At 60.6% G+C, this 115343-nt stretch carries 100 protein-coding genes and 1 pseudogene (2 of these 101 running past the window's edge); 52 read left to right on the top strand and 49 right to left on the bottom strand.

Going from position 1 to position 115343, the window contains the following annotated elements; all coding sequences use genetic code 11:
• The 4 genes in view from CKW25_RS03605 to CKW25_RS03590 are tightly spaced (at most 21 nt apart) and all read left to right on the top strand, a layout consistent with a single transcriptional unit that may run on beyond the window.
• Positions 1-370, top strand: the end of a protein-coding gene (locus CKW25_RS03605) for a pyridoxal-phosphate dependent enzyme (protein ID WP_095077738.1). The gene continues 2168 nt to the left of window position 1, outside the view; only the last 370 of its 2538 coding nucleotides appear in the window; its start codon lies off the left edge, out of view; the stop codon is at positions 368-370.
• Positions 371-391: 21 nt separating this feature from the next.
• Positions 392-1447: an iron-containing redox enzyme family protein gene (locus tag CKW25_RS03600; protein ID WP_095077737.1), complete on the top strand. Its 1056-nt coding sequence runs from the start codon at positions 392-394 to the stop codon at positions 1445-1447.
• Positions 1448-1460: 13 nt separating this feature from the next.
• Positions 1461-2747: an ATP-grasp domain-containing protein gene (locus CKW25_RS03595; RefSeq protein ID WP_095077736.1), complete on the top strand. Its 1287-nt coding sequence runs from the start codon at positions 1461-1463 to the stop codon at positions 2745-2747.
• Between the two features lie 13 nt (positions 2748-2760).
• Positions 2761-3987 carry an MFS transporter gene (locus CKW25_RS03590; RefSeq protein WP_095077735.1) on the top strand — a complete coding sequence of 409 codons (1227 nt, stop codon included), beginning with the start codon at positions 2761-2763 and terminating at the stop codon, positions 3985-3987.
• A 175-nt stretch (positions 3988-4162) separates the two neighbouring features.
• Here CKW25_RS03590 and CKW25_RS03585 read toward each other — a convergent pair.
• Positions 4163-4402 (bottom strand): annotated as a pseudogene (locus CKW25_RS03585) (YebG family protein); the annotation flags it as partial.
• 318 nt (positions 4403-4720) lie between these two features.
• Between CKW25_RS03585 and CKW25_RS03580 the strand changes: the two are divergent.
• Positions 4721-5221, top strand: coding sequence for a phosphate-starvation-inducible protein PsiE (locus CKW25_RS03580; RefSeq protein WP_095077733.1), 501 nt, complete (start codon positions 4721-4723; stop codon positions 5219-5221).
• On the opposite strand, the gene CKW25_RS03575 is transcribed toward CKW25_RS03580, so the two are convergent.
• The 3 genes from CKW25_RS03575 to CKW25_RS03565 all read right to left on the bottom strand — a co-directional run bounded on the left by CKW25_RS03575 (position 5218) and on the right by CKW25_RS03565 (position 8708).
• The gene (locus CKW25_RS03575) at positions 5218-5535 is read right to left on the bottom strand and encodes a DUF3509 domain-containing protein (protein WP_095077732.1); all 318 of its coding nucleotides are present in this window, start codon (positions 5533-5535) and stop codon (positions 5218-5220) included. The two genes, CKW25_RS03580 and CKW25_RS03575, sit on opposite strands and share 4 nt — an antisense overlap.
• A 408-nt stretch (positions 5536-5943) precedes the next feature.
• Positions 5944-7245 (bottom strand): serine/threonine transporter, encoded by a 1302-nt coding sequence (locus tag CKW25_RS03570; protein WP_095077731.1) that lies wholly within the window; start codon positions 7243-7245, stop codon positions 5944-5946.
• Between the two features lie 86 nt (positions 7246-7331).
• The gene (locus CKW25_RS03565; RefSeq protein ID WP_095077730.1) at positions 7332-8708 is read right to left on the bottom strand and encodes an L-serine ammonia-lyase; all 1377 of its coding nucleotides are present in this window, start codon (positions 8706-8708) and stop codon (positions 7332-7334) included.
• Between the two features lie 135 nt (positions 8709-8843).
• Between CKW25_RS03565 and CKW25_RS03560 the strand changes: the two genes are divergently transcribed.
• The 5 genes from CKW25_RS03560 to CKW25_RS03540 all read left to right on the top strand — a co-directional run bounded on the left by CKW25_RS03560 (position 8844) and on the right by CKW25_RS03540 (position 12866).
• On the top strand, positions 8844-9791 hold the full coding sequence (locus tag CKW25_RS03560) for a LysR substrate-binding domain-containing protein (protein ID WP_095077729.1): 948 nt from the start codon (positions 8844-8846) through the stop codon (positions 9789-9791).
• 212 nt (positions 9792-10003) lie between these two features.
• Positions 10004-10411 (top strand): HPF/RaiA family ribosome-associated protein, encoded by a 408-nt coding sequence (locus tag CKW25_RS03555; RefSeq protein WP_095077728.1) that lies wholly within the window; start codon positions 10004-10006, stop codon positions 10409-10411.
• 251 nt (positions 10412-10662) lie between these two features.
• The gene (locus CKW25_RS03550) at positions 10663-10956 is read left to right on the top strand and encodes a DUF3649 domain-containing protein (protein ID WP_095077727.1); all 294 of its coding nucleotides are present in this window, start codon (positions 10663-10665) and stop codon (positions 10954-10956) included.
• On the top strand, positions 10953-12539 hold the full coding sequence (locus tag CKW25_RS03545) for a PepSY domain-containing protein (RefSeq protein WP_095077725.1): 1587 nt from the start codon (positions 10953-10955) through the stop codon (positions 12537-12539). The genes CKW25_RS03550 and CKW25_RS03545 overlap by 4 nt, the downstream gene beginning before the upstream one ends.
• Complete coding sequence (locus CKW25_RS03540) at positions 12540-12866, top strand: DUF3325 domain-containing protein (RefSeq protein ID WP_095077723.1); 327 nt, start codon at positions 12540-12542, stop codon at positions 12864-12866.
• A gap of 77 nt (positions 12867-12943) precedes the next feature.
• Here the strand turns inward: CKW25_RS03540 and CKW25_RS03535 are convergent, their stop codons facing one another.
• Positions 12944-13819 carry a helix-turn-helix domain-containing protein gene (locus CKW25_RS03535; protein ID WP_095077722.1) on the bottom strand — a complete coding sequence of 292 codons (876 nt, stop codon included), beginning with the start codon at positions 13817-13819 and terminating at the stop codon, positions 12944-12946.
• Positions 13820-13955: 136 nt separating this feature from the next.
• Between CKW25_RS03535 and CKW25_RS03530 the strand changes: the two genes are divergently transcribed.
• Complete coding sequence (locus CKW25_RS03530) at positions 13956-14858, top strand: DMT family transporter (protein WP_095077720.1); 903 nt, start codon at positions 13956-13958, stop codon at positions 14856-14858.
• A 12-nt stretch (positions 14859-14870) separates the two neighbouring features.
• Here CKW25_RS03530 and CKW25_RS03525 read toward each other — a convergent pair whose 3' ends face one another.
• The 3 genes from CKW25_RS03525 to CKW25_RS03515 all read right to left on the bottom strand — a co-directional run bounded on the left by CKW25_RS03525 (position 14871) and on the right by CKW25_RS03515 (position 17873).
• Positions 14871-15380 (bottom strand): DUF2165 family protein, encoded by a 510-nt coding sequence (locus tag CKW25_RS03525; protein ID WP_095077718.1) that lies wholly within the window; start codon positions 15378-15380, stop codon positions 14871-14873.
• 214 nt (positions 15381-15594) lie between these two features.
• Positions 15595-16569 (bottom strand): D-glycerate dehydrogenase, encoded by a 975-nt coding sequence (locus CKW25_RS03520; protein WP_095077716.1) that lies wholly within the window; start codon positions 16567-16569, stop codon positions 15595-15597.
• Positions 16570-16904: 335 nt separating this feature from the next.
• A complete protein-coding gene (locus CKW25_RS03515; protein WP_095077715.1) occupies positions 16905-17873 on the bottom strand; it encodes a LysR family transcriptional regulator in 969 nt (322 codons plus the stop codon).
• A gap of 193 nt (positions 17874-18066) precedes the next feature.
• Between CKW25_RS03515 and CKW25_RS03510 the strand changes: the two genes are divergently transcribed.
• The 4 genes from CKW25_RS03510 to CKW25_RS03495 are packed head-to-tail and all read left to right on the top strand — an operon-like array spanning position 18067 to position 22836.
• Positions 18067-19578, top strand: coding sequence for an efflux transporter outer membrane subunit (locus CKW25_RS03510; protein WP_095077713.1), 1512 nt, complete (start codon positions 18067-18069; stop codon positions 19576-19578).
• A 10-nt stretch (positions 19579-19588) separates the two neighbouring features.
• Positions 19589-21775 carry an FUSC family protein gene (locus CKW25_RS03505; RefSeq protein ID WP_095077711.1) on the top strand — a complete coding sequence of 729 codons (2187 nt, stop codon included), beginning with the start codon at positions 19589-19591 and terminating at the stop codon, positions 21773-21775.
• Positions 21765-21965 carry a DUF1656 domain-containing protein gene (locus tag CKW25_RS03500; protein WP_095077709.1) on the top strand — a complete coding sequence of 67 codons (201 nt, stop codon included), beginning with the start codon at positions 21765-21767 and terminating at the stop codon, positions 21963-21965. Before CKW25_RS03505 ends, CKW25_RS03500 begins: the two co-directional genes overlap by 11 nt.
• 10 nt (positions 21966-21975) lie before the next feature.
• Entirely contained in the window at positions 21976-22836 is an 861-nt protein-coding gene (locus CKW25_RS03495) for an HlyD family secretion protein (RefSeq protein WP_095077707.1), read from the top strand.
• 179 nt (positions 22837-23015) lie between these two features.
• Here the strand turns inward: CKW25_RS03495 and CKW25_RS03490 are convergent, their stop codons facing one another.
• Complete coding sequence (locus CKW25_RS03490) at positions 23016-23414, bottom strand: DUF4440 domain-containing protein (protein ID WP_095077706.1); 399 nt, start codon at positions 23412-23414, stop codon at positions 23016-23018.
• A complete protein-coding gene (locus CKW25_RS03485; protein ID WP_095077704.1) occupies positions 23411-24790 on the bottom strand; it encodes an MFS transporter in 1380 nt (459 codons plus the stop codon). The genes CKW25_RS03490 and CKW25_RS03485 overlap by 4 nt, the downstream gene beginning before the upstream one ends.
• A gap of 109 nt (positions 24791-24899) precedes the next feature.
• Between CKW25_RS03485 and CKW25_RS03480 the strand changes: the two genes are divergently transcribed.
• Positions 24900-25787 (top strand): LysR family transcriptional regulator, encoded by an 888-nt coding sequence (locus CKW25_RS03480; RefSeq protein WP_095077702.1) that lies wholly within the window; start codon positions 24900-24902, stop codon positions 25785-25787.
• A gap of 22 nt (positions 25788-25809) precedes the next feature.
• Here the strand turns inward: CKW25_RS03480 and CKW25_RS03475 are convergent, their stop codons facing one another.
• The 15 genes from CKW25_RS03475 to yaaA form a co-directional block, all read right to left on the bottom strand.
• On the bottom strand, positions 25810-26634 hold the full coding sequence (locus CKW25_RS03475) for an SDR family oxidoreductase (RefSeq protein WP_095077700.1): 825 nt from the start codon (positions 26632-26634) through the stop codon (positions 25810-25812).
• Positions 26635-26671: 37 nt separating this feature from the next.
• A complete protein-coding gene (locus tag CKW25_RS03470; RefSeq protein WP_095077698.1) occupies positions 26672-27136 on the bottom strand; it encodes a multidrug transporter in 465 nt (154 codons plus the stop codon).
• Between the two features lie 164 nt (positions 27137-27300).
• Entirely contained in the window at positions 27301-28752 is a 1452-nt protein-coding gene (locus CKW25_RS03465) for a mannose-1-phosphate guanylyltransferase/mannose-6-phosphate isomerase (RefSeq protein ID WP_095077697.1), read from the bottom strand.
• A gap of 200 nt (positions 28753-28952) precedes the next feature.
• Entirely contained in the window at positions 28953-29609 is a 657-nt protein-coding gene (locus CKW25_RS03460; RefSeq protein ID WP_095077695.1) for an alginate O-acetyltransferase AlgF, read from the bottom strand.
• A 14-nt stretch (positions 29610-29623) separates the two neighbouring features.
• A complete protein-coding gene (locus tag CKW25_RS03455; protein ID WP_095077693.1) occupies positions 29624-30799 on the bottom strand; it encodes an alginate O-acetyltransferase in 1176 nt (391 codons plus the stop codon).
• An 11-nt stretch (positions 30800-30810) separates the two neighbouring features.
• The gene (locus CKW25_RS03450; protein WP_095077692.1) at positions 30811-32376 is read right to left on the bottom strand and encodes an MBOAT family protein; all 1566 of its coding nucleotides are present in this window, start codon (positions 32374-32376) and stop codon (positions 30811-30813) included.
• A gap of 213 nt (positions 32377-32589) precedes the next feature.
• A complete protein-coding gene (locus tag CKW25_RS03445; protein WP_095077691.1) occupies positions 32590-33711 on the bottom strand; it encodes a mannuronate-specific alginate lyase in 1122 nt (373 codons plus the stop codon).
• Positions 33712-33719: 8 nt separating this feature from the next.
• On the bottom strand, positions 33720-35168 hold the full coding sequence (locus CKW25_RS03440) for an alginate O-acetyltransferase (RefSeq protein WP_095077920.1): 1449 nt from the start codon (positions 35166-35168) through the stop codon (positions 33720-33722).
• An 11-nt stretch (positions 35169-35179) separates the two neighbouring features.
• Positions 35180-36799 carry a mannuronan 5-epimerase AlgG gene (gene algG / locus CKW25_RS03435; RefSeq protein WP_095077689.1) on the bottom strand — a complete coding sequence of 540 codons (1620 nt, stop codon included), beginning with the start codon at positions 36797-36799 and terminating at the stop codon, positions 35180-35182.
• On the bottom strand, positions 36799-38286 hold the full coding sequence (locus CKW25_RS03430; protein ID WP_095077687.1) for an alginate export family protein: 1488 nt from the start codon (positions 38284-38286) through the stop codon (positions 36799-36801). The genes algG and CKW25_RS03430 overlap by 1 nt, the downstream gene beginning before the upstream one ends.
• Positions 38283-39689 carry an alginate biosynthesis TPR repeat lipoprotein AlgK gene (gene algK / locus CKW25_RS03425; protein WP_095077685.1) on the bottom strand — a complete coding sequence of 469 codons (1407 nt, stop codon included), beginning with the start codon at positions 39687-39689 and terminating at the stop codon, positions 38283-38285. The genes CKW25_RS03430 and algK overlap by 4 nt, the downstream gene beginning before the upstream one ends.
• A gap of 9 nt (positions 39690-39698) precedes the next feature.
• Positions 39699-40868, bottom strand: coding sequence for an alginate biosynthesis protein Alg44 (locus CKW25_RS03420; RefSeq protein WP_095077683.1), 1170 nt, complete (start codon positions 40866-40868; stop codon positions 39699-39701).
• A gap of 35 nt (positions 40869-40903) precedes the next feature.
• The gene (alg8, locus tag CKW25_RS03415; RefSeq protein ID WP_371854610.1) at positions 40904-42385 is read right to left on the bottom strand and encodes a mannuronan synthase; all 1482 of its coding nucleotides are present in this window, start codon (positions 42383-42385) and stop codon (positions 40904-40906) included.
• 102 nt (positions 42386-42487) lie between these two features.
• Positions 42488-43804 (bottom strand): nucleotide sugar dehydrogenase, encoded by a 1317-nt coding sequence (locus CKW25_RS03410; RefSeq protein ID WP_095077679.1) that lies wholly within the window; start codon positions 43802-43804, stop codon positions 42488-42490.
• 813 nt (positions 43805-44617) lie between these two features.
• The gene (gene yaaA, locus CKW25_RS03405) at positions 44618-45397 is read right to left on the bottom strand and encodes a peroxide stress protein YaaA (protein WP_095077677.1); all 780 of its coding nucleotides are present in this window, start codon (positions 45395-45397) and stop codon (positions 44618-44620) included.
• A 1003-nt stretch (positions 45398-46400) separates the two neighbouring features.
• On the opposite strand from yaaA, the gene CKW25_RS03400 reads away from it, so the two are divergent.
• The 6 genes from CKW25_RS03400 (at position 46401) to CKW25_RS03375 (ending at position 51653) form a co-directional block, all read left to right on the top strand.
• Complete coding sequence (locus tag CKW25_RS03400) at positions 46401-47525, top strand: polysaccharide deacetylase family protein (RefSeq protein WP_095077675.1); 1125 nt, start codon at positions 46401-46403, stop codon at positions 47523-47525.
• Between the two features lie 338 nt (positions 47526-47863).
• On the top strand, positions 47864-49258 hold the full coding sequence (locus CKW25_RS03395; RefSeq protein WP_095077673.1) for a PhoH family protein: 1395 nt from the start codon (positions 47864-47866) through the stop codon (positions 49256-49258).
• Between the two features lie 231 nt (positions 49259-49489).
• Positions 49490-49963, top strand: a complete 474-nt coding sequence (moaC, locus tag CKW25_RS03390) for a cyclic pyranopterin monophosphate synthase MoaC (RefSeq protein ID WP_095077671.1) — start codon at positions 49490-49492, stop codon at positions 49961-49963.
• Complete coding sequence (locus CKW25_RS03385; RefSeq protein WP_095077670.1) at positions 49960-50202, top strand: MoaD/ThiS family protein; 243 nt, start codon at positions 49960-49962, stop codon at positions 50200-50202. The genes moaC and CKW25_RS03385 overlap by 4 nt, the downstream gene beginning before the upstream one ends.
• 3 nt (positions 50203-50205) lie before the next feature.
• On the top strand, positions 50206-50655 hold the full coding sequence (gene moaE / locus CKW25_RS03380) for a molybdopterin synthase catalytic subunit MoaE (protein ID WP_095077669.1): 450 nt from the start codon (positions 50206-50208) through the stop codon (positions 50653-50655).
• Positions 50656-50876: 221 nt separating this feature from the next.
• Entirely contained in the window at positions 50877-51653 is a 777-nt protein-coding gene (locus CKW25_RS03375; RefSeq protein ID WP_095077668.1) for an ABC transporter substrate-binding protein, read from the top strand.
• Positions 51654-51695: 42 nt separating this feature from the next.
• On the opposite strand, the gene CKW25_RS03370 is transcribed toward CKW25_RS03375, so the two are convergent.
• The 5 genes from CKW25_RS03370 to CKW25_RS03350 form a co-directional block, all read right to left on the bottom strand.
• The gene (locus tag CKW25_RS03370; RefSeq protein WP_095077667.1) at positions 51696-52322 is read right to left on the bottom strand and encodes a transcriptional regulator; all 627 of its coding nucleotides are present in this window, start codon (positions 52320-52322) and stop codon (positions 51696-51698) included.
• A gap of 88 nt (positions 52323-52410) precedes the next feature.
• Positions 52411-53538, bottom strand: coding sequence for an FAD-binding oxidoreductase (locus CKW25_RS03365; RefSeq protein ID WP_095077666.1), 1128 nt, complete (start codon positions 53536-53538; stop codon positions 52411-52413).
• 18 nt (positions 53539-53556) lie between these two features.
• Positions 53557-54516: an ornithine cyclodeaminase family protein gene (locus CKW25_RS03360; RefSeq protein ID WP_095077665.1), complete on the bottom strand. Its 960-nt coding sequence runs from the start codon at positions 54514-54516 to the stop codon at positions 53557-53559.
• Between the two features lie 129 nt (positions 54517-54645).
• Positions 54646-56121 (bottom strand): ATP-dependent RNA helicase RhlB, encoded by a 1476-nt coding sequence (rhlB, locus tag CKW25_RS03355; protein ID WP_095077664.1) that lies wholly within the window; start codon positions 56119-56121, stop codon positions 54646-54648.
• 96 nt (positions 56122-56217) lie between these two features.
• The gene (locus CKW25_RS03350; protein ID WP_095077663.1) at positions 56218-56874 is read right to left on the bottom strand and encodes an alpha/beta hydrolase; all 657 of its coding nucleotides are present in this window, start codon (positions 56872-56874) and stop codon (positions 56218-56220) included.
• A gap of 468 nt (positions 56875-57342) precedes the next feature.
• Here CKW25_RS03350 and CKW25_RS03345 point away from each other — a divergent pair, with 468 nt between their 5' ends.
• The 9 genes from CKW25_RS03345 to CKW25_RS03305 all read left to right on the top strand — a co-directional run bounded on the left by CKW25_RS03345 (position 57343) and on the right by CKW25_RS03305 (position 65582).
• The gene (locus tag CKW25_RS03345) at positions 57343-58374 is read left to right on the top strand and encodes an amino acid ABC transporter substrate-binding protein (RefSeq protein ID WP_095077662.1); all 1032 of its coding nucleotides are present in this window, start codon (positions 57343-57345) and stop codon (positions 58372-58374) included.
• 65 nt (positions 58375-58439) lie between these two features.
• Positions 58440-59621, top strand: a complete 1182-nt coding sequence (locus CKW25_RS03340) for an amino acid ABC transporter permease (RefSeq protein ID WP_095077661.1) — start codon at positions 58440-58442, stop codon at positions 59619-59621.
• Between the two features lie 10 nt (positions 59622-59631).
• On the top strand, positions 59632-60729 hold the full coding sequence (locus CKW25_RS03335; RefSeq protein WP_095077660.1) for an amino acid ABC transporter permease: 1098 nt from the start codon (positions 59632-59634) through the stop codon (positions 60727-60729).
• A gap of 11 nt (positions 60730-60740) precedes the next feature.
• Positions 60741-61505, top strand: a complete 765-nt coding sequence (locus CKW25_RS03330; RefSeq protein WP_095077659.1) for an amino acid ABC transporter ATP-binding protein — start codon at positions 60741-60743, stop codon at positions 61503-61505.
• 155 nt (positions 61506-61660) lie between these two features.
• Entirely contained in the window at positions 61661-62320 is a 660-nt protein-coding gene (locus CKW25_RS03325; protein ID WP_095077657.1) for a FadR/GntR family transcriptional regulator, read from the top strand.
• The gene (locus CKW25_RS03320) at positions 62310-63626 is read left to right on the top strand and encodes a CynX/NimT family MFS transporter (protein ID WP_095077655.1); all 1317 of its coding nucleotides are present in this window, start codon (positions 62310-62312) and stop codon (positions 63624-63626) included. Before CKW25_RS03325 ends, CKW25_RS03320 begins: the two co-directional genes overlap by 11 nt.
• A gap of 99 nt (positions 63627-63725) precedes the next feature.
• The gene (locus tag CKW25_RS03315; RefSeq protein ID WP_095077653.1) at positions 63726-64196 is read left to right on the top strand and encodes a nuclear transport factor 2 family protein; all 471 of its coding nucleotides are present in this window, start codon (positions 63726-63728) and stop codon (positions 64194-64196) included.
• Positions 64197-64238: 42 nt separating this feature from the next.
• Complete coding sequence (locus CKW25_RS03310) at positions 64239-64559, top strand: GIY-YIG nuclease family protein (RefSeq protein WP_095077652.1); 321 nt, start codon at positions 64239-64241, stop codon at positions 64557-64559.
• Positions 64560-64646: 87 nt separating this feature from the next.
• A complete protein-coding gene (locus tag CKW25_RS03305) occupies positions 64647-65582 on the top strand; it encodes a glutathione S-transferase family protein (RefSeq protein ID WP_095077650.1) in 936 nt (311 codons plus the stop codon).
• A gap of 218 nt (positions 65583-65800) precedes the next feature.
• On the opposite strand, the gene CKW25_RS03300 is transcribed toward CKW25_RS03305, so the two are convergent.
• Positions 65801-66151, bottom strand: a complete 351-nt coding sequence (locus CKW25_RS03300; RefSeq protein WP_095077648.1) for a glutaredoxin family protein — start codon at positions 66149-66151, stop codon at positions 65801-65803.
• The gene (gene yejK / locus CKW25_RS03295) at positions 66151-67155 is read right to left on the bottom strand and encodes a nucleoid-associated protein YejK (protein WP_095077646.1); all 1005 of its coding nucleotides are present in this window, start codon (positions 67153-67155) and stop codon (positions 66151-66153) included. Before yejK ends, CKW25_RS03300 begins: the two co-directional genes overlap by 1 nt.
• A gap of 396 nt (positions 67156-67551) precedes the next feature.
• Between yejK and CKW25_RS03290 the strand changes: the two genes are divergently transcribed.
• Complete coding sequence (locus CKW25_RS03290; RefSeq protein ID WP_007905514.1) at positions 67552-67833, top strand: HU family DNA-binding protein; 282 nt, start codon at positions 67552-67554, stop codon at positions 67831-67833.
• Between the two features lie 102 nt (positions 67834-67935).
• Here CKW25_RS03290 and rlmF read toward each other — a convergent pair whose 3' ends face one another.
• From rlmF to CKW25_RS03265, 5 genes are all read right to left on the bottom strand, one after another.
• Entirely contained in the window at positions 67936-68958 is a 1023-nt protein-coding gene (rlmF, locus tag CKW25_RS03285) for a 23S rRNA (adenine(1618)-N(6))-methyltransferase RlmF (RefSeq protein ID WP_095077644.1), read from the bottom strand.
• 466 nt (positions 68959-69424) lie between these two features.
• A complete protein-coding gene (locus CKW25_RS03280; protein WP_095077642.1) occupies positions 69425-72271 on the bottom strand; it encodes a valine--tRNA ligase in 2847 nt (948 codons plus the stop codon).
• Positions 72272-72536: 265 nt separating this feature from the next.
• Positions 72537-72956, bottom strand: a complete 420-nt coding sequence (locus CKW25_RS03275) for a DNA polymerase III subunit chi (RefSeq protein ID WP_095077640.1) — start codon at positions 72954-72956, stop codon at positions 72537-72539.
• Positions 72957-72963: 7 nt separating this feature from the next.
• Positions 72964-73392, bottom strand: coding sequence for a DNA polymerase III subunit chi (locus CKW25_RS03270; RefSeq protein ID WP_095077638.1), 429 nt, complete (start codon positions 73390-73392; stop codon positions 72964-72966).
• A 60-nt stretch (positions 73393-73452) separates the two neighbouring features.
• Positions 73453-74943, bottom strand: a complete 1491-nt coding sequence (locus CKW25_RS03265; protein WP_095077636.1) for a leucyl aminopeptidase — start codon at positions 74941-74943, stop codon at positions 73453-73455.
• 301 nt (positions 74944-75244) lie between these two features.
• Here CKW25_RS03265 and lptF point away from each other — a divergent pair, with 301 nt between their 5' ends.
• The 8 genes from lptF (at position 75245) to pdxJ (ending at position 83745) form a co-directional block, all read left to right on the top strand.
• Complete coding sequence (lptF, locus tag CKW25_RS03260; protein ID WP_095077634.1) at positions 75245-76363, top strand: LPS export ABC transporter permease LptF; 1119 nt, start codon at positions 75245-75247, stop codon at positions 76361-76363.
• Positions 76356-77417, top strand: a complete 1062-nt coding sequence (gene lptG / locus CKW25_RS03255; protein ID WP_095077632.1) for an LPS export ABC transporter permease LptG — start codon at positions 76356-76358, stop codon at positions 77415-77417. Before lptF ends, lptG begins: the two co-directional genes overlap by 8 nt.
• A 172-nt stretch (positions 77418-77589) precedes the next feature.
• Entirely contained in the window at positions 77590-79389 is a 1800-nt protein-coding gene (gene lepA / locus CKW25_RS03250) for a translation elongation factor 4 (RefSeq protein WP_095077631.1), read from the top strand.
• Between the two features lie 5 nt (positions 79390-79394).
• Entirely contained in the window at positions 79395-80249 is an 855-nt protein-coding gene (gene lepB, locus CKW25_RS03245; protein WP_095077629.1) for a signal peptidase I, read from the top strand.
• A 177-nt stretch (positions 80250-80426) separates the two neighbouring features.
• Positions 80427-81116 carry a ribonuclease III gene (rnc, locus tag CKW25_RS03240; protein WP_095077627.1) on the top strand — a complete coding sequence of 230 codons (690 nt, stop codon included), beginning with the start codon at positions 80427-80429 and terminating at the stop codon, positions 81114-81116.
• Complete coding sequence (era, locus tag CKW25_RS03235) at positions 81109-82011, top strand: GTPase Era (protein WP_095077626.1); 903 nt, start codon at positions 81109-81111, stop codon at positions 82009-82011. Before rnc ends, era begins: the two co-directional genes overlap by 8 nt.
• 200 nt (positions 82012-82211) lie before the next feature.
• Positions 82212-82901, top strand: a complete 690-nt coding sequence (gene recO / locus CKW25_RS03230; protein ID WP_095077624.1) for a DNA repair protein RecO — start codon at positions 82212-82214, stop codon at positions 82899-82901.
• Positions 82902-82998: 97 nt separating this feature from the next.
• Positions 82999-83745, top strand: coding sequence for a pyridoxine 5'-phosphate synthase (gene pdxJ, locus CKW25_RS03225; RefSeq protein WP_095077622.1), 747 nt, complete (start codon positions 82999-83001; stop codon positions 83743-83745).
• 40 nt (positions 83746-83785) lie between these two features.
• Here the strand turns inward: pdxJ and mltF are convergent, their stop codons facing one another.
• Positions 83786-85246: a membrane-bound lytic murein transglycosylase MltF gene (mltF, locus tag CKW25_RS03220; RefSeq protein WP_095077621.1), complete on the bottom strand. Its 1461-nt coding sequence runs from the start codon at positions 85244-85246 to the stop codon at positions 83786-83788.
• Between the two features lie 286 nt (positions 85247-85532).
• On the opposite strand from mltF, the gene purL reads away from it, so the two are divergent.
• Positions 85533-89429, top strand: a complete 3897-nt coding sequence (gene purL, locus CKW25_RS03215) for a phosphoribosylformylglycinamidine synthase (protein WP_095077619.1) — start codon at positions 85533-85535, stop codon at positions 89427-89429.
• Positions 89430-89433: 4 nt separating this feature from the next.
• Positions 89434-89745, top strand: coding sequence for an NGG1p interacting factor NIF3 (locus tag CKW25_RS03210; RefSeq protein ID WP_095077617.1), 312 nt, complete (start codon positions 89434-89436; stop codon positions 89743-89745).
• A 109-nt stretch (positions 89746-89854) separates the two neighbouring features.
• On the opposite strand, the gene CKW25_RS03205 is transcribed toward CKW25_RS03210, so the two are convergent.
• The 8 genes from CKW25_RS03205 to CKW25_RS03170 form a co-directional block, all read right to left on the bottom strand.
• Positions 89855-95605 (bottom strand): membrane-targeted effector domain-containing toxin, encoded by a 5751-nt coding sequence (locus tag CKW25_RS03205; RefSeq protein WP_095077615.1) that lies wholly within the window; start codon positions 95603-95605, stop codon positions 89855-89857.
• Between the two features lie 80 nt (positions 95606-95685).
• Entirely contained in the window at positions 95686-97401 is a 1716-nt protein-coding gene (nagE, locus tag CKW25_RS03200; protein WP_095077613.1) for an N-acetylglucosamine-specific PTS transporter subunit IIBC, read from the bottom strand.
• Positions 97402-97428: 27 nt separating this feature from the next.
• Complete coding sequence (gene ptsP, locus CKW25_RS03195; RefSeq protein WP_095077612.1) at positions 97429-99942, bottom strand: phosphoenolpyruvate--protein phosphotransferase; 2514 nt, start codon at positions 99940-99942, stop codon at positions 97429-97431.
• 24 nt (positions 99943-99966) lie between these two features.
• Positions 99967-100977 (bottom strand): SIS domain-containing protein, encoded by a 1011-nt coding sequence (locus CKW25_RS03190; RefSeq protein ID WP_371854644.1) that lies wholly within the window; start codon positions 100975-100977, stop codon positions 99967-99969.
• Positions 100970-102076, bottom strand: coding sequence for an N-acetylglucosamine-6-phosphate deacetylase (gene nagA / locus CKW25_RS03185; RefSeq protein ID WP_095077610.1), 1107 nt, complete (start codon positions 102074-102076; stop codon positions 100970-100972). The genes CKW25_RS03190 and nagA overlap by 8 nt, the downstream gene beginning before the upstream one ends.
• 32 nt (positions 102077-102108) lie before the next feature.
• Positions 102109-102840 (bottom strand): GntR family transcriptional regulator, encoded by a 732-nt coding sequence (locus CKW25_RS03180; protein ID WP_095077609.1) that lies wholly within the window; start codon positions 102838-102840, stop codon positions 102109-102111.
• Between the two features lie 413 nt (positions 102841-103253).
• On the bottom strand, positions 103254-103757 hold the full coding sequence (locus tag CKW25_RS03175; RefSeq protein WP_095077608.1) for a murein L,D-transpeptidase family protein: 504 nt from the start codon (positions 103755-103757) through the stop codon (positions 103254-103256).
• Between the two features lie 40 nt (positions 103758-103797).
• Entirely contained in the window at positions 103798-104349 is a 552-nt protein-coding gene (locus CKW25_RS03170; RefSeq protein ID WP_095077607.1) for an NUDIX hydrolase, read from the bottom strand.
• Positions 104350-104497: 148 nt separating this feature from the next.
• Between CKW25_RS03170 and CKW25_RS03165 the strand changes: the two genes are divergently transcribed.
• From CKW25_RS03165 to purT, 5 genes are all read left to right on the top strand, one after another.
• Positions 104498-105097, top strand: coding sequence for a CoA pyrophosphatase (locus tag CKW25_RS03165; RefSeq protein ID WP_095077606.1), 600 nt, complete (start codon positions 104498-104500; stop codon positions 105095-105097).
• 70 nt (positions 105098-105167) lie between these two features.
• Positions 105168-105692 carry a gamma carbonic anhydrase family protein gene (locus CKW25_RS03160; RefSeq protein WP_095077605.1) on the top strand — a complete coding sequence of 175 codons (525 nt, stop codon included), beginning with the start codon at positions 105168-105170 and terminating at the stop codon, positions 105690-105692.
• Entirely contained in the window at positions 105689-105904 is a 216-nt protein-coding gene (locus tag CKW25_RS03155; protein WP_095077604.1) for a DUF1289 domain-containing protein, read from the top strand. The genes CKW25_RS03160 and CKW25_RS03155 overlap by 4 nt, the downstream gene beginning before the upstream one ends.
• Positions 105905-106013: 109 nt before the next feature.
• Positions 106014-106481 carry a preQ0 transporter gene (locus CKW25_RS03150; protein WP_095077603.1) on the top strand — a complete coding sequence of 156 codons (468 nt, stop codon included), beginning with the start codon at positions 106014-106016 and terminating at the stop codon, positions 106479-106481.
• A gap of 118 nt (positions 106482-106599) precedes the next feature.
• Positions 106600-107781: a formate-dependent phosphoribosylglycinamide formyltransferase gene (gene purT, locus CKW25_RS03145; RefSeq protein ID WP_095077602.1), complete on the top strand. Its 1182-nt coding sequence runs from the start codon at positions 106600-106602 to the stop codon at positions 107779-107781.
• 114 nt (positions 107782-107895) lie between these two features.
• Here purT and CKW25_RS03140 read toward each other — a convergent pair whose 3' ends face one another.
• The 3 genes from CKW25_RS03140 to CKW25_RS03130 all read right to left on the bottom strand — a co-directional run bounded on the left by CKW25_RS03140 (position 107896) and on the right by CKW25_RS03130 (position 111670).
• Entirely contained in the window at positions 107896-109212 is a 1317-nt protein-coding gene (locus tag CKW25_RS03140; protein WP_095077601.1) for an MFS transporter, read from the bottom strand.
• Positions 109213-109603: 391 nt separating this feature from the next.
• Positions 109604-110845, bottom strand: coding sequence for a transporter associated domain-containing protein (locus tag CKW25_RS03135; RefSeq protein WP_095077600.1), 1242 nt, complete (start codon positions 110843-110845; stop codon positions 109604-109606).
• A gap of 12 nt (positions 110846-110857) precedes the next feature.
• Positions 110858-111670 (bottom strand): inner membrane protein YpjD, encoded by an 813-nt coding sequence (locus CKW25_RS03130; RefSeq protein WP_095077598.1) that lies wholly within the window; start codon positions 111668-111670, stop codon positions 110858-110860.
• A 208-nt stretch (positions 111671-111878) separates the two neighbouring features.
• Between CKW25_RS03130 and ffh the strand changes: the two genes are divergently transcribed.
• The 5 genes from ffh to rplS all read left to right on the top strand — a co-directional run.
• Positions 111879-113255 carry a signal recognition particle protein gene (gene ffh, locus CKW25_RS03125; protein ID WP_095077596.1) on the top strand — a complete coding sequence of 459 codons (1377 nt, stop codon included), beginning with the start codon at positions 111879-111881 and terminating at the stop codon, positions 113253-113255.
• Positions 113256-113504: 249 nt separating this feature from the next.
• On the top strand, positions 113505-113756 hold the full coding sequence (rpsP, locus tag CKW25_RS03120) for a 30S ribosomal protein S16 (RefSeq protein ID WP_003185073.1): 252 nt from the start codon (positions 113505-113507) through the stop codon (positions 113754-113756).
• 5 nt (positions 113757-113761) lie between these two features.
• A complete protein-coding gene (gene rimM, locus CKW25_RS03115) occupies positions 113762-114301 on the top strand; it encodes a ribosome maturation factor RimM (protein WP_095077594.1) in 540 nt (179 codons plus the stop codon).
• Between the two features lie 2 nt (positions 114302-114303).
• A complete protein-coding gene (gene trmD / locus CKW25_RS03110) occupies positions 114304-115056 on the top strand; it encodes a tRNA (guanosine(37)-N1)-methyltransferase TrmD (RefSeq protein WP_095077919.1) in 753 nt (250 codons plus the stop codon).
• 45 nt (positions 115057-115101) lie between these two features.
• Positions 115102-115343 carry the 5' portion of a 50S ribosomal protein L19 gene (gene rplS, locus CKW25_RS03105; RefSeq protein WP_003175895.1) on the top strand. 109 nt of this gene lie beyond the right edge of the window, so the window shows 242 of its 351 coding nt (coding positions 1-242); the start codon lies at positions 115102-115104; its stop codon lies beyond the right edge, outside the window.

The raw sequence follows: 115343 nt of genomic DNA, 5'->3' as shown, positions 1-115343 counted from the left end.
CGACTATCTTATGGCTCGAATTGATCTGGCATACCCATGGCGCTGGCGTGAACTGGGTTGGCAACATGGAGGAGGTGTAGTTGCCATTTCGATGAAGGCCCCCGGTCTCAATAATCGAGCTTGTCTTGATGGTTTTATTGGTCTGTTACTGCAACGTTGTCGAGAAAACCATATCCCTATAACCAAGGGCGTCAGTTTTGGATTTGCCATTACTCGGGTGTCAGCCGCAGCTGCGATGGCAGACAATATGCCTCCGTTCCTGCGTTTTTCCATCGGTGAGGAAAGTACTCAACACATGCAGAAACTGGTGAGTACGGTAGCTCTCACCTTGAGCGATTACTTGAGCTACTTTGATGGCGAAGCGATTTGAGCCTTATCTGGAGACAGGGATATGTCAGTTTTTGAAAGCGTTGAGTTAACGGCTAACCGGGTTGCTGGTTTTTCTGGCGGTTATAACAACAAACTGCTGGATGATTTACAGCAGCGCTTGGCAACGTATGTGGCCGGTGATGCTTCGGCTATTGAAAGTGATGAAAAAGTCTTGTTGGATTTGCTGGAAAGTGAGTTGACTTCAGCATTCGTCGAAAAGCACGAGGAAAGTTTAGCCTCGGTCCATTTTTTGGCTAACGAGTTGCTTCGTCGTCGTTATCTTTTACTCGATGATGGGCTCGAGATGTCGCCGCTGATGTTTAAAATACAGCAGCGTATCATGCAGGCACAGTTACAGAGTGATCTGGCGTCGCTGTGTGATGAAAAGCTACCCGCGACGGAGGGAGAATTCAAAGAGTGGTTTCAAGTAAAATGCGCACAATACAAACACTCTCCTCACCCACTGTTTGAATATATTGAACATGATGCGTCATTGGCCGAGTACCGAAGCTTTATCCAGACTGAAGCCGGGGTGCATGTCTCCTTCGACGATGTTATCGCACTTGCACAAGTCGGCGTTCGAGGCAGCCCGAAACTTGAGTTTTTCGATAACTTCCAGGATGAGTTGGGAAGCAGCGATCCTGGCAAGTTTCATTTGACTATGTTTGGTCGTTTGGTGTCTGCCTTGGAAATCAACACAGTCCGTCAGAGCACTATTGCTTGGCAAGCCGTGGCGTGCGGTAACTATATGTTGTACCTGGCACATTTCAGAAGCCTGTACCATTACTGTGCCGGCTACCTTGGCTTTCTGGAAGCGTTGACGCCAAAACGGTTCTCCAGCATTGCCAAGGGTGGCGCGCGACTGGGTTTGTCTGAGCATGTATTGGCTTATCATTATGATCATTCGGAGCTTGACGTCAAACACGCGGAAGGTTGGCTTGATAACATCATGCTTTCTGAAATAAGGGATAAAGGCGCCGACGTCGCCCGGTTGTTTGCCTTGGGTGTACTATTGCGTGAGCTCGTATCAAAACGTTATTGGGATGCCATTCTCAATACGTTTTTAGCTACCAAGTAGTTGGGAGATTGCAATGACAGGAAGTGTGATATTTGTCGAAGCAAGTCAAACCGGCGCGGGTGAAGTCGCGTGCCGTTATGCTCGGCAGCAAGGTTATGACGTTATTTTGCTGTGCCGCGAACCGGACGCCTACCCGCAGGCCATCTCTCAACATTGTCAGGCCATTGTGAAGGTGGATACGTCCGACCTTGCCTTAATGGTCGAAGCGGTTGGTGCGTTGACGGAACAATCGAAAATAAGAGCAATTATTACGACTAGCGATTTTTTCGTTGTACAAACTGCAGAACTGGCCATGCGCTATGGGGTGCCGACCAATGAGCCCTCGGTTGTGCGGCGATTCAGAAACAAATTCCAGATGCGCGAAGCCATCAACCGTATCGCGCCGTCACTTAATCCCGCCTATCGCCTGGTGAGTCGCTTGGAAGAGGCTCAGGAATTTGCTCAAGAAGTTGGTTTCCCTTTTATTGCAAAACCGGTCAATGGCAATGACAGTTTATATGTGAAAAAAATCAATGGGCAAGCGGACCTCAACAGCTATCTGCAGGCTCGTCAAGGCTGGGGGCGAGATGCCTCAGGGCAGGATTTCGAAAACGGTACGTTGCTGGAAGCCTTGGTCGGTGGAGAGGAGTTTTGTCTTGATCTCCTGAAACCACTCAATAAAAAGTTCATTGTGATGGGTGCTTTCAGGAAAATAATTACCAAGGGTGATGGAACAAACTTTATAAAAATAGGCGCCAGTTTCCCATCCTCTGACGATGAAACGATGTTGTTGTTTCGGCATATAGCTCCGGTTTTGAAACAGCTGGGCTTTGCTGTCGGCGCTGTTAACGTCGACTGCAAAATTGTTGGTGGGGAGGTCAAGATTCTGGAAGTTAATCCACGTTTGGTAGGCGATCAGATGGGTAGCCACATGATTGAGCTCGCCACGGGTGAAAACCCGGCTCATGCGATCGTTGAACTGGCTCAAGGAAAATCCATCGAATGGAATCCTTCTGTCAACGGAGGCGTTGCGATCCATCGTGTGACGATGCCTGAGGCTGGCTTTTTTCTAGGGCTTGAAAATGAACATGAAATGAGAAGCCGCCCAAGGGTGGAGAGTGTTCAGGTTCTTGGCGAAATCAATAAGTGGTACGAGCCGGCAGCGTCTAATCAAGGGGTCATCGGTTCGATCATCGTCTCTCATGAGTCGGCAGAGCAAGCCATGATGTTGGCCGTGTCACTGGCCAGAACGGCAAAAGTACGATTGTCCAAAAGCAGGCATGAAGACACCGTACATGTTGCTACTCCATCCTCTAATTAACTGATTGAAAAAGATGATTCGAACTTTGCCACGATCGGTACAACTCCAACTGTTGGCGACGCTGCTGAATAGCGCTGGGGGTATCGTCAAATTGTTTATGCCGTTGTACTTCCTCGAGGTATATGGGTATGACTTTTCTACTATCGCTTGGCTCATGGCTGCTTATGGCGGCGGATGTATCCTCGGGGCTTATGTCGGTGGCGCGTTATCGGAGCGTCTGGACTCACAATGGACGACCGGGATCTCTTTGCTGTTGAGCGGTGTTTTTGCCGTTACGCTGGTATTGACCCCACCCTTTGCACTGTTACTGATCGTGGTGCCCTTGGTAGGCATTTTTGACGGTGCGTTTCGTCCAGCCAACTTGCGCCTGGTGATGGAGGGGAGTCCGCAAGAGCTACAAGCGCGTGTGCAGGGTTTGCATCGAGTGGTATTCAATCTGGGAGTCGCCCTCGCAGGCCTGCTGGCCGGAACACTGGTCGGCTTTGGATACGGCTACGTGTTTCTGTTTCAAGGATTGCTGAATTTATTTGGCAGCTTTTTATTGCTCGGCTATGCCCTGAAACATGCCGTAGGACTCTGGCAGCTTGCGAGCATTGCGGCGACGCAGAAAGACACAGGGGATTTTGCAGTGGGTTCGCCTTGGAGAGACGGTTTTTTCCTTGTCTTCATTCTTGGTCAATTGCTGGCCTTGGGCATATTCGATCAGATGTATGGCACATTCGGGATTTTCTTGCGTGAGCACGTTGATGCCGGTCCTCATTGGATCGCCTATCTGTTTTCCATGAATGCGCTGCTGGTAGTGGTATTGCAGTTGCCCGTGAGCCGATGGATCGAGCGACATGGAATCGTCATCGCCTCACGCCTGGGTATTTTGCTACTCGGTGGGGCTTTCCTCATTCTGAATATGGGCAGCCATATCATCTGGGCGGTATTGACCATGTTGGTGATTACCGCCGCCGAGTTGCTGTTGACGCCTGTCTGGACACTGTCGGTAATGAACCGCTCTCAAGGGCGTCAACGCGGCAAATACCTGGGTATATTCAGCGCCGCATGGTTAGGTCACTCGCTTTATGGTCCCGGTGTGGGGGCATGGTTATACGGAGCCTATGGTGGCTTTACCTTATGGTGGATATGCTGGGGTACGGGCGTGTTGGTATTCATGCTGCATTACTCGACAGTCTCCAAGCTATGGACAGAACCGGGAACCAGTCCAAAAGAGCAGACATCTCTCGCCAATTAACGGCCTGAGAGGCGAGCGTTGTCGTTGGCATGAAAAAGGCCCTGAGCCATTTGACTCAGGGCCTATTCAATTCGGGTGTTGCTTACTTGGCGGGCTTGGCGGCTTTCGCGGGCTTGACCGGCTCCGCTGCTTCAGTCGCTTCGGCTACTTCAGCTACTTCAGCGGGCACGTTCAGCAATTCGGACAGGGCATCCGGCTGGCTCTTGAACGCCTTGGCAAACACATCGCGGTTTTTCGCCATGTAGATCCCGGCTTCTTCGACCTGCTGTTCGGTCAGGGACGGAACGGCTTTTTGCAACACTTCAGCCAGCAATTCGGCCAGTTCGAGCATTTTGTCATGACGGTCAGCTTCGGCTTTATCCATGAACAAGCGCTCCAGATCTCGGCTGCTGCGGTATACCACTTCGACGGCCATTTACCACCTCACATGCCTTCACATTAGTTGTCTTTTACGACTACTGTATTTATATACAGCGAAAGGATAAGCGAATCCCTGCGCTTTGGGTAGTGGCTTTTTAATGTAGACGTGTTTGCGGGTTTGTCTCCCAAGAACAATGCTGTCCCTTGCGGGAGTGGGTTTGCCCGCGAAGGTGTGGGTAAATGCAATGCGGAAGTGTCCAGTCGCAATCCATTTTCATCTCACTCCATAGCCGCTGGCCTTTTTTCTGCATGCAGAACAACCGTCACGTCGAACCCGCATCATCCGGTCGAGCCGACCTAAGGAAGAACCACCGTGAAAATCAATTGGGCGGAGCGACTTCGCCAGAACGTGCATGAACTGGCCGAGTCCCTGGGCAATCTGTTCGTTGAAACCTTCCATTACCTGGCGCTGTTCGCCATCGGCGCGGTGACGGCCTGGGCGGCGGTCATGGAGTTTCTCGGCATGATCGAAGAGGGACACATCAAGATCGATGACATCTTGCTGCTGTTCATCTACCTGGAACTGGGGGCGATGGTCGGGATTTACTTCAAGACCAACCACATGCCGGTGCGTTTTCTGATCTACGTGGCGATCACCGCACTGACCCGCCTGCTGATCTCCAACGTCTCGCACCACAACCCGCCGGACCTGGGCATCATCTACCTGTGTGGCGGGATTCTGTTGCTGGCGTTTGCGATTCTGGTGGTGCGTTATGCCTCTTCGCAGTTCCCTTCGGTGAAGATCGAACACCCGCAGCGCAAGATCGGTGCGGGTTCCAGTGAGCATCTGGAAGTCGAGAAGGGCGAGCTTTAATGCCGGGCTGACTCTGGCAGCGGGGCCTTGCGTATCGATGTCGGCAGCCTGTGGTTGTCGCCGTCGGTCATGGTTTCGAGAATCGCCACGGCGCTATGGCCCTGTTCGATGGCAATGCCGAACTGAATGCTTTGCACCAGGCGCTTGAGGCGCTTGGGGTCATTGCGTTGTTCGGCGCTGATCATCCGTTTGGCGACGATTCGGCCGGTGTTGGACAGGGTCAGCATGATGCCGCCGTCCAGCCCTTGAATGCTCAGGTTGACCTGATAGTCCGGGGCAAAGGTGTCGGTTATCAGTTGGAAAGGGTTATCCATGATGCGTCACCGCTTGATTGGATCGTGCAGTCATTGACCGGTCGAGATCAGGATTGGTTCGCTTTTCCAGACCATCGGCAAGCCGTTCGCGAAAGCTCGAACGACTTCCATGTCGCTCGACCCTTGGCAAAGCAAAGGGCATGCCGGGCGTTCCCGGGCACCGCAGAACCGGCAATAAAAAGGCGAGCCCACAGGCTAATGCCGATCAGTTAAGCCAAAGACCAGCCGAACATAGTACCCGTGGCGAGGGAGCTTGCTCCCGCTGGGCTGCGTAGCAGCCCAAAAACAGGGCCGCTTTGCGCCCCAGCGGGAGCAAGCTCCCTCGCCACGGGTTTCGTGTTCGGCTTTATTTCTCTTAACTGACTGGCATTAAGCCCACAGGCTCGCCTTTTTGGTTTCTGGTCCGTTTCAGGGCATGACGGAAAAGATGATCGCAGACAGTGCGATCAGGCCGATCAGCACCACGAACACATTCGAGAGTTGACCCGAATACTGGCGCAGGGGTGGTACGCGCCGAATGGCATACATCGGCATCAGGAACAGCAGGCAAGCGATCACCGGCCCGCCGAGGGTTTCGATCATGCCCAGGATGCTCGGGTTGAAGGTGGCGACGGCCCAGCAACTGAGGATCATGAACAACGCGGTGGCGCGGTTCAGCCAACTGGCCGACATCGCCCGGCCACGGCTGCGCAGGCTTTTCACGATCAGGCCCTGGAAGCCTTCGCTGGCGCCGATGTAGTGGCCCAGGAAGGACTTGGTGATTGCCACCAGCGCGATCAACGGCGCGGCATAGGCAATGACCGGGGTCTGGAAGTGGTTGGCCAGGTACGACAGGATCGAGATGTTCTGTGCCTTGGCGGCCGCCAGGTCTGCCGGTGACAGGGCCAGTACGCAGCTGAAGCAGAAGAACATCACCGTCACCACCATCATGCCGTGGGCGACCGCGAGAATACCGCTGCTCTTTTGTTCGGCCTGGGCACCGTAGCGCTGTTTCTGATCGACGGCGAAGGCCGAGATGATGGGCGAGTGGTTGAACGAGAACACCATCACCGGGATCGCCAGCCACAGGGTCTTGAGAAACACCGACATGGGCATGCCGTCGCCGGCCGAAGCAAAGAATGCACCGTTCCAGTTCGGGATCAGGCTCACCGCCAGCAACAGCAGTGCGGCGACGAACGGATAGACCAGCACGCTCATGGCTTTGACGATCACGCCCTGGCCGCAACGAACGATGGCCATCAGCCCCAGAATCAACGCCAGCGACAGCAGCGCGCGCGGTGGCGGGGTCATGTGCAGTTGGTGTTCCATGAAGCTGCCCAGGGTGTTGGTCAGCGCCACGCTGTACACCAGCAGGATCGGGAAGATTGCAAAGAAGTAGAGCAGGGTGATCAGCTTGCCGGCGCCGATGCCGAAGTGTTCTTCCACCACGTCAGTGATGTCGCCGGAACGCCCCGACAGCACGAAGCGGGTCAGGCCACGGTGGGCGAAGAAGGTCATCGGGAAAGCCAGCAGCGCCAATACCAGCAACGGCCAGAAGCCGCCGACGCCGGCGTTGATCGGCAGGAACAGCGTGCCCGCGCCGATGGCCGTACCGTACAGGCCAAGCATCCAGGTGGTGTCGTGCTTGCTCCAGCCTTTGCGGGTTGTTGCGGTGTCGCGGGTGACGTCTACAGCAGGATTTTCAGCAGCAGGTGTACGTACATCGGTCATCGTTTTTGCCTCGTTATTATTCTTGCTCGGGCTCACGTGGGGCAGGTCACCTGAAGCGACCTGCCAGGGTGGTCAGGGAATGCTCGTCAGCATTCCACCCAGCTGACAGCCAGGCCGCCCCGTGAAGTCTCTTTGTATTTGTCGTGCATGTCGGCACCGGTATCGCGCATGGTGCGGATGACCCGGTCCAGGGAAATGAAGTGTTTGCCGTCGCCGCGCAGGGCCATCTGGGTGGCGTTGATCGCCTTCACTGCGGCAATCGCGTTGCGCTCGATGCACGGCACCTGGACCAGCCCGCCGACCGGGTCGCAGGTCAGGCCGAGGTTGTGTTCGAGGCCGATTTCGGCGGCGTTTTCCAGCTGCTCGGGGGTGGCGCCCAGCACTTCGGCCAGGCCGGCAGCCGCCATGGCGCAGGCGGAACCGACTTCGCCCTGGCAGCCGACTTCGGCACCGGAGATCGAAGCGTTTTTCTTGCACAGGATGCCCACGGAAGCGGCTGCAAGGAGAAACGCCACCACATCATCGTCCGAGGCGTCGGGGTTGAACTTCATGTAGTAGTGCAACACCGCCGGGATGATCCCGGCCGCACCGTTGGTAGGCGCGGTGACCATGCGTCCGCCAGCGGCGTTTTCTTCGTTGACCGCCAAGGCGAACAGGTTCACCCATTCCATCGCCGAGAGGGTCGAACTGATGACGTTCGGCTTGCCGATTTCCAGCAGGCTGCGGTGCAGTTTTGCCGCGCGACGTGGCACGTCCAGGCCACCGGGCAGTACACCTTCGTGGCTCAGGCCTTGCTCGACGCACTCGCGCATCACCGACCAGATATGCAGCAGGCCCTGGCGGATTTGCGCGTCGCTGCGCCAGGCCCGTTCGTTGGCCATCATCAACTCGGCTACCCGCAGGCCGTGCTGGTTGCACAGCGCTAACAGTTCAGCGGCGCTGGAGAAATCGTACGGCAATACCACGTCGTTGGCCGCCGACACGCCGGAGTCGACTTCGGCTGCTTCGACGATAAAGCCGCCGCCCACCGAATAGTAGGTTTGCTCGAACAAGGGGCCGGACTCGCCAAAGGCGGTCAACGCCATGGCGTTGGGATGGTAGGGCAGGCTTTCATCGAGCAGCAGCAAATCGCGCTGCCAATCGAAGGCGATGCTCAGGCGCCCGGCCAGCAGCAGTTCACCGCGGTCACGCACCTGGGCAATGCGCGCAGGGATGCTGGTGGGGTCGATGCTGTCGGGCCATTCGCCCATCAGGCCCATGACGCAAGCGCGGTCGGTGGCGTGGCCGACACCGGTGGCGGAAAGCGAGCCGTACAGACGCACTTCCACGCGCCCGACCTGCCCCAGCAGACCTTGGTCAAACAACGATTGGGCGAAGGTGGCGGCGGCGCGCATCGGGCCGACGGTGTGAGAGCTGGACGGACCGATACCGACTTTGAAGAGATCGAAAACACTGATAGCCATGCTAAAGCCTTACAAGCAATGGAGTAGGAATCGCTGCCATTTTTTGTAGGACAAGCGCAATGTCGGCGATACTGCCTACCTCGGTCAGCACTGACCAACGAAACTTCCTAAGACAGGCTTTAGTAGGACTAAACGATGAGTCGTCAATTTCATGCCCAGACCTACGTCTGGCTGCATGTGTTTTCCTGTGCGGCGCGACACTTGTCGTTCACCCGTTGCGCCGAAGAGTTGCACATCACCCCCGGGGCCGTGAGCCAGCAGATTCGCCAACTGGAAGAGCGCCTGGGGTTTCGCCTGTTTCATCGCCGCGCGCGGGGCGTCGAGTTGAGCGCCGAGGGCCAGCGCCTGGCGATCACTGTCAACGAGGCCTATGGCAGCATCGACGCGGAATTGCGTCGGCTGGACGCCGGCATGATCAGCGGCATTCTGCGCTTGCGCTCCATCCCTTCGTTTCTGGGCAAATGGCTGACCCCGCGCCTGCCACGCTTGCAGCAGCGTTATCCGGATATCCAGTTGCGCCTGGTGGCCGAGGACAGCAGCGTGGCGCTGCACGAAGGCGACTTCGACCTGGCGATCGACCTGAACGACGGTAGCTACCCGGGGTTGTTATCCACAACTTTGCTCGATGAACAGATTTTCCCGGTCTGCGCGCCGAGTTTGTTGCGTGGCCGGCCACCGCTGCACGGGCCGGCGGATCTGGTGCACTTTGCGTTGTTGCACGACATCACCGCCTGGCGCGGCAGCTATGAGTATGCGGAGTGGGAGTTCTACCTGAATGCGATCGGCTTCGACGGTGCCGACGTACGGCGTGGCCATACGTTCAATCGCAACCACCTGACCATCGAGGCCGCGATTGCCGGCATGGGCGTGGCCATTGCCCGGCGAACCTTGCTCAACGACGAACTGGAGCGTGGCACGCTGATCGTGCCCTTTGGCGTCGCCGTGCCCAACTACAAGCGTTATGTGCTGCTGTATTCACCAGGGGCGCTGAGCCATCCGGGGGTGCGCGCGGTGCATGACTGGCTGGTGGAGGAGGCGGAGATCTTTCGCGGGATGCACCCGTTGGGCGAGGGGCCGCCATGAGGTTTTTTGGCTGCGTTGCAGGGCTACCGAACTCCCGACCTTAACAGCGCTTTTGCCGGTTGTCCGACTTTTTTTGCGTATGAATATTTATCTTTTTTTAGGGGTTGAATTGTTTCTCCGTCTGCCCAACTCTGTAAGTAAGAGGTCACGGTCATTCAGGTTTCAACGCTACACCGGACCTCTCGCGAGTTAGCTGAAATAAGGGATGAACTATGCAAATCCAAGTCAACAGCGATAACCATATTCAAAGCAGCATCCGACTGGAGGAGTGGGTACGTACTACCATTGAGAGCGCGCTCGAACGATATGAAGAGGACCTGACACGGGTCGAGGTTCACCTGCGGGACGAGAACGGCGATAAACCCGGTCCACACGATATGCGCTGCCAGCTTGAAGCGCGGCCAAAAGGCCATCAACCGGTATCCGTGACTCATAAAGCCGAAAATCTGGAACTGGCCATCGAAGGGGCGGCCACCAAGCTTGAACATGCGCTGGAGCATCTGTTCGGCAAATTGCGCGGTAAACGCGCCACCGTGACACCCATCCAGTCTGGTGCTCACGCCGATGCACTGCTTGAAGAAGAATTTCTCGAGAACGAACAGGCAGCGCTCAATGGCTGATGCCTGAAACACGTCTACCACCCCAATGTAAACGGGCCTGCAATTGCAGGCCCGTTTTGTTTTTGGGGTCTGTTGATACCGTGCTGGTGTTCCATGAACCCACGGCGTAACCCCCGCCCGACGTGCCTTGGCACTGTTCCTTGATCAGTCTGTTTTTGCATATGAGAATATTTATCATTACTATTGATCCTCGTTGACCCTGTGCAGGCATGGACCGCGCGCAGGTTTCCCCAAGGCTTCAAGGACGAAACATGAAAAGCCTCCCCATTTCCTATCGTATGGCCGTCACTTCCCGGGTGCTGGCCGCACTGCTGGGTGGATACATCCTGGCAGCGTTGGCCAGTATCTGCATGGGTCTCTGGCTCCCGATGCCCCGCGCTGAAGCCGTCCTCAGTGGCATGATGACCTCGTTCCTGGTCTACCTGGTGGCGGTGCTTTGGTGCTTTGCCTGCCGTAGCGCCTGGCAGGCATGGTCCGGTGTGATGGTGCCCAGCCTGGTGTTGGCGGCCCTGATTGGCCTGGGTTACTGGCTGGGCCAGTCATGAAGGAGGGCTTTCGTCAGGCCATGGCCTGGTTGCACACCTGGACCGGGTTGGTCTTTGGCTGGCTGCTGTTTGCGATTTTTCTGACGGGTACCTTGTCGTACTTCAAGGACGAGATCAGTCACTGGATGCAGCCGGAAGTTCCGTTGCGCTCGGTCAGCACCGAGGCCAGCCTGACGTTGGCGCAGGATTACCTGCAACAACACGCGGCGGGTGCCGGACGCTGGGTGATCAGCCTGCCCAGTGCCCGCGACCCTGGCCTTTCAGTGTTCTGGCAGGCGCCGGGCAACGAAGGCCGACGCGGCAATCGCGAGCAACGCCAACTCGATCCGCTGACCGGTGAACTGATCCAGGCCAGGGACACCCGCGGCGGGGACTTCTTCTACCGCTTCCACTTTCAACTGCAGATGCCGCACCCGTGGGGCCGTTGGTTGTCGACGACGGCGGCCATGCTGATGCTGGTGGCGCTGATCACCGGGATCATCACTCACAAGAAGATCTTCAAGGACTTCTTCACCTTCCGCCCGCGCAAGGGCCAGCGCTCCTGGCTCGATGGGCACAACGCGGTGGGGGTGCTGGTGTTGCCGTTTCACTTGATGATCACGTACAGCAGCCTGGTGATCTTCATGTCGATGGTGATGCCGGCAAGCATCCTGGTTGCCTACAACGGCGATAGCGGCGCGTACTTCAATGAACTGTTCCCGGAGTCCGACACTCCGTCGGCAGTTGGCAAGCCCGGTCAATTGCAGCCCTTGGCATTGTTCGTGGAGCGCGCCGGCAAGTACTGGTCCGGTGGGCAGGCCGCGGCAGTGACGGTGAGCAACCCCGGCGACCTCAAGGCCTCGGTGAGTGTCATGCGCAGCAGTGACGACCGGGTGGTGTATGACTTTGGCAGCAGCCTGTCGTTCGATGGCGTCAACGGCCAGTTGCTCACGGTGCAGGCGCAGCCGGCGATGCCGATGGCGTTCGTGGGCAGTTTCTATGGCCTGCACCTGGGGCGCTTCGCCGGGCCGGTCTTGCGCTGGCTGTACTTCATTTGCGGCTTGGCCGGTACCGCGATGATTGGCACCGGGCTGGTGATCTGGCTGGGCAAGCGTCAGTTGAAACACGCCAAGAGTGGTGTGATGCCGTTTGAGCTGCGCCTGGTGCAAGTGCTGAACATTGCCAGCATGGCTGGCCTGCTGATCGGCGTGGCAGCGTTCTTCTGGGCTAACCGTCTATTGCCGGTGAGCTTTGCCGAGCGTTCGACCTGGGAAGTGAACAGCTTCTTCATCGCCTGGGGATTAAGCGTGTTGCATGCAGCGTTGCGCCAGGGCCGTGCGGCCTGGATCGAGCAATTGGCGTTGGCGGCGTTACTGTTCGCCGGCCTGCCGTTGCTCAACGCACTGACCACTACCCGGCACCTGGGCGTGTCCATTGCCCAGGGTGACTGGGCAATGGCCGGCTTCGACCTGACCTGCCTGGGCAGCGGATTGTTTCTGAGCTGGGCCGCCTGGAGGATGTGGCGCTCAGGTCAGGCCAATGGCGTTGTCCCGACCCACACCGCGCGCGCACGTCGGACCACGCTTGAACAGGAGATGAACTGAATGCTGCTGCCCTTGCTCTTGTGCTACGGCGGGTTCACCGCGTTGTGCCTGTCGATGGATCGCCATCACCGAGACCTGCTCGGACGTCCACCGTCGCCTCGTTTACGTCAGCTGTTGCAACTGGCGGGATGGTCGTTGCTGGCATTGTCATTGTGGGCGGCGGTGACCGCCGCTGGCTGGAGCCTGGGATTGGTGGAGTGGTGCGCGGTCCTGATGCTCAGCGGGTTATGGCTGGTGTTGCTGCTGCCCTATCGCCCGCGCCTGGTCATGCTCATGGCGGGACTGGGGTTGCTGGCCAGCCCGGTTGCCGTGTTCGCCCGGTTTTAGTTGAACCTGCCCTTGATGATCACCGCACCCTCTGAATCGCAGGGCGGGAGACGAGGCTACCGAGCTCCGGGAGCGGATCAGCGCAAGAACGCCTGGCGGTACTCGCCAGGTGTTCCATGCATGGCCTGGCGAAAGCGGTGGGTGAAATGGCTGGCGCTGGCAAATCCACAGGCCAGTGCAATCTCGCCCAGCGGCTGCCGGGTACTGCGCAGCAGCTGCCGGGCATGGGCCAGGCGGCGGGCCAACAGGTATTGATGAGGCGGCAGGCCGAAGCTCTCGCGGAACATTCGCGCGAAGTGGTATTCCGACAGTGCGCACATCCCCGCTAACTGACCCAGGCTGATGGGCTCGGCCAGTTGGCTGTCGATGTACTCGACCAGTTGCCGGCGTTGGTGCGCGGCCAATCCCCCCTTGAGGCGCACACCCTGGCGCAGGCCAACCTGATTGAGCAGGGTATGGCTGAGCAGTTCGTGTGCGAGGCTGCTGGTCAGCAGGCGTTCGCCAGGCTCATTCCAGTTCAACGCAATCAACTGGCGAAAGCGCCCGGCCTGCTGTGCATCGTCCAGGAAAGTGCTTTCCTGCAGTTGCAGCGCGCGAGGTTCGCGGTCGAGCAAGGTGATGCAGCCGAGGGCGAATTGTTCAGGACTGAAGTACAGGTGTGCCAGGCGGATTTCACCATTGATCACCCAGGCCGATTGATGCTCGGCGGGCAATACGCAGAGTTTGCCCGGGCCGCCCTTGGTACCGGGCTGTTCACGGCGAAAGGTTCCGGTACCGCCGGCAATGTAGCAGGAGAGGGTGTGATGCCCCGGCGCTTCATAGTCCTGGGCGTCATGATGATTGCTCCACAGGGCTGCAGCCATGCCGTCACCGAGCTCGGCGCTGTGCTCCAGACGAGCATTGGGCGAGCGGTTGAGGGCTTGAAAGACTTGCAGGGTTTCCAGTGCGGGCATGATCGGTTCTCCAACGCCTGCATCCTACTCCGAAGGCCTTGCCGTGCCAGCCCGTCCGCCGACAAAAGCGCAAGTTTATGCAAGCGCGCTGGGGGTTCGGGCGACAGACTGAAGGCCATCTTCAGGAGTGACCGTCATGAACCTTTCGTTATACCTGCTGACCGTGCTGATCTGGGGTACCACCTGGATTGCCTTGAAACTGCAATTGGGAGAGGTGGCCATTGCCGTGTCCATTGTCTACCGCTTCGGCCTGGCGGCTCTGGTGTTGTTCGTGATGCTCTTGCTGAGCCGCAAGCTGCAGGTGATGAATCGGCGTGGGCACCTGATCTGCGTGGCGCAGGGTTTGTGCCTGTTCTGCATTAACTTCATGTGTTTCCTCAGCGCCAGCCAGTGGATTCCCAGTGGTCTGGTCGCCGTTGTGTTTTCCACGGCAACGCTGTGGAATGCATTGAATTCACGGCTGTTCTTCGGCCAGAAAATTGCCCGCAATGTGTTGATGGGCGGAGCGTTGGGCCTGTGCGGGCTGGGCTTGCTGTTCTGGCCCGAAGTGGTCGGTCACACGGCCAGCCCGCAAACCCTGCTGGGGCTTGGCCTGGCATTGCTGGGTACCCTGTGTTTTTCGGCCGGCAACCTGTTGTCGAGCCTGCAACAGAAAGCCGGTCTCAGGCCCCTGACGACCAACGCCTGGGGGATGGCCTACGGCGCGGCGATGCTGTCGATGTATTGCCTGGTCAAAGGCATCCCTTTCGATATGGAATGGAATGCCCGTTACATCGGCTCGTTGTTGTACCTGGTCATTCCAGGGTCGGTCATCGGCTTCACGGCGTACCTGACCCTGGTCGGGCGCATGGGGCCGGAACGTGCGGCGTATTGCACGGTGCTGTTTCCCGTGGTGGCGCTGAATGTGTCGGCCGTCGTCGAGGGCTATCAGTGGACGCTCCCTGCATTGGCAGGGCTGGTACTGGTGATGCTGGGGAACGTGCTGGTGTTCCGTAGACCCGGGACAAAGGTCAAGCCAGTGACTACCCGATTGGCATGAGGCTGGAGGGAGTCAGTTATCGTTGTCCAAGGTCAGGTATATCAGTGCGGGAAACATGTATTCAATATTACTGCGTGCCCAGTCGAAGGCCTCTGACTGGGCGGAATATTCAAGATCAAACCACTCGTTTAGAATAATGACGTATATAAAGTAGTAAACAAAGATGGCGGTGACCAGACCAAAAACGGCAAACTTCTTCGCCCCTTTGAACTCTTTTCGAGAGGCATTCATTTTTCGACAGAGCTTATAAACCCCGAGCAGGCAAAAAGCAGTGTAGATGGTTTCCAGGGTGATGATCATCCAGTAGAAACGATGGTGGAACAGGCCTGAAGTGACGGCCCGGTAGCGTCGGGACTCGTTTCCTTCGGTCGTGCTCATGCTCAGGATCTGCCCGATGTACTCGTAATAGGCCGTGTAGTCGGTGAAGTTGTTAACCAGCGTCGTCAGGCCGAATGTTCCGACCATTAAGACAATCAGTATTTTGCTCCGCCTGATCGTGCAGGCGGTGGTGATGTTACTCATGCGCGTGACTCCGAATTCAAGTAGTGACTTGTGCGGTTGTATAAGTTTCCGGAGTCTATAGCGCGTATGCGTAAGTTTGTTGCTAACTCATTTGCAAGTTATGTCCCCTGTTGCGGTTCGACAAGCAGTGAACCGCAGGAAAGCGGTGGGCGAACGGCAGGTTGTTGCAAGTCACCCATCCTGACTTCTTGACAGTGGAGCGTATCGCCAGGTTTCAGCGCTTCCACACCTGTGGATTGACCAGGTCCTGCGGTCGCTCACCCAACAGCGCACTGCGCAAGTTGGTCAAGGCGCGATTGGCCATGGCGTCGCGGGTTTCATGGGTGGCCGAGCCGATATGGGGCAAGGTCACGGCATTCTTGAGCTGGAACAACGGCGACTCGGCCAGTGGCTCCTTCTCGTAGACATCCAGGCCCGCGCCGCGGATCCGATTGTTTTGCAAGGCCTCGATCAGCGCCGGTTCATCGACGACCGGGCCACGGGAGATGTTCACCACAATGGCGCTGGGCTTCATCAGCGCCAGTTCACGGTGGCTGATCAGGTGCCTGGTTTTTTCACTCAGTGGCACCACCAGGCAAACGAAGTCGGCTTCGGCCAGCAGTTGGTCAAGGCTGCGAAACTGCGCGCCCAGTTCTTGTTCAAGCGCGCTTTTACGGCTGTTGCCGCTGTACAGGATCGGCATGTTGAAGCCCAGGCGACCGCGCCTGGCAATGGCTGCACCGATGTTGCCCATGCCGACAATGCCCAGGGTCTTGCCGTGCACGTCGCATCCAAATAGCGGGGCACCGACGCTGGCTTGCCATTGTCCGGCCTTGGTCCAGGCATCCAGTTCCGCGACACGCCGGGCGCTGCTCATCAGCAGGGCGAACGCCAGGTCGGCGGTGCTTTCGGTCAGCACGTCCGGGGTGTTGGTGAGCATGATCCCGCGTTCGTTGAAGTAGGCCAGGTCATAGTTGTCGTAGCCAACCGACACACTGGACACTACTTCCAGTTGGCCGGCGTTTTCCAGTTGGGCACGGCCGAGCTTGCGCCCGACGCCGATCAAGCCGTGGGCGTGGGGCAAGGCTTCATTGAACTGTGCGCTGATATCGCCCTGCTTGGGGTTGGGCACGATCACGTTAAAGTCGTGTTGCAGGAACTCGACCATATTGGGCGAGATACGGCTGAAGGCTAGAACGGTCTTTTTCATCGCAGGAAGGCTCGTCAGGCGGAGGAGAATGCCAAGCAAGCTAACATCTTGCACGGGGGGAGTGCGAGGGCATCAACCTGATGCTCATCCGGCTGAACACCGAATGTGTGGCAAGGGGGCTTGCCCTAATGCCAGTCAGTCAAGTGAACGCCGACCCGCGTAGGAGCGAGCACGCTCGCGATGGACGTTAACGATAACGCACGTTTTCTGATTGAACGCGTTGCTCTTGAGTTCATCGTGAGCACTCGAGCGTCGACCGGCGGCTCCTACAAATGCGACCTCATCTCCTTCACTGTTCGGCATTGGCGAATGCCCCTCGCCACACTGGATCGCATTCAGTTCGCTACGCGAACCCCACCCAGGCTGCCACTCAATTCATAGGCGGCCAGCTCCGACTGGTGGGCCGCCAGGATCTCCGGCAGCGAGCCGCGCAGGTACTCGACCCAGGTCTTGATCTTCGCATCCAGGTACTGGCGTGAAGGGTAGATGGCGTAGAGGTTCAGTTCTTGCGAGCGGTAATTGGGCATGACCCGCACCAGGCTGCCGTTGCGCAGGCCTTCGATGGCGGCGTAGACCGGCAGGACGCCGACGCCCATGCCGCTGATGATTGCGGTTTTCATGGCATCGGCCGAGTTCACCAGGAAGGGCGAGCTGTTGATGGTGACCATCTCCTGGCCTTCAGGGCCGTCGAACAACCACTTCTCCAGCGGAATCACCGGACTGACCAGGCGCAGGCAGGCATGGTTCAGCAGGTCGCTGGGCTTCTGTGCACAGCCGTTGGCTTTCACATAGGCCGGCGAGGCACAGACGATGCTGTAGGTGATCCCCAGGCGTTGCGAGACGAAGCCGGAGTCCGGCAGTTCACTGGCCAGCACGATGGAGACGTCGTAGCCCTCGTCCAGCAAGTCCGGGACGCGGTTGGCCAAGGTCAGGTTGAACGTGACATCGGGATGGGTCTTGCGATAGCGGGCGATCGCATCGATCACGAAGTGCTGACCGATCCCGGTCATGGTGTGCACTTTCAGTTGCCCGGCCGGGCGGGCATGGGCGTCGCTGGCCTCGGCTTCGGCTTCCTCGACGTAGGCCAGGATCTGCTCGCAGCGCAGCAGGTAGCGTTTGCCAGCTTCGGTCAGGGCAATGCGGCGGGTGGTGCGATTGAGCAAGCGGGTTTGCAGGTGGGCTTCCAGATTGGAGACCGCGCGCGAGACGTTGGCTGTCGTGGTATCAAGCTGCACGGCGGCGGCGGTAAAGCTGCCGGCTTCGGCGACGCAGCTGAAGGCGCGCATGTTTTGCAAAGTGTCCATGGGGAACTCTCGGGGGCGATGGCAAATTGTTACACAAAGTTGCAGCTTTTTTACAGGCGACTTAAGGATGCCACCCAGGGATTATCTCGTTAACGGTAACAAAGATTCACAGGATTCCCGGCTTATCGCCGCACAGGGCCCCCCCTAGAATTGCGCCGATTGGAAATCCCCCCCTCCTCAGGAATTTGCAGCAGTGCCGCGTCGCATCAGCAGAGAGTTGAAGACTCTCAGTGTTTGGGCTTTATCGTTAGCAATCAGCGGCTGCATCGGAACCGGAGGTATTGCCCCACAGGGCAAGGCACTCGATGCCAATACATTGGCCGCCGACGAGGCCATTCAGAGTGCGGCCAAGGACGCCCACTGGCCCACCGCACAGTGGTGGCAAGCCTATGGCGATCCTCAGTTGAACGCCTGGGTCGAGCTTGCCGTACAGGGTAGCCCAAGCATCGCCATGGCGGTGGCGCGTGTGCGCCAGGCCCGGGCCATGGCCGGGGTGGTCGAGTCCGCCGAGTCGTTGCAGATCAATGGCGACGCAACCCTCAAGCGCCACAACTGGCCTACCGATCAGTTCTATGGCCCGGGTGAGCTGGCCAATAGCACCACCTGGGACAACAATGCCGCGCTGGGTTTCAGTTATGCGCTGGACCTGTGGGGGCGGGAAAGCAATGCCAGCGAGCGTGCCGTGGACATGGCCCACATGACTGCCGCGCAGGCGCGCATGGCGCAACTCGAACTGCAGAACAACGTGGTACGCGCCTACATCCAGTTATCGCTGCATTACGCCCAGCGTGACATCGTCGCGGCAACGCTCGCCCAGCAACAGCAGATTCTCGATCTCGCGCAAAAGCGCCTGGCCGGTGGCATCGGCACCCATTTCGAAGTCAGCCAGGCGCAAACCCCGCTGTCGGAAACCCATCGGCAACTGGATGCCCTGGACGAAGAAATCGCCCTGGCCCGCAACCAGCTCGCCGCGCTCGCGGGCAAGGGGCCGGGGGAGGGCGCGCGCCTGCAACGGCCAAGCCTTTCGCTGGCGACGGCATTGAAGCTGCCATCGGCCCTGCCGGCGCAATTGCTTGGCCAGCGTCCTGACGTGGTTGCCAGCCGCTGGCAGGTGGCGGCCCAGGCGCGCGGCATCGATGTGGCGCACGCCGGCTTCTACCCCAATGTCGATCTGGTCGGCAGCCTTGGCTACATGGCTACCGGCGGCGGGGCGCTGGAGTTCCTGACCGGCAAGAAGTTCAACTACAACGTTGGGCCTGCCATCTCCTTGCCGATCTTCGATGGTGGCCGATTGCGCTCGCAACTGGGCGAAGCCTCGGCGGGCTACGACATGGCCGTGGCCCACTACAACCAGACCCTGGTCAATGCGCTCAAAAGCATCTCCGACCAATTGATTCGCCGTGAGTCCATGGACAAGCAGCAGGAGTTCGCAACCGAGTCGGTGGTGGCTGCGCAGAAAACCTACGACATCGCCATGGTCGCTTTTCAGCGCGGCCTTACCGATTACCTCAACGTGCTCAATGCCCAGACGCTGTTGTTCAAACAGCAACAGGTGCAGCAACAGGTCCAGGCGGCACGCTTGAGTGCCCACGCCGAACTGGTCACCGCCCTGGGAGGCGGGCTGGGTGCCGGCCACGATGTGCCGGCCGATGGCGAAGTCCAGGCACCGAGCACTCCGGCCATTCTCTCTGCCTTCGATCACTGAACGGGACATCATGACTTCCTTGCCTGCACCGCTACGCTGGCTGCATTCCCTTGAGTGGCGCCGTGGTTTTTATGAATGGGCGCGCAGTGACGGCGTGACCTGGGTCTACATCTTCAAGGTACTGATCGCCGCCTTCCTGACTCTCTGGCTGGCCATGCGCCTAGAGTTGCCGCAACCGCGTACGGCGATGATCACCGTGTTCATCGTGATGCAGCCGCAGAGCGGCCAGGTGTTCGCCAAGAGTTTTTACCGTTTCCTCGGCACGCTGGCCGGTTCCGCGGTGATGGTCGCGTTGATTGCCTTGTTCGCGCAAAACACCGAGCTGTTTCTCGGCGCATTGGCGATCTGGGTGGGGATCTGCTCGGCCGGTGCCGCGCGTTATCGCAACTTTCGCGCCTACGGCTTTGTGCTGGCCGGCTACACGGCGGCGATGGTCGGCTTGCCGGCATTGGCGCACCCGGACGGGGCGTTCATGGCCGCCGTCTGGCGGGTGCTGGAAATCTCCCTGGGGATTCTCTGCGCCACCCTGGTCAGCGCTGCGATCCTCCCGCAAACCGCCAGCGCCGCCATGCGCAACGCCTTGTACCAACGCTTCGGCGTGTTTGCGTTGTTCGTCACCGATGGCCTGCGGGGACGTAGCCAGAGCGAGACCTTCGAGAGCCGCAATGTCGGCTTCATCGCCGAAGCCGTGGGCCTGGAAGGCCTGCGCAGCGTGACCGTGTTCGAAGACCCGCACATGCGCCGGCGCAACGGTCGGCTCAGTCGTCTGAACAGCGAATTCATGGGCATCACCACCCGCTTCAATGCGTTGCACCGGTTGCTCGAGCGCCTGCGCAGCAGCGCCGCCGATCATGTGGTGGCAGCCATCAAGCCGGGGTTGCAGGACCTGGCCGAGTTGCTCGACGGCTTCTCCGGCCGGGCACTGACCCATGCCGATGCCGCGCGCCTGGCGAGCCAACTGGCGGCCTACAAGGAAGGCCTGCCGGCGCGAGTGCGTAGCCTGCGAGCCAGCTTTCAGGAAGGTGTGCCCAGCGACGCCGATCTTTTGGATTTCCACACTGCGTATGAATTGCTCTATCGCTTCGTCGACGAGCTGCACAGTTATGCACAGACCCACGCCTCGTTGGCCGATCACAGCCACGAACGCGAGCAATGGGACGAACCTTTCACTCCGAAAACCAACTGGCTGGCCTCGGCCGCGTCAGGGCTTCGTGCCTCGTTCATTCTGATTGTGCTGGGCAGTTACTGGGTCGCCACCGCCTGGCCGAGCGGCGCCACCATGACCTTGATCGCGGCCGCCACGGTCGGTCTCTCCGCCGCCACACCCAACCCCAAGCGCATGGCCTTTCAGATGGCGTGCGGGACGTTGCTCGGTGCGCTGATCGGTTTCGTCGAGATGTTTTTCATCTTCCCCTGGATCGACGGTTTTCCATTGCTATGCGTGATGCTGGCACCGGTGATCGTACTCGGTTCGTTCCTCTCTTCGCGGCCGCAATACGCCGGTGTGGGCCTGGGCTTGCTGATCTTTTTCAGCACGGGCTCCGTGCCTGACAACCCGACGGTCTACAACCCCTACACCTTCATCAACGACTACATCGCCATGGTCATGGGCATGCTGGTGTGTGCGGCGGCCGGGGCGATCATCCTGCCACCCAACAGTCGCTGGTTGTGGCGACGGCTGGAGCAGGATCTGCGCGCTCAGGTGGTGTATGCCATCAGCGGCAAGCTCAAGGGGCTGGCGTCGGGGTTTGAAAGCAGTACCCGGGACCTGGTGCACCAGGCCTATGGCCTGGCCGTCGGGCAACCTCAGGTCCAGCGTCACTTGTTGCGCTGGATGTTCGTGGTGCTGGAGGTCGGTCACGCGATCATCGAGTTGCGCAAGGAACAGGCGATCCTGCCGGTGCACCCGGCGTATGCCGAGTCCCAGCCCTGGCGCCAGGCAATCCGCGTCATGGGGCGGGCGTTGGTGCGGCTGTTTCTGCAACCGGGCCACAGCAATCTGGAGCGTGCACTGATTGCCGTCGACCACGCCATCAGCCGGGTGCAGGCCACCGACGAACCGTTCGCCCCGCACTTCGATACCTCGGCCCTGCGCCGGGTGAAGAGTTACCTGCATTTCATCCGCACTTCGTTGCTCGACCCGCAATCGCCGCTGGCGGCCCTGGCCGCCCCGCAAGGACCTGACCATGCCTCGTGAAATCGCCTTCCACGGCGTGTACATGCCGACCATGACCCTGATGTTTTTCATCGCCGCCGCATTGGCTTGGGCGCTGGATCGGTTTTTGTCCGGGTTCGATCTGTACCGTTTCTTCTGGCACCCGGCCCTGTTGCGCCTGAGCCTGTTCATTTGCCTGTTCGGCGCCCTGGCGCTGACTGTCTACCAGTGAGACCGTTTCGATGAAAAAACTCTTCAGTCTGCTCGCGACCTTGTTGGTACTGGCCCTTGCGATGTGGATCGGCCGGACCCTCTGGGTGCATTACATGAACACCCCCTGGACCCGCGATGGGCGGGTTCGCGCGGACATCATCAACGTGGCCGCCGACGTCAGCGGTGAAGTGGTCGATGTGCCGGTGCGCGACAACCAACAGGTCAAGAAGGGCGATGTGCTGATGCAGATCGACCCCGAGCACTACCTGATCGCGGTCAAGCAGGCGCAGTCGCTGGTGGCGTCACGCAAGGCCACCTGGGAGATGCGCAAGGTCAATGCACACCGCCGCGCCGATCTCGACAACCTGGTGATCTCCCGGGAAAACCGTGACGACGCCAGCAACATTGCCGACTCGGCCCTGGCCGATTACCAACACGCCCAGGCGCAACTCGAAGCGGCGCAACTGAACCTCAAGCGCACCCAGGTGCTGGCGGCCGTGGACGGTTATGTCACCAACCTCAACGTCCATCGCGGTGACTACGCGCGTATCGGTGAAGCGAAAATGGCCGTGGTCGACATGAATTCGTTCTGGGTCTACGGCTTCTTCGAAGAAACCAAACTGCCCCGGGTGCGGGTGGGCGATCAGGCCGACATGCAGTTGATGAGCGGCGAAGTGCTCAAGGGGCATGTGGAGAGTATTTCCCGTGGCATCTATGACCGTGACAATCCAGAGAGTCGCGAACTGATCGCCGACGTCAACCCGACCTTCAACTGGGTCCGCCTGGCCCAACGGGTGCCGGTGCGGATTCACATCGATCATGTGCCGGAAGGTGTGCTGCTGGCAGCGGGGATTACGTGTACGGTGGTGGTGAAACAGCCGCCACAATAGCCTTGGCGACAGCGGCGTACTGTGGCGAGGGAGCTTGCTCCCGCTGGGGGGCGTAGCACCCCCAAAATAGTTGCATCACACTATCGTCAGGCAGTGCGGAGATTGAGATTTACGACGGCGTTGTCCGAACGCGGATCGGCCGACGGGAGCAGGCTCCCTCGCCACAAAAGCAATCTTGCTCAAGCCTGGCAATACGTCTCATGCAAATGCCGCCACAGCATGTCACCTGACGGCCGCTTCTCAATCACCGCCGTCGCCCGGCGATCGGTCAGCACGCCGTTGGCATCCTCTTGCAATTCGCGGTAGCTGACGGTGGCGCCCCGCGCATGCTGGTCGACCCCGCGCAACTCGCTCAGCCTGATGCGCAAGCCCGGGCGAGCGCCGCCGAGTGTATCGAACAGCTGGTTCAAGGCCGGGGCATCCAGGGCATTGCCATTGGGCACGATCATCGAGAACTGCGGTGAAAAGCGTGTCAACAGGCGTGTCAGCACCTCTCTATTGCCTGTGCCGCTGAACCATTGCTCGATATCGACGTGGGTCTGGATCACTTCATTGAAGTATTCGCGGTAGTCCTTCATGGGTTTTTCTCCTTGGCAGATTGAGGGGTAAGGTGAGCCAGCAAGGCTGTTGTGTCCAGGTGCAGGACCGCGGGCAAGGGCAGTAGCGTCAGGATTGCGGCGAGCAGAAAGCACAGGGCGAACGCAGCGGGTGAGAAGGGGCCAAGCACGCTGAGCACGGAACTCAGGAACGCTGCGCCGAGACAGAAGCTCAGCTGTCGATTGATGTTCCACAGGGCGCTGGCATGGCCCATGTGCGAGGCGCGAGTGTCGAGAAAGGCCAGGGTTTGTGCCGTGCTGCTGCACAGGCTGCCGCCCAGACCCATCAGGGCATAGGCAAGGATCGGCAACACCCCCCCGGGGCCTTCGATCAGGGCTAGCAAGGCGATGCCCAACCCTTGCAGCACCATGCCGCCGACCAGCAAAGGTTTAGGTCCCAGACGCTGGAACACACGCTTGCCCAGAGTGATGGCAAGTCCCGATGCCACGGCCCAAGGCAGCATGAGCGCCCCGGTCATTGCGGGGCTGAATCCACGGTCGTGCAAATACAGCACAGCGATCAGACTGGTGCCGATGAACACGCCTGGGACAAACAGGTAGACCACCATCGCTACACGCAACCACTGGCCTTTGAGCAGTTGCAGGTCGAGGAGTGGCGCTGGTTTGCTCCAGCCATCACGCACATACAGCCATCCCAGCACGGTACTGAGTCCCAACACCCCCAGGCCCGCAATGCGCTGTTCGCGTTCGCTCAACAGGCTCAAGGCAACCAGCAACAGGCTGATGGTCGCAGCGCCCAACACTAGACCTCGACCGTCCAGCGTAGTGCGTTGCGGCAATGGCTCGTCGGTTCTCAGCCAAAAGATCGCGAGCGCCAACGTCAGCAACGCCAGCGGCAGATTGGCGTAGTAGATCCAGCGCCAGGACAGTGTCTGCACCACCAGCCCGCCTGCCGCAGGCGACAGTGCCGGCACCAACAGGGCGACCAGCATCACCATGGCGGTCAGGTGACTACGTTCGGCGGCCGGAAAGTGTCGATAGGCCAGGGCTTGCCCCACCGGGATCAGTAGCCCGCCGCCGAGTCCTTGCAGCAGTCGCCAACCGATCAGCGCCTCGATCGAAGCCGCCTGCGCCGCCAGCCACGAAGCGCTGCCGAACACCATCAGTGAACCGAGGATCAAGCGTCGCTCGCCGACCCTGGCCGCCAGCCACACGCTCAGTGGAATGATCAAGGTCAAACCGAGCATGTAGGCGTTGCTGATCCACGCCAGTTGCGTGACCGAGGCGTGCAGCTCCAGGGCGATGTTCGGCAGGGCGATGTTGCTGGCGAACATGTTCAGCAGGTCGAGGGCAAAGCCCAGCAGGTACACCAGGGTGATTTTCGAGCGATAGGCCATGGCAGCCTCCGGGCAGACAGAGGCGCAGGGTAGAGCGTTCATCGGGTTGGAAAAACGTCGTCCCGGCTGTTAGTTTGTCAAAAATATTTTGACAAAGGATCATTGCACTATGGTCAGCCTGGACCGTTTCGACACCTTCAAGGCCGTGGTCGAAGCCGGATCGTTGACGGCCGCGGCAGACTTGTTGGGCCAGACCCGCGCGGTGGTCAGTTTCAACCTCAAGCGCCTGGAGTCTGAGCTGGGCGTCACCTTACTGACGCGCAACACCCGCCAATTGGCGTTGACCGATGCCGGCGAGCGGTTTTATCAGCGCTGCCTGCGCACCCTTGATGAAGCGCAACTGGCCATTGAAGAGGCCCGCTCGGAGCACACTCAGCTCAAGGGCACCTTGCGCCTGACCACCACGGTCGAATACGCCTTGGCCAAGGTGGTGCCGGCGCTGCAGGCATTTGCTGCCTTGCACCCTGACCTGAATGTCCACTTGTCCACGTCATCGACACACGCCGACCTGATCTCCGAGCGCTTTGACCTGGCCATTCGCCTGGGGCGCATGCTCGACTCCAACCTGCGGGCGGTGCAGCTCTCGACCTTCGAGATTTTCGCCGTGGCAGCGCCCGCGCTGATTGCCCGGCATGCCGAAGTCGTGACGCTGGCGGATCTGGAGCGGCTCCCCATGTTGGGGCATGCGCGGGTGACGGAGCTGAGCGTGACGGATGCCTCGGGTAGTGAGCGGCTGTACCTGCCGGGGCCCGATAACACCACGATAGTGACCGACAGCGCCGCCACCTTGCGCGCGTTCGCCCTGTCCGGGCAAGGCGTGGCCATCCTGCCGCAATGGTTGATTCAGGACGACCTTGATGGCGGCCGCCTGGCGCGGTTGCTGCCTGATCATCACTTCGCCCGGCAAGGGGTCTACGCGTTGTATCCGGATACCCGGCATTTGCCACTCAAGGTGCGGGCGTTCATTGATTTCATGAAGGACCGGCAAGCGGATTGAACAACCTGGCGCTTTCGCGGCCTCAGAGCTGTTCGCGCAAGCCAAAGCGCTTCATCAACCCCGACTCCAGCAAGCCCTTGGGCAGCAACCCCGCCAGCAGCGGCAGTGCCCGGCTGCCATTGCCCAGACGCAGCAAGCGTGGCGGTGTGTTCTGCTGCGCGGCCTTGAGCAGGCCGGCAGCGAACTCGGCAGCCGGTGTCGGGTGGTCCAGGGACGCCCTGGCCCGGGCACGGATGCCTTCGCGCAGCGGCCACCACGGCGATTGCTCGCTGATCAGTTGTTCGGCTTCATGCCCGGCATTCCTGGCGAAGCTGGACGCGATGGCGCCAGGCTGAACCTCCATCACCCGAATGCCGAACGGCGCCAACTCCATGCGCAGCGCATCGCTCAAGGCATGCACCGCGGCCTTGGAGGCGCAGTAGGCGCCCGCGAACGGTGTCACCAGCACGCCGGACACACTGCCGATGTTCACCACCAGGCCCTTGGCGCGGCGTAGTACCGGAAACATCGCACGAGTGACGCCAACCACGGCGAATACGTTGGTCTCGAACTGGCGTTGCAGGGCCGGCACCCCACCATCGAGCAAGGGTCCCATGGCGCCATAACCGGCATTGTTGATCAGCACATCCAGGCCGCCATGTTGCTGGTTGATGCGCTCGCTCAACTGTTCGAGGGCCGCACCGTCATTGACGTCCAGTTGCACGGCGGTGAAGCCGGCCGCTGCCAGTGTCACCACGTCCTCGGTCTTGCGCGCACTGGCCCAGACCTCGAAACCGGCCGCTTTGAAGGCATCGGCCAAGGCGCGGCCAATGCCGCTGGAACAACCGGTGATTAACGCAACAGGCATGGCGCGGTCCTTGTGCAAAATGAGGGGAGGTGCAGCATCAGTCGGAGAAACTACCCTGCAAGCGCTCGGCGCGAAACTCGAGGGTTTGCGGGCGATAGCCAGGACGCAGCGGCGGCATCGGCAGGCAATCTTCCCAATGGGCGCCAGCCTGCAGTTCACCGGGGCCGCGGTAGCGTGGAGCGGTGTATTGGTTGTCTGCCAGATTGACCGTATCGCCCGGCGCATAAGCGGCGATTCGCCAGCGCAGTTCGGTCAGCGGCACATCGTTGCCGTTGTTCATTTTCAGCAGCAGTGGGCGATCCGCCGGGCAACGTTCCGGTGCGTAGGTGATACGCAACTCCAGGCGTGCCAGTTGCTGGGCCTCGCGGTTGTCCAGCCAGACCACCCAGGCGGCCACCATGCCCAGCCCAAGCGCCGCCGCCAACGACACCGGCATGGCCTTGGCCGGGTAGCGCAGCAACAGGACCAGCCAGGTAATGACCAGCAGAACGCCGATGAACATGACGCTTAACCTCAGGAGGGAATAGCACCATCGTACCTAAGCGTAGATGGGATTGGCCATGGGTGAGCATCAGCGTGGGAACGATCAGGAAAAAGCCCCCACCCAACCGGCTGCGGATAGGGGACGCAGTCGGCTGGACGGGGGCTTCTTGTTTCAGCGCTTGATCACTGGGCGATGGTCTTCATCGACACCCCCCGCTCAATCGGCGTCGAGCGACCATAGATGTCTTCGAACCGTTCGATATCGTCCTCACCCAGGTAGCTGCCCGATTGCACTTCGATGATCTCGAGTGGAATCTTGCCCGGGTTGCGCAGGCGGTGAACCGAGGCGATCGGGATGTAGGTCGACTGGTTTTCGGTGAGCAGGAACACGTTGTCGTCGCAGGTCACTTCCGCGGTGCCACTGACCACGATCCAGTGTTCGGCGCGGTGGTGGTGCATCTGCAATGACAGGCAGGCACCCGGCTTGACCGAGATGCGCTTGACCTGGAAGCGACCACCCATGTCCACCGAATCGTAGGAACCCCACGGACGGTAGACTTCGCAATGGTTCAGGGTTTCGCTGCGGCCCTGTTCGTTGAGGGTGTTGACCATCTGCTTGACGCCTTGGACCTTGTCCTTGTGGGCGATCATCATGGCGTCCTTGGTTTCGACCACCACGATGTTCTCGAGGCCAATCACCGACACCAGTTTGCCGTTGCCATGGATCATGCAGTTGCGGCTGTCCTGGATCACCACATCGCCCTTGCAGACGTTGCCGTTGGCGTCTTTCTCATGCACGTCCCACAACGATGACCAGCAACCCACATCGCTCCAGCCGGCGGTCAGTGGCACCACGCAGGCACGCTGGGTCTTTTCCATCACCGCGTAGTCGATGGAATTGTCCGGGCAGCAGGCGAAGGTGGCTTCGTCGAAGGTGACGGAGTCGGCATCCTGATGGCTGCGCTCAAGGGTCAGCAGGCAGGTGTCGTAGATATCCGGGTCGTGTTTTTTCAGCTCTTCGAGGAAGCGACTGGCGCGGAACAGGAACATGCCGCTGTTCCAGAAATAGCCGCCGGCCTGGACGAACTCGGTGGCGCGCTTGACGTCGGGTTTTTCAACGAAGTGCGAGACCCGGCTGACGCCTTCGGGCAGCAACGCATCGTTGGTGGACTTGATATAGCCGTAGCCGGTTTCCGGTTTGGTCGCCGGTACACCGAACAGCACCATCTCGCCGCGCTCGGCGGCGACGGTGGCCAGGGCCAGGGCACGCTGCAGGGCTTTCTGGTCTTCCAGCACGTGGTCGGCCGGCAGCACCAGCATCAGTTCGTCACGACCTTCATTGACCAGCATCATCGCTGTCAGCGCTACCGCCGGTGCGGTGTTGCGCCCGAAGGGTTCCATGAGGATGCGCTGGACCTGCAGATTGCGGTTGCCCAGTTGCTCGTTGACGATGAAACGGTGGTCCTTGTTGCAGACCACGATCGGGGTGTCCATGCCGTCGAACACCAGGCGTTCCAGGGTCTGCTGGAACAGGGTGTGTTCACCGGTCAGGGCCAGGAACTGCTTGGGGAATTGTTTGCGCGAAAGCGGCCAAAGACGTGAGCCGCTACCACCGGACAAGATCACTGGAATCATGGTGTTACTCCTTCAAAATCGTTTGGTTAGAGCTACTGCGTTCTTTTGTTTCGTACCAGGCTGCCCCCCCCCTGTAGGAGCGAGCGCGCTCGCGATGGAGGTCAACGATGACGCGGGGCACCAGAGGAAACGCGGTGCCCTTGAGTTCATCGCGAGCGCGCTCGCTCCTACAGGGGGGCATGGGCAGCCTGGGCAATGTGTCAGCGGGTCGACACCGGGCGCTTCACCCATACCGGCGACAGGCTGCTGCCGCTTCCGGTGACGTACAGCACCGCTGCTTCACCGCGCTCCAGCGCAACGGGTTTCACGTCGCCGACTTTCTGCTCGCCGTCATACAGCGCCAGGCTGACTTTCACCGGGTTGATTTCGCGTTCGCCACGGCCCTTGGCGGCAACGCTCTTGACCACCTCGGTCTTGCCGTCGGCGGTCTTCAGGGTCAGGGCCTTGTCACTGAGGTTCTGCATCCGCACCAGGGATTTCTGCTTGTTCTTGAACGGTGGTTCTTCGATCAATTGGGGTTGGCCGCTGGCGTTGTTGACCAGGGTGTAATAGTGATCGGCCGCCAGTTTCACCGGCAGGGTCTGGCTGCCGACCTTGGCGCTGTAGTCGCCACCGGGCATGAAGCTGAAGTCGCTGCTGGCCAGTGGTGCGACGTCGCTCAGGCTGGTGCTGCCGACCGTGGCGCTGACTTCGGCGTTGCTGGCGTTGTAGATACGCACGAAGCTCGAGCCTTTCGGCGCGGTCGGGCCGTAGAGCGCGGCGTCACCGGCGGCGAAGGCCTGCATCGACAGGACACTCATGCCCGCGACGAGAGCAAGGGTCTTGGCGAGACGACTAGGAGTTGTAGTGAAAGTCATGGCAATTACCTCTTTCAGTTTTGCGCCCGGTCGGGCGTCTCGGATTTGCTGTTGATGGCTACGTTTTGTTGGCGGGCACCGGCTTGTTTGAGCGCTGCGACCCACTGCGGGTCGGCGTCGCCGATTTCGTTGTTCACCGGCAGATATCGTTCAGGGAACTCCCAGATCAGCACTTGCGGAGGGCTGTTCTTGAAGGCGTCGCTTTTCAGGTAGCTGAGCATCGGCAGAATCGGGCCGTGACCGTCTTCGGCGTAATTGACCACATCGCTGTGCAGCGCCTGCTTGAGCGCCCCGACAAAGTTCCAGTCGGAGTTGGCGCTGTAGCTGGTACCGATCAGTGCGACCGGTACTTCGCTGTCGGCAAACAGCGCGTCATCACCGACGGATGGATCTTCAACCGCCAGGGTGCGGCGCTTTTGCAAGGCCTCGGTGGCCGGCATCAGGTTTTCGAACAACGGATCCAGCGGCAGGAACAGGCGCAGGTCGCCCTTGTGGCTGACGTTCTCCGTGGTTTCGGTGACGAAGCGCTGTGGTGGGCCACTGAGCAGCGTCTTGTCGGCAATGGTCCTGGCCAATTGCTCGGCGGCGATTTGTGCGCCCTCCGGGGTCCAGTGGGTGTCGGTACGCAGGAATACTTGCTGACCGTCCTGTTTGGCTTGCTTGAACGGCCCCAGCAGGTCGGGAGCGAGGATCCGGTCGGCGGCCAGGCGGTTGTGGAAGTCCTTGTAGAGATCGGCGTGGATGCTGGCCGGTTTAACCTCGGCCAGATGCTCCGGGTACAACCGCACCTTGGCTGGAACCACTGCCATCACCAGCTGCACGCCGCTGGCCTTGAGGGTCTGGCGCACGCCTTCGACCAGTGCGTAGTTGCCTTGCAGGTTCAGCTCTTCGTTGACGATCGGGTGGAACTCTTCATCGCTGTACAGCCACTGGTCGCGACCGAGCACCACGCCCGGACGACCTTCGTTGAACAGCTTGAAGTCCAGGGCCGCCCACAGGTTGGTGCCCAGGCGCTTGATCGGGAACTGGTCGTCGTAATGGGTTTCCACGGCCTTGGCCCAGCGACCGTTGAGCACGGTGGCGTCGGGGTTGGTGTTGAAGCCGAAGAAGCTGCGCATCGACCACAGGCCCAGGACCATCAGGGTCACCAGGAACAGGGCGATGTAGAACAGACGTAATGAGCGGGTCATGGTCAGATCCCTCAGAACTGGAAGTAAAGGAACGGCGAGAAGCTTTGCGCCGAGAGTTTGAGAATCGAAGCGATGAACAGCAGCAGCACCAGTGCGCGCATCACGAAACGCGACCCGTCAGCCGTCCAGTAGGCGGGTTGCACCTGGGCTTCGACACCAGCGGTGTAGCCAGGCGCGTGGATGCTTGCCGGGTTATCCCCAGGCACGGCTTTGATCAGGCCCGGTTGGGCGGCGGCCGGGCCATCGGCATCGACGTTCACCGCAGGCTTGGTCTTGACCGGTGGCTGGTTGCTGTAGAAGTCGCGCAGGCCGAAGAACGCGAGCGTCACGTAAGCCACGATCAGGGTCGCGACTTGCAGGCCGGTGAGGCTGGCCTGATTGAGCTCCGAGAGCGACCAGTCGCCGAAGCTGAACATGGCGCCGTACATGCGACCGGCGACGTGCAGGTTTTCGGCGCGGAAGATCACCCAACCCATCACTACCAGCAGGAAAGTCAGGGCCCAGCGCACCGGATTGAAACTGCGTGGCGAGGTGTTGAGGCCGATGGCTTTTTCAATCGCCAGCCACATGCCGTGCCACGCGCCCCAGACGATGTAAGTGATGTTGGCGCCGTGCCACAGGCCACCGAGCAACATGGTCAGGAACAGGTTGCGGTAAGTGGTCAACGTGCCTTTGCGGTTACCGCCCAGGGTGATGTACAGGTAGTCCCGCAGCCAGGTGGACAGGCTGATGTGCCAGCGCCGCCAGAACTCGGTGATCGACTGGCTGATGTAGGGCTGCTTGAAGTTTTCCATGAAGCGGAAACCCATCATCAGCCCCAGGCCGATGGCCATGTCGCTGTAGCCGGAGAAGTCGAAGTACAGCTGTGCGGTGTAGGCCAGCGCACCGAGCCAGGCATCCCCCGTGGTCGGGTTTTGCAGGGCGAAGCAATGGTCGGCGACCACCGCCAGGGTGTCGGCGATGAACACCTTCTTGATGAAGCCCTGCATGAACCGTGTGCAGCCCTCGGAGAATTTGTCGAGGGTGTGGGTGCGATGGTTGAACTGGTCGGCCAGGTCGCGAAAGCGCAACACGGGACCGGCGATCAGGTGCGGGAAGATCGCCACGAACGCCGCGAAGTCGATCAGGTTGCGGGTCGCCGGCGTGTCGCCACGGTAGACGTCGATGATGTAGCTGATGGACTCGAAGATGTAGAACGAGATCCCGATCGGCAGCAGCACGTGGGTCAGGATGAACGGCTCAAGTCCCACCGAGGTCATCATGGCGTTGATGCTGTCGACGCCGAAGTTGGCGTACTTGAAGTAGCCCAGGATGCACAGGTCGACCGCCACGCCCAGCAGCAGCCAGCGCTGTGCCGGCTTGGTCCTGACGCCGGCGGCGCCGACTTTCAGGCCGATCCAGTAGTTCCATAGCGTGACGGCGGCGAACAACGCCAGGAAGTCCACGCGCCACCAGGCATAGAACACATAGCTGGCGATCAATAGCAGCAGGTTGCGATAGCGTTGCCCGCTCAAGTAGTACAGGCCGAGAAAGATCGGCAAGAACAAAAACAGGAACACGTTGGATGAAAACACCATCCCGGTCTCTCCTTGTAAAACCCACGGTCAAGGGCCAACGGCCCCCCCAAACCCCCCATCGAAAAACCGGGGGCATAACACTCGACTCAAGTCTTGCACTGACCCTGTGTGGGAACGGACTTGCTCGCGAAAGCGGTGTGTCAGTCGACATCTTTGGTGAATGTCCGAGCGCATTCGCGGGCAAGCCCGCTCCCACAGGGTTTCGTGTTTGTCTTAAGACCCTTTGCCTTTTTCGTTGACCGGGTCGTAGACCCTGGTCAGGTCGCCACCCAGGCGGAAGGTCTTGAACGGTTGCATCTGCCGCTTGCGTTTCAGCACATCCGGCGTGCAGGTGTAGAGCGAGCAGTACGGTTCGAGCCAGGCGAACTTCGAGTCGACTTTCAGGTCGGTCATGTCCTGCTCCTTGCCGTTCTTTTTCTCGAAGGCTTCAGGGTCTTTCGCCCCGGTCAGCACCCGCTCACCCAGGCGCTTGAGCGCAGCGTTGTTCTCCTGGCGCAGGTCGACACCGTTGACCTGGGCGAAGCTGGCGATCATCGCCAGCGGCGGCAGGGCGTAGTTGTGGTAGGCCAATGCCCGTTGCTGGCGCTTGAGTTCGTTGGGCAAGAAGCCCTGGGCGTCGACCTGGTTGGCGCCGACCTTGAATTCCTTGACCGCCCAGTCGAACAGGTCGCGGCGGTTGGTGGCGACCGAGGTCGCCATCACTGACCAGGCCGCCCAATACGAGTGGTTGTTGGTGTTATCCAGCGGCAGGTTGTCCCAGTCGCTGACCACCTGGTCGGCCATCTGGCTGAACCAGGCTTCGATCAATTGCGCCTCTTGCGGGTGAGCCGCCAGTGGACGGGAGTCGGAGAACTTCAGGCGGATGTAGGCCGAGGCCATGCTGCCCAGCGCCCATTTGCGCATCGACTTGCCGGTGTGGTTGAAGTCTTTGGACATCAACGCATCGGCCTTGGCCCAGGCCGTCAACCAGCTAAGGGTGCAGTCGAGCTGTTCCGGGCGACCATCACGCATGAACTGCATCACCTGCTTGCTGGTGCCGCGTTCGATTGCGGTGATGTCGGCGGTGGCGTCGCGAAAGGCTTTTTCCGATTCCCGGTTCAGGGTCGAACGGGCCTTGTCCGAGCCTTCGTACTTGCTGCGAAATTGCAGGGCACCGGTGTACGGGGTCGGTATTGCCTCACAACCCTGGCCGCTATCACCGGTCTTGAATTTATCCACAGGTGCAAAATAGCCCTGAGGAGGGCGCAGCGCCTCGGCCGCCTGGGTGACCCCGGCGAACATCGCCAGGCTCAGGAGCGTTGGTGCCAACAGGTGTTTCAGCGTCGCAGTGTGCATGGCAGACCTCATTGCCCGAGCTGGGCGGTACGTTGCCCAGCGCTCGGGAATACGTTGCGTTTGCAGATTTTTGCGTCGATTTTTTGCCCCGCGGCGCCCGCTTCCGGGCCCTGGACTTCAAGGGCCAGCAGGTTCTGCGAGGCCCAGTCTTCATCGGTGCGCAATTCAAAGGCGAAGCGACCGTCGGTGTCGGCGGTTTCCGGTTTGTCGATCTTGATGTCCTCGTGGCGACCGTTCATGTACCAGAGGGTGGCTTGCAGGGTTTTCACCGACGGGTCGGCGAAACGAATATCGACCTGGTGGCTGCTGTTGCGCAGGTCCATGTTCTGGCGGTTGACCATCAACTCGTTCTTGCCGGGCTTGAGCGTGGTGCTGCTGCTCATCAGCGCGTCCTTGCCTTCGCACCCGTTATCGAGCAACGCCATCATCTGGCGGTAGATGGTTTCCTGGTCCAGGCGATACAACGGCGAGAACTCCCAGATGAGGATTTTCGGTGGGGTCTTCTGGAACTCGTCGCTGCCCAGGTACTGCAGCATCGAGCCTTCCAGGCCGCCACCGGGGAAGGCGACGTTGAGAATGTCGGCGCCGATGGCCTCTTCCAGGAACCCGGAGAAGTTGTAGTTCTTGCCGCTGTGGCTGGTGCCGACCAGGGTGATCTGCGGGTTGCCGGCATCGCTGAACAGGTCGCCGTCTGCCGCCTCGCCCTTGGGCTCGGTGGTGAACTGGTCCATGTACTGGATGGCATAACTGGTGCCGCACAGTTGCCCGGCCATGTTGTGCAGGGTACCGGTCTTGCCCATGCGTCCGGTCTTTTTGGTTTCGAACTCACGCTTGGGAATGTCGGCGAACCCTGGCAGTTGCTTGACCTTCTCGGCGACGATTTTTGCGGTGCGCTGGGCGCCGTACGGGGTCCAGTGTTGGTCGCCTCGGAAGTAGAAATCGTGGGCAGGCAGGGTCTCCGGCAGCGATTCGTCGGTCAGTGGCGAGAGGTCCGGCACCACGTAGCCCATCTCGGCAAAACGCCCGAGCATGGTCTGGTAGTTTTTCAGCGCCTTGTCGTAATCGAACGCGGCCTTTTCCTGGGGGTTGAGTTTGTTGCGGTTCACCAGGCCACGGGTCGGCTGGTAGACCACCACCAGTTCAATGCCTTTGCTCTTGAACGCATCGTGCAGTTGCTTGAGGCGGCGGTAGCCTTCGGCCGTGGTAGTGAATTCGGTGCGCAGGTCTTCCCGGGTACGGAACAACCAGTCGCCTTGCGCCTGCACCAGGGTGGTGAAGTTTTGCTGATAACGAGTGGTGTAGTTTTTCGCGTCGTGGGCCTCGGGGCACAGGTTGCAGCACGGTTCGGCGGTAAAGGCCGGTGCCTTGCCATCGTCCGCGCTGGCCGCAAGGCTGGCAGTGAACATGGCCGCGGTCAGGCCGGTGAGGCTGAACAGTTTGATCAGATGTGGCTTCATGAATGTCATCCTCAGTCGCGCATGTCGGTCTGGCGTTCGACGGGGTCGATCAGCACGGCTTTTTGCTGGCGCACCAACAGGTCGAGGATTTCGTCCTGGCGTTCGCCCAGGATCCCCGAGAAGCTGATGCCACTGGATTTGGTCGGGGCAAGCATCGACACCCGGTACAGCTCGACGCTCAACGGCGAGTCGATGGACATCGGTCCGCTGCCGTTGGCCGCCAGTTCACCGCCGACCACGATCAGCGACACCTGGGCATCGAACGGGTCGAGCTTGATGTCACGGTCGGTGTCGCTCAGGTCCTTGATGTGGCCGTAGACGCCGGTCAGGCCGTTGGCCATGGCAACGTTTTCGTAGAGACGAATGTTCACGCTGTTACGAATACGAATGCCGTGGCGCTGGTTGCTGATCACCTTGTTGCCCCACAGCAGGTTGTCGGCACTCTCGTAGAGGGTGATGCCGTCGGTGTGGTTGCGGTAGATCTCGTTGTAGGCGATCAGGTTGTTGACGCTGTTACGGTCGATCACCAGCCCTGACAACTTGTTGTCGTAGCTGCGGTTGTTGAAGATGAAGCTGTCATTCACTTCACGGGAAATGATGATGCCGTGCTTCTTCTTCGTGCCATGGACGGTGTTGTCCGCGATGATCAGGCCATGGGAACGGTCGTGGGGGTCGATACCGTAGACGATGTTGTCGCGGTAGGTGTTGCCCTTGACCACGAAGTCCCGGGTCTCATAGCAGTAGAAGCCGTACCACATGTCCGAGAACTCGGAACCGATGATCCATCCGGTCGGTTCCGGGCGCTTGAGCACCTTGGCCATGTTGGGCGTGTACTGGGAAATACTCACCCCGTAGGACTTACTGTTGGCGTAGCCGAAGCTGGCCATCTTGCTGTTGACGATGTACGTCTGGGTGCCACCCCAGGCCAGCAGGAACGGGCGGAACTCCTTGGGCGAGCGGAAGCTTGCAGGGCCGTTTTCCTTCTCGCGCCAGCCGGTGATTTGCGTGTCGCGCACGAACAGCTGGCCGTCGTTGACCAGGAACGAACCGGCCTCTTCGGACAGGCGCAACTCCTGGGTCTGCTGGTCGATGTCGAGGATGCCCTTGGCCCCGACCACGATCGGCAACCTGGCCAGGAACACGCCCGGTGCCGTTTCGCTGAAGTACTGTTTGGGCAGTGTCTTGGCCAGGTCCTTGAGGTTCACGTAGCCGTCGTCGATAAAGATCGCCTGGGGGATGCCGTGTTGACGCACCACCCATTCGGCCATCTTGTTATCGCCGCCGATGAAGTCCTTCAGCGCGTCTTCCTGCATCATCCGCCGCACGCTGACCTTGCCGGCCTTGCTGCGCACGATCTTCGCCTCGACCGCTTGCGCGGTATAGCCGGACAGGTCGGGCAAGGTCGGCGCCGCCAGTTCCAGTGGCGCGGTCGGTGCGCTGCTGACGGTGTAGGTCTTGGCCTGCTGCAGTTCCTTGGCCACGGTCACCGGCTTGCCTTTCTGGGCAGGCGCGGCAGGTTCGACGCTGGCAAGCGCTGCGTTACTGGCCAGCAGCAACGCAGCAGCCAACAGGCCGAGCGAACGGTTGGTCGCTGGGATGTTCATCCGGGGCACTCCCTTGGCGGCTTGCATCAGAAGTGCCAGATCACGTCGACGAATGCGCGGTGCATGTACGAATCGACCTGGTTGCCATAGGCGTCGCCCGGTTTGAACACGCCGCCGCGAACACGCACCAGCGCCGCCGGTTCATCGATCGACTGGCTCAGGTTCGCTGGCAGCAAGCCGTGCTTGAAGTACTTGGTGACCACCAGGTCGACTTCCTGGCCGAGGTCTTTATTGCCGTCTTCCAGTGGCAGCGAGGTGCTGGACAGCAGGGCGCCGGTGACGTCGTCATAGTTGTTTTCCACGGCATTGATGCCGTTGCTGCCGACCGGCTTGTTGCCGTCGACACGCCAGAACTTGTGGTAGACCAGGCTGGCGTCGTAGTCGTCCTGGAGCATCCAGGAGCCGAACAGGGTGGCGCTCTGCATGTTGTTCATCTCGCCACGGAACGCTTCGCCAAAACGGTGAACCCGCGAGCGCGTACCGGTGTAGTTGGAGCGGTTGCTTTGCAGGCCGTTCTGTTCGTAATCGCTGCTGGCGCGGGCGTAGGCCGCACCGACTTGCCATTGCGGATCAAGGCGCAGACGCACCCCCAGGTCCGTGGCCCAGCCGTCGACGTCGCCGCTGCGCTTGGCATCGACCGGCTGGCTGCCATCGGCATTGAGCGGGTTGACGGTGTCACGATCGCCGGTCATGCCGGTGATGCTCGCCCAGTAGTTGATCGTGTTGGTGTTGCGCCAGTTGTAGGCGTCGCTGTTGGCTTCCAGGCCGACCCAGCTCAGGTCGCCGTTCTGTTTCTTGTCGCTGGCATCAGGCACTTCGCCGGGTGTCGGGTAGTCGAGCTTGCCGTCGTCGTGGGTATGATGGGCACGCAGGCCGACCCATTGCCCCGGTGTCCATTGGGTCGCGATATCGCCGTACAGGTGCAGGCGATCCTTGTCCTCGGGTGCCAGCTCGGTCAGGTCGGTACGGTATTCGCTGAAGCGTTCGGCAACGCCGACATTGGCTTTCAACAGGGTGGTGTCGAAGGTCCAGTTCAGCGCTTCGATGTTGGTGTCGCGCCATTGGCCGTCGTCGTTGCGCAGACGCTGGCGACCGAACTTGAGGACCTCGCCGGGGTAGGGGGTCAGGCCGCCGTAGCCGACCCAGAACTCACGCATCGCCAGGTAGTTCTTTTTGCTCTCGCGGCCATCGTCGTTACTGCCCTGGGTGCCCTCAGTGTCGGACTGCTGCAGGGTGTCGGTCTCGATGATGTCGGTGGAGGTCACGGCCTGGCCCATGGCGAAGGCACTCCAGTTGCCGCTTTCGCCGTAGACCCACGGACGCACGTCCAGGCCCACGCCGTTGACGTCGCCGCCAGGCAGCGTGCCCAGGTCGCGGTCGTCCTCGGATTGGCCGGTGATCTTCACGTCCAGGCCGAAGTTCTTGGTGTCGGTCATCGCGGCCAGTGTCGGGCACGACCACAACAGGGCAAAGCTCAGGCCGATACCGGCTTTCACAAAGGGGTTCAACTTCATAGGGATTCCTCGCCGTCTTCTGCTTGCAGGGCCTGCGCGGCCATTGGGTTGTGGCTCAAGGCACCACGCATGGCCTGTTCTTGTCGCAACAGGCGTTGGGCCTCGGCCAGTTGCGCAGGGGGCAGTTGGGCTTCGAGTGTGTTGGCCAGTTCATTGGCTTGCGGGGTGTTCTGGGCCTTGGCCAGTTGGCTGAAGACATAGGCATTGAGCGGGTCGGGCCGGGTGCCCTTGCCTTGGGAGAACAACTGGGCAATGGCGAAGTCGGCGCTGTTCTGGCCGTTACGCGCAGCCGTCAGCAAGTGGTCCAGGGCTTTTTGTGGATAGACCTGGCCCAGATAGCCTCGGCGGTAGATCTGCCCCAGGTAGTAGTCGGCGGCGACTTCCTTGCCCACGGCTTTCTGGAAATGCGCTTCGGCGACCTTGGCGTCGGCCGGTACCCATTTGCCTTCGAAGTAGAGCTTGCCCAGCAGCAATTCGGCCCGCGGTTGATCAGCGGCGCGGCCGTTGTCCAGGTAGTGCATCAGCGTGTCGACGTCACCCAGTTCGGGGAAGTCGTAGAGCAACTGTGCGAGGCTGACCCAGGATGCCGGGTAGCCTGGAGCGATCTGTTCCAGCATGGCTTGCGCGGTTTTTTCGTCCGGCTTGCCGAGGCTGGCATCGCTCAGGACCCGGGCGACGCTGTCCATGCGTTGAGCGGACACGGCGCCACGGGCAAACGCGGCGTGCAGTTGCGTGAGCAGTTCTGCCTGTTGCTCGGGCTGGGCACGTTTCTGATAGACCGTGGCCAACTCGACGTAGCAGATGTCGGTGGTCGTGAGTGCGGCTTTGCAGATGCGCTCGACGTCGTCCAGGTGTTGGTCGTACGTGCCCTGTGTGCGATACAGCAGCACCTGGGCCAGACTGGCTTCCGGGTAACCGGCGGTGCGCCACTGACTGATCTGTTGCTGAGCGTTGACCTCGGGGAAGCTGTGGGGATATTGCAGGTACAGCATGGCCAGCGGGATCAGGGTGTTGCCTTCGCCATTGGCGAAGGCCTTTTTCAACAGGCCTTCGGCCTCATGGCGCTCGGCGTCGGTCGACCCCGGCTTGGCCACCAGCAGGCGCCCCAGGCGAGCCTGGGCCCGTGGCGAGATGTCGGCGGCCGCGCGGTAGGTGGCTTCGGCCGCCGTGATCTGGGCCGGGTCACGGCTTTCCACTTGCAGGTCGGCCAGGCCAACCTGGGCTTCGCTGTACCCCAGGTCCGCCAGTTGTTTGTAGTTCTGCTGCGCCAGCGCCGTGTCACCGCGTTTCAGGGCTTCATTGGCCAGGCGCTGGTCGGGCAGGCCGGCACAGCCAGCCAGGGCGATAGCCATGGCCAGGGTCAACGGCACCGGCAAGGTTCTGATAGGGCTAGTCACAGGCATGTCCTCTGCTTAAAGACCGGCGGCCATGGCTTTGTCGATCAGCCAGTTCACCGATGGGCCACGGTCGCTGCTGACTTCCACCGGGCGGCCGGCGAAGGTGCTGTTCAGTGGCTCATCCGGCTTGATCTGCACGCGAATGTCGGACGACAGGTCGGCGCCGTTGAGGCTGGTGCTGCTGATGATCTTGCCGGTGCGCAGGCTGTCGTCGCCGGCCACCTGGAAGTTCACGGAGGTGCCGGGGCGCACGTCGGCGAACTGGCGATAGGAGAAGCGGGCCTCGACATTGGCCTCGCTGTTACGCGGCACCAACTGGAAGATCACGTCACCCTTGCTGGCGTACTGACCGTCGGCAACCATCTGCCGGGCCACGGTGCAGTCGCAGGGCGAGGTGAGGGTGCCGGTCATTTGCTTGCCGAACAGTTCTTCAACCTTGGCCGGCTGCAGCTGGTCCTGATCCAGATGGCCCTTGAGTACGTCGAGCATGCTGGTGCTGAACGTCGCCAGTGGGGCGCCCTTGGCGGCGACGCCATCGGTCTGGATCAGGCTCTGCACCGTGCCGTCGCGGGGCATGGTCACGTTCATGCCCGGCACATTCACCAGTCCGGCCTGGGCATGACTGACGAAGTACATGCCATACACCGACTTGAGAATGAACCCGAAGGCTGCCAGGCCCACGACGAAGATCCCGGCGCTGAAGGTCACCGCGCGAAAGCGACCGAGTGCGCTCATGCCACTGCCGCCGTCCTTGAGCTTGCGCGCCTTGGTGAAGTTGTCCCGTTGCAGGGTCGCCAGCACATCACCCATGGTCACGATGTCACCGGACAGGTGCGAGGTGATCAGGTGACGCAGGGTGGAGATGTCCTGTGGTTCAAGGTTCTGGAACTGGCAGCCGGTGCGACCGCTCTGGCGATCGTACGAGCGGACCTGCAATTCGACGTCCATCGCCAGGCCGAGGTTGTCGATCAGGAACTGCAGCCGGGCCTTTTTCACTTCACCGACCTTGAACGGTATCTGCCCGGCGTTGAAGCTCAGGCCACCGGCGGACAGGTCGATCAGGCGTGTCTCCACAGGCGTACGGTCCGGGCCGAAGAAGCGCAGCCTGGCCGGGATTTTGACCCGGGCGTGCTGGCGCTGGGCTTCGGATTCATGCACTACGTTGACGTTCACGGCGGTATTCATAGGGGCGATTTCCTAGTTAATTCAGGCAAGGCGGTTCAGACCATCATCAGCAGCACGGCGACGAAAATACTGCCGGCGGAGAAGGTCATGGTCCGAGACGACCAGGTGTTGAACCAACGTTGAAAGCTGGCCAGATCACGGGTCAGGGAAGTGGGCTGGCGAGTCCAGGACTGTTGGTCGAGGCGGAAGAACACGTAGATCTTCACCAGCGCGCCGACGATCTGGTTGTAATAGAGAATGGCTGGGTAGGCCGGACCGATCCGGTGCCCCGAGCAGGACAGCAGCAGGGTCAGGATCAGGCGGGTGATACCGATCCACAGCAGGTACACCAGGATGAAGGCGGTGCCGTACTTGAAGCTGGCAATCAGCGCTACGGTCAGGCCCAGCAACGAGGTCCACATCGATACGCGCTGGTCGAACAGCACCACCGAGGTGAACAGGCCCAGGCGCTTCATCCCCAGCCCCAGGGCGCGGGAGTTCTGCCGCAGGTTGTTGCCGTACCAGCGGAACATCAGCTTGCGACTGGCCTTGATGAAGCTCTTTTCCGGAGGGTGTTCAACGGTGTTGATCGCGGCATCGGGCACGTAGAAAGTGTCGTAGCCCAGGCGCATCAGGCTGAACCAGCTCGACTTGTCGTCGCCGGTGAGGAACTTGAAACGACCCAGGCGCCAGTGTTGCAGCGAGTCGCTTTCCACGTCGGCGATGAATTCCGGGTTGGTGACTACGGTGGCACGGAACACCGACATGCGCCCGGTCATGGTCAACACGCGCTTGGACAGGGCCATCGAGCACATGTTGATGTGACGCTGGGCGAAACGCAGCTTGTGCCATTCGCTCATGATGTAGCCGCCGCGCACTTCGCAGAACTCGTTGGTGGTCAGGCCGCCGACGTTGCCGAACAGCTGGAACCACGGCACGGTCTTGCGCACCGTGCCTTCGCCGAGCACGGTGTCGCCATCGATCACGGCGACCACGGCGCGGTCATCCGGCAGGTGGCGGGAGATGGCGCGGAAACCGTAGGCCAGGCCGTCGCGCTTGCCGGTGCCGGGAATACGCACGAAGTCGAGCTTGACCCGGGCAGGCGGATTCATCCGGTTCCACAGGCTCTTGACCAGCAGTTCATCGGACATTTCGACGATGGAGCAGACCACGGTGGTCGGCAACTCGCAGTCGATCGCTTCGCGGATCACCGAGCTGTAGACCTGCGCGGTGGTCAGCGCGTCGATACGAAAACTGGTGACCATCAGGTACACGTGTGACGGGTCAGCCGTCTTGCCGAGCTTGCGCACTTTGCGCCGCAGGTGCGGGTAGACCACGTACAGGAACAGCATGCCGCGCAGAAAGTGCGTGGCACCCATCGAGTAGCGCCAGATACCCACGGCGCCAATCAGGAAAATGAAGTCCTTCGATTCGGAGTCGAACGTGGACACGGGCAACGCGAGGGCGAGCCCCATCAGCAAACATAAAAACAACAGCCAACCGGCGGCCTGAAGTAGGCCGTGTTTTAGCCTGTGCATAATCAACATCCGTCGGAGTGGAGGGGCCCCAAGCGGCAAGCCACAAGGCTCGAGTGAGGAGCTTTGAACTTGCCGCTTGCCGCTTGAAGCTTGAAGCTGCTCTTACCAACAGATGCCTTCAGTCCGGCCAATCGTGCTGGTGGCCTTGGACATGAAACCGACCAGGTCGATGACCTGTTTGCCGTCCGGCGCGGTCTCGGCCAGGGCGCGGAACTTCTCGTCGCGGTTGCCCAGGATGATCACGTCGCTGTTGTCGATCACCGAGTCGAAGTCGGCGTTGAGCAGGGACGAGACGTGGGGGATCTTCGACTCGATGTAGTCCTTGTTCGCACCGTGCACACGGGCGTACTCGACGTTGCTGTCGTAGATGCTCAGGTCATACCCCTTGCCGATCAGCATTTCCGCCAGGTCCACCAGAGGGCTTTCGCGCAGGTCGTCGGTGCCGGCCTTGAAGCTCAGGCCGAGCAGGGCGACTTTGCGTTTGTCGTGGCTCTTGACGATGTCGAAGGCGTTCTGCACCTGGGACTCGTTACTGCGCATCAGCGAGTTGAGCAGCGGTGCTTCTACGTCCAGGGTGCCGGCGCGGTAGGTCAGGGCGCGCACATCCTTGGGCAGGCAGGAGCCGCCGAAGGCAAAGCCTGGGCGCATGTAGTACTGGGACAGATTGAGGGTCTTGTCCTGGCAGACCACGTCCATCACTTCACGACCATCGACACCGACGGCCTTGGCGATGTTGCCGATCTCGTTGGCGAAGGTCACCTTGACGGCGTGCCAGACGTTGCAGGTGTACTTGATCATCTCGGCCACGGCGATGTCCTTGCGGATGATCGGTGCATCGAGTTCTTCGTACAGCGATTGCAGGACGTCACCCGAGGCCTTGTCGAATTCGCCGATGACGGTCATTGGCGGCTGGTCGTAGTCGTTGATCGCGGTGCTTTCGCGCAGGAACTCGGGGTTGACCGCCACGCCGAAGTCGACGCCGGCCTTTTTGCCGGAGCAGTCTTCGAGGATCGGGATCACTACATTGGCCACGGTGCCCGGCAACACGGTGCTGCGCACGACAATGGTGTGGCGGGTGGTCTTGTCGCGCAGGACAAAACCGATCTCGCGGCACACGGCCTCGATGTAGTTCAGTTCCAGATCGCCGTTCTTCTTGCTCGGTGTACCGACGCAGATCATCGACAGGTCGGTGTCACGAATCGCCTCGGCGAAGTTGGTCGTGCCCCGCAAGCGACCGGTCTGGATACCTTGTTCCAGAAGTTCACCCAGTCCCGGCTCAACGATCGGTGAGCGACCGGCGTTGATCATGTCGATCTTGTCCTTGGCGACATCAACGCCAACCACGTCGTGGCCTCGTGCAGACAGGCAACCGGCACATACTGCGCCGACGTAACCCAAACCAAATATGCTGATGCGCATCGCATTTACCTCTGTATATATCACGCCATTAAATGGCCGAAGTTAATAGTGTTCAGCGGTCAAAGTGCACTCGGAAGTTAGGCGAGCAGGCGCCACAATGCCGTGTGCTGGCATACTCAATGTCGAGTGTCTAAATAAGTGCACTCAAGTTGTGCGTAACTTGGCCGGATTATGTTGGCTTGCCCTGATATGCAGCCCGGCGTCCTCGGGACGTCGTGGTGCAGCAGAATGGTGGCGCTTGAATGTCGGCACAATGCCAGCAACCTCAAGCACTTTGGTGCCCGGGTGAGCACGCTGTCAGGGGCAAAGCCTTGGCCATTATGGGAGTAGTGAGGTTAGGTTCTCTCCTGCGGTTCACTGTTATCCCGATTCAGTGGCCCTGATGCGCAAGTTGTGTGTGGCAACTTGGTTATAGGGTTGGCACTGTTCGTAAGTTATCTCGTACAAGCGCTGCGAGAATCGTTACCGGTGGTATGAGCGGCGTATTTTCAGATAGTTCATGGCCGTTCATCCTGAAATCTGAAATTTCTTGAAATATTGCCAAAGATGGCACTGCCCTCATATTGATAGCACTTACCATTTCGCCCTTTATTGGCGGGGAGTTAATTGGCTGGGATAGTTTTATGCCACTACCGGTAAAAAAACACGTGCCACTAGTGAAAAAAATCACCGTTGTCGAGTGAAATTAAAGTTAGCGAACAGGTGCGCTGTGTTTTTGGCGTCATGAAAATGACGATTGGCGAGTGGTGGGGCGGGATCGGACAGGCTGCGGGCGCACGCACATCTCTCAATGTCGTGCGCCGGGAGGAGGGGTTACTCGGGGGTGTGATCGCGCAGGAAAACCAGATGGTCGGGTTTCGATTGTTCGGCGCTGTAACGGTACCCCTGTGCGTCGAATTGCTTGAGTGCTGCGGGGTCGTCGATGCGTTCCTGGATCACGAAGCGGCTCATCATACCGCGGGCTTTTTTCGCGTAGAAGCTGATGATCTTGTACTGGCCGTTCTTCAGGTCCTTGAATTCGGTGTTGATGATCCGGGCGTTCAGGGCGCTGCGTTTGACCGCCGAGAAATACTCGTTGGAGGCCAGGTTCAGCAGTACCTCGTCACCTTGTTCGGCCAGTGCTTCATTCAGCCACTCACTGATGAGCGTGCCCCAGAAGGCATACAGATCCTTGCCACGGGCGTTGGCCAGCTTGGTGCCCATCTCCAGCCGATACGGCTGCATCAGGTCCAGTGGGCGCAGCAGGCCGTAGAGGCCCGAGAGCATGCGCAGGTGCTGCTGGGCATAGTCGAAGTCGGCTTCGCTGAAGGTCTGGGCATTCATCCCGGTGTACACGTCGCCCTTGAACGCCAGCAATGCCTGCTTGGCGTTTTCCGGGGTGAAGGCCGGGGTCCAGCTGCCGAAACGGGCGGCATTGAGGCCACCGATCTTGTCGGAAACGTGCATCAGTTCGCTAATGTGCGCCGGTGTCAGCTCGCGCAGCTGCAGGATCAGTTCCTGTGAGTGGTCCAGGTATTGCGGCTGAGTGAAGCGCTGGGTGGCCGGCGGTGTTTCGTAATCGAGAGTTTTGGCGGGGGAAATCACCATCAGCATGAAGTCGTCTCCTTTAATCGTGCGGCGATTCTAGGGGGTTGTCCTGCTTGACTCCAGCTATCGAGCTCATAGGTGATCGGCGGTGGAAACAGTCTGGGGCGGGAGCCCAATGCTGTTCAGTTACGAAAGGCTTGAAGCGGGTGAGAGACCCGTGGCGAGCGAGCTTGCTCGCGCTGGTGCGCGAAGCGCACCCAACAAAGCGACTGCGGTCTTTCAGAACGAACTCGACGACAGTTTTTGGGGCTGCTCTGCAGCCCAACGCGAGCAAGCTCGCTCGCCACGGGGGATGTATTGAGCAACCCTATCCTTAACTGAACAGCATTAGGGACAGGAGCCGGTGTTTGTTGCGAGGGAGCTTGCTCCCGCCGACCGATCCGCGTTCGGGCGATGCGGTCGCCAAACAGGCGGTGGTGGAAACAGTCTGGGGCAGGAGCCCAATGCTGTTCAGTTAAGAAACGCTTGAAGCGAGTGAGAGGCTCGTGGCGAGCGAGCAAGTTCGCGCTGGGGCGTGAAGCGCCCCTAACAAAGCGACTGCGGTCTTTCAGAGCGAGCTCGACGATAGTTTTGGGGCTGCTCTGCAGCCCAGCGCGAGCAAGCTCGCTCGCCACGGGGGATGTATTGAGCAACCCTATCCTTAACTGAACAGCATTAGGGGCAGGAGCCGGTCTTTGTTGCGAGGGAGCTTGCTCCCGCCGACCGATCCGCGTTCGGGCGATGCGGTCGCCAAACAGGCGGTGGTGGAAACAGTCTGGGGCAGGAGCCCAATGCTGTTCAGTTAAGAAACGCTTGAAGCGAGTGAGAGGCCCGTGGCGAGCGAGCTTGCTCGCGCTGGGGCGTGAAACGCCCCCAACAAAGCGACTGCGGTCTTTCAGAACGAACTCTGCGATCGTTTTCGGGGCTGCTTCGCACCCCCGCGCGAGCAAGCTCCCTCGCCACAGTAGCAGCAGGGATGGCGGCCAGATCGGCTATAGTGCCGCGCGGGTTTTGTGACGGAGACATCCCTTTGCGTATCGCTTTACTGTTTATTGCCTGGCTGGTCGCTGCGGGCGCGTTTGCCGCGCCCAACGAGCCGGCCGTGCTGGATCGCAGTACCTGGCCAGAACAACTGACCAGTCCGACCCTGTTCGATGTTGCCTCGCGGGCGGAGATCCTCACATTCGCCCGGGCGCTACTGGCCAGTGAATCGCTGGACGAAGCCGCTTTAAAGCAGCGCCTGGGGCTGCGCATGATCAACCTCGACGCCATCAACACCCTGCGCGAGCGGATGTGGCAGCGCCTGCTCGTCAATTACAACTTCGCGCAGCAGAGCTGCGATCAGGATGCTTCTTTCTGCTTCCTGGTGGAGGACAGGGATACCCTGCGTGAGCAGGCCGCCAAGTTCGAGCTGGGCCCGGACTCCTATTACACCCGTTGGGCCGAACCGAGCCGGCAGTTTCATGAGCACTACCTGGACGAGCAGTTGCGCAAGGCCGCGCTGTTTCCACAGGTCGGCAGCGAAGTGGCGTTGTTTGGCGACCACGAGCGCAATGGCGATGGTCTCAACGACCGGCTCTTTGCATTGAGTTTCGACAGCGGCGCCAACCTCGCACCGGATAACACGCCATGGCTGGCCGAGTACCTGCGCAAGGCGAAGCTGAGCGGTACTTTCTTTGTGCTGGGCAGTGATATCCAGAACCGTCTGGCGCAACACTCGGTGGGCGAGTTGCAAACGCTCTATTCAACGCAGTGCATCGGCGTGCAGGGCTGGGAGTTCCGTTCCCACAGTCACTGGCAGGACTGGCAGTACTCGGTGACGCGCAGCGTCGAGCTGGTGAAGAACAAGCTGCCAGAGAACTTCGTACCGCTGTTCCGTCCGCCCACCGGCCAGCGCCGCGCCGATGCGGCCGGTTTCTTCAGGGGCCAGGGGCTGCAGGTGGCGCTTTGGGACATTGATCCTGCGGACAGCAATCGTCAGCTGGCCGGTGAGCAAAGCGCACAGCGGGTGCTGACGCTGATGCTGTTGTGGCGCCATGGGGTGATCAATTTCAACGCTAAACAGGATGGGGTCAAAACGGCGATGCCCTGGCTGTTGACGCACACGGCGCAAAGCGGGATCGGCTGGGAGGATTGTCAGGATACGTTCCGCTGAAAAAAAACGCAGGCCCTGGAAATACTGGGCTTGGGGTGATTTCAGGAGGGATTTCGAGGCAGGCGGACTTCCGACTTTAACGGTGTGCGGACGATGCGCCAAGCGCTTTTTATCGCTCTGAAAAATAAACTTCAAAAAAGCGTCAAAGTACTTTTTTCTGTCACGGGTTTTGGAGTATTACGAAGACAGACCGCCGAAACCTGCAACACAGGTGGCGTCTTCCAAGACCCGCTTGTGTGCAATTCACCTGGAGCCCCCACGGGTGAATTCGGTGGCCACTTCGAGGCGCAGCACTGTCATGGTATTGCGTCGACTGGCTCCCACAAAGGTGACCGAGTATGGATGATCACGGACGTAGCTCTTCTTCCAACCAGCCAATCCTTTATGTACTCGATACCAACGTATTGATTCACGATCCAAACGCGCTCCTGAACTTCGAAGAACACCACGTTGCCATCCCAATGACCGTCCTTGAGGAGCTGGACAAGCTCAAGAGCGGGCATCACAGCGTTGCGGCCGAATGTCGACAGGCCATTCGCCTGATCGACAAGACCCTGGGCGAGGCCTCTCCCGAAGACGTCGAGCAGGGTGTACCGATCCAGCGCGGAAAAAGCGGCCCCAAGGGTTTGCTGTCAATTCTGATGAGCAAGCGCACCGAGCCGAACATCATTCTGCCCGAGCACCTGAACGACAACATTATCATCAACCAGTTGATCGACCTGCACGCACGCGATCCGAAGTTGCCTGTGGTGTTGGTCACCAAAGACATCAACATGCGGCTCAAGGCGCGGGCCTGCGGGATTGCGGCCGAGGACTACAGCACCGACCAGTTGGTCGACGACGTATCGTTGCTGCCTAACGGCTACCACAACATGACCGGCTCGTTCTGGGACCGTGTGAGCAAGGTCGAAACCCGTCAGGACCATGGCCGCACCTGGCACCAGGTGCAGTTGATCGACAACCTGCCGGCGGTGCACATCAACGAGTTCATCATCGATGAGCAGGGGTTTGTCGGCTGGATCAAAGAAATCGAAGAAGACAAGCTGCTGATTCTGGACCTGCACCAGGAACCGCTGTTGCACCAGGAAGCCTGGGGCCTGAAGCCGCGTGATATCTACCAGAGCCTGGCGCTGTATGCCTTGCTCGACCCGGATATCCACCTGGTCAACCTGTCCGGCGCAGCCGGTTCCGGTAAAACCATCCTGGCGCTGGCCGCAGCCATCGAGCAGACCATGGTCAGCAAGCGTTACCGGCGCATCATCGCCACCCGCAGCGTGCAGGGGCTGGACCAGGAAATCGGTTTCCTGCCGGGTACCGAAGCGGAAAAAATGGAACCCTGGCTGGGCGCCATTACCGACAACCTCGAAGCCTTGCACATGGATGATGAAAGCACCCATGGCAGCGTCGACTACATCCTCAGCAAAGTGCCGTTGCAGTTCAAATCCCTCAACTACATCCGTGGTCGCAGCTTCCAGCAAAGCCTGATCCTGATCGATGAATGCCAGAACCTCACGCCGCACCAGATGAAAACCATCATCACCCGTGCCGGCGCCGGTTCCAAAGTGGTGTGCCTGGGCAACCTGGCGCAGATCGACACCCCTTACCTGTCCGCGACCAGCTCCGGGCTGACCTACCTGACTGAACGCTTCAAGGATTTCCCCAACGGTGTACACATCACCCTGCAAGGGGTGCCACGTTCGATTCTGGCCGAATACGCCGAATCGCATCTGTAACCGTCAATCAGAACCGGGCGGCCGCAAAGCCGCCCGGTTTTTTATACTCGACACCCATACCCCTGTAGGAGCGAGTTTGCTCGCGAGAAACCTGAGAGCACCGAGGTAAATCCGGTTTTACGCGTCATCGTTGACCTCCATCGCGAGCAAGCTCGCTCCTGCGGTGTAATCATGCGTGCGAAAAATTGACCCGCGGGTTTACAATCGACGCTCCTGATCAGGAGTAATCCCGTGCTGACTCATCTCGATTCCCAAGGTCGCGCCAACATGGTCGACGTCACCGAAAAAGCCGTGACGTCCCGTGAAGCCACGGCCGAAGCGCTTGTGCGTATGCTCCCTGAAACCCTGCAAATGATCGTCAGCGGCGGTCACCCCAAGGGCGATGTGTTCGCCGTGGCGCGCATTGCCGGGATTCAGGCCGCGAAGAAAACCAGCGATCTGATCCCCCTGTGTCATCCGCTGATGCTGACGGGCGTCAAGGTCGAGCTCAGTGCCGAAGGGGTCGATGCCGTGCGGATTACCGCGCGCTGCAAGCTGGCGGGGCAGACCGGGGTGGAAATGGAAGCGCTGACCGCTGCCAGTGTCGCGGCCCTGACTATCTATGACATGTGCAAGGCCGTGGACCGTGGCATGGTCATCGAAACCGTGCGCCTGCTGGAAAAGCTCGGAGGCAAGAGCGGGCATTACCAGGTGGCCGGGCAATGAAACTGACGGTGAAGTTTTTTGCCCGTTACCGCGAAGCGCTGGGCGTGGACTCGGTGAAGGTCGAAGGCGATTTCGCCACGGTCGACGATGTACGCGTGCTGTTGGCACAACGTGACGGTGCCCAGGTGCTGAGCGAACAGAACCTGATGTGTGCCCGCAATGAAGACCTGTGCCAGCTCGACGAGCCGGTGAGCGACGGTGATGAAGTGGCGTTTTTCCCTACCGTGACGGGAGGTTGAGCCATGGCGATTCGCGTGCAGCCTACGGCGTTCGACCCCGGCGCTGAAGTCAATGCGATGCATGCCGCCAATGTCGGCGTCGGCGCGGTGGTCAGTTTTGTCGGCTACGTGCGCGACTTCAATGACGGTCTCGATGTGGCCGGGATGTTCCTGGAACACTATCCGGGCATGACCGAAAAGGCGCTCGGTAAAATTGCCCTGGAAGCTGGGCAGCGCTGGCCGCTGCTCAAGCTTGAAGTGCTGCATCGCATTGGTGCGCTGGAACCGGGCGAACCGATCGTCTTCGTCGGCGCGGCCAGCGCCCACCGCGAGGCGGCATTCGAGGCCTGCGCCTTTGTCATGGACTACCTGAAAACCCGCGCGCCGTTCTGGAAGAAAGAAAACACCAGCGACGGACCACGTTGGGTGCAGGGGCGTGACAGTGATCATGCGGCGGCGGATCGCTGGAAGTAGTGCTCAGCGCTGATCGTACCCACGCCCCCGCGTGGGTACGATCACCACGATCTCCAATCCCCTCGACTCACTCACTCGACCAATGGGCGAAATACCCCTGTTCGCCTGATTGACGTAAAATACATAAAAGTCCAGTATGGAATTATAAGTACAAAAAAGGCGTTCCCTGTTTCTCATTCTTCACTCTTGCCAAACCAACAACAACTCGCGAGAAAACGAATATGAAGAAATTCCCCCTCATCAGTGGTCTGGCCCTCAGTCTGCTGGCCTCTACCAGCCTTTTCGCCACCGAGAAAACCCTGCGCCTGGGGATTGAAGCAGCGTATCCGCCGTTTGCCTCCAAGACCTCGGATGGAAAAATCACCGGTTTTGACTATGACATCGGCAATGCGCTGTGCGCGCAGATGAAGGTCAAGTGCGAGTGGGTCGAGGGTGAGTTCGATGGTTTGATTCCTTCCCTCAAAGTGAAGAAAATCGACGCCGCGCTGTCGTCCATGACCATTAACGAAGACCGCAAGAAGTCCGTGGACTTCACCCACAAGTACTACTTCACCTCCTCGCGGCTGGTGATGAAGGACGGGGCCGTGGTGGATGACCAGTATGCCAGCCTCAAAGGCAAGACCATTGGTGTGCAACGGGCGACCACGACCGACCGCTATGCCTCCGAAGTCTTCGAGCCCATGGGCGTCAAGGTGGCGCGTTACAGCAACAATGAAGAGATCTACATGGACCTGGCGGCCGGGCGTCTGGATGCCATTTTCGCCGACACCATTCCACTGAGCGACTTCCTGTCGATGCCGCGCGGCAAGGGTTACGCCTTTGTTGGCCCGGAGCTCAAGGATCCGAAGTACGTGGGCGAGGGGGCGGGGATTGCGGTGCGCAAGGGCAACACCGAGTTGGTCACCCAGCTCAACAGCGCCATTGACGCGATTCGGGCCGATGGCCAATACCAGAAGATTTCCGAGCATTACTTCAAGTCGGACATCTACGGCGAATGATGACCTGTGGCGAGGGAGCAAGCTCCCTCGCCACAATAGATGTCAGCCCTTCAATTCCTTCAAATGCTTGTACACCGTCGCCCGGCCCATGTTCAGGACATTGGCCACATAGTTTGAGGCGCTCTTGCCCTTGAAAGCGCCTTCGGCGTGCAGCGCCAGCACCAGCTCGCGTTTATGCTCGCGGGTCAGCACGTTCAGGCCCAGTTGCCGCTCCCGCAGCCAGCTATGGAGGAAGGTGTTGATCCGTTCCTGCCAGTCATCGCGAAACAGCGCATCGGGTTGCGGAATCAACTTGCTCGGCGACAGAAACAGGTCCAGCGCCGCCTTGGCGTTTTCAAGCAGTGAAATATTCAGGTTGATGCACAACACCGCCATCGGCTGGCCTTCGCTGTCGCGTAGCACGCTGCTCAGGCTGCGGATCTTCTGACCATCCCAATTGAGCTTTTCATAGGGGCCAATGTTGCGCTCGCTGACGTCACCGCTGAGCATGTCTTCCAGCGCGGCATCGCCGCCGACTTCGCGTTTGGACAGGTTGTTGGCGATGTAGTCGATTTTCTGCGTGCGCAGGTCGTGCAGCACCACCTCGGCGTGGGGGAAAAACAGCGTGGCAATGGCGTCGGCGACCGCCCGGAAGTTATCCAGGGCAGGATCTTGAAGAGGTGGGGTCATCGGTGTTGCTCCAGGCAATCAGCGCCCCTTGAGCCAGGGGCGCTGGAAGTTTGCCGCAATCGGGATCGGACGTCACCCCACGGTGGGGTCAGCCGAGGCGGGAAGGGGACAGCATCTCGGTGCTCAGGCCAAAGCGGCGCAGGTGTTCCGGCAAGGCTTCACCGCGAGCCAGCGCGGCACTGGCCTGGCCCATGGCCGGCGAGGTCTGGATGCCATAGCCCCCTTGGGCTGCTACCCAGAACAGTCCGGGCACCCGGGGGTCGAAGCCGCTGATCAGGTTGCCATCGCCGACAAAACTGCGCAGGCCAGCCCAGGTGCGGGTAGGGCGGCGAATGGTCAGGGTGGTGGCCTCTTCGATCTGGTAGATGCCCATGGCGATGTCCAGCTCTTCCGGTTGCACGTCGTGGGGTTCGACCGGGTCGGCATTGGCGGGCGAACCGAGGAACATCCCGGCGTCCGGCTTCATGTAGAAGGACTCGTCGAGGCTGACCAGCATCGGCCAATTGTGGATGTCCACACCTTCGGGACCGGCGAAGATAAACGCGGCGCGACGCTTGGGGACCAGTCCCAGGGGGGGGGCGCCGGCCATTTCACCGAGCCGGTCGGCCCAGGCGCCGGCGGCATTGATGATGATTGGTGCGCTGAAGGTCTGGTGGGCGGTGTTTACCTGCCAGAGATTGTCGGCATCCCGGGACAGCTCCAGCACTTCACTGTCGGTGTGTACTTCGCCCTGATTGCGGCGGATGCCGCGCAGGTAGCCTTGGTGCAAGGCGTCGGTGTCGATATCGGTCGCGGTCGGATCGTAGATCGCACCAAAGACTTTTTCTCGACGCAGGATCGGCAGGCGCGCACAGGCTTCGTCGGCACTGAGCAATTGCATCTGCGGCACCGTGGCCTTGGCGCTCAGGTACTGGTTGTTCAGCTCGTCCGGATCGCCGCTGAAGTCGACGGTCATCTCGCCGCGCGGGGTCAGCAGCGGGTGTTCGCAGAAGCCGGTTGGCGGTGCGTCGAAGAAGTCCCGGCTGGCCTGGGTCAGCGCCCGCACTTGCGGCGTGCCATAGGCCGCGGTGTACAACGCCGCAGAACGCCCGGTGGAGTGGTAGGCCGGATGGGATTCACGTTCCAGCACGATCACCCGAGCGTGTTGTGACAGCCAGAAACCGGTGGAAGCACCGGCGATACCACCGCCGATGATGATGAAGTCTGCCTGGGTCATGGAGTTCTCCCTACAGGTTTAGGCTGAATGTCTTTGTAGATGGTAAATGGCATTGGCCAGCGCGATGTCTTCCAGGCCCAGCCCGATGGAGCGGAAGAACACAGGGCGATCATAGGTCGGACGTGGCGTCTGTTCGCTCAGCAGTTCAGCCAGATCGCCGATGATCGAGGACTTGTCCCAACCATGCTGTTCGCTGGCGATCAGCATTTCGCCGGCCGAACCTGGCGTGGTCAGGCGATAGTCGCAATAGACCTGCATGTCACCCAGGGAGTTTGGCGGCACTTCGTGAGCCCGCGCGGCGTTGGTGCTGATGGAGGTGATCAGCGCCGGCTTGCTGAGGTTCCGTGGATCGATCACGGGACCTGCGGATGAGGTGCAGAGCATGATCACGTCGGCGTCCAGGATCGCCGCTTCAAGGCTGCGTTCTATTTGCAGACGTGGGTCGATGGCCATCCATTGAGCCTGTTTTTCGGCATTGCAACTCGCCAGGCTGGGCGAATGGAGACTGATGCTTTGCCACTCGCGCAGGTGCTTCACGTAGTGCAGGTGCGCTTGTGCTACCGGGCCGCTGCCAATGATTGCCAGGCGTGCCGCGTTTGGCCGGGCCAGGGTGTCAATGGCCACGGCCGTGGTGGCGGCGGTGCGAGCCGTGGTCAACTCGCCGGCATCACACAGCATCAAGGGCTGGCCGGTCTGCATCGACATCAACAACGTCCAGGCAGTGACCAGTGGACCGCCGTCCTTGCGCACGATGTAGGGCGAAGTTTTCACCCCGTATACACCGTCTTCGGCCAACACCCCGAGGTAGTTGATGAAGTCACCCGCGCCTTGCGGGAACTCCACCAACTGCTGAGCCGGTTGCACGGCCTGGCCGGTGGCGAGGTCACGGAACAGCTTGCGCAGGATCCGCGGCACGTCGACGCGATCAAGCAGTTCGCGGGCCTGGGGTTTGGCGATCACAAAAGGGAGGCTGGACATGCGGAGGCTCCATGGCGTTGCAAGTAAACTAATTTGTCCATTGTGGACTTATTGTTCTGATTGGCAATATCCAGGCGTAAAAAAAGCGCAGTCCGTTGCCGGCTGCGCTTCTTTGGTTGCCACGCGACCTTACGGGCGCTTGCGCTCTACGGGGCGTAGCAGATGGGTCGGCGGGGTTTCGCAACTGATCTTGCGGCCCAGCAGCGTCTCGATGGACGGTAGCTGGTAGGAGTCGTCTTCACCGGCAAAGCTGATGGACACGCCGTCGGCGCCTGCACGACCGGTACGGCCGATGCGGTGCACATAATCGTCCGGCACTTCGGGCAGGGTGAAGTTGATCACGTGGCTGATGCCGTCGATGTGAATCCCGCGACCGGCGACATCGGTGGCCACCAGCACGCGGATCTTGCCTTCGCGGAAGCCTTCCAGGGTCTTGATGCGTTTGTGCTGCGGTACGTCGCCCGACAGTTGGGCGGCGTTGACGCCATCGCGCACCAGGCGTTCTTCGATGCGTCGCACTTCATCCTTGCGGTTGGCGAAGACCATGACCCGCTCCCAACCGTTGTCGTTGACCAGGTTGTAGAGCAGCTTGTACTTGTCGGCACCGGCCACGGCATAGATATGCTGCTCGACATTCTCGCTGGCCACATTCTCGGCTTCGATTTCGACGATGGCCGGGTCGGTGGTCCATTGCTTGGCCAGGTTCATCACGTCTTCGGTGAAGGTCGCGGAGAACAGCAGGGTCTGGCGTTCGCTTTTCGGTGGGGTCTGGCGAATGATCTGGCGTACTTGCGGGATGAAGCCCATGTCGAGCATCCGGTCGGCTTCGTCCAGCACCATCACTTCCACCATGTCCAGGTGCACGTCGCCGCGCTGGTTGAAGTCCAGCAGGCGACCTGGCGTGGCCACGAGGATGTCGCAGTGGCGGGCCTCGAGGTGCTTGAGCTGCTTGTCGAAGTCCATGCCGCCGACGAAGGTCATCACGTTGAGGCCGGTGTACTTGGTCAGGTTTTCCGCGTCCTTGGCGATCTGCACCACCAGTTCACGGGTGGGGGCGATGATCAGCGCCCGCGGCTCGCCCATGTAGCGCTCTTTCGGCGGCGGGGTTTGCAGCAGTTGGGTGATGATCGAGACCAGGAACGCGGCGGTTTTGCCGGTACCGGTCTGGGCGCGACCGATGGCGTCTTGGCCGGCCAGGGTGAAGCCCAGTACATGCGCCTGGATCGGCGTGCAGTACGGGAAACCCAGGTCCTGGATGGCGTGCATCAGTTCCGGGGCCAGTTTGAAATCGTGGAAGCGGGTTTTGCCTTCCTGGGGCTCGACGACGAAATCCTCGAGTTTCCAGGCGACGACCGGCGGCTTGGCGGCACGTTCGCGATGTGGCTTGGCAGGTTTTACCGGCTCGTCGTGCGGTTTTTGCGCGACCGCTTCGCTGGCAGGCGGGTTCACCTGCTCGTGTTGGGGAGCCGCAACGGCAGCGGCACGGCCAGGCTGATGACCGTCGGTACGGCTGCTGGTAGTCGGGGAAGGTGCGCTGGAGCTGGGCGCGAGCTGCTCAGCCTCGCTTTTACCGAACATTTTCTTGAGTGCTTTGAGCACGGTCATCTCATCAATTGGTTAAGGAATGTACGCCGGCCAGTGTAATGCAAGAATCGGGCGCGGCGTAGTGTGTTGGTCATACTGCTACACGAAGTTTGTGTGCTAGCGCAAACGTTCGCTGAGCCAGACGCCAATATCGCGAATTTCTTCAGGTAACACTTCGTGACCCATTGGGTATTCCTGCCATGCCACGGTGACACCATGGGCCTTCAGGTGCTCGTAGGCGGTGCGGCCCATGGCGTTCTGCACGACATCGTCGTACTGGCCATGCAGGCATAGCACCGGAATCCGCTGTTGGCTGGCGGAAAGTTCCAGCTCGTCACTGAAGGTTGGTGCATAGGTGGAGAGGGCAAGTACGCCACCGAGTGGGCCCTGCCATTTGAGGAACGTGCTGTGCAAGACCACTGCGCCACCCTGGGAAAAACCGGCGAGGAAAATCCGCGAGGCGTCTATTCCGCTGGCGCGCTGCTCTTCGATCAAATCGATGACCCGCTGTGCCGACGCATCCAGTTGCTCGCGGTTGATCGCCCGGGCCGGGCTCATGGCCAGAATGTCGTACCAGCTCGGCATCTCGTAGCCGCCGTTGATGGTCACGGCGCGGGTCGGCGCCTGGGGCAAAACAAAGCGCGTGGTCTGCAGGGTTTCCTGCAGGGCTTCGGCCACTGGCAGGAAGTCATAGCGGTCGGCGCCCAGGCCGTGAAGCCAGATGACACAGGCGTCTTCGGGCTTGGCGGGGTGAAGAATCAAGGGCTCGGTCATGGTTGCTCCATTGTTGTGCGCTCGCTCCCTTTGAGTGCGAGCTCAAAGTGCACGGCATGTCGATCAGTTAAGAAGATGTCGCAAGGTTGCAAGTTTTGCTCTTGACCTGTCACTGAACCGCTTAAGCGGCCGGTGTGGTACGGCGCTTGCTATGCAAAAACCTGTGCAAGCAATCCTGCGCCTGGCGGTAACACTATCAGTGTACGACTGGCTGTGGGAGAGCAATAAATCCGGTGATGGACGTTCGCCATAGGCCGCTACGGGCTTGGCAGACTAGAAAGGGCTACAGCCCGTTCGGCCGATTGGTGAGAAGTGAGTTTTCCATTATGTGGATTTTCTCCTACTAGACTCATAGCTAAGGTCTGACGCCGCTTGACCCTATAAAAAGCCAACACGGGTCAACAGCGCCTCAAAAGGGTGCGGCAGGACTCAAGCTCCGACACAACAAGAGCAAAACTGGAGGTTTGAATGAAGATGTTGAAATCCACCCTGGCAGTCGTGACTGCGGCCGCGGTACTCGGCGTCAGTGGGTTTGCCCAGGCGGGTGCAACCCTGGATGGGGTCCAGAAAAAAGGTTTCGTACAGTGCGGTGTGAGTGACGGTCTGCCGGGCTTCTCGGTTCCGGACTCCACCGGCAAGATCGTCGGTATCGATGCCGACTACTGCCGTGCCGTGGCCGCTGCCGTCTTCGGCGATGCGACCAAGGTCAAGTTCAGTCAGTTGAACGCCAAGGAGCGCTTCACCGCGCTGCAGTCGGGCGAAATTGACATCCTGTCGCGCAACACCACCATGACCAGCTCCCGTGACTCGGGCATGGGCCTCAAGTTTCCTGGCTTCATCACTTACTACGACGGCATTGGCTTCCTGGTAAACAACAAGCTGGGGGTCAAGAGCGCCAAAGAGCTGGATGGCGCGACCATCTGCATCCAGGCCGGCACCACCACCGAGCTGAACGTTTCCGACTACTTCCGCGGCAACGGTCTGAAATACACCCCGATCACTTTCGACACCTCCGATGAAAGCGCCAAGTCGCTGGAGTCCGGCCGTTGCGACGTACTGACCTCCGACAAGTCCCAGCTGTTCGCCCAGCGCAGCAAGCTGGCAAAGCCTGCGGACTACGTGGTTCTGCCGGAAACCATTTCCAAGGAGCCGCTGGGCCCGGTCGTGCGTAACGGCGACGACGAGTGGCTGGCCATCGTGCGCTGGACTGGCTACGCCATGCTCAACGCTGAAGAAGCAGGCATCACGTCGAAGAACGTCGAAGCCGAAGCCAAGGCCACCAAGAACCCGGACGTTGCCCGTCTGCTGGGTACCGACGGTGAATACGGCAAAGACCTGAAAGTGAAAAAAGACTGGGTCGTGCAGATCGTCAAGCAAGTCGGCAACTATGGCGAAGTGTTCGAGAAGAACCTCGGCAAGGGCACTCCGCTGGAAATCGACCGCGGGCTGAACGCTCTGTGGAACAACGGCGGCATTCAATACGCACCACCAGTGCGCTGATGGATCTATCACCCGGTGGGCCAACCGCCGGGTGATGTTCTGTTCCATTATTTGCGGGGCACTTCATGCAAAATTCAATCGGCGCACCAAAGCAGAGGCTCAGCCTCAGCGATCCACGAGTGCGTGCCTGGGTATTTCAGATCATCACGATTGTCGCGGTGGTCTCGCTGGGCTGGTTTCTGTTCGATAACACTCAAACCAACCTGGAACACCGGGGTATTACCTCCGGTTTCAGCTTTCTGGAGCGCAGTGCCGGATTCGGCATCGCTCAACACCTGATCGACTACACCGAATCGGACAGCTATGCCCGGGTGTTTGTCATCGGCCTGCTCAACACCCTGTTGGTGACCTTCATCGGTGTGATTCTGGCGACGATCCTCGGATTCATCGTCGGTGTGGCACGGTTGTCGTCAAACTGGATCATCGCCAAGCTGGCCACGGTTTACGTGGAAGTCTTCCGTAACATTCCACCACTGCTGCAAATCCTGTTCTGGTACTTCGCGGTGTTCCTGACCATGCCAGGGCCACGCAACAGCCACAACTTCGGTGACACCTTCTTTGTCAGCAGTCGCGGTCTGAACATGCCGGCAGCGCTGGCAGCGGACGGCTTCTGGGCATTTATGGCGAGCATTGTCGTGGCCATTGTCGCCATCGTGCTGATGGCCCGCTGGGCCAACAAGCGTTTCGAAGCCACCGGCGTCCCGTTCCACAAATTCTGGGTGGGGCTGGCGATGTTCCTGGTGATCCCTGCACTGTGCATGCTGATCTTCGGCGCACCGCTGCATTGGGAAATGCCTGAGCTCAAGGGTTTCAACTTCGTCGGTGGCTGGGTACTGATCCCTGAACTGCTGGCGCTGACATTGGCGCTGACGGTGTACACCGCGGCGTTCATCGCCGAGATCGTGCGTTCCGGGATCAAGTCGGTCAGCCACGGGCAGACCGAGGCGGCCCGCTCGCTGGGGCTGCGCAACGGTCCGACCCTGCGCAAGGTGATCATCCCGCAAGCCCTGCGAGTGATCATTCCACCCCTGACCAGCCAATACCTGAACCTGGCGAAGAACTCCTCGCTGGCCGCCGGTATCGGTTATCCGGAAATGGTCTCGTTGTTTGCCGGCACGGTGCTGAACCAGACCGGGCAGGCGATCGAAGTCATTGCCATCACCATGAGCGTGTACCTGGCGATCAGTATCAGCATTTCCCTGCTGATGAACTGGTACAACAAGCGCATTGCGCTGATCGAGCGGTGAGGAAACGCGCATGAGCATTCATATTTTCAAACCTGACATGCCAGCCCCTAACCGCAGTATCGGTGTGGTGGCGTGGATGCGGGAGCACATGTTCTCCAGTTGGCTCAACACCCTGCTGACCCTGCTGGCGTTCTACCTGATTTACCTGGTGGTCCCGCCGATCCTGCAGTGGGCGATCCTTGACGCCAACTGGGTCGGCACCAGCCAGGCCGACTGCACAAAGGAGGGCGCCTGCTGGGTGTTCATCCAGCAGCGCTTTGGCCAGTTCATGTACGGCTACTACCCGACGGATCTGCGCTGGCGCGTTGACCTGACCGTGTGGCTGGCGGTACTCGGCGTGGCGCCACTGTTCATCTCGCGTTTCCACCACAAGGCGGTGTACGGCCTGGGCTTCCTGGTGCTGTACCCGATCTTTGCCTACTTCCTGCTGAATGGCGGCATCTTCGGCATCACCACCGTGGCGACTAGCCAATGGGGCGGCCTGATGCTGACCCTGGTGATCGCCACGGTCGGGATTGCCGGCGCCTTGCCGCTGGGGATCGTGTTGGCGTTGGGGCGGCGCTCGAACATGCCGGCGATTCGTGTGGTCTGCGTGACCTTCATCGAGTTCTGGCGCGGCGTGCCATTGATCACGGTGCTGTTCATGTCGTCGGTGATGCTGCCGTTGTTCCTGCCCGAAGGCATGAACTTCGACAAGCTGCTGCGGGCCTTGATCGGGGTCATCCTGTTCCAGTCGGCCTACGTTGCCGAGGTGGTACGGGGCGGCCTGCAAGCGATCCCCAAGGGTCAGTACGAAGCGGCTGCGGCGATGGGCCTGGGTTACTGGCGCAGCATGGGCCTGGTGATTCTGCCGCAAGCCCTGAAGCTGGTGATTCCCGGCATCGTCAATACCTTCATTGCGCTGTTCAAGGACACGAGCCTGGTGATCATCATCGGCCTGTTCGACTTGCTCAACAGCGTCAAGCAAGCCGCCGCCGACCCGAAATGGCTGGGCATGGCCACTGAAGGCTACGTGTTCGCGGCCCTGGTGTTCTGGATTTTCTGTTTTGGTATGTCCCGCTATTCCATGCATTTGGAACGCAAGCTGGACACAGGCCACAAGCGTTAGGAGCGTAGTTTATGAGTGAAGCGATCAAACAGCCTGTGAGCCCTGAAGGCATTATTCAGATGCAGGGCGTCAACAAGTGGTACGGCCAGTTCCACGTGTTGAAAGACATCAACCTCAACGTCAAGCAGGGCGAGCGTATCGTGCTGTGCGGACCGTCGGGTTCCGGCAAGTCCACCACCATCCGTTGCCTCAATCGCCTGGAAGAACACCAGCAGGGCCGCATCGTGGTGGATGGCGTGGAACTGACCAACGACCTCAAGCAGATCGAAGCGATTCGCCGTGAAGTCGGCATGGTGTTCCAGCACTTCAACCTGTTCCCGCACCTGACCATTTTGCAGAACTGCACCCTGGCGCCGATGTGGGTGCGCAAGATGCCCAAGCGCAAGGCCGAGGAAATTGCCATGCATTACCTGGAGCGCGTACGCATTCCAGAGCAGGCGCTCAAGTACCCGGGGCAACTGTCCGGCGGTCAGCAACAGCGTGTGGCGATTGCCCGTGCCTTGTGCATGAAGCCGAAAATCATGCTGTTCGACGAACCGACTTCGGCACTCGACCCCGAGATGGTGAAAGAGGTACTGGACACCATGATCGGCCTGGCCGAAGACGGCATGACCATGCTCTGCGTGACCCACGAGATGGGCTTCGCCCGTACCGTGGCCAACCGCGTGATCTTCATGGACAAGGGCGAAATCGTCGAACAGGCAGCGCCGAACGACTTCTTCGACAATCCGCAGAACGAGCGCACCAAGCTGTTCCTGAGCCAGATCCTGCATTGATCCAGGCTTGGTAATGAAATAAACCCGGACAGTGTTCCGGGTTTATTTTTGCCCTCGATTTTTGACCATCCACCCGGTAACCCGTTGCTCTGTCGGATTAACCTGACTAACATGCCGGAAAATTCATCCTATGATTGGATGAAAGGGCGAATTTCATGACAGACACCTTCCCTCTGGTTAAGCGTTCCCTGGTCGATCAGGCCCTTGAACAGCTGCGCCTGCGTATCAATACCGGCACCTGGACCGTCGGCCAGCGCCTGCCCACGGAGCCGGAGCTGGCGAGTGAGTTGGGCATCAGCCGTAACACGGTGCGCGAAGCCATGCGCGTGTTGGCGTTTTCCGGGCTGATCGAAATCCGCCAGGGCGACGGCAGTTACCTGCGGGCAGTGGTCGATCCGCTCGATACGATGAAAGCCTTGTCCCGTTGCTCCCACGAGCAGGCGCGGGAGACCCGGCACATCCTGGAAGTCGAGGCCATAGGCCTGGCGGCGCTGCGCCGTACCGATGAAGACCTGATTGCGTTGCGTGAAGCGCTGGCCGTCAGCGGCAGTCACTACCATGGCGATCTGGACAGCTACGTCGCGTGCGACATGGTGTTCCATCGCCGTTTGGTGGACGCCGCGCACAACCCGACCCTGAGTGAGCTGTACCGCTATTTCTCCAGCATCGTCGGCGCACAACTGCGCGAGACCCTGAACATCACCCCCAGGCGTCAAGCCGTGTTCGATCTGCACATCGATCTGCTCGATGCCGTCGAGCAGCGCGACCCGCAGCGGGCCAAAGCCATTTGCCGGCAGTTGATCAATGAACCGTGAGACCGAGAGCCCTATGTCCAGCCAGCAGGCGCCCCCCAACAGCACGACCCAGGCCAAACGTGCGACGGAGCTCGAAGAGCTGCTGATCGATGCCGAGGCCGATGACGAACAGGTCCAGCAAAGCCATCCGGTATTGCGTCGCCCGTGGCTGTTGTTGCTGGGGCTGGTGCTGGTGGCACTGAATCTGCGCCCGGCGCTGTCGAGCATGGCGCCGTTGCTTGGCGATGTGTCGAAGAACCTTGGATTGTCGGCGGCCCAGGCCGGTTTGCTCACCACCTTGCCGGTGCTGTGCCTGGGCCTGTTTGCCCCGCTGGCGCCGGTGCTGGCGCGGCGTTTTGGCGCCGAGCGCGTGGTCCTGGGGATTCTGTTGACCCTGGCGGGGGGGATAGTCCTGCGCAGTTCCTTCGGTGAGATCGGCCTGTTTGCCGGCAGCATTCTGGCGGGCGCCAGCATTGGCGTGATCGGCGTGTTGCTGCCGGGCATCGTCAAGCGCGACTTCGCCAAGCACGCTGGCACCATGACCGGGGTGTACACCATGGCCCTGTGCCTGGGCGCCGCCATGGCCGCCGGTGCAACGGTGCCCTTGAGCGAGCATTTCGGCGACCGCTGGGCGCTGGGTCTTGGCTTCTGGATGATCCCGGCGCTGGTCGCGGTGATCTTCTGGCTGCCGCAAGTCGGCAGCCGACAGGGCGCGCACAACGTGGCGTATCGGGTGCGCGGCTTGCTGCGCGATCCACTGGCCTGGCAAGTGACCCTGTACATGGGCCTGCAATCGTCGCTGGCCTACATCGTGTTCGGCTGGTTGCCGTCGATCCTGATTGGCCGTGGCCTGACGCCCACCCAGGCCGGGCTGGTGCTGTCCGGCTCGGTGATCGTGCAGTTGGCCAGTTCATTGGCCGCTCCCTGGCTGGCCACGCGTGGCAAGGATCAGCGCCTGGCGATTGTGGTGGTGATGTTGATGACCCTCGGCGGGCTGTTTGGTTGTCTGTATGCACCGATCGAAGGCTTGTGGGGCTGGGCGATTCTGTTGGGTCTGGGGCAGGGCGCCACGTTCGCCCTGGCCCTGACCTTGATTGTGCTGCGTTCGCGTGATGCCCATGTGGCGGCCAACCTGTCGAGCATGGCCCAGGGTTTCGGTTACACCCTGGCCTCCATGGGGCCGTTTGCGGTCGGTATCGTGCATGACTGGACGGGTGGCTGGACCGCGGTGGGCTGGATTTTCGGGGTCATAGGTCTCGGTGCGATCATCGCCGGGCTAGGTGCCGGTCGCTCGCTGTACGTGCAGGTTGAAAGCGAAAGGCTATGAGATCGACGCACTGCCGGTATTTGCCTGGCGAATACCGGTAGTTTTCCCGACGTTTGCAGACTATCGTCCAGGTACCTGTCGATTGTCCGGAGCCTGCCCATGAGTGACGCCAACCGCGCCTTGATCACTGAGTTCTATCAAGCCTTCCAGCGGCTGGATGCCGAAGCCATGAGCGCCTGCTACACCGAGGACGTGGTGTTCAGTGATCCGGCCTTTGGCGAGTTGCGCGGGCGCGATGCCGGCGACATGTGGCGGATGCTCACCACCCGGGCCAGGGATTTCTCCCTGACCTTCGACAGCGTGCGTGCCGACGAACTCACGGGCACTGCTCACTGGGTGGCCACGTACCTGTTCAGCCAGACCGGCAACACGGTGGTCAACGATATCCAGGCGCGTTTTGTGTTCCGTGACGGCAAGATCTGCGAGCACCACGATCATTTCGACGTGTGGCGCTGGTCACGTCAGGCGCTGGGCTTCAAAGGGCTGTTGCTGGGCTGGACGCCGCTGGTGGGCAACGCCGTTCGGGCCCAGGCTTTGAAGGGTTTGAAGGCGTTCCAGGCCGGTCGCTGATAAGATCGCAGCCTGTCTTCCTTAGCAAGCCTTGAGCGTCACGTGAGCACCCTGAGCGATACCTCCTCCCATTCTGATGAGCCAGCGATTGCGCTCGGCAAACCCTGGTTCGTCTACCTTGTTCGCGCGGCCAACGGTTCGTTGTACTGCGGCATCAGCGACGATCCGGTCAAGCGTTTCGCCAAGCACCAGAGCGGCAAAGGTGCGCGGTTTTTTCTCTCAAGCCCGGCGGTGGAGTTGGTCTATACCGAAGTCTGCCGCAACAAAAGCGAAGCGCTGCGTCAGGAGCGCCTGATCAAGAAACTCAGGAAAAGCGCCAAGGAATGCCTGGTGGCGAGCGCAGCTGCCGGCTTATCAATCTGACTGATAAGTGTCCATCACGCGGATGGGTAGGCTGCTATCCGATTGCGCGTTAAGCTGCCGATTCCTCACACAAGCGGCGGAACCAGCATGTCCGAGTTGATTCTTCATCATTACCCGGCGTCCCCATTCGCGGAAAAGGCGCGCCTGTTGCTGGGCTTCAAGGGCCTGTCCTGGCGCTCGGTCAATATTTCGCCGGTGATGCCCAAGCCTGACCTCACCGCGCTGACTGGCGGTTATCGCCGGACCCCGGTGTTGCAGGTAGGCGCGGATGTCTATTGCGATACGGCGCTGATTGCGCGGCGTCTCGAGCAGGAAAAGGCCTTGCCGGGGTTCTTCCCGGAAGGCCGGGAAATGATCACCGCCAGCTTCGCTGCCTGGGCTGACTCGGTGGTGTTCCAGCATGCGGTGAGCCTGGTGTTCCAGCCGGAATCGATCGCGGTGCGCTTCGGCAAGTTGCCACCGCACGCGGTCAAGGCGTTTGTCGCCGACCGTGCCGGGTTGTTCAGCGGCGGCAGTGCCACTCGCTTGTCGGCCGAGCAGGCCAACCATCAGTGGCCGACGATCATGGCGCGTCTTGAGCAGCAGTTGCAGCGCGAGGAGGGGGATTACCTGTTTGGCGAGCCTTCGATTGCCGACTTCGCCATGGCTCACCCGCTGTGGTTCCTCAAGGGCACGCCGGTGACCTCGCCGCTGGTCGATGCCTATCCAGCGGTATCGGCATGGCTGGGTCGGGTGCAGGGCTTCGGACATGGCGCGTTCAGCGAGATGACGGCCGAAGAGGCGCTGCAGGTGGCACGGGATTCACAACCGGCGGCCTTGCCGGATGAACTGTTCGTTGAGCCAAACGGCTTCAAGGCGGGTCAGCAGGTGGTGATTGCCGCCACTGACTATGGCGTTGACCCGGTCTCGGGGGAGCTGCTGTTTGCTGGTAGCGAAGAATTGATTGTGCGTCGCGAAGATGAGCGGGCAGGCTTGGTGCATGTGCACTTTCCGCGCTTTGGTTTCCGCATCGAAGCCTGCTGACAGTCGTTGAGTCGGGCGTGGGCCTTTATAGCGAGGGAGCTTGCTCCCGCCGGCCGGTCCGCGCTCGGGCGAAGCTGTCGTAGAAGCGGTATTCGCGTTTTGCCTGACAGAACCGGTTTGCCTGTTTACGAGCGCTGCGCACTCGAGCGGGAGCAAGGTCCCTCGCCACAGGGGTAGCTATGTCCCCGGTCCAGACAGAGTTGCGCAAGCCTGATGGTTTATTTCAGTGCTGCAAGGATCGCCTCGGGGTCATACCTGCGAATCAAGGTGCCGTTCACGTCCAGCACCGGAATCCCCCGGCCGCCCAATGCTTCATAGGCCTTGCGCGCATCAGCGTCCTTTTCGATATCGAATTCCTGGTAGGGAATACCTTTCTGGTCGAGAAAGCGCCGGATCAGCTTGCAGTAGCCACACCACTCGGTGGCATAGAGCGTGACCCTGGCATTGGCCTGGATCTGCGCGGACACCCCTTGCGAGGGGTTGAATACCCGCTCGATCTTGCCCCAGTTCTGGTAGGTCACTACCACCAGCAAGATCAGCAGGAACTTCTTCAGGACGCCTGCGAGCATCAGTTACGACGCTTGAGCTGGTCGGTCAGGGAGGTCGGCAGGCCTTTGATGATCAGGGTGCCGGCCTCTTCGTCGTATTCGATCTTCGAACCCAGCAGGTGCGCTTCGAAACTGATGGACAGGCCTTCGGCGCGGCCGGTGAAGCGGCGGAACTGGTTCAGGGTACGCTTGTCTGCCGGAATCTCGGGCGACAGGCCGTAGTCCTTGTTGCGGATGTGATCGTAGAAGGCTTTCGGACGTTCTTCGTCGATCAGTCCGGACAGCTCCTCCAGGCCCATCGGCTCGCCGAGCTTGGCCTGGCTGCTGGCGTAGTCGACCAGGGTCTTGGTCTTCTCGCGGGCGTCGTCTTCGGGCAGGTCTTCGCTTTCGACGAAGTCACTGAAGGCCTTGAGCAGGGTACGGGTCTCGCCCGGGCCGTCGACGCCTTCCTGGCAGCCGATGAAGTCGCGGAAATACTCCGACACCTTTTTCCCGTTCTTGCCCTTGATGAACGAGATGTACTGCCTGGACTGCTTGTTGTTCTGCCACTCGGAGACATTGATCCGCGCCGCCAGGTGCAACTGGCCCAGGTCCAGGTGCCGGGACGGGGTCACGTCGAGCTGGTCGGTCACGGCCACGCCTTCGCTGTGGTGCAGCAGGGCGATGGCCAGGTAGTCGGTCATGCCTTGCTGGTAGTGGGCGAACAGCACGTGGCCGCCGGTCGACAGGTTGGACTCCTCCATCAGCTTCTGCAGGTGTTCCACTGCAATGCGGCTGAACGCGGTGAAGTCCTTGCCGCCCTCAAGGTATTCCTTCAGCCAGCCGCTGAACGGGTGTGCACCGGATTCGGCGTGGAAAAATCCCCAGGCCTTGCCCTGTTTGGCGTTGTAGCTCTCGTTGAGGTCGGCGAGCATGTTCTCGATGGCGGTGGACTCTGCCAGTTCCGAGTCGCGGGCGTGGAGAACTGCGGGGGTGCCGTCGGGTTTTTTGTCGATCAGGTGGACGATGCAATGACGGATCGGCATGGGCTTCTCGGCTCAATGAATGGAGGAGGGCGTGCTCCCCCGAAAAAGTGCCCAGTGTACCGCACCTGCCGGTTTTGGCGGTGCTTGAACGGCCGTTGAGGCCAGTCGGGCCGGGCTTATGCGGTTTTTTCCCGATTTAGAGCAATAAAGCTGACCAAATGGGTAGGTAGAGGCGGATATTTCCCCGTCTCTGTGCTAGTTTTGCCCCGTCTTACGCGAAGTCACTGCGTTAAGCGTGCATTCAGCATTTGTCAGGTCGAACCAAACCCTGATTTCGGCATCTATAACCCCGACCCGTCGGTGTTGTAGCCGAGGGTGCCAGATCCAGAAGATCGGGCTCGATGGCTGACACTGCACTCTGCAATCCATATGAATTTGATAGGGAAGGAACACTACATGGCTCTTACTAAAGACCAACTGATCGCCGATATCGCTGAAGCTATCGACGCGCCAAAAACCACCGCGCGTAACGCACTGGACCAACTGGGCCAAATCGTTGCTGATCAACTGGAAAACGGCGGCGAAATCACCCTGCCAGGTATCGGTAAGCTGAAAGTGACCGAGCGTCCTGCCCGTACCGGCCGCAACCCTTCGACTGGCGCTGCCATCGAAATCGCTGCCAAGAAAGTTATCAAGCTGGTCGTGGCTAAAGGCCTGACCGACGCTGTTAACAAGTAAGACACATAAAAGAAAGCCGTGCCGCGGAGCGATCAGGGCACGGCTTTTTTGTGTCTGCCAGTTAGCGATTGACCCAGGGTCAACCGCTGTTTCAGCCGCGACTCAGCTTTTGCGAACCCAGCGCTCGCGCCAGACCTGCTGCTCGGATTTGGTCTGGAAGGTCCAGGCGACAAAGCGGCTCTGCTTTTGCCCCTGGGACATTTCCACTACCTGGCTCTCCAGCACACCGGCCTTTTTCAGTGCGGTCTGGATGGCTGGCAGGTTCGACGCTTTCGAGACCAGGGTACTGAACCACAGCACCTTGTGTTGAAAGTGCGCGCTTTCGGCGATCAGTTGCGTCACGAACCGCGCTTCACCGCCTTCACACCACAACTCGGCAGACTGCCCGCCAAAGTTCAGCACCGGCAGTTTACGTTTCGGATCGGCACGACCCAGGGCGCGCCATTTACGCTCGCTGCCCTTGGTCGCCTCGTCCATCGAGGCATGGAACGGCGGGTTGCACATGGTCAGGTCAAAACGTTCGCCCGGTTCCAGCAATCCCAGCAGGATGTGCTTGGGATTGCTTTGCTGGCGCAGCTGGATGGCTTTGTTGAGGCCGTTGGATTGCACAATGGCTTTGGCGGCAGCCACGGCGGTCGGATCGATTTCCGAGCCGAGGAAGTGCCAGCGGTAGTCACTGTAGCCGATCAACGGATAGACGCAGTTGGCACCCATGCCGATGTCGAGCACCTTGACCGGAGCGCCGCGCGGGATCTCACCGTCGTTGACGCTGGCCAGCAGGTCGGCAAGAAAGTGCACGTAATCGGCACGCCCCGGAACTGGTGGGCAGAGGTAGTCGGCCGGGATGTCCCAATGGGCGATGCCATAGAACGACTTGAGCAATGCCCGGTTGAACACCCGCACCGCATCCGGGCTGGCGAAGTCGATGCTCTCTTTGCCATAGGGGTTGATGATCACGAACTGCGCCAGTTCTGGCGTGGTCTTGATCAGCGCCGGGAAGTCGTAACGGCCCTGGTGGCGGTTGCGCGGGTGCAGGCTGGCCTTTTCGCGGGGCGCCACGGCTTTGGCCGGGGTCGCGGACTCAGGCTTCTTGCGCGCAGGTTTGGGGGAGCGGGGGGCGTTCATTGATGTGATCGATTCGGGTATGGCTAAAAGAGGCGGGCATTGTCCCACATTCAGCCGTTGTGAACCCAATTGCAAAAAGCACGATGCTCGACGGTGGTCGCGGGCTTGGTCCGGGCGGCGTTCCGACGGAGGCGCAGTGTCAGGCAGTATCAATGTCGAATGTGCAATCGTTTCGCGGGCAAGCCCGCTCCCACAGGGGACTTGTAGTGCTGGGGAGAGTGTACCGGGCATGAAAAAGGGAGGCCACATGGGCCTAATGCCGATCAGTTAAGCCAAAGACCAGTCGAACATAGTACCCGTGGCGAGGGAGCTTGCTCCCGCTGGGGCGCAAAGCGGCCCTGTTTTGGGGCTGCTACGCAGCCCAGCGGGAGCAAGCTCCCTCGCCACAGGTTTCGTGTTCGGCTTTATTTCTCTTAACTGACCGGCATTAGCCACATGGGCCTCCCTTTATCATTGCGTGTTGCCGTTACAGACTGGCAATCCGCGCATGCTGCTCGGCCAGCTTGCCCAGAGCCTGTTCGGCTTCGGCCAGTTTGGCGCGTTCCTTCTCGATGACTTCGGCCGGGGCCTTGTCCACGAAGCCGGCATTGGACAGCTTGCCGCCAACGCGTTGCACTTCGCCTTGCAGGCGCTGGATTTCCTTGTCCAGGCGCGCAAGTTCCGCACTCTTGTCGATCAGGCCGGCCATTGGCACCAGCACTTCCATCTCGCCGACCAAAGCGGTGGCGGACAGCGGTGCTTCTTCGCCGGCCGCCAGGACGGTGATCGACTCGAGGCGGGCCAGCTTCTTGAGCAAGGCTTCGTTCTCGGTGAGGCGACGCTGGTCTTCGGCGGAGACGTTCTTCAGGAACAGTGGCAGTGGCTTGCCCGGGCCAATGTTCATCTCGCCACGGATGTTGCGCGTGCCGAGCATCAGGCCCTTGAGCCATTCGATGTCGTCTTCGGCGGCTTGATCGATGCGTGCTTCAACGGCCACCGGCCAAGGTTGCAGCATGATGGTCTTGCCTTCGATACCGGCCAGCGGCGCCAGGCGCTGCCAGATTTCTTCGGTGATGAACGGCATGAACGGGTGAGCCAGGCGCAGGGCCACTTCCAGTACGCGAACCAGGGTGCGGCGGGTGCCACGCTGACGTTCGACCGGTGCGTTTTCGTCCCACAGCACAGGCTTGGACAGCTCCAGGTACCAGTCGCAATACTGGTTCCAGATGAACTCGTACAAGGCTTGTGCGGCCAGGTCGAAACGGAACTGGTCGAGTTGACGGGTCACTTCGGCTTCGGTGCGCTGCAGCTGGGAAATGATCCAGCGATCGGCCAGCGACAGCTCGTAGGCTTCGCCGTTCTGACCGCAGTCCTCGCCCTTGTCCAGCACGTAGCGAGCGGCGTTCCAGATCTTGTTGCAGAAGTTGCGATAGCCTTCGACGCGGCCCATGTCGAACTTGATGTCGCGACCGGTGGACGCCAGCGAGCAAAACGTGAAGCGCAGGGCGTCGGTGCCGTAGCTGGCGATGCCGTCGGCGAACTCGTCGCGGGTCTGCTTCTCGATCTTCTTCGCCAGTTTCGGCTGCATCATGCCGGAGGTGCGTTTCTGCACCAGGGCTTCCAGTTCGATACCGTCGATGATGTCCAGCGGGTCAAGGACGTTGCCCTTGGACTTGGACATTTTCTGGCCCAGGCCATCCCGCACCAGGCCATGCACATACACGGTCTTGAACGGAACCTGCGGTGTGCCGTCTTCGTTTTTCACCAGGTGCATGGTGAGCATGATCATCCGGGCAACCCAGAAGAAAATGATGTCGAAGCCGGTCACCAGCACGTCGGTGGAGTGGAACTTCTTCAGGAACTCAGTCTGCTGCGGCCAGCCGAGGGTGGAGAAGGTCCACAGGCCCGAGCTGAACCAGGTGTCGAGTACGTCGTTGTCCTGCTGCAGTGCAACGTCGGCGCCCAGGTTGTGCTTGGCACGCACTTCGGCTTCGTCGCGGCCGACATAGACCTTGCCCGACTCGTCGTACCAGGCCGGGATCCGGTGGCCCCACCACAGCTGACGGCTGATGCACCAGTCCTGGATGTCGCGCATCCACGAGAAGTACATGTTCTCGTACTGTTTTGGCACGAACTGGATGCGGCCGTCTTCAACGGCTGCAATGGCCGGCTCTGCCAGCGGCTTGGTGGACACGTACCACTGGTCGGTCAGCCACGGCTCAATGATGGTGCCGGAACGGTCGCCCTTCGGTACTTTCAGGGCGTGATCGTCGACGCTGACCAGCAGGCCCGCGCCTTCGAACGCGGCGACGATTTGCTTGCGCGCTTCGAAGCGGTCGAGGCCGGCGTATTCCGCCGGGATCTTGCCGTCGATGGTGTCGTTCAGGGTGCCGTCGAGGTTGAACACCTGGCAGGCTGGCAGCACGGCGGCGTTCTTGTCGAAGATGTTCAGCAGCGGCAGGTTGTGGCGCTTGCCGACTTCGTAGTCGTTGAAATCGTGGGCCGGGGTGATTTTCACGCAGCCGGTGCCGAATTCAGGGTCGCAGTAATCGTCGGCGATGATCGGGATGCGCCGGCCAACCAGTGGCAGGTCGACAAACTTGCCGATCAGGGCTTTGTAGCGCTCATCGTTCGGGTTAACGGCCACGGCGGAGTCGCCGAGCATGGTTTCCGGACGGGTGGTCGCGACGATCAGGAAGTCATTGCCTTCAGCCGTCCTGGCGCCGTCGGCCAGCGGGTACTTGAGGTTCCACAGGGAGCCTTTCTCGTCGTGGTTTTCCACTTCGAGGTCGGAAATCGCCGTGTGCAGCTTGGTGTCCCAGTTGACCAGGCGCTTGCCGCGGTAGATCAGGCCGTCTTCGTGCAGGCGTACGAACGCTTCTTTAACCGCTTCCGACAGGCCGTCGTCCATGGTGAAGCGCTCGCGGCTCCAGTCCACGGACGAGCCGAGGCGGCGGATCTGACGGCTGATGTTGCCGCCGGACTCGTCTTTCCATTCCCAGACTTTCTCGAGGAACTTCTCGCGGCCCAGGTCGTGGCGGTTCTGGCCCTTGGCTTCGAGCTGGCGTTCCACCAGCATTTGCGTGGCGATACCGGCGTGGTCGGTGCCCGGTTGCCACAGGGTGTTGCGACCCTGCATGCGGCGGAAACGGATCAGGGCGTCCATGATCGCGTTGTTGAAGCCATGGCCCATGTGCAGGCTGCCAGTGACGTTCGGCGGCGGGATCATGATGGTGTAGGAATCGCCCGCGCCTTGCGGGGCGAAGTAGTTCTCGGACTCCCAGGTGTTGTACCAGGAAGTTTCAATGGCGTGCGGCTGGTAGGTCTTATCCATGCGCGGCGGGACCCTATTGGCATTTATTCAGGAAAAGCCGGCAAGTATAGCGGGGCATGGGGCGAAGGGCGAGCGGGTGCGGACGGTGCGCGGAACTAATAAGGAATGAGCCTGTGGCGAGGGAGCTTGCTCCGCCGGGGTGCGAAGCGGCCCTGAAATCTGCAACTGCGTTGTATCAGGCTAATCGCATGCTCAGGTTTGCGACTGCTGCGCAGTCGAGCGGGAGCAAGCTCCCTCGCCACAGAAGCCCACTCACATACTTGAGCTATTCGTACTGGCTCAACAGCCGTTCCATTCGCGCATCGAGGCGACGTTTGATTTCTGTCTCGATGTGCGGGGCAAAGTCATCAATGACGTCTTGCATGATCAATTGCGCGGCGGCGCGCAGTTCGCTGTCCAGGTGCAGCATGACGTCGGCCGCTTGCCGGGCTGTCGTCGCTGGAGCGGGTTCGGCCACCGGCGCAGGCGCAGGGGCAGGTTGAGGGGCTGGTTGCTCGACGGCGGCAGCAGGCGGTTTGCCGCTGATCTGATCGAACAGCAAGGGAATCTGGCCTTCATCACCTTCCGGCGTGACGGTTTCGGTCAGCAGGGGCGGTTGCAGGTTGTCATCGCCGAGCAGTTGGCGGATCGACTCGAGGTCATCCAGCAGGTGCGCAGACTTTTGCAGCGGATTTGGCGTGTCCATCGTGTACTCAGAGTCGCTGTAGACGGTGATCTTGCAGAGGATAGCCCTGTTCGCGGTAGAAGCGGAAACTCTCCCGCGCGGCCTGACGGATAGTCGGGTCTTCTACCACCACTTCCGCCACACGGGCAAAGCGCTGGGCAAAGGAGGGGACCTTGAGGTCAAGATTGACCAGCAGGTCCTGGTGCTGCCCTGGATCGTCTCCGACACCCAGCACAATCAAGCCGTCCGGTTCGCTTTCGGCATGGCCGTGGGGTACGAAGCTTTCACCTTTGAAGGCCCACAGTCGCGCATCGAGATCGTCGCGCTGAGCGGCATCGCTGCAATGCAGGTAGATGCGGTGGCCCATGCGCCAGGCCTTGTCGGTGAGTTTGCAGGCAAAATCCAGTCGTGCGGACGGATCGGCACTGGGCAGGATATAGAAGTCGACTTTGGTCATTGCGGTTCCTGAGCCTTGAGCGGCGTCACCCATGAGCGACGCCGTGCAAGGTCATCGGTTTCAGGCTTTGGCGCGGTCCAGCAGGTACTGGGTCAGCAGCGGAACCGGACGGCCAGTGGCGCCCTTGTCCTTGCCGCCGCTGGTCCATGCGGTGCCCGCGATGTCCAGGTGCGCCCAGTTCAGGTTCTTGGTGAAGCGCGAGAGGAAGCACGCGGCCGTGATGGTGCCGGCTTTCGGGCCGCCAATGTTGGCGATGTCGGCGAACGGGCTGTCCAGCTGTTCCTGGTACTCGTCGAACAGCGGCAGTTGCCAGGCACGGTCGTCGGCGGCCTGGCCGGCGCTCAGCAACTGGCCGATCAGTTCGTCATTGTTGCCCAGCAGGCCCGAGGTGTGGGAGCCCAGGGCTACGACGCACGCGCCCGTCAGGGTGGCGATGTCGATCACGGCCTGTGGCTTGAAGCGCTCGGCGTAGGTCAGGGCGTCGCACAACACCAGGCGGCCTTCGGCGTCGGTGTTGAGGATTTCCACGGTCTGGCCGCTCATGGTCGTGACGATATCGCCTGGACGCGAGGCGTTGCCGCTCGGCATGTTCTCGGCGCAGGCCAGGATGCACACCAGGTTGATCGGCAGTTTCAACTCGAGCACGGCGCGCAGGGTGCCGAACACGCTGGCCGCGCCGCCCATGTCGTATTTCATTTCGTCCATGCCGGCGCCAGGCTTGAGGCTGATGCCGCCGGTGTCGAAGGTGATGCCCTTGCCGACCAGCGCGTACGGCTTCTCGGATTTCTTGCCGCCGTTGTACTGCATGACGATCAGGCGCGGTGGCTGGGCGCTGCCCTGGCCGACGGCGTAGAACGAGCCCATGCCCAGTTCCTTGATTTTCTTCTCGTCAAGGATCTCGACTTTGAGGCCTTTGAACGTCTTGCCCAGGTCCTTGGCCTGTTCGGCGAGGAAGCTCGGATGGCAGATGTTCGGTGGCAGGTTGCCCAGGTCCCGGGTGAAGGACATGCCATGGGCAATCGCGGTGGCGTGGGTCACGGCGCGTTCCACTTCGGCCTGGGCGGCCTTGATGGTCAGCAGGGTGATTTTTTTCAGAGGGCGTGGGTCGCTCTTCTGGCTCTTGAACTGCTCGAAGCTGTACTCGCCGTCTACCAGGGTTTCGGCCAGCAAACGGGTCTTGCCGTAGCTGTCACGACCCTTGACGACCACTTCGTCCAGTGCCAGTGCGGCTTCGCTGCCGCCCAGGCCCTTGAGGGTGTTCAGTACGCCGGCGATGATTTTGCGGAACGGGCGGTCACCCAGCTCGGCATCCTTGCCCACGCCCACCAGCAGCACGCGTTCGGCCTTCAGGTTCGGCAGGCTGTGCAGCAACAGGCTCTGGCCTGCTTTGCCGGCCAGGTCGCCGCGCTTGAGAATGGCGCTGATCGCGCCGCCAGTGAGGTCATCGATCTGCTTGGCAACGTTGCCGAGTTTGCGGTCTTCGCCGACGGCGACCACCAGAGTGGCGGTTTTCAACGTTTCTGGGCTAACGCTTTTTACAACCAGTTCCATGTCCGGGTCCCTGAATAAATGGTCAAATGGCAGCGCGTCGCACGGTGTGCGCACACGTTTGCCTTTCTATTTGGAAAGACGCTGGTACAGCCTGCGACAAAGGCCGCAGTTTGAACCTCGCGCCCGAGCCAGACAACCCTCGCCAAGCTGATCTTTAATGCAATGCATGCCTGCTTGAGCGTGCGAAGTGACAGGCGCGGCCAATCACAGGATAATGCGGCATCTTTTCGAGTGGCTCAGCCTTGCTGGCCGCTGTTTGCTTGTTTGGCCGCCTTAGCCTGACAACCCTGGAGTGTCTGGTTTGATCGTCTTCCGTTATCTGTCCCGCGAAGTCCTGGTGACCCTGAGCGCTGTCAGCGCCGTGCTGTTGGTCATCATCATGAGCGGACGCTTCATCAAATACCTCGCCCAGGCTGCCGCGGGGCTTCTGGATCCGGGTTCGCTGTTCCTGATCATGGGCTTCCGCCTGCCGGGCTTCCTGCAACTGATCCTGCCGCTGGGGTTGTTCCTGGGGATTCTGCTGGCCTACGGTCGTCTCTATCTGGAAAGCGAGATGACCGTGCTCTCGGCCACTGGCATGAGCCAGCAGCGCCTGTTTGCCTATACGTTGTTTCCGGCCACGCTGGTTGCCTTGCTGGTGGCGTGGCTGAGCCTGAGCCTGGCCCCGCAAGGTGCCAACCAGTTTCAACTGCTGCTGAACTCCCAGGACGCGCTGACCGAATTCGATACGTTGGAGCCAGGCCGTTTCCAGGCCCTGCGCGACGGCACCCGAGTGACCTACACCGAGAAACTGTCGGATGACCGCGTCAACCTGTCGGGCGTGTTCATGTCGCAAAAGAACCTCTCATCCGACAAAAAGGACCGTGGCATCTCGGTCCTGGTGGCTGAAAGCGGTCGTCAGGAAATCATGCCGGACGGCAACCGCTACCTGATCCTGGAAAACGGCTATCGCTACGACGGCAGTCCGGGACAGGCCGATTACCGGGTCATCAAATACGACACCCATGGCATGCTGCTGCCAAAGCCTGACGTCAGTGACGAAGTGACCGATCGTGATGCAATCAGCACCCGCACGCTGATGGGCAACGATGACGTGCGCTCCCGTGCCGAATTGCAATGGCGCCTGTCGTTGCCGTTGCTGGTCTTCATCGTGACCCTGATGGCGGTGCCATTGTCGCGGGTCAATCCGCGCCAGGGCCGTTTCCTCAAGCTGCTGCCGGCGATTCTTCTCTACATGGCCTACCTGACGATCCTGATTGCCGCGCGCGGCGCCCTGGAAAAAGGCAAGCTGCCGCCCGCGTTGGGCCTGTGGTGGGTTCACGGGATCTTCCTGGCCATTGGCCTGGGCTTGCTGTACTGGGAACCGTTGCGCTTGAAGATGGCGAGTCGCCGCAGCACGTTGGAGGTGGCTCGTGGTTAAGCTCGATCGCTACATTGGTAGCAGTGTGTTCCTGGCGATCCTGGCGGTACTGGGGATCATCCTCGGCCTGGCGACGCTGTTCGCGTTCATTGATGAAATGGGTGATGCCAGCGACACCTACACCGTGATGGATGTCCTGAGCTATGTGTTGCTGACGGCGCCGCGTCGCCTGTACGACATGTTGCCGATGGCGGCGCTGATCGGTTGCCTGATCGGGCTTGGCGGCCTGGCCAGCAACAGCGAGCTGACCATCATGCGTGCAGCGGGCGTGTCGATCGGGCGGATCGTCTGGGCCGTGATGAAGCCGATGCTGGTGCTGATGGTGGCCGGCCTGCTGATTGGTGAGTACGTGGCGCCGGCGACGGAAACCATCGCTCAGGCCAATCGCTCGCTGGCTCAGGGCAGTGGTGATTCGCAAAGTGCCAAGCACGGCTTGTGGCACCGTCAGGGCGACGAGTTCATACATGTCAACGCCGTGCAGCCTAACGGCCTGTTGTATGGGGTGACCCGCTATCGTTTCGACAACGAGCGGCATCTGCTGTCGTCGAGCTTCGCCAGGCGTGCCGAGTTCGACACGGATCACTGGACGCTGAGCGACGTTACCACCACGCTGTTCCACGACAAGCGCAGTGAAGTGGTTAATACGCCGTCGGAGCGCTGGAATGTCACCTTGAACCCGCAATTGCTCAGTACTGTAGTGATGGCGCCGGACTCTCTGTCGATCACCGGTTTGTGGGGTTACATCCACTACCTGGCGGAACAGGGGCTGAACAACGGTCGTTACTGGCTGGCATTTTGGGTCAAGGTGTTGCAGCCGTTGGTCACCGCGGCACTGGTGTTGATGGCGATTTCCTTCATCTTCGGCCCGTTGCGTTCGGTGACCCTGGGTCAGCGGGTGTTCACTGGGGTACTGGTGGGCTTTACCTTCCGTATCGTCCAGGATTTGCTGGGGCCCTCGAGCCTGGTGTTCGGTTTTCCACCGCTTTTAGCGGTGCTGCTGCCGGCCGGAGTCTGCGCGCTGGCAGGCTACTGGCTGCTGCGCCGAGCGGGTTGAGCGCAGTATTTTCAGTCTTTGCTGAGCCTATTGGACGCCCCGTTCGCAAGAGCGGGGCGTTTTTGCATTCGACGCCATTGACCTGCAAGCGTGACGCTTGCGTCGTGTATCAGGTACAATTCCCGGCTATTTTTCGGCGGGCTATGCCTGCAGCCTTTTTGAGTGTTGATCCGTGAGTGATTTGAGTCATATCCGCAATTTCTCCATCATCGCCCACATTGACCATGGCAAGTCGACGCTGGCCGATCGCTTCATCCAGATGTGCGGCGGCTTGGCCGAGCGCGAAATGGAAGCCCAGGTACTGGACTCCATGGACCTTGAGCGTGAACGCGGGATCACCATCAAGGCGCATAGCGTTACCCTGTATTACACCGCTAGAGACGGCATCAAGTATCAGCTGAACTTCATTGACACCCCGGGCCACGTCGACTTCACCTATGAGGTCAGTCGTTCGCTGGCGGCCTGTGAAGGTGCGCTGCTGGTGGTCGATGCCGGTCAAGGCGTCGAGGCTCAATCGGTTGCCAACTGCTACACGGCGATCGAGCAGGGCCTGGAAGTGATGCCGGTGCTGAACAAGATCGATCTGCCACAGGCCGATCCGGACCGCGTCAAAGAAGAAATCGAAAAAATCATCGGCATCGATGCCACTGACGCAGTGACCTGCAGTGCCAAGACCGGCCAGGGCGTCGATGAAGTGCTCGAGCGCCTGGTACACACTATTCCAGCGCCGACCGGGAATATCGAAGACCCGCTGCAAGCGTTGATCATCGACTCCTGGTTCGACAACTACCTGGGCGTTGTCTCCCTGGTTCGCGTGCGCCACGGCCGCGTGAAGAAGGGCGACAAGATCCTGGTGAAATCCACCGGCAAGATCCATCTGGTGGACAGCGTCGGTGTCTTCAACCCGAAACACACCGCCACCGTTGACCTGAAGGCCGGTGAAGTAGGCTTCATCATTGCCGGTATCAAGGACATTCACGGTGCGCCAGTGGGCGACACCCTGACCTTGAGTTCGACGCCGGACGTCGATGTGCTGCCAGGTTTCAAGCGCATTCAGCCGCAGGTGTACGCCGGTCTGTTCCCGGTCAGCTCCGACGACTTCGAAGATTTCCGCGAAGCGCTGCAAAAGCTCACCCTGAACGACTCGTCGCTGCAATACACCCCGGAAAGCTCCGACGCGCTGGGCTTCGGCTTCCGTTGCGGGTTCCTCGGCATGCTGCACATGGAGATCATCCAGGAGCGCCTGGAGCGCGAGTACGACCTGGACCTGATCACCACCGCGCCGACGGTAATCTTCGAGCTGCTGCTCAAGAGCGGCGAAACGATCTACGTCGACAACCCGTCCAAGCTGCCGGATCTGTCGGCCATCGAAGACATGCGCGAACCGATCGTTCGGGCCAACATTCTTGTGCCGCAAGAGCACCTGGGCAACGTCATCACCCTGTGCATCGAGAAGCGTGGCGTGCAGCACGACATGCTGTTCCTCGGCTCCCAGGTCCAGGTGACCTACGATTTGCCGATGAACGAAGTGGTCCTGGACTTCTTCGACCGTCTGAAATCCACCAGTCGCGGCTATGCTTCGCTGGATTACCACTTCGACCGTTATCAATCAGCTAATCTGGTCAAGCTGGATGTGCTGATCAATGGTGACAAGGTCGACGCCCTGGCGCTGATCGTGCACAAGGATAATGCGCACTACAAAGGTCGCCAGTTGACCGAAAAGATGAAAGAACTGATTCCGCGCCAGATGTTCGACGTCGCAATCCAGGCCGCCATTGGCGGGCAGATTATTGCGCGGACCTCCGTCAAGGCACTCAGAAAGAACGTATTGGCCAAATGCTACGGCGGCGACGTCAGCCGTAAGCGCAAGCTGTTGGAAAAGCAAAAGGCCGGTAAAAAACGCATGAAGCAGGTCGGTAACGTGGAAATTCCACAAGAAGCCTTCCTTGCTGTGCTCAGGTTGGATAGTTAGGTCCTATGTCACTAAATTTCCCGCTGTTGCTGGTCATCGCTGTCTTCGTCTGCGGTCTGTTGGCGTTGCTCGACCTGGTGTTTCTGGCACCGCGTCGGCGCTCTGCCATTGCCTCTTATCAGGGCAGTGTCAGCCAACCCGACATGGTGGTGGTCGAGAAGCTGAACAAAGAACCTTTGCTGGTTGAATACGGCAAATCGTTCTTCCCGGTGCTGTTCATCGTGCTGGTGCTGCGTTCGTTTCTGGTCGAGCCGTTCCAGATTCCGTCCGGTTCGATGAAACCGACCCTGGATGTGGGTGACTTCATTCTGGTGAACAAGTTTTCTTACGGGATCCGCTTGCCGGTACTCGACAAGAAAGTCATCGAAGTCGGCGAGCCACAGCGTGGGGATGTGATGGTGTTTCGCTATCCAAGCGACCCTAACGTCAACTACATCAAGCGTGTAGTGGGCCTTCCGGGCGACCAGATTCGCTACACCGCCGACAAGCGCCTGTTCGTCAATGGCCAGTCGATCGCCGAGCAGCTGGTCGGTTCCGAACCGGGTACGCTGGGCAGTGCCGAGCTCTACAAGGAAAAACTGGGCGTCGCCGAGCACATGATCCGCAAGGAAATGAGCCGCTACCGCGCAACGCCTGATCGTTCCTGGACCGTGCCCGCCGGGCACTACTTCATGATGGGCGACAACCGCGACAACTCCAACGACAGTCGCTACTGGGATGACCCAAGCATTCCCAAGAACCTGCTCGGCATGGTTCCCGACCAGAACATCGTCGGCAAGGCTTTCGCGGTCTGGATGAGCTGGCCGGAACCCAAACTCGGTCATCTGCCGAATTTTTCGCGGGTTGGCCTGATCAAGTAATCACACACGGCGCTGTTGAACACAGCGCCGAATGCATTTCTGGCACCGACAGAACGTCGCCGCCAGCGTGCTGACAACGATACTCAGGATGTAATTTTTGAACACAGCGTTAATTGTCCCAGACCTTCGCAGCTACGCTTTGAAGGAAGTCGACCACGAACTCAGCGTGGGTAAACCGTGAGCGTCTCTTTAAGTCGTCTCGAGCGTCAGCTCGGTTATACCTTCAAGGATCAGGAACTGATGATCCTGGCCCTCACTCACCGCAGCTTTGCCGGGCGTAACAACGAACGCCTGGAATTTCTCGGCGACGCCATCCTCAACTTCGTCGCCGGTGAAGCGCTGTTCGACCGCTTCCCGTTGGCCCGTGAAGGCCAGTTGTCGCGTTTGCGCGCGCGCCTGGTGAAGGGTGAGACGCTGGCGGTGCTGGCGCGCGGTTTCGACCTGGGCGAGTACCTGCGCCTGGGGTCCGGCGAGTTGAAGAGCGGTGGTTTCCGCCGCGAATCGATCCTCGCCGATGCCCTTGAGGCGCTGATCGGTGCGATCTACCTGGACGCCGGCATGGATATGGCGCGCGAACGCGTGCTGGCCTGGCTGACGTCCGAGTTCGAGAGCCTGACACTGGTCGACACCAACAAAGATCCAAAGACCCGCCTGCAAGAGTTCTTGCAGTCGCGTGCCTGTGAGCTGCCGCGTTACGAAGTGGTGGATATCCAGGGTGAGCCGCATTGCCGGACGTTCTTCGTCGAATGTGAAATCACCTTACTGAATGAAAAAAGCCGAGGTCAGGGTGTGAGTCGTCGTATTGCCGAACAGGTAGCGGCCGCCGCAGCACTGATAGCCCTGGGCGTGGAGAATGGCCATGACTGATTCAACTGCAACTCGCTGTGGCTATGTCGCCATCGTCGGCCGCCCGAACGTGGGCAAGTCCACGCTGCTGAACCACATTCTGGGCCAGAAGCTGGCCATCACCTCGCGCAAGCCGCAAACCACTCGCCACAACATGCTCGGGATCAAGACCGAAGGCGCCGTCCAGGCGATCTACGTCGATACCCCCGGCATGCACAAAGGCGGCGAGAAAGCCCTGAACCGCTACATGAACAAGACCGCTTCGGCGGCGTTGAAAGACGTCGATGTGGTGATCTTCGTGGTTGATCGCACCAAGTGGACCGAAGAAGACCAGATGGTTCTCGAGCGTGTCCAGTACGTGACCGGTCCCTTGATCGTGGCACTGAACAAGACCGACCGCATCGAAGACAAGGCCGAGTTGATGCCGCACCTGAGCTGGTTGCAGGAGCAACTGCCGAATGCGCAGATCATCCCGATTTCGGCCCAGCACGGGCATAACCTCGATGCGCTGGAGCGGGTCATTTCCGGGCACTTGCCGGAAAACGACCACTTCTTCCCGGAAGACCAGATCACCGACCGCAGCAGCCGTTTCCTTGCCGCCGAACTGGTGCGCGAGAAAATCATGCGCCAGATGGGTGCCGAGCTGCCGTACCAGATCACCGTGGAAATCGAAGAGTTCAAGCAGCAGGGCAAAACCCTGCATATCCATGCCTTGATCCTCGTTGAGCGTGACGGCCAGAAGAAAATCATCATTGGCGACAAGGGCGAGCGCATCAAGCGCATCGGCACCGAAGCGCGCAAGGACATGGAGCTGCTGTTTGACTCCAAGATCATGCTCAACCTGTGGGTCAAGGTGAAAGGTGGCTGGTCCGACGATGAGCGTGCCCTGCGTTCGCTGGGTTATGGCGACCTGTAATCAGGCATGGCGCAAGGCTTTGGATCTTGCGCCGACCTTTGTGGCGAGGGAGCTTGCTCCCGCTGGGTCGCATAGCGACCCCAAAACCATTCGCCACAATGTGCCTGATTCTCTGCGGCTGCTGATGTAGGGGCTGCTTCGCAGCCCAGCGGGAGCAAGCTCCCTCGCCACAGTTGATCTCTCCAGAGATTCGAGCACTGATGTCAACCCACCCACCCCCCAGCCAACCCGCCTACGTCCTGCACTCTCGCGCCTATCGCGAAAGCAGCGCGTTGGTGGACTTCCTCACGCCGCAAGGCCGGCTGCGGGCGGTGTTGCGCAGTGCACGGGGCAAGGCGGGGACCCTGGCGCGACCGTTCGTGCCGCTGGAGGTCGAGTTCCGGGGGCGGGGCGAGTTGAAGAACGTTGGCCGCATGGAAAGCGCAGGCGTTTCCACCTGGCTCAATGGCGAGGCGCTGTTCAGTGGCCTGTACCTCAACGAACTGTTGATTCGCCTGCTGCCCTCCGAAGATCCTCATCCCGCGGTATTCGATCACTACGCGGCGACCGTGCTGGCCCTCGCCGAAGGGCGTCCGCTGGAGCCCTTGCTGCGGTCCTTCGAATGGCGGCTGCTGGATGACCTGGGGTACGGCTTTGCGCTGACCCGGGATATCCACCAGGCTCCCATCGAAGCCGATGGCATGTACCGTCTGCAGGTCGACGCCGGGCTTGAGCGGGTCTATTTGCTGCAGCCCGGTTTGTTCAACGGCGCCGAGTTGCTGGCCATGGCCGAGGCTGACTGGAGTGCGCCAGGCGCATTGCCTGCCGCCAAGCGTCTGATGCGCCAGGCACTGGCGGTCCACCTGGGTGGTCGGCCGCTGGTCAGTCGCGAGCTGTTTCGCAAGCCGTAGGGGCGGTTGTTGCCAGGAGGCCCTCACCTGGCGTCAACAGACCCGGTATCCCCGTGTATGCTGTGCACCGAACTTTCTCTTCTTCTGGAGCGCTTCCGTGACCACCAGCACCCGCATTCTTCTTGGCGTGAACATCGACCACGTTGCCACCCTGCGTCAGGCCCGGGGCACTCGCTACCCTGATCCCGTGAAGGCGGCGCTGGACGCGGAAGAGGCGGGGGCTGACGGCATCACCGTGCATTTGCGCGAAGATCGCCGGCACATCCAGGAGCGCGACGTGCTGCTGCTCAAGGACGTGCTGCAAACCCGCATGAACTTCGAAATGGGCGTCACCGAGGAAATGATGGCGTTCGCCGAGCACATTCGTCCGGCGCACATTTGCCTGGTCCCGGAAACCCGCCAGGAACTGACCACCGAAGGCGGCCTGGATGTCGCGGGGCAGGAAGCCCGGATCAAGGCGGCGGTGGAGCGCCTGGCGAAAATCGGCTGTGAAGTGTCGCTGTTCATTGACGCCGATGAGCGTCAGATCGAGGCATCGAAACGCGTTGGTGCCCCGGCCATCGAGTTGCACACCGGTCGCTACGCCGATGCGCAGACTCCCACCGAAGTCGCTGAAGAGTTGCAGCGCGTCGCCGACGGCGTGGCCTGCGGCCTGGCTCAGGGCTTGATCGTCAATGCCGGTCACGGCCTGCATTACCACAACGTCGAAGCGGTCGCCGCCATCAAGGGCATCAATGAATTGAACATCGGCCACGCGCTGGTGGCGCATGCCCTGTTCGTCGGGTTCAAGTCGGCGGTATCGGAAATGAAAGCGTTGATTCTGGCAGCCGCGGCAAAAGCCTGAGGTAGATCGTTCCCACGCGGGAGCGTGGGAACGATCAGTGTCAAAGTGGCGAGTTGTCTTCCGGCGCCTTGGTCTTGTCGATGCCCGGCACATGCAGGCTGCCTTCGGCAATCTGGTCGCCCTCAAGTTGCGGCTGCGTGACCCATGTCAGGATGTCGTAGTAGCGGCGGATGTTCGCCACGAAATGCACCGGTTCGCCGCCACGGGCGTAGCCATACCGCGTCTTGCTGTACCACTGTTTCTGCGACAGGCGCGGCAGGATCTTTTTCACGTCCAGCCACTTGTTGGGGTTCAACCCTTCCTTGGCCGCCAGCTTGCGGGCGTCATCCAGGTGGCCGCTGCCCACGTTGTACGCGGCCAGGGCAAACCAGGTGCGGTCCGGCTCCTTGATCGAGTCGCTCAGCTGATCCTTCATATAGGCCAGGTACTTGGCGCCACCCATGATGCTTTGCCTGGCGTCCAGGCGATTGGACACGCCCATGGCCTGCGCGGTGTTCTGGGTCAGCATCATCAGGCCGCGCACCCCGGTCTTGGAAGTGACGGTCGGTTGCCACAGCGATTCCTGATAACCGATCGCCGCTAGCAGGCGCCAGTCGACTTTCTCTTTCTTGGCGTACATCTTGAAGTGCTGTTCGTACTTGGGCAGCCGTTGTTGCAGGTGCTGGGCGAAGGTGGTGGCGCCCATGTAGCCGAGTACGTCGACATGCCCGTAATAGCGATCCTTGAGGCGTTGCAGGGTGCCGTTTTTCTGCACCTTGTCGAGGTAGGTGTTGATCTCGTTGAGCAGGCTGTTGTCGTCGCCGGCGGCCACGGCCCAGCTCTGGTTGCTGGCGTCGCCCAGGTCGAAGGCTACCCGGACGTTAGGGAAGTAAACCTGGTTCATGGCCACTTCGTTGGAGTCGACCAGTGTCAGATCGATCTGACCTTCGTCCACCATGCGCAGTAGGTCAACGACCTCAACCGCGTCAGACTCTTCGTATTCAATCCTGGGATTTTTCTGTTTCAGCGCTGCCAATTGCTCGGCGTGGGTGCTGCCCTTGAGCACCATGATCTTCTTGCCCACCAGATCCGCCGGATTGGTGGGGCGTGACTGGCCGTTGCGATAGATGATCTGTGGGGTGACTTCCAGATACGAGTGGGAAAACCTGACCTGTGCCTTGCGTTTCTCGCTGCTGACCAGACCGGCAGCAGCGAGCACCGGGCCGTTAGGCTTGCCCACCTGATCAAACAGATCGTCAAGGTTGTCGGCGGTTTCGATCTTCAGCTCGACCCCCAGATCGTCGGCGAAGCGCTTCACCAGCTCGTATTCGAAGCCGGTTTCACCGTTGCGATCCTGGAAGTAGGTGGCCGGGCTGTTACGCGTCACCACGCGCAGCACGCCATCCTCCTTTACGCGCTCCAGGGTGTTGGGTTTATCAACACAGCCGCCGAGCATCAGGAAGAGTCCGGTTGCGATGAGCCATTTGGCGTATCGCGGACGTAAGACCATTGGGGAAAACATCTGCGCAGTATACGCAAAGGACCACGGCCGCCATATCTCGACAGCACAGGGCTTGTCTGCTAGAGGTCGGAAAACTTGAGCAAAGCCCTCAAGAACGGGCATTGAGGGCTAATCAGGGGGGCTGAAATAACCCTTCGTACCTGGGCTGATGAGCATTGGTTATAGGCTTCAAACCCCTGGCCGACGTTCGGACGATATCGGGCGTAGCGTTTCGGGTGCTGTCGCGGACGGTTTAGGCTAGAATGCACGGCCTCAAAGCACACCCCTTCCCGAGGCTGTCCCGAAGATGTTGATCCTGCGCGGCGCTCCTGCCCTTTCTGCCTTTCGCCACAGCAAACTCCTTGAGCAACTGAGCCAGAAGGTCCCGGCTGTCAGTGGCCTGTATGCTGAATTCGCTCACTTCGCCGAGGTTACCGGCGTCCTGACCGGCGACGAACAGCAGGTGCTTGCGCGCCTTCTGAAGTACGGCCCCAGCGTTCCAGTACAAGAGCCGACCGGTCGCCTGTTCCTGGTGTTGCCACGTTTCGGCACTATCTCGCCATGGTCGAGCAAGGCCAGCGACATTGCCCGCAACTGTGGCCTGGGGAAAATCCAGCGCCTGGAGCGTGGCATCGCTTTCTACGTCACCGGTGAGTTCACCGACGTACAGGCCCGGCTTGTTGCTGATGCACTGCATGACCGCATGACCCAGATCGTCCTGGAAAACCTGGAACAGGCTGCCGGCCTGTTCAGTCACGCCGAACCCAAGCCGTTGACGGCGATCGACGTACTGGGTGGCGGTCGCGCCGCGCTGGAAACCGCCAACGTCGAACTGGGCCTGGCCCTGGCCGACGACGAGATCGACTATCTGGTCAACGCCTTCGTCGGCTTGAAGCGCAACCCGCACGACATCGAACTGATGATGTTCGCCCAGGCGAACTCCGAGCACTGCCGTCACAAGATCTTCAACGCCAGTTGGGACATCGACGGCGAGAGCCAGGAAAAAAGCCTGTTCGGCATGATCAAGAACACCTACGTGATGCATGGCGAAGGCGTTCTGTCGGCTTACAAGGACAACGCTTCGGTGATCGTCGGCAGCATCGCCGGGCGTTTCTTCCCGGACCCTGAAACCCGCCAGTACGGCGCGGTGCAGGAACCGGTGCACATCCTGATGAAGGTCGAGACCCACAACCACCCGACCGCGATTGCCCCGTTCCCAGGCGCGTCCACCGGTTCCGGCGGCGAGATCCGCGACGAAGGCGCCACCGGTCGCGGTGCCAAGCCGAAGGCTGGCCTGACCGGTTTCACCGTGTCCAACCTGCAGATCCCGGGCTTCGAACAGCCGTGGGAAGTGCCGTACGGCAAGCCCGAGCGCATCGTCACCGCGCTGGACATCATGATCGAAGGCCCATTGGGCGGCGCTGCATTCAACAACGAATTCGGCCGTCCGGCGCTGACCGGCTACTTCCGTACCTTCGAACAATCCATCACCACCCCGCACGGTGATGAAGTTCGCGGTTACCACAAGCCGATCATGCTGGCCGGCGGTATGGGCAACATCCGTGAAGGGCACGTCCAGAAAGGCGAAATCCTCGTTGGTTCCAAGCTGATCGTGCTGGGCGGCCCGGCGATGCTGATCGGCCTGGGCGGCGGCGCGGCTTCCTCCATGGCCACCGGCACCAGCTCGGCTGACCTGGACTTCGCTTCGGTACAGCGTGAAAACCCGGAAATGGAACGCCGTTGCCAGGAAGTCATCGACCGTTGCTGGCAGTTGGGTGATCACAACCCGATCAGCTTCATTCACGACGTGGGCGCGGGCGGCCTGTCCAACGCCTTCCCGGAACTGGTCAACGACGGCGACCGCGGTGGCCGTTTCGAACTGCGCAACATTCCAAACGACGAGCCGGGCATGGCCCCGCACGAGATCTGGAGTAACGAATCCCAGGAACGCTACGTTCTGGCGGTCGGCCCTGCCGACTTCGAGCGCTTCAAGGCGATCTGCGAACGTGAGCGTTGCCCGTTCGCCGTGGTCGGCGAAGCCACTGCCGAGCCGCAACTGACAGTCACCGACAGCCACTTCGGCAACAGCCCGGTGGACATGCCGCTCGAAGTGCTGCTGGGCAAAGCCCCGCGCATGCACCGTTCGGTGGTGCGTGAAAACGAACTGGGCGACGATTTCGATCCGTCGACCCTGAACATCGCCGACTGTGTCGAGCGTGTTCTGCATCATCCGGCCGTGGCCAGCAAGAGCTTCCTGATCACCATCGGCGACCGCACCATCACCGGCCTCGTGGCCCGTGACCAGATGGTCGGCCCGTGGCAGGTTCCGGTGGCCGACGTTGCCGTCACCGCCACCAGCTTCGACGTCTACACCGGTGAAGCCATGGCCATGGGCGAGCGTACTCCGCTGGCACTGCTGGACGCTCCGGCGTCGGGTCGCATGGCCATCGGCGAAACCCTGACCAACATTGCAGCCTCGCGCATCGGCAAGCTCTCCGACATCAAGCTGTCGGCGAACTGGATGTCGGCTGCCGGTCACCCGGGCGAAGACGCGCGTCTGTACGACACCGTGAAAGCGGTCGGCATGGAACTGTGCCCTGAGCTGGGCATCACCATTCCGGTGGGCAAGGACTCGATGTCCATGGCCACTCGCTGGAACGACGAAGGCGTGGATAAGAGTGTGACCTCGCCGATGTCGCTGATCGTGACCGGTTTCGCGCCAGTGACTGACATCCGCCAGACCCTGACCCCGCAACTGCGCATGGACAAGGGCACCACCGACCTGATCCTGATCGACCTGGGTCGTGGCCAGAACCGCATGGGCGCTTCGATCCTCGCCCAGGTCCACGGCAAGCTCGGTAGCCAGGCTCCGGACGTCGATGACGCCGAAGACCTGAAAGCCTTCTTCGCGGTGATCCAGGGCCTCAACGCCGACGGCCACCTGCTGGCCTACCACGACCGTTCCGACGGTGGTCTGCTGACCAGCGCCGTGGAAATGGCTTTCGCCGGCCACTGCGGCCTGAGCCTGAACCTCGACGGTCTGGCGGAAACATCGGCCGACATCGCTTCGATCCTGTTCAACGAAGAACTGGGTGCAGTGATCCAGGTTCGCCAGGACTCCACCCCGGACATCCTCGCGCAATTCAGCGCCGCGGGCCTGGGCGACTGCGTGTCGGTGATCGGCCAGCCGATGAACAATGGCGAGATCAGCATCACCTTCAACGGCGAAACCGTGTTCGAAGGCCAGCGTCGCCTGCTGCAGCGTCAATGGGCCGAGACCAGCTACCAGATCCAGCGCCTGCGTGATAACGCCGACTGCGCCGATCAAGAGTTCGACGTCCTGCTGGAAGAAGACAACCCGGGCCTGAGCGTCAAGCTGAGCTACGACGTCAACCAGGACATCGCCGCGCCTTACATCAAGAAAGGCATTCGCCCACAGGTTGCCGTACTGCGTGAGCAGGGCGTCAACGGTCAGGTGGAAATGGCGGCCGCGTTCGACCGCGCCGGTTTCAACGCGATCGACGTGCACATGAGCGACATTCTGGCCGGCCGTGTCGACCTGAACGAGTTCAAGGGCCTGGTGGCCTGTGGCGGTTTCTCCTACGGCGACGTTCTCGGTGCCGGTGAAGGCTGGGCCAAGTCCGCGCTGTTCAACAGCCGCGCACGTGACGCGTTCCAGGGCTTCTTCGAGCGTAACGACAGCTTCACCCTCGGTGTGTGCAACGGTTGCCAGATGATGTCCAACCTGCACGAGCTGATCCCGGGCAGCGAGTTCTGGCCGCACTTTGTGCGTAACCGTTCCGAGCAGTTCGAAGCCCGCGTGGCCATGGTCCAGGTGCAGGAGTCGAACTCGATCTTCCTGCAAGGCATGGCCGGTTCGCGCATGCCAATCGCCATCGCCCACGGTGAAGGCCATGCCGAGTTCGAAAGCGCAGAAGCACTGCTGCAAGCCGATCTGTCGGGTTGCGTGGCGATGCGTTTCGTCGACAACCACGGCAAGGTCACCGAAAGCTACCCGGCCAACCCGAACGGTTCGCCGCGCGGGATCACCGGCCTCACCAGCCGTGACGGTCGCGTGACCATCATGATGCCGCACCCGGAGCGGGTGTTCCGCGCCGTGCAGAACTCGTGGCGCTCGGAAGAGTGGAACGAAGATGCACCGTGGATGCGCATGTTCCGTAATGCTCGCGTGTGGGTGAACTAAGGCGGTGTACAAGCTCAGCTTCTTTGTGCCCGACAGCCATGTAGAGACGGTGAAAACCGCCGTCTTTGCAGCCGGTGGCGGGCGCATCGGCCTCTACGACAGTTGTGCCTGGCAGGTGTTGGGCCAGGGCCAGTTCCGGGCGATGGACGGCAGTCAGCCGTTTATCGGCCAGGTCGGTCAGGTCGAAGTGGTCGAGGAATGGAAGGTTGAGCTGGTGGTGGCCGATGAGCTGATCGTCGCGGTAGTGGCTGCGTTGAAGCTCAGCCATCCCTATGAGACACCCGCTTATGAGGTGTGGCAGCTAGCGGATTTCTGATGCGCACCCTGCTCGAACAAAAGACCCGCTGTGCCGATCTGGCCAGCGGGTCTTTTTGTGCGTGCCTTTTAAAAGTGTCGATCACATGACGGGTTGCAGCAGGCTGGGCTTACGGTGCGGGCCTCAGGTGTACATCCGCTCTAAGCATTTCGATCAAGGTGAACTGGTGCAGGAAGCGTTGATCGCGCTTGTCCCAACGATCAATAAAAAACAGACCTTTGTCGTCCACCTGGATCGGGGTGGAGATAATTTCCCCGGTACTGGAGCGGTGCACCAGGTTGGTTTCAAGGTGGGAGGGGCGTTCGATCAGGAAGTACCCGGCCTCGCTCAATTTCGAACGGTCGGCGGGGGTAAAGGGCGCTGGTACTTTCATGCCCGCCACCCCCTCATCCAGGTCGAAGTCGCACCGTAGCGCGGGCCAGCCAGGTTTAGTGGTGATGGTCTCCCAGGCACTGTGGTGAATCCTTTTGCTCAGCGTGGGCGCGGTGTCCCTGATATTCAAACTGACTGTGCCCAGTGTTTCCGCCAACCCAGGCACCCCCATGTAATGATTGGCGTGGCTATTGCCGACGAAAGCGATCCATTTGTGTGGCCCACGTGCAGCCTGGTCGGCCTGAATGACCTGGGTGGCGAAGTAGTTGAACATGCTGGCGCGGGTTTCATCGCCGTCGGAGATGCCCTTGAGGTTATAGCTGGCGGTGCAGTCCAGGGCCTTGATGCGAATCTTGTACTTGGCGGCGGCCTGGTAGACCGCCGAGTACGTATTGGGCCCCGTGTAGAACGGCATATGGCCGGCATCCTGGCTTTTCAGGAAGGCCTTGAGCTGACCGCTCAGGTGCTGAGACTCAAAGAACGCATCCAACTGTGCCTGGTGCAGATCCGTCCACAGGTGTTCCACGTAGAGGGTCTCGAATTCCAGCTCTTTGAGCTTTTTCATCTGCGTTCGCAGGAACGCCTTGCACGATTGCTGGCCATGAGCCTCACCCAGTATCAGTCCTGGATAGGGGCCGTCGGCGATTTGCTTGAGGAACGATTCGGGCGTGGTGGCCGCCGTTATCTCGGGAAGTGTTGGCCTGGCAGGCGCCACGTAGTCGGTGAAATAGTGTTCGGCTTCACTCTTCAAGCGCTTTCGCAGTGCGACAAACATGTCGAATGCTTTGCCGCTTTCTTGTCCCTGTGGGCGGTAACGAGAGTCCAGGCCATATCGGTTCGCGGACTGGTGAACAATCTCGTCCCTCATCGCGCCGGGAACATCAAAATCATCGAAATGTTGAACGTCGGGGACGGCAACAGCCTGGAGGGGTTCAGGGGCTTTATAGGGGGTTTGCAGGCTCATGCGATAGTCGCCTTTGGCTAGCGCGTCACCGGTTATCGAGCCAGGGGTGTCCACCCAGATGCCCACCGGTTGATCCAGCCCGACATCGTCGATGCGCAGGGCGACGGCGTTTTGCAGGTCGGCCAGGCCAGGTGTTTCATTGAAGGTCCTCAAGCGCGACTGATCCACCAGCGCGATCCAACGCTCATCCGGGGTATCGGCCACATCGGCCTGGATGACTTTATGGGAGTAGAAGTTTCTCAGACTGTTGTCCCGTGGTGTGGTGGAGGGCGAGGTACCCAGCATCGTCATGGAGTCATCCAGTTGATAGGAGGTGGTCGCGTCCAGGGCCTTGATCTGGATTTTCTTCTCTTGGGCCGTGCGCACGAGGGCGACATAAGAGAAGTCCGCGTCCTCGGCGAAGCCGAAGGCTGTGTCGATGGTCTGCAGATGCTTCTTGATGTTCAGCCAGGACTTGCCTTTGTTGAGCTTTTCAAGCTTCGGCCTGAAGACATCCCCCGGCAGGTATTCCAGGTACAAGCGCTTGAAGCCTTTCGCGGCCAACGCGTCCATCTGTTCGATCAACACCTGTTTGCCGGCGATGGAGCCTGGCACTGCACCGATAATCAGATTTTTGTTGCCGGCAAAGGTGTCGCTGTCGATCAGCTGCGCCAAGGAAGTGCTGGCCTCAACGGGCGGGACGGCAGCCGGTGGGGGCAGCGGGTCGAGGAAGGTGAAAAAATTTCGCGCGTCCGTGGTCAGGCGTTCGACTTGTTGCACGTAAATACCGTGCAGCGATTTCATACTGTCTGCGGCAGAGCCCAATATGGAGCCGGGGGGCATATTATGCTCGGCGTTCAAGCGGAGCAAAGTGCTCCGTACCTGTGGGTCCAGGACAGGCACAAGGTCACGCCATTTTTTCTCGGGCATCTCATAGACACTAAGCGGCTTGGGCGTTTCAGGCAGTGTTTCGTACTCCGGAGCCCCACCGGCAATCCCGGTACGTTTCCAGACGCCTTCGGCGTTCGGTGCGGCCACACGCGTGGTCGAGACCAATTTCCCGCTGGCAGGGTCGAGGCGATACAGCAAGTAGCGGCCAATGACATCCGGCGTGTTGGGGGCCCAAAGGTGTTGCCCCTCGAAGATGACCGATTGCATGCCCGCTGGCGTCGGTGGCGCAGGTTCCAGCGCTTTGATCAACTTCATTGCCCGTATCGGCTCCGCCTTGGCAGCGGGCAGGCGTGCCAGTTTGCCGAGGGGTTTGAGTGAGCGTAATGCCGGACGCAGGTCTGTCAGTACGGCTCCGGCACTGTTGAGCAAGTAGCCCGCGAAGTGCTCAAGGGCTGCGGCGGTATCGCCCTGATGGTAGGCGTGCAGCGCGAGCATGGCGTCTTTGAAGGCCAGCAGCAGGCCAGTACTCAAACTCAGGAGCGGGAACGGCGCGGTGGCAATGGCCAGGCCCCATTCCACGCAGGTCCAGAGAGTGCCGGTAATCATCTGTGTACGATTGACGGTGGTGGCATCCACATCATCGATCTTGCGTTGCAGCTTCATGTTGTACAGCGCCTGGCGCAGGTCGAATATCGGCGGCACTGCGCGCGTTGAGTCGTAACGCGCCGGGCTGGTACTGCTGCTGTCCAGGTCTTCGGGCAGCCCTTGGCGGGCCTCTTGCAGAAACTGGCGGACCCGGACCTGAGAGGACACGCCGACCCGATTTGTGAAGTAGGCAATCATGCCGGGCGTTTTCTTGAGCAGGTAATTGAACTGCCTGGCCTCGCGAAAACTGACCCCGTCGGGTGCCTGTGGTGTGTAAAGCAGCACGGGGTTTGTGCCGTGGCTGAACAGGTAGTTATCGATGACCCAGTCACCGTCCACCAGCAAGCGATGGATGGCGTAGGTCCCACGGGTTACCTGCGAAGTGTCGGTCATGCTGGAGATGCTTTGCTCAAGCCATTGCAGGTCGACGTTGGCGATGTCCCCCTTGAGCCTGGACTCCAGGGCGGCGCCGAGCAGTTGTTGCTGGGTGATGGCCAGTACTGCATCACATCGGAAGGCATAGGCGGAGTCGTCCGGCTTCAACAGCTCGCCCCTGACCTTGTCGATGTAGCGCTCGCCAATCCAGGCACCGGTTACCGAGCGTGCGACCTTTTCGGCTGTCAGGGCGCGCAGATCGATACCTTCTGGCCCTTTGAAGGTCGCCGAACGGGAAAACTTTTCATCGAGAAAACCCACGCCGTCGGCATAGCCATCACGATAGAGCCGGGTGTACGTCATGGGCGGGGAATCGGGAGTGCCGACCAGTGATGCTGGCGAGTAAACCCAGACCGTGTCCGGGTCCACATCGTTTCGAGGGCGACCGAGCATTTCGTTCAATCGCCGTTTGGCGTTTTCATGCAAAAAGGCGTTGAAGTCGGGGAATTGGGTTTCAGACAAGGGATGTGCGCTGTAGGCATCCAGGGCGCCCTCGGCATTTTCAGCCCGTGTCGCGAGTATTCTTCTGCTCTCGTGGGTGGTCGAGCGATACCAGCCCGGTGTGCTGAACGCGTAGTCGTCTATTCGCGTGGCCAGTACATGACGCGCCATCGATTTGAGGCATTCGGCGTGGGTACCGGTGTTGATGAAGGCGACCTCTTTGTACTCCTGGGCGTGAAACTTGAAGGTCAGCCCGCTCAGTACGTCTTTCATGCTGTTGCGAAAGCGCAAGGGCAGGCGGGTGATCAAGTAATCGGTCAGGCTGCCGGGAGGGGGCTTGAGGCCATTGTCCAGCGTCCAGCCGAGGATGTGCTGCTGGCACGCCAGCTCCGTGTCGAAGGCATGAAACTGCTGCTCACGCGGTGCTTCGGGTGTGCACAGCAGGATACGGTCGACTGTGCCGCTGGCATTTGTGCGGCGCAGCACCCAGAGATCCAGAAGTTGCGCATCGTGCAGCGCAAGCGAGCTGGCGCCGAGAGTGTCGGCTTCGAGTCGAGGGCCGGTGCCTTGGCGCAGGTGCTGGATCAACTGGAAGTCGTCTTCGCTTATGTGGCCTTGCAGGACGGCGGTGTAGGCCAGCGCGTTAATGCGTCGGTCGAGCATCTGTTCGATGGCGGTACTGACTTCGGCTCGGGCATGCAGTGCCCGTTGCACATTGGCAAAGTCGATGCGCGGCTGCAGGCTGGTCATCTGCTGCGCGAGCCAGGCGGGTGTCACGTCCTGATAGGCCTCGGTCAATGGCGCGTCGTTGTAGGTGAGGGTGGTTTGGGTCTGGAAGGGGGAGCCTCTGCTTTCGTCACCGCTATGCAGGCCGCGCAGGGCCAGTTCGATCAGGTTCCGGTGGTGATCGTAGTGGCCGACGTTAGCCACGAAGCGACGGGTGCTGATCTGCAAGTGCTCCGGTTCCAGGTCATGGATATCCAGCTCGTCGCTCAGGCGCTCAAGCCATTGATGGCGAGCCAGGCTCTGGGGGGTTGTGGCGGGAGCCAGCAGGTTCAGCAGGGTCTGTCGGGCCTGGTTGTAGTCGTTGAGGTGTTCCGCCAGCGTGGTCCGGGCGGCTTCGCTGGCGCTGCGATACCAGTCGGGTGCGCTGTAGCGCAAGCAGCGCTCAAGCAGGGTCTGCGCTCGGAGCTCCAGGCGGGCCGTGAGGTCGGGCGTGGCGGCGGTGATGGCCTGGTCCAGGGCATTGATCACGTGCGCCGGGTCTTGGGCCGGGTTGTCCACAAGGCTCAAGGCGTGGTCGATATCCTGGGTACGCCTGTCGATCAGCGCGCCGTCGGTGTGCTCGAACAACGGTTTGTCGACGATGGGCGACAATTGCAGTGGCCAGATACCGGCGGCGCTCAGAGCGTGATAGCGCACCGGCAGCAACGCTTTGAATTCACGCTGGCCGCTGGGGTGATCCAGGCTCTGCAACAGGTGGTTGTCGAGCAGGGCCAGGGAGTCAAAGGATTCGATGCCGCGTGCCGGGGTGAACAGTAGAACCTGGCCCACGTTTTGCGCCGTGGTCAGGTCGTTTGCCAGCGGGCTGTTTTTTTCCGTGACGACAAAGGCGCCAGCCAACTCAACGCTGTTTTCCTGATAACTGAACTGCAAGGCATACAGGCCCGGGCGCAGGGTCGGGAACAACGGTGTCCGCTCCAGTATGGCGGCTTCCTGCGGGTGGAGCAGACGGTCTTGAACACCGAGCCTGGCTTCGTGCTCCAGCGCGGTGAACCCGGCATCGTAGGTCATGAAGGACTTGCGTGGCTTAGCATCAATCTGGTGGCGCAGATCCAGTTCCAGCAGATGGTCATTGAGCGTGGACTTGAGGGTGGTGAGCAGTTGCTGCCCTTCCTCGCTGTGCAGGTTGCTGTCTTTCAATGGCTGATAGTGGGCACGGGCCTTGTCGAGATATTGCTGGCGACTCGTCTGGATCAGGCCGTTCAGGCGATTGAGGTAGCGTTGTTCGGCTGACGGTTGGCTTTCGGGTATCCAGGGAGTTTCAACCTGAAACAGGTACTGGCCGATCTGGTTGAGATAGCCTTTGATTTCGTCAAATGACGTGGAGGTACGGGGGCTGGCGGTGCTCATGGGCACGCTCTCCATGCTGATAGTGAAGTCATCAGCATGCAGGGCGGTGCCTGTAGGCAGGCGGTAAATAGATATCGGGATCAGGCCTTGGCGCGATCGGTGTTGTGCTTGATCAGTGACTCGAGCGCCTCGCTCAGGCCCGAGGCCCTGTCCCCCAAAAGCAAGTGCCAGACACCATCGCCACCATCATCGAGCAGGCTGGCGCCCTGGCATCCCAGCGCCTTGAGCCCGGTTTGCGAGAGCGCCTTGTTGTCCGCCAGTTGCAGACGAATACGGGTCATGGCCACGCAGTCCAGTTGCCGCACATTGTCATGGCCGCCCAGCGCATCGAGCCATTGTTGAGCCTGAGGCGTTGCGACAGGGGGCGCCTGAGGCGGCATGGCTGTGCCTGGCAACGGTGCCTTGCCCGACATTGGCATGGCCAAGCGGATTTCGTCGGCGATGCTGTCGGCCATCGGCCCGACCACCACCTGCAAGCTGCCACCGTTGCCTGGCCGAACCACGGCCATCGCACCCAGCGCTTTCAGATCGGCATCCACGGCCTTGTTGCGATCCACCATGTCCAGGCGCAGACGCGTGGTGCAGGCACCGACACTCAGCAGGTTGGCGGCGCCGCCCAAGGCCCGGATGTAGGCGCTGGCACGCTGATGGTCGCTCATGGCTTCGGCCGGTGCGACTTGAGTGTCTTCGCGCCCCGGCGTCTTCAGGTTGAAGCGCCGGATGCAGTAACTGAATACGCTGTAGTAGACCACGGCGTAGGCCAGGCCCACGGGCATCACCAACCAGCCATTGGTGGATTTCCCCCAGCCCAGGACCATGTCGATAAAACCACCGGAGAACGTAAAACCCAGATGGATGTTCAGCAAGTTGGTAATGGCCATCGACAAACCGGTCAGTAGCGCATGCAGCAAATACAGGAAGGGCGCGAGGAACATGAAGGCGAATTCGATCGGTTCGGTCACGCCGGTGAGGAACGAGGTCAGGGCCATCGACAGGAAGATCCCGCCCATGATCTTGCGCCGCTCCGGCAGGGCATTACGGTACATCGCCAGGCAGGCGGCGGGTAAGCCGAACAGCATCACCGGGAACATGCCGGTCATGAACTGGCCGCCTTTCGGATCACCGGCAAAGTAGCGGGTCAGGTCGCCCGTCACCACGGCACCGGTCACCGGGTCGGTGAAACTGCCGAACACGAACCAGGCCATGTTGTTGAGGATGTGGTGCAAGCCGGTGACGATCAGCAAGCGATTGAACACGCCGAAGATAAATGCACCGAAGCTGCCGCTTTCCAGCAGTAACACGCCGAAGCTGTTGATGCCGTGCTGGATCGGTGGCCAGATCAGCCCGAAGATCACCCCCAGGCCAACGGCCGAGAACCCGGTGGCAATCGGCACAAACCGTCGTCCGCCAAAAAACGCCAGGTACTCCGGCAGTTTGATGTCCTTGAAACGGTTATACAGCGCGCCGGCCATCAGGCCGCTGACGATCCCGGCGAGCATGCCCATGTTGATGGTCGAGTCCAGCACCTTGAGTGTGGAGATCATCACCAGGTAGCCAATCGCCCCCGCAAGACCCGCCGTACCGTTGTTGTCCCGGGCAAACCCCACGGCAATGCCGATGGCAAAGATTAGCGCCAGGTTGGCGAAGATCGCTTGCCCGGCGTCGTGCATCACCGCGATGTTCAGCAGGTCGGTGTCGCCCAGGCGCAGCAACAGGCCGGCGATGGGCAGGATCGCGATCGGCAGCATCAGTGCGCGGCCCAGGCGTTGCAGGCCTTCGATAAAGTGTTGGTACATGGCGAGTCTCCATTTTTCTTGTTGTTTTCAGCTCAGCGGCCAGTGGTGTTGACAGGCTTGGCGAACGGCCTTGGCGCTGCCCAGGTTGAGCAGGCCCTGGCTCAGTTGCCGGCATTGCGCCGCGTCCAGGTGACGGACGCGGTCCTTGATTTCAGCGATTTGCGGCGGGCTGACGGACAGCTCGCTTACGCCCAGGCCGACCAGTACCGGGGTGGCCGTTGGGTCGGACGCCAAGGCGCCGCACACGCCGACCCAACGGCCATGTTTTGCCGCGCCGGCGCAGGTCTGGGCGATCAGCCGCAACAGCGCCGGGTGCAAGGCATCGACCCGTGCGGCAAGGCCGGCGTGGTCGCGGTCCATGGCCAGGGTGTACTGGGACAGGTCATTGGTGCCGATGGACAGGAAGTCGGCATGTTCGGCCAACTGCTCGGCCATCAACGCGGCGGCGGGCACTTCGATCATCACCCCCAGCTCCGGGCGCTGGGTCAGCGCCAGTTCGGCGCACAGCTCATCCAGGCGTTGGCGGATGTGCAGTAACTCGTCGACTTCGCTGACCATTGGCAGCAGGATCCGGCAGCGTGCCAACGGGCTGACTTGCAGCAGGGCGCGCAGTTGCTGGTCCAGCAGTTCCGGACGCACCTGGGCCAGGCGAATGCCCCGCAGGCCGAGCACCGGGTTGGCTTCCGCCGGCAGCGGCAGGTAGTCCAGTTGCTTGTCGCCGCCGACGTCGATGGTGCGGATGATCACTGGCTTGTCGCCCATGGCATCCAGCACGGCTTGATAGGCCAAGCGTTGCTCTTGTTCATCAGGCGCGGTGCGACGATCAACGAAGAGGAATTCGGTACGCAATAGGCCAATGCCGTCAGCGCCGTTTTCAAAGGCGACTTGCGCCTCGCGGCTGGAAGCGACATTGGCCGCTACTTCAATGCCAACGCCATCGCGGGTCTGCGCCGATGCTTGTGCCTGGATTTGTTGCTGTTGGCGTCGCAGCTTTTGCGCATCGCGGATCTGGTGGACTTCGGCGTGGCGTGCTTCGTTGGGAGTCAGCTCCAGGCGACCGTTGGCGGCGTCCAGCACCACCCGCTGGCCTTGAGGCACCTCCAGCACCTCGCCGCCCAGCGCAACCACACACGGCAAGCCTTTGCCCCGGGCGAGAATCGCCACATGGGAGGTTGCGCCACCTTCGGCCATGCAGATGCCAGCGGCGTTTTGTTCGCTCAATTGCAGCAGGTCCGAGGGGGTTAATTCATGGGCGACGACGATCGCGCCGGCCGGCAACTCGAAATGCCAGGCCTCGCCCAGCAGCGCGCGCAATACCCGCTGCTGCAAGTCCCGCAGATCGTTGGCGCGCTCGGCAAACAACGGTTTGCCCAACCCCAGCAATACCGCGCATTGGGCCTGGATCGCATCACGCCAAGCGTGGGTGGCGGCGCTGCCCTGTTCGATGTCACGGGTGGCGCTTTCGAGCAAGGTCGGGTCTTCCAGCAGTGCCAGGTGGGCGGCAAAGATTTCCTCTTCCTCCAGGTCCTTGCGCTGACGAGCGTGATCCAGGGTGTGGCGAATTTCGCCGCGAACCTGCTCCAGGGCGCCGTCCAGTTGTTGCAGTTGCTCGTCAGCCGAGTGATTGCGCGGGTCCGCTGGCAACTCAATCCCGTTCAACCGGAACAATGGCCCGCAGACCAGCCCGGGGGCGGCGCAGACACCTTGCAACACTCCGGCTTCGGCGGGCGCGCGACGCGGGGTGACGGCTACCGGGGCAGGGGCCTCCTCGTGGCTAACCACCGATAGTGCGGCGAGCAAGGCTTGCAGCGCTGCCTCGCAATCCTTGCCGCGACAGGTGACCTGCACCTCATCCTGTTCGCCTATCCCCAGGCCCATCAGGCCGATCAGGCTGTCGCAGGCCGCCGACTTGCCGGCAACGTGCAACTCGATCCGGCTGCTGAAACCCTGTGCGGTCTTGCGAATCAGTGCGGCGGGCCGCGCATGCAGGCCGCCGCGGTGGGTCACGCGGACGCTGGCGCTGGCTTCGCGATGGGCATCTTCGATGGGGACCGGCGGAAGGGTTGATACCTGGCGCGCCACGATGCACAGCAGCGGCTCTCCCAGGGTGACCGAGTGCTGCGCCAGCGGCTGCAGTTCGAACTGATCGCTGTTGGTGAGAATGATCAGGCTGACCAGGCTTTTGCATTGGCGGGCGATGCGGTCCAGGTCAAAGCGCACCAACGCTTGGCCGTTGCTGACCCGCGCGCCCTCTTTGACCAGCAGGGCAAAGCCTTCACCCTTCAACTCGACCGTATCGATGCCCACGTGCAGCAGGATTTCAGCACCGTTGTCGGCCCGCAGAGTCAGTGCATGCCCGGTGCGGGCTACCTGAATGACCACGCCATCGCAGGGCGCATGCAGGCAATCGTTGAGCGGGTCGATGGCAATCCCGTCGCCCATGGCGCGGCTGGCGAACACCGGGTCCGGGACCTTGGCCAGCGTGAGCACCGGACCGCTGAGCGGGGCACTGAGGGTCAGTTCTTTATTGTTGTTGTGCATGGCTCGCTACTCGACTCAGGCGTGTTAGTGGGTGCGGGTCACTTTGCTCAAGTGACGTGGCTGGTCAGGGTCCATGCCACGGGCTTGCGCGAGGCCGGCGGCCATCACGTAGAAACTCTGGATCGCCAGGATCGGGTCCAGCGCCGGGTGTTCGGCGCGGCTCAGCGTCAGGTCGCGTTCGCCGATGTCATCGGGGGCCGCCAGCAACACATGGGCACCGCGCTGGCGCATCTCGGCGGCCAGGCTCAACAGGCCAGCCTGTTCGGCACCCCGGGGGGCGAACACCAGCAGCGGGTAGTGGTTGTCGATCAGGGCCATGGGGCCATGCTTCACTTCGGCACTGCTGAAGGCTTCGGCCTGGATCGCCGAGGTTTCCTTGAGTTTCAGGGCGGCTTCCTGGGCGATGGCAAAGCCGGCGCCACGGCCGATCACCATCAGCCGCTGGCAATCGCGCAGGACATCGACGGCCAGGCTCCAGTCCTGGGTTGCGGCTTCGCGCAGCCCCTGGGGCAGGGCGAGGCCGGCTTCCAGCAACTCGGCGTCATGCTTCCAGTGGGCAATCAAGCGTGCACTGGCAGTGAGGGTGGCGATGAAGCTTTTGGTCGCTGCCACGCTGCTTTCAGTACCGGCACACAGAGGCAGGCTGAACTCGCACGCGGCCTCCAGTGGCGAGTTCTCGGCGTTGACCATGGCAATGCTCAAGGCGCCGCGCTTGCGCAGCAGGCGCAGGCTGTTGACCAGGTCAGGACTCTGCCCTGACTGCGAGAATGCGAATACCGCCTGGCCGCTGACCTTCAGCGGCGCCTGCTGCAGGGTGACCACCGACATCGGCAGCGATGCCACCGGCACGCCTATATGCTGCATGGCCAGATAGGCGAAGTAGCTTGCGGCATGATCGGAACTGCCACGGGCGACGGTCATCGCCACTTGCGGTGGCTGACGGTTCAGGCGCCCGGCGATCTCGATCATCTGTGGATCGAGTTGCTGCAACTGGCTTTCGACGGCCTTGTACGAGGACAGGGCCTCTTCAAGCATTTTTGAAGTCAATGTCTTCTCCTTCGACCATCACGGCGGTCAGTGTGAGTGAGCGATCCAGGCGTACACAGTCGGCCCAGGCGCCGGGTTGCAGGCGGCCGCGCTCAGGGAGGCCGAGGTAGTCGGCGGGAAATTGCGAAAGGCGTTGCGAGGCTTCGCACAGTGGCAGGCCGATCTTCACCAGGTTGCGCAGGGCCTGATCCATGGTCAGGGTGCTGCCGGCCAGGGTGCCGTCGGGCAAGCGCACGCCACCCAGGCATTTGGTCACGGTGTGGCTGCCCAGCTTGTACTCGCCATCCGGCATGCCTGCGGCGGCGCTGGAGTCGGTGACGCAATACAGGCACGGGATCGAGCGCAGGGCCACGCGGATCGCCCCGGGATGCACATGAAGCAGGTCCGGAATCAATTCGGCGTATTGGGCGTGGGCCAGTGCCGCGCCGACGATCCCCGGTTCGCGGTGATGCAACGGGCTCATGGCGTTGTAGAGGTGAGTGAAGCTGGTGGCGCCGGCTTCAAGTGCCGCGACGCCTTCCTCGTAACTGCCCAGGGTGTGGCCGATCTGCATGCGTACGCCACGGTCGCTCAAGGCACGGATCAGTTTGTCGTGACCGGCGATTTCCGGGGCAATGGTGATCACCCGGATCGGCGCCAGTGTCAGATAGGCCTCGACCTCGGCCAGCAACGCGGTGTGAGCGAAGTTCGGTTGGGCGCCCAGTTTTCCGGGGTTGATGTACGGCCCTTCGAGGTGCACGCCCAGGACCCGGGCACAGCCTTCGAGACGCTGTTCGCAGAATTCACCGACCTGCCCCAGAACGCGAGTGATCTCTTCGGTCGGCGCGGTCATGGTCGTGGCCAGCAGCGACGTGGTGCCAAAGCGAACATGGGTGCGGGTAATGGTTTCGAAGGCAGGCATACCTTCCATGAGGTCCCGGCCCCCACCTCCATGCACGTGCAGGTCGATAAATCCCGGCAGCAGGTACGGCAAGTCGTTGTCCGCCGGGTCGCAGGGCTGGCCTTCGATGCGCACGATCCGGCCGTGCTCATGGATCAGCCGGCCGCGAATCCAGCCTTGGGCGGTGAGGATGTTGTCTTCGGACATAGGGCAGCTCTCAGGCGCTGACGGCGCGTTTTTTAGCGACGCAGTTCGGCTACAAAGTCGTAGTAGTCGTTGCGGCAATAGGTGTCGGTGACTTCGATCGGGGTGTTGTCTTCCAGGTAGCCGACCCGGGTCATCAGCAGCATGGCGGTGCCAGGTGCGATGCCCACCAGGGTGGCGAACTCGTCCGAGGCATTGATCGCCTGAATGTGCTGCAGGGCGCGCACCACCGGCTTGCCGATACTGTCGAGGTATTGATACAGCGAATCGCCGATGGCTTGCGGCTGGGCAATGATCGAAGCGGGCAGGGTGCTCATCTCGATGGCCATCACGGTGTCGTCGGCTTTGCGCAAGCGCTTGAGGCGCGCCACTTTGTCGTAGGGGGAGAGGGCGAGGCGGATCAGTTCTTCGTGGGTCGGCTGGGTGATTTTCCGCTCCAGCCATTGCGAGCTGGGCACGAACCCCTTGAGGCGGAGCATTTCGCTGAAGCCGGACAGCCGCGACAAAGGTTGTTCCAGGCGTGGCGTGATGAAGGTGCCTGAGCCTTGGCTGCGCCGGATCAGGCCTTGTTCGAACAGCACTTCCAGGGCTTTGCGGGCGGTCACGCGGGAGATGTTCAGTGTCTCACTGAGATTGCGCTCCGACGGCAGCGCCTGCTCGGCTTTCCATAGGCCGGCATGAATCGCGGCTTCCAGGTTGCGTGCCAGTTGCAGGTACAGCGGGGTGGGCTGGGTGTCGTCAGGGCGCAGGGCCAGGATGTGATTCATGTGCGGTTTCCGATGCGGATATTGGAGTGTTGTCGCCCGGTGATGGCGAAAAACTAATACCACTTAAATACCATGTCAACGCCAGAGATTCGCTCCGGACGAGCCAAGGCTCGCTCCGCTGGAGGGCGCTGTGGCGTTTGGTTTGAAGTGGTATTAGAGGTGCCGCTGACAACGGATCAGATCACGGTCTGCGCCGGTGTTTTTGAAAGGAGGTGGTATTGCAGGTGGGCTGTTGGTTCGGACTGAATTTTTTTTGAATTATTTTTGATAAATGATGACGGGGGAGATCGTTTCCACGCTCCTGCGTGGGAATGCAGTCCGCGACGCTCTGCGCCACATCAACAGCCGAACGCGGAGCGTCCGTAGAGGCATTCCCACGCGGAGCATGGGAATGATCAGGGGGGAAGAGGGGGTTACGGGCGGATTTCGATCATCGTGCCGTCCGGCACCAGGCCCCAGACTTCGCGCATGTCGACGTTGCGCATGGCAATGCAGCCGTCAGTCCAGTCCAGGGTGTGGAACAGATCCTCGGGATCGTCTTCGGTGTCGGGGGTGCCGTGGATCATGATCATGCCACCGGGGTCCACACCTTCACGGCGCGAGCGAGCGGCGTCGCTGATGTTCGGATAGGAGATGTGCATGGCCAGGTTGAAGCGGTCGCTGACCTTGCGCCAGTCCAGCCAATAGAGGCCTTCGGGCGTGCGGCGGTCGCCAGCCATGAGCTTTTGGCCCCTGGGGTTTCTGCCCAGGGAGATGCGGTAGGTTTTGATGGTCTGTCCGTTATTGATCAGCTGCAACTGATGGGCGGATTTGAGCACCAACACTTTGTCGATGATTTTGCCGTCCAGGGTTTCCAGGGTGGAGGCCTGGGAAACAGCGACGAGCGACAGACAGAAGAACGCGAGCAACCAGCGCATTGACACGATATCCCTGAAAGTACGGTGTACTTTTTGTTGTTTAAGTGATCGCAGGCTGAGCAAGCGGAGGAATGGATTCGCAGCGCACCGGAAATTCCCCTGTCCGGCGGTCAGCGAAGAAGCATTCTAGAGTACGGCCCACGGTGCGGAAAGCCAGCTCGGACCAAGGGATGTCTGCTTCTTCGAAAAGCTGCACTTCCAGGCTTTCCTGGCCGGCGGCGAAGTCCAGGTCCGCAAGTTCTGCGCGGAAGAATACATGCACCTGACTGATGTGTGGCACATCGATCAGCGTATAGATCTTCAGGTGACGCACACGGGCGCAGGCCTCTTCGAACGTTTCCCGGATGGCAGCCTGCTCCACGGTTTCGCCGTTTTCCATGAATCCGGCGGGCAAGGTCCAGTAGCCGCGGCGCGGTTCGATGGCGCGGCGGCACAACAGCACCTGGCGACCCCAGGTCGGCAGGCAGCCGGCGACAATGTTCGGGTTCTGGTAGTGAATGGTCTGGCACTGGTCGCAGACGTAGCGCAGGCGGGAGTCGCCTTCGGGAATGCGTTGGGTGACCGGGTTACCGCACTGGCTGCAGAATTTCATGCTGGGATTCCGTGGAGGCTGCGCCTATCTTGGCGTGCGGCGGTGTCTGTCGGCAAGTTGTCGTTTCGCGACATGCCGCCGTTCAAGGGCTTGGGCGCTCTGTGCGTTTGGTGCATGATGCATGGTAGCCAACAGATCGAGAGCACTCATGCTGGACGAGCTACTGCAGCGGGTCATCAACCATACGCCACGTACGCTGGAAACCGACCGGCGTTTCCCCGAGGCCGCAGTGTTGGTGCCGATTACCCGCAGCGACGAACCTGAGCTGATCCTGACCCTGCGCGCCAGTGGGCTCTCGACCCATGGCGGTGAAGTGGCCTTTCCCGGTGGACGCCGCGACCCTGAAGACCCCGACCTGGTGTTTACCGCCTTGCGCGAGGCCGAAGAAGAAATCGGCCTGCCGCCTGGCCTGGTTGAGGTGATCGGGCCCTTGAGCCCATTGATTTCCCTGCACGGTATCAAGGTGACGCCTTACGTCGGGGTGATTCCCGACTTCGTCGAGTACCGCGCCAACGATGCCGAAATTGCCGCTGTGTTCAGCGTTCCGCTGGAATTTTTCCGTACGGACCCCCGCGAGCATACGCACCGCATCGATTATCAGGGGCGCAGTTGGTACGTGCCCAGTTACCGTTACGGTGAATACAAGATCTGGGGGCTGACGGCGATCATGGTCGTCGAGTTGATCAATTTGCTCTATGACGCGAAGATCAACCTGCATCAACCTCCCCACAGCTTTATCAATATTTGAAGCCATCGCGCGTAGGGCGTGAACCTGTCTTGCAAGTGAAAACCTGCCCGAGCCTTGAGGATAACCACCAATGAAATACCGTCTGGGCGACGCCCGCGTCGAAACCCACCCACAGAGCTGGGTTGCACCCAATGCCGTGCTGGTGGGCAAGGTCAGGCTGGAAGAGGGGGCCAATGTCTGGTTCAACGCGGTGTTGCGCGGTGACAACGAGCTGATCCTGATCGGCAAGAACAGCAACGTACAGGACGGCACGGTGATGCACACCGACATGGGTTACCCGCTGACTATCGGCACTGGTGTGACCATTGGCCATAACGCCATGCTGCATGGCTGTACGGTGGGCGATTACAGCCTGATCGGGATTAACGCGGTGATCCTCAATGGCGCGAAAATCGGCAAGAACTGCATCATCGGCGCCAATTCGCTGATTGGTGAAGGCAAGGAAATTCCCGACGGTTCGCTGGTCATGGGCTCGCCCGGCAAAGTGGTGCGCGAACTGACCGAACAGCAGAAGAAAATGCTCGAAGCCAGCGCCGCGCACTATGTGCACAATGCCCAGCGTTACGCCCGCGATCTGGTCGAGCAGGAGCAATGACTACCGCCGAACGCCCCGTGCCATCGCCCTGCGTGAGTATCTGCGCGCTGGACGAACAGGACATCTGCACCGGCTGCCAGCGCACGGTGGAGGAAATTACCCGCTGGAGCCGCATGGACAACGATGAGCGCCGCAGGGTGTTGGGGTTGTGCCATGAGCGGGCCAAATCGAGTGGGTTGCTCTGGATGTTGCCTTCGAAATCCAGTTCCTGAACCTGGCGAGCTTTTGTGGCGAGGGAGCTTGCTCCCTCGCCACAGGTTATCTGTGCATCAAAGATGAAGTACCCTGTGCGCCAATTTCGACAGGTATTCCCCGCGCCCCATGCTCTTTCTCATCGCCTACATCAGCAGCGTGGTGCTGATCAACTACGCCTTTTCCACCGCGCCGCACCTGGACATCATCTGGTCGGCGTGGGGCGGGTTGGTATTCGTGTTGCGCGATATGGTGCAAATCCGCTTCGGCCACGGGGCGATCATTGCCATGCTGGCGGCGCTGGCGTTGTCCTATATCACCTCCGATCCGTCAATTGCCCTGGCCAGCGCCACGGCGTTCGCCGTTTCGGAATGCATCGACTGGCTGGTGTTCAGTATCACCCAGCGACCGCTGCATGACCGGTTGTGGATAAGTTCGGCGCTGAGCATTCCCCTGGATACCTTTATTTTCTTCGGCATGATCGACGCCCTGACACCGGGGGTGATGCTCACGGCCCTGGGGTCGAAGTTCGCCGGTGTGACGGTGGTCTGGCTGGCCATGGCCTGGCGTTTGCGCAAGAACGCGCTGGCGAGCTGAGCCAAAGCCCGCGGTTCATGTAAAATGTCGCGCTTTCTCCCTATGGGAAGCGCGCGGCGGGCCACGCAGGCCAATCACGCAGCATCCCTCGATGATCTGCTCCATTGAGGACCTTCAGATGACTCGTATCGGAACTCCATTGTCGCCAACCGCGACCCGCGTTTTGCTGTGTGGCTGTGGTGAGTTGGGCAAGGAGGTGGTGATCGAGCTGCAACGCCTGGGCGTTGAAGTGATTGCCGTGGATCGTTATGCCGACGCCCCGGCCATGCAGGTGGCTCATCGCAGCCACGTGATCAACATGCTGGACGGTGCCGCGCTGCGTGCAGTGATCGAAGCCGAGAAACCGCACTTCATCGTGCCGGAAATCGAAGCCATCGCCACGGCCACCCTGGTCGAGCTGGAGGCCGAGGGCTTCACGGTCATCCCGACGGCGCGCGCCGCCCAGTTGACCATGAACCGTGAAGGCATCCGTCGCCTGGCCGCTGAAGAGCTGGACCTGCCGACATCGCCGTACCACTTCGCCGATACCTTCGAAGACTACCGCAAGGCCGTCGACGACCTGGGTTTCCCCTGTGTGGTCAAGCCGGTCATGAGCTCCTCCGGCAAGGGCCAGAGCCTGTTGCGCAGCGTCGATGACGTGCAGAAGGCCTGGGATTACGCGCAGGAAGGCGGTCGTGCCGGCAAGGGCCGGGTGATCATTGAGGGCTTTATCGACTTCGACTACGAAATCACCTTGCTCACCGTGCGTCATGTCGGCGGCACCACGTTCTGTGCGCCTGTCGGCCACCGTCAGGAGAAGGGTGACTACCAGGAATCCTGGCAGCCACAGGCCATGAGCCCGATTGCTCTGGCGGAGTCCGAGCGCGTTGCCAAGGCCGTGACCGAAGCCCTGGGTGGCCGTGGCCTGTTTGGCGTGGAATTGTTCATCAAGGGTGATCAGGTGTGGTTCAGCGAAGTGTCGCCGCGTCCCCATGACACGGGCCTGGTGACCCTGATTTCTCAGGACCTGTCGCAGTTCGCCCTGCATGCCCGGGCGATTCTCGGGTTGCCGATCCCGTTGATCCGTCAGTTTGGCCCGTCGGCCTCGGCGGTGATTCTGGTGGAAGGGCAGTCGACCCAGACCGCGTTTGCCAATCTGGGCGCCGCCCTGGCCGAGCCGGACACCGCGTTGCGCCTGTTTGGCAAGCCTGAAGTCAATGGACAGCGCCGCATGGGCGTGGCCCTGGCGCGCGACGAGTCGATCGAGGCCGCTCGCGCCAAGGCGACCCGTGCGTCCCAGGCAGTTGTCGTAGAGCTGTAACCGCGTCGCGACATTCGCGAGCAAGCCCGCTCCCACACTTGATCTGTGTCGTTTCACATTTTGTGATCGGCGCAAAACTAATGTGGGAGCGGGCTTGCTCGCGAAGCTTTTACTTTAGGCAACCTGATTCAGGTCGTTATTGCGCGTTTCCTTCAGGCACAGCACAGCAATCAGGCTGAGCACCGCTGCCGCAGACACATAGCCGCCCACCCAGCTCAAGCCGCCCATCGCCACTAGCTTCTGCGCGAAGAACGGGGCTGCCGAGGCACCCACGATACCGCCCAGGTTGTAGGCCGCTGACGCGCCGGTATACCGCACGTGGGTTGGAAACAGCTCGGGCAGCAGCGCGCCCATCGGGGCGAAGGTCACACCCATCAGAAACAGCTCGATGCACAGGAACAGGGCTACGCCCCAGGTCGTGCCGTGGGTCAGCAGGGGTTCCATGGTGAAGCCCGAGAGCACGGCCAGCACGCCGCCGATGATCAACACCGGTTTACGTCCGAAGCGGTCGCTGGCCCAGGCTGACAAAGGCGTGGCTGCGGCCATGAACAGCACGGCAAAGCACAGCAGGCCGAGGAAGGTTTCGCGGCTGTAGCCCAGGGTCGACACACCGTAGCTCAGGGAGAATACGGTGGAGATGTAGAACAGCGCGTAACAGACCACCATCGCCGCCGCGCCCAGCAGGGTCGGTGCCCAATACTGGCTGAACAATTCGACCAGTGGGATCTTCACTCGCTCCTGGCGCGCAACCGCATTGGCGAACACCGGGGTTTCGTGCAGTTTCAGGCGTACATACAGGCCCACCATCACCAGTGCGGCGCTCAGCAGGAACGGAATGCGCCAGCCCCAGGAACGGAACTGTTCGTCGTCCAGGGTCAGGGCCAGGGTCAGGAACAGGCCGTTGGCGGCGAGAAAACCGATCGACGGACCCAGTTGCGGGAACATGCCGAACCAGGCGCGCTTGCCCTTGGGGGCGTTTTCGGTAGCCAGCAAGGCCGCGCCGCCCCATTCACCGCCCAGCCCCAGGCCTTGCCCGAAGCGCAGCACACACAGCAGGATCGGCGCCCAGGCGCCAATGCTGTCGTAACCGGGCAGCACGCCGATCAGCGTGGTGCAGACGCCCATCAGCAGCAGCGAGGCCACCAGGGTGGATTTGCGCCCGATACGGTCACCGAAGTGGCCGAACAGTGCAGAGCCCAGGGGGCGGGCCAGGAAGGCGATGCCGAAGGTCAGGAAGGCCGAGAGCATCTGGGCGGTGCCGGAAGTCTGCGGAAAGAACACCGGGCCGATCACCAGGGCCGCCGCCGTGGCGTACACGTAGAAGTCGTAGAACTCGATGGCGGTCCCGATGAAGCTGGCCGTGGCCACGCGGGTGGCGGAGTTCGTCGGTTGGGCGGGTGCGGTTTCGCTGTAAGTCGTGCTGGTCGTCATGCAGTAATCCCTGACAGTCATGTGCTCCGTTGGAGCGAATTATTGTGGTTGAAACACCCAGGGATGTGGGTTGGCGCGCGGCGGGGGCTCAAGGTAGGAGCGTTCGCCGGAAGGTTGCGAGGTGGTGCCGATGGACGGGCCGCCGGACGTTGAGTGCGGGTAGCACGGTCCGGGGCGGGGCTTGGGTAAGCGTTTCGATTATAGGAAGGAGGCTAACGATTCAACAAGGGGGCTCAGCTGCTGCGCTGAAATTCGTGGCGAGGGAGCTTGCTCCCGCTGGGTTGCGCAGTAACCCCAAACCCGGACACCGTGATCATTCTGACGAAACGCCTTCAACGGTATGGCGGGCGCTTCGCACCCGAGCGGGAGCAAGCTCCCTCACCACAGGGGGTCAACGTGTTGTTGGCACCGATGACGTCAGCCAGATCAGTACCTTGCTCACACGGTTGTCTTCGGTTTCGAGGATTTCCAGGCGATAGCGGCCGATTTTCAGGCACACAGGGCAGTCCGGGATACTTTCCAGCGCCTCGGTCACCAGGCCATTCAGGGTTTTCGGGCCGTCGCTCGGCAGGTGCCAGCCCAGGCTCTTGTTGAGCTCGCGGATGGAAGCTGCGCCGTCGATCACCAGCCGGCCATCGGCCTGGGGGTGAATGTGTGGGTTGTCGAGGCTGTGCTGGCTTTCGAATTCACCGACGATTTCTTCGAGAATGTCTTCCAGGGTGACAATACCTTCCACTTCACCGTATTCGTCGACCACCATGCCCAGGCGGCGCTGCTGTTTGTGGAAGTTCAGCAGTTGCAGTTGCAGCGGCGTGCTTTCCGGAACGAAGTAAGGTTCGTGGCAGGCCGCCAGCAAGGCGTCCTTGGTCAGGCAGGCGTCGGCCAGCAAATGACGGATCTGCCGGGTATTGAGCACCGCCTCGACCTGGTTGATGTCACTGTGAAACACCGGCAGGCGCGTGCGTTTGTTGGCGCGCAACTGTTCGATGATCGCTTCGATCGGGTCGTCCAGGTTGATGCCGTCGACTTCGCTGCGGGGCACCAGAATGTCATTGACCGTAATGTTGTCCAGCGCATGAATGCCGGCCAGCGCGTGCGGACGGCATGCCGGGTGCTCCTGCTCGCCATCACTGTTCTGCGGTGCGGCCGGTTCTTCATCGCTTTGCTGGACAACCTTGGCCTTGCGGGCGAAGGGCTTGAGCAGCAACAGGCTGATACCACTGAGCGCCCAGGCGATCGGGTAGATGATTTTCAGGGGCGTGGCCAGCAAGGTGTTACCCAGCATCAGCACGGTGTCCGGGTAGCGGCTGGCGAGGGTGCGCGGCAGGTAGTCGGCGAACACCAGCAAGGCCGCGGTGGCACTCAGGCAGGCCAGCCACGGGCCGTTGTCTGCCCAGCCGAACACGGCCAGCAAGGTGCTGATGACCACGACCAGCGAGCGACACAGGGTATTGCACAGCAGCAGGCTGCTGAGCGGGAAGCGGAGTCTGGCGACCGGCTTGTCGCTTGAGCGTGAGGCGATGCGCTGGGCCTGCAGGTACTGGTGCGCGGCCTCGATGGCGGTGAACAGGCCCGACCAGAGGATCAGCAGGGCCAGCACGGCGAGCAATGGCCCTATGGGCAGGTTATCCATAACGAATGCCCGTCAGATGTGCAGGATGAATTCGCGGACCAGCTTGCTGCCGAAGTAGGCCAGCATCAGCAGGCAGAATCCGGCGAGGGTCCAGCGAATGGCCTTGTGGCCGCGCCAGCCCAGGCGAGTACGGCCCCACAGCAGCACGCTGAATACAATCCAGGCCAGGCAGGCCAGCAGGGTTTTGTGTACCAGGTGCTGGGCGAACAGGTTGTCGACGAACAACCAGCCGGAGATCAGCGACAGCGACAGCAGGGTCCAGCCGGCCCAGAGGAAGCCGAACAACAGGCTTTCCATGGTTTGCAGTGGTGGGAAGTTCCTGATCAGGCCGGACGGGTGCTTGTGTTTGAGCTGGTGGTCTTGCACCAGTAGCAGCAGGGCCTGGAACACCGCAATGGTGAACATGCCGTAGGCCAGGATCGACAGCAGGATATGCGCGAGAATCCCCGGCGCCTCGTCGATTACCTGCACGGTGCCCGACGGCGCGAATTGCGCCAGCAGCACCGTGGCCACCCCTAGCGGGAACAGCAGCAACAGCAGGTTTTCCACGGGGATGCGCGAACAGGCCAGCAGTGTCAGGGCGATCACGGCGGCGGCAATCAGGCTGGCGGCGCTGAAAAAGTCCAGGCCCAGGCCGATCGGCGTCATCAGGTGGGTGAACAGGCTCGCGCTGTGGGTCAGGACGGCGAGGACGCCGAGCGTGACCAGCAGGCGTTTGTTCGCCTTGGCGCCGAGGGCCAGGCGAGAGCCTTGGTAGAGGGTCGCAGCGGCGTACAAGCAGGCGGCGGCGAGGGTCGTGAGCAAACTGGGTGACAAGGGGAGCATAAATCCTGTTAGGCAAGCCCGAAAGAGAATGAGTTTGGCATACAACCCTTGTCGCATGAAAGACCGCACAACCAGACGGCGGGTGTGCGCCAGACGCAGTCTTCGCTATAATCCGCGACCTGCCCACGCCGCAGGCTCGCCGAGCACATGTTTTTCACGGTCTGGGCCGCCATTACCTCGGTCTCCATAGGGCCTGAAAGGATCGCGCATGTTTGAAAACTTAACCGACCGTCTCTCGCAGACGCTGCGCCATGTCACCGGCAAGGCCAAGCTGACCGAGGACAATATCAAAGACACCCTGCGCGAAGTGCGCATGGCGTTGCTCGAAGCCGACGTCGCCTTGCCGGTGGTCAAAGACTTCGTCAACTCGGTCAAGGAGCGCGCTGTCGGCACCGAGGTGTCGCGCAGCCTGACGCCAGGCCAGGCCTTCGTGAAGATCGTCCAGGCCGAACTCGAAAGCCTGATGGGCGCGGCCAACGAAGACTTGAACCTGAGCGCCGTGCCACCGGCCGTCATCTTGATGGCGGGTCTGCAGGGTGCCGGTAAAACCACGACCGCTGGCAAGCTCGCGCGCTTCCTTAAGGAGCGCAAGAAGAAGTCGGTGATGGTGGTGTCCGCGGACGTTTACCGTCCCGCGGCGATCAAACAGCTGGAAACCCTGGCCAACGACATCGGCGTCACCTTCTTCCCGTCCGACCTGAGCCAGAAGCCGGTCGACATCGCTGAAGCGGCTATTAAAGAAGCGAAGTTGAAGTTCATCGACGTGGTCATCGTCGATACCGCCGGTCGCCTGCACATCGACGAAGAGATGATGGGCGAGATCAAGGCCCTGCATGCCGCGATCAATCCGGTCGAGACCCTGTTCGTGGTCGACGCCATGACCGGTCAGGACGCGGCCAACACGGCCAAGGCCTTCGGTGAGGCGCTGCCGCTGACCGGTGTGATCCTGACCAAGGTCGACGGTGATGCCCGTGGCGGTGCCGCGCTGTCGGTGCGTGCGATCACCGGCAAGCCGATCAAGTTCATCGGTATGGGCGAGAAGACCGAAGCGCTCGAGCCCTTCCACCCCGAGCGTATTGCTTCGCGCATCCTGGGCATGGGCGACGTGCTCAGCCTGATCGAACAGGCCGAGCAGACCCTCGACAAGGACAAGGCCGACAAGCTTGCCAAGAAATTAAAGAAGGGGAAGGGCTTCGACCTCGAAGACTTCCGCGATCAGCTGCAACAGATGAAGAACATGGGCGGCCTTGGCGGTCTCATGGACAAGCTGCCGAACATCGGCGGTGTGAACCTGGCGCAAATGGGCAATGCCCAGGGCGCGGCAGAGAAGCAGTTCAAGCAGATGGAAGCCATCATCAACTCCATGACCCCGGCCGAGCGCCGCGACCCTGAGCTGATCAGCGGTTCGCGCAAGCGCCGGATCGCCATGGGTTCGGGCACCCAGGTGCAGGACATCGGTCGCTTGATCAAGCAGCACAAGCAGATGCAGAAGATGATGAAGAAATTCTCCGCCAAGGGCGGAATGGCCAAAATGATGCGCGGCATGGGCGGAATGTTGCCCGGCGGCGGCATGCCCAAGATGTAAAGAATTCGCGTCGGCATACCTGTCGGCGCGGTCCCCACACGGACGTGGGACCAGCAGTGGCCCGCCTTGGCGGGCGCTGACTCGCCGTTGTTCGCAACGGCTCTATCGCAAATCTGGATGGCATGCCTATAGGTGCCGGAAAAAGTCATTTGCAAAAGTCCGGATATTCCTTAGAATATGCGGCCTTTCGGGCACCTATGCCCGCTGTGCATTTAGATTTGCAGCACCGACTACAGGAACTATGTTCACATGCTAACAATCCGTCTTGCCCTTGGCGGCTCCAAAAAGCGCCCGTTCTACCACTTGACCGTAACCGACAGCCGCAACCCGCGCGACGGTTCGCACAAAGAACAGGTTGGTTTCTTCAACCCTGTTGCTCGTGGTCAGGAAATCCGTCTGTCCGTGAACCAAGAGCGCGTAGCCTACTGGCTGAGCGTTGGTGCACAACCTTCTGAGCGTGTTGCTCAGTTGTTGAAGGAATCTGCTAAGGCTGCGGCCTGAGCAATATGAACGCGACGCCAGCCATTGCTGATGATTTGATCGTTATCGGCAAGATTTACTCAATACATGGCGTTCGCGGCGAAGTGAAGGTCTTTTCCTTTACTGATCCGATTGGAAACCTGTTGGACTACAAGACCTGGACGCTGCGGCGCGAAGGCGATGTACGGCAGGTAGAGCTGGTCAGCGGCCGTGTACAAAACGGCAAGTTCCTGGTCACAAAGCTCAAAGGTCTCGATGACCGTGAAGAAGCTCGTCTTCTGGCCGGTTTTGAAATCTGCGTGCCGCGTAACCTGTTTCCTGATCTGACCGACGGCGAGTACTACTGGTACCAGCTGGAAGGTCTGAAGGTCATCGACCACCTTGGGCAATTGCTCGGGAAAATCGATCACCTGCTGGAGACTGGCTCGAACGATGTCATGGTGGTCAAGCCTTGCGCTGGCAGCCTGGATGATCGCGAACGCCTGTTGCCCTATACGGAGCAATGCGTGTTGGCTGTCGACCTGGCGGCGGGCGAGATGAAGGTGGATTGGGACGCGGACTTCTAGACGTGGCTAACTTGCGCGTCGAAGTGATCAGTCTGTTTCCCGAGATGTTTTCCGCCATCAGCGACTACGGCATCACCAGTCGTGCGGTGAAACAGGGGCTCTTGCAGCTGACCTGTTGGAATCCGCGAGACTACACAACGGATCGACATCACACCGTGGACGATCGCCCATTTGGCGGTGGCCCGGGCATGGTGATGAAGATCAAGCCCCTGGAAGATGCTCTGGTTCAGGCCAAGGCAGCAGCCGGGGAGGCGGCGAAGGTAATTTACCTGTCGCCCCAAGGCCGTCAACTGACTCAGTCGGCGGTACGCGGGTTGGCGAATGAGGAAGCATTAATCCTGATTGCCGGCCGCTATGAAGGCATTGACGAGCGGTTTATTGAAGCTCATGTCGATGAAGAGTGGTCGATTGGTGACTATGTACTGTCTGGCGGTGAGCTGCCGGCGATGGTCCTGATTGACGCGGTTACGCGACTGCTGCCTGGAGCTTTAGGGCATGCGGACTCCGCCGAGGAAGATTCCTTTACGGATGGTCTGCTGGATTGCCCGCATTACACCCGACCGGAGGTGTATGTGGATCAGCGTGTTCCCGACGTGTTGCTAAGTGGCAATCACGCGCACATCCGGCGTTGGCGTTTACAGCAGTCCCTTGGTAGGACCTTTGAACGACGCGCCGATCTTCTGGAAAGCCGCTCGCTTTCTGGAGAAGAGAAGAAGCTGCTCGAGGAATACATCCGCGAGCGGGACGATAGTTAACAACGTATCGATGGTAGATCCGACGATTTACCTTAGGAGCACAGCATGACTAACAAAATCATCCTTGCACTCGAAGCAGAGCAGATGACCAAAGAGATCCCTACCTTTGCCCCGGGCGACACCATTGTCGTTCAGGTGAAAGTGAAGGAAGGCGACCGTTCGCGTCTGCAAGCGTTCGAAGGCGTTGTAATCGCCAAGCGTAACCGCGGCGTTAACAGTGCATTCACCGTTCGTAAAATCTCCAACGGTGTTGGCGTAGAGCGTACTTTCCAGACCTACAGCCCGCA

It is taken from the genome of Pseudomonas sp. Irchel s3h17 (genome assembly GCF_900187505.1).
Taxonomy (GTDB): domain Bacteria; phylum Pseudomonadota; class Gammaproteobacteria; order Pseudomonadales; family Pseudomonadaceae; genus Aquipseudomonas.
The sequence above is the reverse complement of the archived record's forward strand: the minus strand, read 5'-3'. Positions and strand labels throughout refer to the sequence as shown.

Excerpts from the sequence above, each read along its gene's own strand:
- CKW25_RS03590 (WP_095077735.1), top strand. The coding sequence starts at position 2,761 with ATGATTCGAACTTTGCCACGATCGGTACAACTCCAACTGTTGGCGACG.
- CKW25_RS03465 (WP_095077697.1), bottom strand. The coding sequence starts at position 28,752 with ATGATTCCAGTGATCTTGTCCGGTGGTAGCGGCTCACGTCTTTGGCCG.
- rlmF (WP_095077644.1), bottom strand. The coding sequence starts at position 68,958 with ATGAACGCCCCCCGCTCCCCCAAACCTGCGCGCAAGAAGCCTGAGTCC.
- CKW25_RS03320 (WP_095077655.1), top strand. The coding sequence starts at position 62,310 with ATGAACCGTGAGACCGAGAGCCCTATGTCCAGCCAGCAGGCGCCCCCC.
- CKW25_RS03360 (WP_095077665.1), bottom strand. The coding sequence starts at position 54,516 with ATGTCCAGCCTCCCTTTTGTGATCGCCAAACCCCAGGCCCGCGAACTG.
- CKW25_RS03375 (WP_095077668.1), top strand. The coding sequence starts at position 50,877 with ATGAAGAAATTCCCCCTCATCAGTGGTCTGGCCCTCAGTCTGCTGGCC.
- CKW25_RS03365 (WP_095077666.1), bottom strand. The coding sequence starts at position 53,538 with ATGACCCAGGCAGACTTCATCATCATCGGCGGTGGTATCGCCGGTGCT.
- CKW25_RS03565 (WP_095077730.1), bottom strand. The coding sequence starts at position 8,708 with ATGGCTATCAGTGTTTTCGATCTCTTCAAAGTCGGTATCGGTCCGTCC.
- CKW25_RS03515 (WP_095077715.1), bottom strand. The coding sequence starts at position 17,873 with ATGGACACTTTGCAAAACATGCGCGCCTTCAGCTGCGTCGCCGAAGCC.
- CKW25_RS03420 (WP_095077683.1), bottom strand. The coding sequence starts at position 40,868 with ATGAATACCGCCGTGAACGTCAACGTAGTGCATGAATCCGAAGCCCAG.
- CKW25_RS03505 (WP_095077711.1), top strand. The coding sequence starts at position 19,589 with ATGACTTCCTTGCCTGCACCGCTACGCTGGCTGCATTCCCTTGAGTGG.
- CKW25_RS03490 (WP_095077706.1), bottom strand. The coding sequence starts at position 23,414 with ATGAAGGACTACCGCGAATACTTCAATGAAGTGATCCAGACCCACGTC.
- CKW25_RS03595 (WP_095077736.1), top strand. The coding sequence starts at position 1,461 with ATGACAGGAAGTGTGATATTTGTCGAAGCAAGTCAAACCGGCGCGGGT.
- CKW25_RS03370 (WP_095077667.1), bottom strand. The coding sequence starts at position 52,322 with ATGACCCCACCTCTTCAAGATCCTGCCCTGGATAACTTCCGGGCGGTC.
- rhlB (WP_095077664.1), bottom strand. The coding sequence starts at position 56,121 with ATGACCGTGCTCAAAGCACTCAAGAAAATGTTCGGTAAAAGCGAGGCT.
- CKW25_RS03570 (WP_095077731.1), bottom strand. The coding sequence starts at position 7,245 with ATGACCGATGTACGTACACCTGCTGCTGAAAATCCTGCTGTAGACGTC.
- CKW25_RS03500 (WP_095077709.1), top strand. The coding sequence starts at position 21,765 with ATGCCTCGTGAAATCGCCTTCCACGGCGTGTACATGCCGACCATGACC.
- CKW25_RS03315 (WP_095077653.1), top strand. The coding sequence starts at position 63,726 with ATGAGTGACGCCAACCGCGCCTTGATCACTGAGTTCTATCAAGCCTTC.
- CKW25_RS03160 (WP_095077605.1), top strand. The coding sequence starts at position 105,168 with ATGAAATACCGTCTGGGCGACGCCCGCGTCGAAACCCACCCACAGAGC.
- nagE (WP_095077613.1), bottom strand. The coding sequence starts at position 97,401 with ATGTACCAACACTTTATCGAAGGCCTGCAACGCCTGGGCCGCGCACTG.
- yaaA (WP_095077677.1), bottom strand. The coding sequence starts at position 45,397 with ATGCTGATGGTGATTTCCCCCGCCAAAACTCTCGATTACGAAACACCG.
- ptsP (WP_095077612.1), bottom strand. The coding sequence starts at position 99,942 with ATGCACAACAACAATAAAGAACTGACCCTCAGTGCCCCGCTCAGCGGT.
- rimM (WP_095077594.1), top strand. The coding sequence starts at position 113,762 with ATGAACGCGACGCCAGCCATTGCTGATGATTTGATCGTTATCGGCAAG.
- CKW25_RS03305 (WP_095077650.1), top strand. The coding sequence starts at position 64,647 with ATGTCCGAGTTGATTCTTCATCATTACCCGGCGTCCCCATTCGCGGAA.
- CKW25_RS03155 (WP_095077604.1), top strand. The coding sequence starts at position 105,689 with ATGACTACCGCCGAACGCCCCGTGCCATCGCCCTGCGTGAGTATCTGC.
- recO (WP_095077624.1), top strand. The coding sequence starts at position 82,212 with ATGTCAACCCACCCACCCCCCAGCCAACCCGCCTACGTCCTGCACTCT.
- CKW25_RS03300 (WP_095077648.1), bottom strand. The coding sequence starts at position 66,151 with ATGCTCGCAGGCGTCCTGAAGAAGTTCCTGCTGATCTTGCTGGTGGTA.
- CKW25_RS03445 (WP_095077691.1), bottom strand. The coding sequence starts at position 33,711 with ATGCACACTGCGACGCTGAAACACCTGTTGGCACCAACGCTCCTGAGC.
- purT (WP_095077602.1), top strand. The coding sequence starts at position 106,600 with ATGACTCGTATCGGAACTCCATTGTCGCCAACCGCGACCCGCGTTTTG.
- CKW25_RS03575 (WP_095077732.1), bottom strand. The coding sequence starts at position 5,535 with ATGGATAACCCTTTCCAACTGATAACCGACACCTTTGCCCCGGACTAT.
- algK (WP_095077685.1), bottom strand. The coding sequence starts at position 39,689 with ATGCCTGTGACTAGCCCTATCAGAACCTTGCCGGTGCCGTTGACCCTG.
- rpsP (WP_003185073.1), top strand. The coding sequence starts at position 113,505 with ATGCTAACAATCCGTCTTGCCCTTGGCGGCTCCAAAAAGCGCCCGTTC.
- CKW25_RS03340 (WP_095077661.1), top strand. The coding sequence starts at position 58,440 with ATGCAAAATTCAATCGGCGCACCAAAGCAGAGGCTCAGCCTCAGCGAT.
- CKW25_RS03335 (WP_095077660.1), top strand. The coding sequence starts at position 59,632 with ATGAGCATTCATATTTTCAAACCTGACATGCCAGCCCCTAACCGCAGT.
- CKW25_RS03150 (WP_095077603.1), top strand. The coding sequence starts at position 106,014 with ATGCTCTTTCTCATCGCCTACATCAGCAGCGTGGTGCTGATCAACTAC.
- CKW25_RS03275 (WP_095077640.1), bottom strand. The coding sequence starts at position 72,956 with ATGGACACGCCAAATCCGCTGCAAAAGTCTGCGCACCTGCTGGATGAC.
- CKW25_RS03440 (WP_095077920.1), bottom strand. The coding sequence starts at position 35,168 with ATGAAGCCACATCTGATCAAACTGTTCAGCCTCACCGGCCTGACCGCG.
- algG (WP_095077689.1), bottom strand. The coding sequence starts at position 36,799 with ATGCAAGCCGCCAAGGGAGTGCCCCGGATGAACATCCCAGCGACCAAC.
- CKW25_RS03170 (WP_095077607.1), bottom strand. The coding sequence starts at position 104,349 with ATGAAATTCTGCAGCCAGTGCGGTAACCCGGTCACCCAACGCATTCCC.
- CKW25_RS03460 (WP_095077695.1), bottom strand. The coding sequence starts at position 29,609 with ATGACTTTCACTACAACTCCTAGTCGTCTCGCCAAGACCCTTGCTCTC.
- ffh (WP_095077596.1), top strand. The coding sequence starts at position 111,879 with ATGTTTGAAAACTTAACCGACCGTCTCTCGCAGACGCTGCGCCATGTC.
- CKW25_RS03475 (WP_095077700.1), bottom strand. The coding sequence starts at position 26,634 with ATGCCTGTTGCGTTAATCACCGGTTGTTCCAGCGGCATTGGCCGCGCC.
- CKW25_RS03165 (WP_095077606.1), top strand. The coding sequence starts at position 104,498 with ATGCTGGACGAGCTACTGCAGCGGGTCATCAACCATACGCCACGTACG.
- era (WP_095077626.1), top strand. The coding sequence starts at position 81,109 with ATGACTGATTCAACTGCAACTCGCTGTGGCTATGTCGCCATCGTCGGC.
- CKW25_RS03485 (WP_095077704.1), bottom strand. The coding sequence starts at position 24,790 with ATGGCCTATCGCTCGAAAATCACCCTGGTGTACCTGCTGGGCTTTGCC.
- CKW25_RS03525 (WP_095077718.1), bottom strand. The coding sequence starts at position 15,380 with ATGAGTAACATCACCACCGCCTGCACGATCAGGCGGAGCAAAATACTG.
- CKW25_RS03410 (WP_095077679.1), bottom strand. The coding sequence starts at position 43,804 with ATGCGCATCAGCATATTTGGTTTGGGTTACGTCGGCGCAGTATGTGCC.
- CKW25_RS03350 (WP_095077663.1), bottom strand. The coding sequence starts at position 56,874 with ATGACCGAGCCCTTGATTCTTCACCCCGCCAAGCCCGAAGACGCCTGT.
- CKW25_RS03130 (WP_095077598.1), bottom strand. The coding sequence starts at position 111,670 with ATGCTCCCCTTGTCACCCAGTTTGCTCACGACCCTCGCCGCCGCCTGC.
- CKW25_RS03550 (WP_095077727.1), top strand. The coding sequence starts at position 10,663 with ATGAAAAGCCTCCCCATTTCCTATCGTATGGCCGTCACTTCCCGGGTG.
- CKW25_RS03555 (WP_095077728.1), top strand. The coding sequence starts at position 10,004 with ATGCAAATCCAAGTCAACAGCGATAACCATATTCAAAGCAGCATCCGA.
- CKW25_RS03325 (WP_095077657.1), top strand. The coding sequence starts at position 61,661 with ATGACAGACACCTTCCCTCTGGTTAAGCGTTCCCTGGTCGATCAGGCC.
- CKW25_RS03470 (WP_095077698.1), bottom strand. The coding sequence starts at position 27,136 with ATGTTCATCGGCGTTCTGCTGGTCATTACCTGGCTGGTCCTGTTGCTG.
- CKW25_RS03345 (WP_095077662.1), top strand. The coding sequence starts at position 57,343 with ATGAAGATGTTGAAATCCACCCTGGCAGTCGTGACTGCGGCCGCGGTA.
- CKW25_RS03480 (WP_095077702.1), top strand. The coding sequence starts at position 24,900 with ATGGTCAGCCTGGACCGTTTCGACACCTTCAAGGCCGTGGTCGAAGCC.
- CKW25_RS03450 (WP_095077692.1), bottom strand. The coding sequence starts at position 32,376 with ATGGTGTTTTCATCCAACGTGTTCCTGTTTTTGTTCTTGCCGATCTTT.
- CKW25_RS03140 (WP_095077601.1), bottom strand. The coding sequence starts at position 109,212 with ATGACGACCAGCACGACTTACAGCGAAACCGCACCCGCCCAACCGACG.
- CKW25_RS03270 (WP_095077638.1), bottom strand. The coding sequence starts at position 73,392 with ATGACCAAAGTCGACTTCTATATCCTGCCCAGTGCCGATCCGTCCGCA.
- lepB (WP_095077629.1), top strand. The coding sequence starts at position 79,395 with ATGTCACTAAATTTCCCGCTGTTGCTGGTCATCGCTGTCTTCGTCTGC.
- CKW25_RS03520 (WP_095077716.1), bottom strand. The coding sequence starts at position 16,569 with ATGAAAAAGACCGTTCTAGCCTTCAGCCGTATCTCGCCCAATATGGTC.
- CKW25_RS03280 (WP_095077642.1), bottom strand. The coding sequence starts at position 72,271 with ATGGATAAGACCTACCAGCCGCACGCCATTGAAACTTCCTGGTACAAC.
- CKW25_RS03290 (WP_007905514.1), top strand. The coding sequence starts at position 67,552 with ATGGCTCTTACTAAAGACCAACTGATCGCCGATATCGCTGAAGCTATC.
- nagA (WP_095077610.1), bottom strand. The coding sequence starts at position 102,076 with ATGTCCGAAGACAACATCCTCACCGCCCAAGGCTGGATTCGCGGCCGG.
- CKW25_RS03395 (WP_095077673.1), top strand. The coding sequence starts at position 47,864 with ATGGATGATCACGGACGTAGCTCTTCTTCCAACCAGCCAATCCTTTAT.
- CKW25_RS03495 (WP_095077707.1), top strand. The coding sequence starts at position 21,976 with ATGAAAAAACTCTTCAGTCTGCTCGCGACCTTGTTGGTACTGGCCCTT.
- CKW25_RS03175 (WP_095077608.1), bottom strand. The coding sequence starts at position 103,757 with ATGCGCTGGTTGCTCGCGTTCTTCTGTCTGTCGCTCGTCGCTGTTTCC.
- moaE (WP_095077669.1), top strand. The coding sequence starts at position 50,206 with ATGGCGATTCGCGTGCAGCCTACGGCGTTCGACCCCGGCGCTGAAGTC.
- CKW25_RS03330 (WP_095077659.1), top strand. The coding sequence starts at position 60,741 with ATGAGTGAAGCGATCAAACAGCCTGTGAGCCCTGAAGGCATTATTCAG.
- mltF (WP_095077621.1), bottom strand. The coding sequence starts at position 85,246 with ATGTTTTCCCCAATGGTCTTACGTCCGCGATACGCCAAATGGCTCATC.
- purL (WP_095077619.1), top strand. The coding sequence starts at position 85,533 with ATGTTGATCCTGCGCGGCGCTCCTGCCCTTTCTGCCTTTCGCCACAGC.
- CKW25_RS03530 (WP_095077720.1), top strand. The coding sequence starts at position 13,956 with ATGAACCTTTCGTTATACCTGCTGACCGTGCTGATCTGGGGTACCACC.
- yejK (WP_095077646.1), bottom strand. The coding sequence starts at position 67,155 with ATGCCGATCCGTCATTGCATCGTCCACCTGATCGACAAAAAACCCGAC.
- CKW25_RS03385 (WP_095077670.1), top strand. The coding sequence starts at position 49,960 with ATGAAACTGACGGTGAAGTTTTTTGCCCGTTACCGCGAAGCGCTGGGC.
- CKW25_RS03535 (WP_095077722.1), bottom strand. The coding sequence starts at position 13,819 with ATGCCCGCACTGGAAACCCTGCAAGTCTTTCAAGCCCTCAACCGCTCG.
- alg8 (WP_371854610.1), bottom strand. The coding sequence starts at position 42,385 with ATGCACAGGCTAAAACACGGCCTACTTCAGGCCGCCGGTTGGCTGTTG.
- CKW25_RS03430 (WP_095077687.1), bottom strand. The coding sequence starts at position 38,286 with ATGAAGTTGAACCCCTTTGTGAAAGCCGGTATCGGCCTGAGCTTTGCC.
- CKW25_RS03265 (WP_095077636.1), bottom strand. The coding sequence starts at position 74,943 with ATGGAACTGGTTGTAAAAAGCGTTAGCCCAGAAACGTTGAAAACCGCC.
- CKW25_RS03135 (WP_095077600.1), bottom strand. The coding sequence starts at position 110,845 with ATGGATAACCTGCCCATAGGGCCATTGCTCGCCGTGCTGGCCCTGCTG.
- CKW25_RS03600 (WP_095077737.1), top strand. The coding sequence starts at position 392 with ATGTCAGTTTTTGAAAGCGTTGAGTTAACGGCTAACCGGGTTGCTGGT.
- CKW25_RS03545 (WP_095077725.1), top strand. The coding sequence starts at position 10,953 with ATGAAGGAGGGCTTTCGTCAGGCCATGGCCTGGTTGCACACCTGGACC.
- CKW25_RS03560 (WP_095077729.1), top strand. The coding sequence starts at position 8,844 with ATGAGTCGTCAATTTCATGCCCAGACCTACGTCTGGCTGCATGTGTTT.
- CKW25_RS03540 (WP_095077723.1), top strand. The coding sequence starts at position 12,540 with ATGCTGCTGCCCTTGCTCTTGTGCTACGGCGGGTTCACCGCGTTGTGC.
- CKW25_RS03180 (WP_095077609.1), bottom strand. The coding sequence starts at position 102,840 with ATGAATCACATCCTGGCCCTGCGCCCTGACGACACCCAGCCCACCCCG.
- CKW25_RS03455 (WP_095077693.1), bottom strand. The coding sequence starts at position 30,799 with ATGACCCGCTCATTACGTCTGTTCTACATCGCCCTGTTCCTGGTGACC.
- CKW25_RS03190 (WP_371854644.1), bottom strand. The coding sequence starts at position 100,977 with ATGCTTGAAGAGGCCCTGTCCTCGTACAAGGCCGTCGAAAGCCAGTTG.
- CKW25_RS03205 (WP_095077615.1), bottom strand. The coding sequence starts at position 95,605 with ATGAGCACCGCCAGCCCCCGTACCTCCACGTCATTTGACGAAATCAAA.